Genomic DNA, 115,343 nt, shown 5'->3' on the forward strand with positions numbered 1-115,343 from the left:
GTTGAACGTGTGGGAACATTTCAGCACATAGTCATATGCCGGGAATACCAGATGCTGCGCCATGGCCTTGTTTGCTTCTTCTTCATGCATGTTGAAGAGTGTAAACAGCATTTTGACATCAGATACTTCAAACGTATATTTAGAGTGTTCGAATTCTGGCTGACGGAATACATCACCATAAGTGATACCTTCCACCCATTCCAGATCAAACACATTCTCTTTATCCTGAATGTAAGAAGCTAAACGCTCCATACCGTACGTAATTTCAACAGCTACCGGATTTGTCTCGATACCACCAACCTGTTGGAAATACGTAAATTGCGTAATTTCCATGCCGTCCAACCAGACTTCCCAACCAAGACCTGCACAACCAAGGGAAGGATTCTCCCAGTTATCTTCAACAAACCGAATATCATGTTTGAGCGGGTCAATGCCCAGACGCTTTAGACTTTCCAGGTAAATTTCCTGAATATTGTCCGGAGAAGGCTTGATGATTACCTGGAACTGATGATGCTGGTAGAGCCGGTTAGGGTTCTCACCATAACGTCCGTCCGAAGGACGACGGGAAGGCTCCACATAGGCCACTTTCCAAGGTTCGGGTCCAAGCGAGCGTAAAAAGGTCATCGGGTTCATCGTACCTGCCCCTTTTTCCGTATCGTATGGCTGGACAATAATACAGTTATGCTCGGCCCAGAATTGTTGCAGCGTTAGAATCATCTGCTGAAAATTCATAATCATGCTCCTTTTCAATGGTTTGTTAGCAAGCTTAGGACGGCGAAGACAACAATAAATAGCCCCCGTCCTACGCCTGTTGTACAGACGTAGGGACGAGAGCTATTCCCGCGGTTCCACCCTACTTGGCTTAGATCAAACAGGATGATCCTGTTCGTTCCAGCCCACTTTTCCGTGTCCATTCATGCTCCCGAGTGCCGTTTCAAAGACCGATTCAGCCAGGCTCCCACCATCCCCGGCTCGCTCATTCATGATTACCAAGTTTTGTTATACAACGACTTGTCTCCATAAATGCAATAAATCCAGTCTTTTACTTTCTCGTTCAATGCATGTCTCATAAAGAGAAATTATATTTCATAATATATAAAATCTAGTATGAAGTCAAGATATAGTTTCACTTCCACCAAAACGCCTCAAATCCCGTACTTCTCCATCTGATCGAGGAAAGAACGGGATTTAAGATTCAGACCAAGCTGATGATCCATAAAGGCACGCATCAACTTTTTGATCTCATCACGGGTAGACTCACTCACTGATATATTCCCCAAGCGCTGCAGATCCAACTGCGCGAACAAACGCAACAACTTCAGAGCCTTTGGACTTACGGACATCGCGGGAGGATCGAAATGTTTGCATGCTCGACACAAGACGCCACCAAGTCTGGGACTTATGAACAACTGCTCATCTGGTCGCTCCTGGTTGCAGGAGATGCACTCATCTAACTGTGGACCATATCCGGATGCCTGTAATATTTTCATTTCGTACAGACTTGTAATAACAACCGGGTCTTTCTCTTCCTTCAACGCCTGCAAACACGCCTTTAACTGTTTGAACCAAAATGTACCTGTCTCTTCATCCTGAAGCACCCGATCCAATAGTTCACACGCATAAGAAGCATATGAGGCCTTGACCAGATCTTCACGCAACTCATGATAAGATTCAACAATTTCTCCAGCGTTCAGTGTGCCTAGACCTGTATTGCGAAAATATACATATTGACCATACGTAAACGGCTGCACCAGTGCAGCATGTCGGCTCTTGGGCTTTTTGGCACCGCGGACGAGTACCCCTACTTTCCCGCCGCTTTCGGTGCAAAGCGTAATGATTTTGTTCCCTTCGCCGTAGTCCATGCTGCGGATGACAATCCCTTCCACCCTGTATAGCATGCCTCGTCACCTAACCATTCCCGAATCAGCCAGTTATCCTTCGGCTTCTTCATCTTCAATCACTTCCCTTGCATGATCCGACTCCTGTCCTAACGAGTTACACGCCTCGGTATATAACAAATAGGACTCTACATCCCCCGTCATCGCAAAAACCTTCCACGAAAAATCTCGCATCGGAATTTCATCCTCTCTTCGGAAATGACGTCTGCATCTACCAAATAGGATGGAGTCTTGCAAGGTAAACTATGTGTTGCAATTACTGGATACAATTCCGACGATCAGTCGCGGCCAAAGCCAAGGTCACGCAGAACTCTATCCTGATTTCTCCAGTCTTTTTTCACTTTAACCCACAGGTCCATGAAAATTTTGGAGCCGAGCAAGTTCTGAATATCGTGTCGAGCTCGTTTACCCACTTCTTTCAGAAGGGCACCCTGCTTCCCGATAATGATCCCTTTTTGGGAATCCCGTTCTACAAAAATGACAGCTGAGATATAAACGACACCGTTATCTTGCACTTTCATATCTTCGATCGTTACAGCAATAGAGTGAGGCACTTCTTCACGAGTCATTTGCAGAATTTTCTCACGAATCAACTCGGCACATACAAACTGCTCCGGATGGTCAGTAACCTGGTCATCAGGATAGTACTGTGGACCTTCTGGCAAATACTTGCCGAGCTGTTCCAGCAACGTGCTGACATTGCTGCCAAGCATGGCAGAGACAGGAACGATTTCAGCGAAATCGTGAAGCTTGCGATACGTCTCAATGAGTGGCAGCAGTGCTTCCGGCTCAATTTTGTCAATTTTATTCATGACAAGAATGACAGGTGTACGGATATTTTTCAATTGTTCCGCAATGTAACGGTCACCGCCACCCAATCCCTCCGAAGCGTCAATCAGGAACAGTGCTGCTTCTACTTCTCCGAGCGTATTCAAAGCAGTCTGGTTCATGTAATCGCCAAGTTTGGATTGACGTTTGTGAATACCGGGTGTATCCAGGAAAACGATTTGCTGATGTTCGGATGTATACACACCATGAATTTTATTACGTGTGGTTTGTGGCTTGTCCGACATAATCGCAATTTTCTGTCCGATCACCTGGTTCATCAATGTGGATTTACCTACGTTTGGACGTCCAATAATGGCTACAAAACCGGATTTAAATGCTTGTTTTTTCATATGTTCCTCCTCAGGCGCCTAGGCCTGGAATATTGGTTTATTTTTTGGCAGAATTCAGATCAGAAGGCCCAAAAGCCCAAGGTAACAGTTCAGCAACGGTGGTCTCTTGCAGATCACCTTTCAAGTTCCCCAAGATGACTTTCATATCAGGTTCACACAGTTCGTACATGACCTGACGACATACGCCACATGGAGCAATCGGACCATCCGTGTCGCCCACAATGGCAATCGCTGTGAAGCTGCGAGGCTTCTGCCCACCTGCAATGGCACTGAACATCGCCGTACGCTCAGCACAGTTACCTGGTGTATACGCAGCATTCTCAATATTACAACCATGATGCACATGACCTTCACTGTCAAGCAAAGCCGCGCCAACACCAAAATGGGAGTAAGGCGTATACGCCTTCGTACGTGCCTTAATTGCTTCTTGCATTAACAAACCGTTATCCATTATTATTCTCTCCCTTAGGGTGCAATATAAAGTTACTACCTACGGATTAAGTTCAACCAAAGCCAAATTTACACTAGCCACTCCGAGTCCAGAATAACCCTTCGATCGCTGTTATCCCCAGATTTTTTGATTCACTTTTTCATTGTGAAAATCCGGGGATAAAGGCGAACGCTTCGCTTCTACGGTTTATTCCTGCCCTCTTCGTTATCGTGTAATGTCAACAAGTTCAACTTAAAAAAGGTCTAACTTCACAAATTTGTGTAGTATTAAAATCAAACAAAACGAATCAAAACAAAGTTAATACAAATCAGTACAAACCTAACCAGTTCATCACCGGCTTAATGAAAACGATACAACCGATGATGACGGCGAATACCGCAGCCAGAAGAACTGCCCCGGCCGCGGTATCCTTTGCCGCTTTTGCCAGCGGATGGATATGGGGGTGTGCCAAGTCAACCGCTGCCTCTACAGCCGTGTTCATCAATTCAGTCACCAGGACCAAAAAGACAGCGGTCAGCACAAACATCCAATCCGTTCTTGAGATTTTGAAAAAAAAGCCGGCTGCACACATCAAAATAGCCACTCCCGTGTGAACTCTCACATTACGCTGAGTCCGCAACCCATATGCGATTCCTTCCGCAGCATTGCGGAATACCAGACCCCAGGAGCGTCTTTTCATTATCGTGTCAACCCGGCCTGGGCCAATACCGCTTCTTGTTTGCCCATCATTTCAGCCTCACTTGCTTCATCCTGATGGTCGTATCCGAGCAGGTGCAAGAAACCATGGACAAACAGAAAACCAAGTTCACGTTCAAATGAGTGTCCATACTCTTCACTTTGCAGGATGGTCCGTGGTACGGAAATGATGATGTCTCCAAGAACATCCGGCATTTCTTCCATTTCTTCATCTTCGTCCAGCTCATAGATAATATCTAGTTCTTCATCCACCGTTTCGTTCATCGCAAAAGACAGTACATCCGTAGGACGGTCAATGCCGCGATAATCACGGTTCAACTCATGGATCTGCTCATCATTCACAAAAGTCAGAGCCACTTCTCCGTCTGCAACACCTTCCGCTTCTCCAGCTAGATTTAGCAACTGTTCCAGCATTGCAATCATCGGTTCTGTAATTTCTTTATCCTGTTGTTCATTATTCCATGCCAGGTTAAGACTCATTCTTTCATAACTCCTGTCTACTAATATTAGAGGTTGTTCAAAAAGCCCTCTTTTGATTACGAAGGATGCCTAGGGGCATCCTCAGCATCGAATATGGAATTCAGCCGAAATGTCCGTTGATCACGTAGTTTTCCCTACGCTCCGCTACTCCATTTCTAGCTTCATCCCATCTTCTCGGTACTGAAAACCGACCTTTTTGAACACGAACTATTATTGAATTAGCCTGCTTCGGGTGAAGTGGGCTTTGGTTTCTTAATCTCCTCCGGATATTCTATCCTGGAGTGGAAGATACCCATCACCGTTTCCTTCAATGTTCTGGCGACGATATCCAGTTCACGCATTGTAAGGTCACAATCATTGAATTGATGATCGTCCAATCGTCCTTTAATAATCTTCTCAATCATGGACTCCACTTGCTCCACGGTCGGTTTGCGCAAAGATCTCACAGCAGCCTCTACACTATCAGCAATGCCAACAATAGCCGATTCCTTGGACTGAGCCTTCGGCCCAGGGTAACGGAAATCTTCTTCCGTGAAATCAGGCTCAACGCCTGCTTCTTCCGCCTGGCGCAGTGCTTTGTGATAGAAATAGTGGAGAAATGTCGTGCCGTGATGCTGTTCCGCAATATCCCGAATAGGTCTGGGCAGCTTGTAATCCTTCTGCATTTCCACCCCATCGCGCGCATGGGCAACGATAATGGATTTGCTCAGTTTGGGATCAATTGAATCATGCGGATTCTCCATATTGTTTTGATTTTCAATAAAATAGATGGGCCGCTTTGTCTTGCCAATATCATGATAATACGAACCCACTCGGCAGAGCAATCCGTTAGCTCCTATGGCTTCTGCTGCTGCTTCGGACAGATTACCTACCATAACGCTGTGATGATAGGTACCCGGTGTCTCCGTCAGCAACTTGCGAAGAAGCGGATGGTTCGGATTAGATAGTTCTACCAGTTTGAGCGCTGACAAAATGCCAAATGAAGTTTCGAAAAATGGCATCAGCCCAATGACCAGTATGGCAGTCAGCACTCCACCAGCAAATGCAAACCCAACGCCATACAGTGTCGTAGTTCGATTCCAATCGCCCGAGTCAATCAAAGCCAGGGTGAAAACGGCTATGGACCCGAACAGACAGACCATAATGGCCCCTTTCAGGATCGTTGATCGCTGGCTAGCCTTATGAGTTGCGAAGATCGCAACAAATGAAACTAATACAGCGAAGAAACCCAGTTCGAAGTCAAAAAGTTGACCCTGATGCGTATTCAAAATAATGCTGGACAACATACCGATCAAAATCGAACATACAAAGGCAAGCGACGTATCCAGCAAGAGCGCAATTAACATCGCTCCTACCGCAACAGGTGCAAGGAAGCCAACATAAGACCTCTCATTGGTCTGGATAATCGCCGTCACATGCATAACCACAATCGTAATAATAAAAATGAGAACAAGCATCAACAGCTGGGCATTATTATACTTAAAATGTGTTCCGCTGCCTTGCTGAATATACATCAGAATGGCTGCTGACAACAGGCAGGAAAACATAAGAAGCCCAAGCTGCGGCCAGTAGTTCACTTCATTTTTCAGCAAATCATTTTCATCCAGCAAAGTATACATCTCCGGAGTGATCATCTCACCCTTGGCAACTAATGTGTCCCCTTGCTTGATAAAGACGGTTTGCGTGTTCTCACGCGCCTGTACTTTAGCTTCCTTGGTTCCCTCTTCATCGTAGAAACGGTTCGCTGTCACCACTAGGCGAGCAAGCTCTTGCACGACCTCACGTTGCGTTCGCTTACCAAGAGAGCTGACACTCACCATCTCAGCTACTTTGGCACGGGCAGTGGTTGCATCGCTGATCTGATCCGTCATTAACCGGGCAACAATATCCCTCGCAACCGGTTTCATCTCCTGGATATCATCCGATGTCAGACGCGAGATTTTGATGTAAGTTTCTTCGGGAATACGGTAGCTTTGCTCCTGTACCACATTTCTGATCTCTTCCAAAAGAGTCTCGGAGTATGTACCGGCTTTCCGATTATTATTGATATAGTTGGTCACAAAGTCCTTCTGGCGCTGCGGAATTTCATCCTTATAAATATCAATCTTGTCCTGACTTGAAATCTGATCATCCTGATTTAATCGATCTACACGGTCAAGCAGGGTAGTCATCAAATTTTCGTTTCGCAACTGGACAATCTGAAATATCGGCTGTACCCGTTCTGCAGCTTCTTCCTGTGCTTTGAGTGTGGCCTTGTTATTCGGAATCTGCATGGGCGCAGCAATATCCACTTCACTCCGTGTACCTTCCTGAATATCATACCGCTCAGGGAGCAGCTTGGAAGCCAGACTCACGTAGAAAAGAATCACCAGAAACAAAAACAGAAGATAGCGTGCCCACACGCTATACTTCCATCCTGTAGCCTTATTCTGAAAAGATTTGCCTTTTGACGGTTCCTTCGAGGTCACTTTAGACAATCCCTTTCTATGCTTGATTTTCTGCGGCGTGGTTGTAAGCCACGATAATTTTCTGGACAAGGGAATGCCGGACAACATCTTGCTCGGCAAAATAGACAAATCCAATCTCGTTAACTTCGTTCAAGATCGTATTCGCTTCCACAAGTCCGGATTTCTTACCACGCGGTAAATCAATCTGTGTCACGTCTCCGGTGATGACCATTTTGGAGCCAAAACCAAGACGGGTTAGAAACATCTTCATCTGTTCCGGCGTTGTATTCTGTGCTTCATCCAGAATGATGAAGGAGTCATCCAGCGTACGCCCCCGCATATAGGCGAGTGGTGCGATTTCGATCAACCCTCGCTCCAGTGCCTTAGCGGTCTGTTCCTGTCCCATAACGTCATACAGGGCATCGTACAGTGGTCTCAGATACGGGTCTACCTTCTCCTGAAGATCACCTGGCAAAAATCCAAGACTCTCTCCTGCTTCAACAGCAGGCCGTGTGAGTACAATGCGTTTGACGCTGCCTTCTTTAATTGCAGCAACAGCCAGTACAACAGCAAGGTAGGTTTTACCCGTACCGGCAGGACCAATGCCAAATACAATATCACGTTTTTTAATTGTAGTTACATAGTGCTTCTGTCCAATGGTTTTAACACGGATTGGTTTACCTCGGTATGTCGTCGTAATCTCGCCCTTGAACAGATCCAATAGCTGGTCTGCCCGCATATCCTTGGCAAGTTCAATCGCATACTTCACATCTCTTTCAGTTAACACATATCCGTTGCGTATCAATTGCAGTAACACATCAAATAATTGTTCAAGCGATTCCACTTGCTGTGCGTTGCCAAAAATCACAATCTCCGCTTCACGGGATGCAATCTGGGCAGGAATCTCGGATTCAATCAGTTTAAGAAAAGTATCTTGGGGTCCAAAAAGAGACTGACCCTCTCCCGCACTCTGGAGCGAGATTTGTATGCTGCGTGTTTGCTCTGACAAATATCCTCATTCTCCTTGACTATGGACTAGCGGAAGTTCCTCCGCAATGCTTTCTTCTACTTCAAATAAGACTTTCATATAAACTTTACCATTCTCTTTCTTCTCATGCAAAATTTTTTCACTTATAATTTTTGTGCCTTTACCGTTTTTGGCGATAATGTCGTTCCTTGCTCCTTCCAATCCTTTCGTTCTGGCCCATTCTATCGTCTGCTGTTCCTCATGCTCTCGGGTCTCCAGATCTTTCTCTGTCAGCCAACCCATCGGGAGTGTGAAGGATCGCCACGTCAATGGTCTGTGATTACTCTCGGTATCAAATGAACTGAACGGTGTACTACCGTACCCCCACAGTTGGATCGCCCAATTCCCCAGCACCATGTAAAAACGTTCTTTGCTCTCACCTGTCATTGTATTATGTTTTTGCACCAGTGGAACCTCTACCTGATACTCACGCCACACCAGACCACGAACTTCACCTTTGGCAACGATGGTTTTGGTGTTCTCCTCATCCCCGAGAATCCCCGAGATCAATACCTGACCCTTTTTGACACGCATGTCCTTCTGAACTACAGGGCGTCCCTGCTCCGCATAGATTTGAGTGACAACAGCATCTGACTTGCTAATCAGATGTCTAGGGTTCAGTAATGGTTCGCGCTTTGGTTGGGCAGATTCTACGACCTGAATGGTAATGGTTGTCCCCTCTTTGCTGACGCCAATCCAGGTTACATCCGGCAGAGCGAGTGCAAGCTGCCTGGAGAGCTTGTCTTGGCTTTCCAGACGGAACCCCCATTGGAAAGGATATATGCCCTCTTTCTTCGCTGCTGCGAGCACCTCGTCGGTGGGAATGGTGACGTTACCCTTGACCTCCACATCCCATACCATGGACGACAACGCAAACAAAGCTACCACAAAAAACAGCATCCCCCCAAGAAAGAACTTCCTCCGCAATAAACGGGCCGCAAAAAAGGGGAAACCGCTGCGATGGGTTACTTTCACCCTGCAGCCTGTCCGTTTCAACACAGGACGCAACCTGAAAAAATGCGGCAGCAGAATGTTCATCTCTGCCACGCGTCCATCGTGAGCACGCAGGTTCCAAACTTCCAGTCCCTGCTCTGCCACCGTGTTAATTAATGTTTCAATGTCTCCCCCAGTGACCGTGATTCGGACTGCTCCCCGCAGTTTATACAGACTGGGCTGCTTCATCCGTTCCCCTCCACTCCATTCATATGAATATCCAGAATCGTTCCTTCAACAGCTACTTCATCCGGCAAAATATTACGTATCACCAAGGCAGTTCCTTTGATCTCTAACTGGCCTTGGGAAAGAGCCAACACGATACGATCCGGCGTGAAATGGATGACACCGCGATGATTCTCTATATACAGTTGCTTACTGCCGATCAGGGTTAACCGTGGCATATCATAAAGCACATCCTGCGGCAGATCCAACACTTCACTGGTCCATCTGCGCAGCTTGCGGCTGATCCGGGTCATTCGAAGGTCTTCCCCCTTCCTCTACAGTTCAACTTATGCGCAGATTCATGAATTTATGAAAATTCCGGAGCGTGTTAGGTAGGAATGTTGAGAAAAAAGTGAAGAACACAGAAAAAGCCGTCTCTGGCGGCTTTTGGCTCACCAGAGACGGCTCTATTCCCGTCCAACAGCATAACTTATTACAGTTTCCCTCTTGTACCAAACGGCTGCTTGGAACGGGGGGGACCCAGTACTTCTGCCCATAATACACCTGTACGAATATCGGCAGGGCGAAGCGGAGATGCACCCGATTCATCGGTGTTGGGTATATCCCAACTGGAATCAGACACAACAGGTTTATTCGCAGAAGAGAAGCGATTTAATCTCTCTTGAATCAAGCGCTGCTGTTCTTCCATACCTCTCATCTGTGCCTCAAGTGAATTCTCCATGGCACTCATCGTGCCCTCACTTCTGTAGTCAGTTTCGGGGCGAGAAGATGCAGCAGGCTCTGAATACGGCTCATCATACTGATTCTTATATTGCACGTCATCATACCGATCGTCATACTGTTCATCATAGCGGGGGTCTGCAGGTCCGGAAGACTGCTGCGGAGATGAATTGTCTCTTGAACGTTCATCCCGGCCTGAATCACCACTGCCTCCAAATGTAGGCATCCCGTTGGCAGGACGCTTTTTGTTCGGATCAGCCGATTTGGCAGCTTTCCCCAAGAAGGAGAAGAGTGCAAAACCGATGACGGCCACAATATACAGATTATTAAAAATCCATTCAAATAGGCCCATATGCACTCACCGCCTATCTTCCGTTTTTGGAATCACCCTGATCGTTGGAATTCGAACCTTCACCAGGTTTTCCTAATGTGTTGCGCATCTGAGTATCCGCTTCAATATTTTTGAGATTCATGTAATCCATAACACCAATTTTCCCACTACGTAAAGCCTCTGCCATTGCAAGTGGTACTGCGGATTCAGACTCAACAACACGCGCTCTCATTTCCACAACGCGCGCTTTCATCTCTTGTTCTTGGGCTACAGCCATTGCACGACGCTCTTCTGCTTTCGCCTGAGCAATTCGCTTGTCAGCTTCTGCCTGCTCGGTTTGCAGGAATGCACCAATATTTTTACCAATATCCACGTCCGCAATATCAATGGACAGGATCTCAAAGGCAGTTCCAGAATCCAGTCCTTTGGACAGGACTGTACGAGAGATCAGATCCGGATTTTCCAACACCACTTTATGCGTTTCTGCTGAACCGTTGGTACTTACGATCCCTTCACCAACACGGGCAATGATCGTCTCTTCACCGGCACCACCGACGAGTCGGTCAATATTCGCACGAACTGTAATTCTTGCTCGAACTTTAACTTCAATACCATCTTTTGCCACCGCAGATACAACAGGCGTTTCGATAACACGCGGGTTAACACTCATTTGGACCGCCTGTAATACGTCACGACCAGCAAGGTCAATCGCAGCAGCACGTTCGAATTCAAGTGGAATGTTTGCACGCTGAGCAGCAATCAGAGCGTTTACAACACGGTCAACATTACCACCCGCCAGAAAGTGACTTTCCAGTTGGTTCATGGTTAATTCAAGGCCCGCTTTTCTTGCTTTAATCAGTGGATTTACAATCCTGCTAGGTGTTACACGTCTAAGTCTCATGGCTACCAGTGTAATGATACTAACACGGACACCGGATGCAATAGCTGAGATCCAGAGCATGACCGGGAAAAAGCTGAAAAATACGCTCAGTACGATAATCGCAACTACCGCAATGAGCAAAACCGTAATCATAGTTGGTTCCATAGTAAAATTTCCTCCATTTGCAATTCAAATTTGATAAATACTTCAGAACAGTCATTCATCAATCCGCTGCTAAATTAAAGAATGCACCACCTCGCTGGCAGCTTCAGCGAAGTGGTTATGTACATTGCCGAAACGTTAATCCGCTTCGACAACAGAGCGGGTTACACCGGTAATGCCTGCTGAACCACAATCCGGGTGCCTTCCGCTTTAATCACAATAATCGGGGTATCAATGGGAATAAAGTCTCCATCCGATACAACATCAATTCGCTCACCCTCAAACATCGCTGTTCCAGAAGGTCGAAGCGGTGTAAGACTGATGCCTTGTAGTCCAATCAACTCTTTACGCTCGGTAGCGGATGAGTATCCACGCTCAGCTGACAGACTGTCACTCAAAATGAATCGATTCCATATCCCTCGATCTTTAAACAGTACTGCAATAATCGCAATCACTACCAATGCTGCTCCGAAAGCGATACCCAGGGAAACGAATGCGTCACTCGTATCATAAGCAGCCCTCACAACACCTGCAACAAGCGCAATTGATCCCAGAATGCCCAAAATACCCATGCTTGGTATAAACATCTCCAGAATCATCAAGATGAGTCCAACAGTGAACAATACCCACGTCTCTGCTCCTGCAAAACCGGCAACGTAATTTCCTGAGAAGTACAGGACAAAACATACAATACCAACAATACCAGGTACTCCGAACCCAGGAACGATCAATTCAATGGCCACACCTGCGATTCCGAGGAACAACAATATGGTCATGACAACCGGATTCGTAAGAAAGGATGAGATATTCTCTGCTGTCGTCCGTTCTACCTTAAATACATCATCCTGGCTGTAACCGAGCCACGTTGCCGCTTCTTCCGGTGTGTTGCTGATGTGGTCGGCATAACCAACTTTCAGCGCTTCTTCAGCCGAGAGAGCAATAATTTCACCTTTTTGCTTGGTTTTATTAATCTCTGGCATTTCAACAACCATGTTAACATCCGTCATTCCAGCTGCAATCTTGCCATCACGACCACTGATCTCAGCTGCTCCCTGCATTTTGCTTTTCCAGAACGCAACAAGCTTTGGATCCTCAACATGTTTACCCGTACTGTCCACCATTGCTGCCGCACCAATCATACTGCCTGGTGACATTACGATCTTATCTGCATTCAGAGCCAGAAAACTCCCGGCTGAAGCAGCATCTCCACGAACAAATGCAACAGTCTCAATCGGACTGTCCTTGATCAGGGTACCCAATGCTTCTGCAGTGTCGACACGGCCTCCCGGCGTATTGATATCAAGAACGATCAGGCCAGCATTCATCTCTTCTGCTTGCTTGAACCCGCGTTCCATGAACTTGCCAAGTCCCTGCTCGATTGGTTTATCAACCGGAATAATATATACGGCACCACTCTTCTCAGCTGCATGCGCTGACGGTGATCCAATCCAGACAGGAAGCAACAGCGTCAGCAGCATTAAGAGCATCAATGGCCCCGTAAGCTTCTTCCGGCGCTTTCCCTTCACAATAGTCCCCCCTTTTCCATTAATGTTATACTGTCCAGCTTATGGTATTTATTACGTGCAATGCAACATTTCGTTTCAAAATCTTAAAATTATATTTGAAAACTCGATCAATTGCAAGAATAAAAATCCATAATAATATATATTAACCATTAAAAAGAAATTTCGTCATAACAAGGACATCATGCCAATGGAAAAAACACCTCCTGACAAGTCAGAAGGTGTTTATTGATTTGCTTTATTGCAGAAATTGTTGAACTGCTTGATTTACCAGTTTGCCGTCCGCTTTGCCTTTAACTTTCGGCATAAGGGCCGCCATGACTTTCCCCATCTCGGCTTTCGAAGAAGCACCGGTTTCCTGGATGGTCTGCTGTACAATAACTTTAATTTCTTCTTCGGTAAGCTGTGTGGGAAGGTACTGGATGAGTACTTCAATTTCCGCTTTTGCATTTGCCGCGAGATCTTCACGGCCCGCTTTGTCAAATTCTTGGAGGGCATCTTTGCGCTGTTTGATTTCACGACTCAGGATATCAAGCACTTCGTTGTCATCCAAATCTCTTTTCAAATCTATTTCAAGATTCTTGATCGTCGAACGAATCAACCGAATGTTGGAGAGTCTGAACTTGTCCTTACTCTTCATCGCTTGCTTCATATCTTCGTTCAATCGTTCGCTAAGATTCATGTAATTAAAATCCTCCTAAAACTTTCTCTTACGAGCAGCCTCGGACTTTTTCTTGCGCTTTACGCTTGGCTTCTCATAATGCTTACGTTTCTTCACCTCAGCCAATACGCCATCTTTAGCGATGGAGCGTTTAAAACGACGAAGTGCAGCATCAATAGTCTCGTTTTTGCGAACTTTAGTTTCAGACACCAGTTTTCCCTCCCTCCGACCAGACCGTCCAAGAGCAATAACACGGTTCATCATCTTACATTATAGGCGAAAGATAATAAAGGTGTCAACCTCAATGTAATGATCACTTATTTGAATCCATTTTAAAACTCAAAGGTATTATGAAATGAATTCATTATATAAGCATTTGGTCACACATTCGTGGATTTAATGCATATGACTAAATCCTCAATATTAGTACCCATTAGCTCGTTTATTTGTGAGAATCGGACAGACTTGTCAACACTCCAAGTCTGGTACCACCCAACAAATGGTAATGCAGATGATGAACGGTTTGTTCTCCATCCTTACCACAATTGTTGATCAAGCGATATCCTGTTTCCTCCACGCCAAGACGCTTCGCCGCTTCTTGAGCAGCCAGATGAATCTCGCCGATCAATGGCAGATCTTCTGCAGTAACTTCATTCATGGAAGCAATATGTTTCTTCGGAATGACAAGAACATGTGTCGGTGCAGCGGGCTGGATGTCATGAAAAACGATAACATGGTCATTCTCCAGTACTTTATTGGAGGGAATGGTGCCCTCTACAATTTTGCAAAATAAGCAATCCATAGTTCATACCCTCCTTTGTATTCCAGTGTATGTATTCCCTTCTATCATACTAGAAGTAAAAACCCACGTCCAATCTCTAGACACACAACCAGGCATTCCAGGTCAACTCTCCATTCCCCTGCCTTTCAGTGATCTATTTCAATAGATTGCAGGTGATGAGACAACAATTAGGAATTCATCATAATCAGTCATATATAGAGGTATGTATTACAGACCATTTTATCGAAATATGATTTTAACACGCACCTTTCCCAAGTAAACCAATATGTATAGTTAATAAACTCCAAAAAGGAGATTGGTTAATTTGACCGTTTATCAACATGTACAGGAACTTATAGGTAATACACCTCTGCTTGAATTAACTCGTTTTCCATTACCGGAAGGAATCCGCCTATTCGCCAAGCTGGAATTCATGAATCCCGGAGGAAGTGTGAAAGACCGGATCGGCAAGTTTTTATTGGAGAAGGCCTTGGCACGAGGAGATGTTAAGCCAGGTGGAACGGTGATCGAAGCTACCGCAGGCAACACAGGAATTGGTCTTGCAATAGCGGCTGTAGGCCTGAATTTAAAGGTCATTTTCACCGTACCTCAGAAGTTCAGCGTTGAGAAGCAGCAGTTGATGAAAGCCCTTGGAGCTACGGTCGTGAACACACCCACATCCGAAGGAATCACCGGTGCCATACGCAAGGCGGAATCGCTGGCCAAAGAAATACCGGATTCGTATATTCCAGGTCAGTTCTCCAATGCGGATAATCCACTCGCACATTATGAACATCTGGGCCCTGAGATTTGGCGTGATCTGAACGGGCAGGTGGATGTATATATCGCCGGAGCTGGGTCTGGCGGAACTTTCATGGGAGTATCTCGCTATTTGAAGGAGCAAAATTCGTTAATCAAAACATGTATCGTAGAACCCGAAGGTTCAATTCTCGCAGGAGGTCCCTCGGGACCTCATCGTACAGAAGGAATAGGAGTCGAAACGTTATCTCCTTTTATGGATGTGAATTATTTTGATGCCATTCATACGATCTCAGATGAAGATGCCTTTGAACGAGTCAAGGATCTAGCCTTGTTGGAAGGCTTACTGGTAGGAAGTTCCTCAGGTGCAGCTATGCAAGCCGCATTAAACGAAGCTGTTCACGCAGCTCCCGGAAGTAACATCGTCGTTATTTTCCCGGATAGCAGCGAACGGTATTTAAGCCAAAATATCTATAATGGAGGACAATGAAATGAGACCAAAAACCAAGCTGATTCATGCAGGTATTGTTGGTGATCCACACACTGGAGCAGTGAGTGTACCGATCTATCAAGTAAGCACGTATGAGCAGGAATCGGTTGGCGTACACAAAGGATACGAGTATTCACGAACAGGTAACCCTACCCGTCATGCGTTGGAAGAAGTCATTAAAGAGCTGGAGGATGGCGTTCGAGGTTTTGCTTTTAGTTCAGGCATGGCTGCAATTCACGCTGTACTGTCTCTGCTGAAAACTGGAGATCACGTCATTCTGACGGATGACGTATACGGCGGGACTTATCGCATTTTCATCAAGGTGCTGAATCGTCTGGGGATCGAGTCTACCTTTGTAGATACTACCTCACTACAAGCACTGGAGCAGGCTTTGCAACCCAATACAAAGGCCATTTATGTAGAAACACCTACTAATCCTTTACTCAAGGTCACTGATATTGCTGCTGTAGCGAAATGGTCAAAGCAACATGAATTGTTATTCATTGTGGACAACACGTTTAGTACGCCTTATTGGCAGACTCCGCTGGCTCTGGGGGCAGATATTGTACTGCATTCTGCAACGAAATATATCGGTGGTCATAGTGATGTCGTGGCAGGACTTGCGGTTGTCAACAGCGAGCAACTTGGGGAAGATCTGCATTTTATTCAAAATGCAATTGGCGCAATCCTGGGACCTATGGATTCCTGGCTGTTAATGCGAGGTCTTAAAACATTGGGATTGCGGATGGAAGCGCAAGAACGCAATACAGAGCAGCTTGTGACATTTTTAAATCAGCATCCAACAGTGAGCAAAGTCTATTATCCCGGGTTGCCCGACCATCCACAGCACAAGCTCGCTTCCACGCAAGCGAGGGGTTATGGCGGTATGGTTTCCTTTGATGTAGGCAGTGCTGAAAAAGTAGATGACGTGTTAAGCAAAGTTCGTTATTTCACATTGGCTGAAAGTCTGGGCGCGGTGGAAAGTTTAATTTCTGTACCTGCCCGAATGACACATGCTTCCATTCCCTATGAACGTCGGCAAGAATTGGGGATCACGGACGGTTTGATTCGCATCTCCGTTGGGATCGAGGATGTTGAAGACTTACTTGAGGATTTGAAATTTGCATTAAGTTGAGGGCATTTTGAAGTCCATGCTGGTTTGTCGTCGATCTTATACTAATTAGGTTCCAAAAGGTCATACCTTACAGAAGTTCGCTTCTGCACAGGCATGACCTTTTGGATGTTCGTATGTTGCCAGTTGTATTGCAATGACTGTTGCGATACATCAGGCTGAGACTCCGTATGTGATAAGACCTCTCTATCTCATGCTGTACGGTACCATGAATGAAACATCCATCCTCAGCTTGATATTTTCAAGATTTTCATAGGATGCCCATAGGGTACATAAGAATGTTTCACTTGCAGTTATGAATGTTTTTTCTAATTTCAATAGTACGGTAAAAGGGTTAACGCTGTAAGCGCAAATAACGGGAGCACCAGTCGGTTAAAACGTCTACGGCCATAACCATAATACGGATAAGGCGTAGGGTAGCCGTAACCTGGATAAAATCCGCGAGTATGACCTATTGGATAGTTCCCTCCAGGCATTGCATTTGGAGCCCAGTTCGCATGATTCACCATGGCTTCCGGTCCAACGGGAACAGCCAGGTAGATCATTTCGTCATCCACATTTTCCATAATGCCATCGTAGTGCATACCGTCATTCATCTGTACACATACATAACGGTGCATGTGTTCCTTGCATATTTTCTTCGCTTCCACTTTTTCCACTTGCCAACGCCTCCCTGATTCTGCTCTTGATCACCTTTTCATGGTATTCAGAACTGGGCGAATTGACACTACTGACGAGAAAACACAAAAAAAAGAAGCACCCCGTGAGCGGCTTCCTTGGAAGGCTGCTGCGCGGACATCTATTCAGGAAACGTCCTGATCAGATGTCCACCGGGGTACTTAAAACAAGTTTGTCGGCTTAACTGTAGTATAACAGCGGGATGAACCTGTATCTGTGATGTAACTCACTCCGCTATATTATAAAAGCAAGAAAAGAAATATTTTTACAAAAATAATATTCCGTAATAGTACGTGTTTAAAAAGGGCGGTTTTCAGTACCAAAAAGACGCTTATTTCGGCTGAATTCCATATTCGATGTTGATGATGCCGCTAGGCACCATTCGTAATCAAAAGCGGACTTTTTGAACAACCTCTAATATTCATTTTGCATGGACTATTAGAGGCGCTTCTATGATCTATATTGCTTACACATTTGCCCTCTACAGAGTCTCCAAGACCACACGTGAGCCGTTTCCGGCCTCCCCTGCCGGAATTACCACAAGTTTGCGCGGCAAGCGTGCACGCAGTTCAGGCACGTGACTGATTACACCAACAGCCAATCGGTCGTCATGCAACTTTTCCAAAGATGTAATGACGGTATCCAACAGTTCAGGATCAAGGGTACCAAACCCTTCATCCAGGAAGAAGAATTGAAGTGGGTACTGACCTCGCAGCTGAATCTGGGCCGACAGTGCCAAGGCCAGTGACAACGAAGTCAAAAACGTCTCGCCACCGGATAACGTCGATACCGGTCGTTTGACTCCTCCGTTGGCATCATCACAGATCACAAAACCACCACCGGAATCCACCTCCAGTGAATAACGTTGTTTGGTCAGGAAGCGCAGACGCTGAGATGCCGCATGACTGACCTGCATCAGTTGTTCCTCTGCAATATATTCAACAAATGCATTACCTCTGAATGCGGATTGAAGTTTGCTGAGCAGTTCGCCTTGACGGCTGACCTCCAACCTCTTGTTCTCCAGTTCGGTCCAGCGAACATGTCGCTGCTCCACATCCTCCAGATCACGTTCTGCACGTGCTTTCGCACGTAGGGCAGTCTCATCCTGAGCCCGGACCTGCTGCAAACGTTCAGTGCAGGCTAACCACTGCTCCTCCGATACAACTGCACCACCCAGCTTTTGTTCCAGTTCACGCAATTGGGATGCCAATTCACGCTCACGTTCACGGTGCTGCTGGATCTCGCCCGCCAGTCGTTCCGCTTCCTGGGAAGGTATCGCCGCGGACACAACGGCATCATCCGAGTCGAACGGGGATTGTTCCAGCAATTGATTCCACCGTTCCTGTGCCTGTTGCAGATGCTCTGTTGCCGAGGCGGCAGCCTGCTGAGCCATGACATCTTTCTTGGCTGATTCCTGCTTCAGATGATCCGCTTCTTTGAAGCGTTGTGCCGACTCCGCAGCTTCTTTCCGCAGTCCATCCAGACGAGCCTGAGCCGCAGCAATCAGGTCTTCTACCCGCTGCTGCCCAACCCACTGGCGCAAGCGTTCTTCTTTCTCGGCGAGCAGTTTGTTATTGCCCTGCCACTGCGTTTGCCACTGGATCAGTTGTTTGTCCAATTCCACCAGCTTCTGCTGAAGCGATTGAATGATCTGATCTTTTTCCTCAAGGAATGTCACGCTTTTATTCAGACGTTCCTTGATGTCTTCGGCGCGCGCATCGCGCTCCTGCATCGCCTGATAGAGGGCCTTGGCCTCCTCCTGAGCGATGCCCGGCAGTTCCGCGGTCCAGCGGCCCTGCAAGGCAGCCGCTGCGGCCTCGCTCTCGGCCAGCTTGCGCTCCGCCTGGGCGAGCCCGGCACGGCCGGCCTCTTGCGCAGCTGCCGTTTCCATGCGGCGCTGCTGCGCGCCCACAGCCGCCTGCTGCAACGCGGCGGCTTCGGCCTGGAGCGGCGCTGCTGCGGCAGCCAGCGCCTGCGCGGCTTCGCGCAGCGCAGCGGCACGCGATGCCCAGCCTGCCGGGGAGCGCCCGTGTTCGGGCGACCCGGCGGGCTCGGGCTCCGCTGCCGCAGGCGCGGCCTCGGCTGCGGCCGGAGCATCGCCGGCCGCAGCGCCAAGCTGCGTCAGCAGGCTGCGACGTTCGTGCAGCTGCTGGCGCAGCCCAAAGCGCAGCTCCTGCAGCTCCGCGTGCAGGCTGCGCAGCAGTTCCAGGTCCGCATCGCCTGCGTGCGGACCTTCTCCCGTCGGCGCAGCCGGGAGTGGGTGATGCGGCGAGCCGCACACCGGGCATGGCTCGCCATCGCGCAGCTCGGCGCGCAAGGCGGAGGACAGCCGGTGCAGCTCCTGCTCACGCATTGTGCCACGCAGCTGTTCCTCCGCAAGGGCCAGCAAGCTTTGTTCCCGGCTAATATCCTGCTCACAGGCAAGCAAGGCCTCAAGACCTGCTGACGCCTGTTCTACCAGATGCTGACGCTGATCACTCAGGCGTTTTTCTTCTTCAGCCGCCGCCTTCAGCTTGTCGGCTCCCTGTTCTGCCGACTGCTTATAGGCTTGCATGTCAGCCTTGTTTTGCTGTAATTGCTCCGTAGCAGTATCGACACGATGCTTCAGTTCAAGCGCAGCCTGAAGTTGTCTGCGTTCCTCTGACTTCACCTCATTCGGCTTGAGGCTCTCTTGTAGTTCCTCACGCCGTTTGCGCCCGCGCTGCTGCAGCTCCTTTTCTTTCTCAAGTTGCTGTCCCAGCGCAGTCTGTTCGCCCTGCCCCTGTTCCAGTAACTGAGCAAGGCGCGAGCAATCGGCTTGAAGCCCGTCCCGTTCCCGTTGCAGCTCTTTCGCTTGTTCGAGCTGCTCCAGACGCAGCAAAAGTTTCGGTTCTTCCTCAGTCATTTGCTTACGCGCCGCCTCGGCCTTCTCCGCTTCCTGAACAGCCAGACGCTCATGTTCCAGTGCTTGCTGATGAGCTGTCTCCGCGGTATCCTGCCGCTGCTTCTGTGTAGCCTTGGCATCTCGAACCGTCTGCAGCGCAGGCAGTATTGCATCTGCCGCAACGGATTGTTTCAGGCGTTGTTCGCCTGCCTCTATCTGTGGTTCCAGTGCTTTCAGCTTCTGCTGTTCATCCATCCGGGCCTGCCGTTCGTTACTTAACTCACGAATTCTGCCCAGCTGTTCAGCTTCCTTCGCAGCTTCATCCAGCGCTTTGCGGGACGATTCAGACTGCTGAACAGCGGTTTGAAGAAGACGTTTCGTTTCTTCCAGCGTCTCCTTGCTGGCATTGCCCAGTCCCTGTTGCTCCGCAGCAAGAGATTGGTGAACCATATCATTATCCTTGACCCGCCGGCTTAATTTGATGGCTAACTGGTCCCCATATTTCTCCAGATGGAATAATCGTTGCAGCATCTGGCGACGTTCACTGCCTTTGAGTGACAAAAACTCGGCAAACTTCCCTTGCGGAAGCACCACTGCCCGTGTAAAATCATCCATCTTCAAACCGATCACATCTTCAACACAGCGATTCACATCTGCCAATTTGTCGGCAAGTACCTGTTCTTCGCCATTAACCGTCTCTATGAATTTGCTGATCGTGTTACTCACCGACACTTCATTATTTCGTTTGAAACGTCGCTCTACACGAAATCTTCGAGTCCCCTCTGCCGACATCAGTTCAAATGTAAAAGCAACCGACAACGAATCCTCTGCATGGTTCATAATGCCTTGCGTCCCATTCACCGCACGTTCCACTTTTCCGTACATGGCGAGTGTGATGGCATCGAGCAAGGAAGATTTACCACTACCCGTTGGACCGAAAATACCGAATAGTCCCGTCTCCGTCAGCACGGTAAAATCAATCTCCTGCATCTCCCGATAACTTTGCAGTCCGGCAACCTTTAATAGAATTGGCTTCATCTTTCCTCGACCTCCTCACGCACACCTGGCTCGTCTTCATCCACAAGTTCCAGGAAAAGCTGTACCAGGCTGTCTTCCGGCTGTGCACCACCTGTCTGACGCTGATAGAATTTACGGAACAGTTCATGTACAGGCAGCTCGGATCGTTGTTCCAAAAGCCCTGCTGCAGCCATTTCGGGATACACCGGGCGAATATGAATGATACCTTCATGTGATTTTCGCAGCTGCTGAATCTCCTTCAGGGACATCGCCTCGTCCAGCCACACTTCCATGTCGATAAAAGCCTGTGGATCACGTCCCTCATCCAGCCAGCGATATACTTCTGCCAGACCACCACGGGCCTGCCAACGCACAAGCGGACGCCCGGACGTTAACAAAACTTCCTCTACCTGTGCAGCTCCGCCCGGCGCCAGATCAACCATCGTGACAGACTTGCTCTGCCCTGCTTCCGAGAAGCTGTAAGCCAGCGGAGAGCCGCTATATCGAATCACACCGTCTCCTTTGACAGCCTGTGCACGATGAAGATGCCCAAGCGCCGTGTATTGCGCACCAGTCGATAAAGACGAAGGGTCCACCGTGTAGGCCCCACCGATCTGAATCGGACGTTCCGAATCACTCTCAAGACCGCCGAGCACATAGATATGACTCATGGCCAAGTTCACGGTATCCGGGCGAAAAGAAGCGGCCAGACGCTGCATTAACATCCCCACCCGTTGACTGTATGCCTGACGAAGCACATTTTCGTCCCCATCCGTTGTCAGCAATTCATTCAATCTTGCTTCAGAAGGATAAGGTAATGCGGCAATCTGTGCAATTTCTCCGGTTCGTTTGGCATGGATAGTCACCGCTTCTGAAGTAGGCATCCCTACGAGTGTGATGCCCTGTCTGTTCACAAGCGGAGTCACAGAAGCCACACGCTCTGGCTGATCATGATTTCCTGCAATCACCACGAGGGGTCTTCCATGCTCCGTCAGACGCGCTGCCGCTTCATAAAAAAGTTGTTCCGCCGCTGCGGGAGGATTCACCGAATCATATACATCTCCGGCCATCAATATGGCATCCGCCTGCTGCTCATCAGCCAACCTGACGAGTTCATCAACGAAATCTTCCTGTTCACGCAGTCGGCTTCGTCCTTCCAGCGTTTTTCCCAAATGCCAGTCCCCTGTATGCAAAATACGCATCGTCCGTTCCACCCCTCTCCCATATGAAATCCAAGGTTTTAAATTCCCGATCCAGTTCTTTTACAATTCCACTGCATGTCCACCATCAAAAAAGTACAGCCATTTCCGGTCAACTTTCCTTCCCAATATATCTTCAATGGCCCGTCCATACAGATCCAGCTGGAAGCGATAATTTTTGGTGAGTTGATCCAAACCACCACGATGCTCCAATACCCGATCCGTCTTGTAATCAAGCAAGACAAGCTCGCCGTCCACCTCATACAGACAATCGATAATCCCCTGTACAAGCACGGTTTCATTTTCAATCGTTGCCTGCATTTTGCTATCTTCTTTTAGCATCTGTATATCTGAGTTCGCCTCCCGTTCATGTAGCCATTCCACTGGAGACTGATGTGCCGGAAGTCCATACACAAACGGAATCTCCCGTTTCACCCACGCTGCACGCAATAATTCTTTCCCTGGTTCTGTATTGAAAAATCCGCCCAGTTCTTCAGGTTCGATAGCCTCCACGTGGTGGGGCAGCAAAATCTGAAGCTCTACCAATCGCTGAGTGGTCTGCTCAATAAGCTGTGAATCAATGGCCGATCCATCTAGAGGAAGATGTTGCATCAACGTATGATACACGTTCCCCCGTTCTGCCCCTGTCAGCTGCGTTGCCTCCATGAATTTCGGACGACGCAGGTGCAGTTTGAAAGACGTACCCGCAGATCCCGCATCTGGAAGGTTCACCGTACCGTTTGAATCTGCCCCTGATCCAGTCTCGCGCTCGTTAGATTGATCGGATACGCCACGTAGCACATGGCCTGCTTCATCTTTGGTGTAATTGATTCCTGGGGTGTTGTGAGCCAATAATATCTCAGACTGTTCTCCCAGTTCCTCCATCACCTCTACGGACTGGATGTCCTGCATCGCAAGTAACGTTTTCAACTCCGTGACAGAAGTACTGGCTGCTACTTGAGTTGCTGCTTCATAGGGGTACGTCCATGAAAGCCGTTGATCAACCTCGTTGATCAGCCGTGTCTCCTCTTGTTGAAGAGCTACTGTATCTGCACCTTCATCTTCAATGTTTTGGTTAGCCGTATCTTGTGCAATATTCGTCAGCTCTTCTACAGTTGAGGATGTAACCAACTTCACAGGCTGAACGGCTTTTAGCGCAGCAATTCGTTCTTTCCGTACCTCAGTCATTCCGTCTTCTTCTCCAAGTGTCTGATCCACCACATGGTCACGTGATACCTGATCGGCGGAAATAATAGAGATCGCCCATCGTGATTGATCATCTGCAAGACAGGCTGAGAACGAATCATTGCTTCCAGCAAGTTCACGCAGCACAACCGCATCTGGATGTCTCATCAGGGATGGTCCAATCCAGTCCAGGTAACTCCGTCCAGCAGCAAGCAGATAGTCTGGCAATGCCAGTTCAGGACTATCTTTGACCTGAGACCACGCCAGCGCTTTTTTCGCGGCATCTTTTACAGTACCCAGCAAAATCATTTTCTCTTTGGGACGGGTCAACGCAACATACAGCACACGCATCTCTTCAGCAAGCAGTTCAAATTGCGCACGACGACGAATCGCCAGATTGGCTAATGTAGGATAGGCAACCCGGTTCTCACGATCCACGAACCTCGGACCAAATCCCAGTTCCTTATGCATTAGAAACGGTGCGTTCAGATCCTGCTGATTAAACATCTTGGATATGCCACCGACAAAGACAATTGGAAACTCCAAACCTTTACTCCGGTGAATCGTCATGATACGTACGGCGTTGTCCTGCTCACCAGAACTACTTGCTACAGTCCCGAGGTCTCCCCCGTTTTCCCGCAGTCTGGAAACATAGGTCAGGAAACGGAACAAGCCGCGATTTGCAGTTGATTCCTCATATTGTCGTGCGCGATCGTAAAATGCCTTAAGATTACTTTGACGTTGCAGCCCTCCTGGAAGACCACCAACCCAGTCCAAATACCCGGTTTCCCGATACATACGCCAGATCAGTTCACTTAGACTGCCTTGTCTTGCCTCAAGTCTCCACTGCTGCAATTGACGCATAAAGCGAATTAACTTTTGCTGCAACTCCGAGCCTGAAATCTCCTTTATGCCCAGATCCCCACTTGTATGTCCCGCAACACCAGCATCTTGCATTCCATCTGTATGCAATGTATGCACATCGAATTCATAGACATCATCCAGGATCTCTGCCTCGACTGAAGCTGCTGTCTCCCGCTGTCCCTGTTCCATCTCTGACCAGGCTTCCGACCACTGTAACTGAACGATATTGGTATCAGATTGATTATCCTGCCGGGATTGTTGTCCGGCAGCAGCCGATATAACTGCGTCGTAGAATGACTGTCTTTTGTCACCAAGTCGAATCTGTGCCAGTTCCTCTTCATCCAGTCCGACAATCGGGGAACGAAGCACGGAAGCAAGCGGAATATCCTGCCTTGGATTATCAACAAGCTGAAGCAGAGACATCATGATTTCCACTTCTGTAGCCTGAAAATAGCCCTTGCTCTGTTCTCCTCCAGCAGGAATTCCCTGCTGTCTGAATTCCTCAATCATGAGCGGAGCCCACATCAAGGTTGAACGCAGCAAGATGACCATGTCACCGTAACGTGCCGGCCGCATCGTTTGCAGGGCTTTGTCGTATATATGGAGGGCAGGTTTGTCCGTATCTCCAACCATCTCACGAATACGCCTTGCGATCGCCCGTGCTTCCAACTGGGCTGTTTCAAGTTCGGCACTCTCCAGTTCTGCGGAGACCGATGCATCCCCATTCTCATCCGTACTCTCTGTCAGATCAGGTCCACCGCCCTGACGATCAATCAGCATGAGTTCAGGTGTATACGCCTCATCACCAAGTGTTTCTGACGGAAAAGTAGCCCCATATGCCAGTTGAGCTCGTTCATCGTAAGCAATCTCTGCCACACCTTCGTTCATGAGTTGCCGGAATATCATATTGACCGAATGCACGACTTCCGCACGACTGCGGAAATTCCGTGCCAGATCAATACGTTGACCTGTACGATGCAAACGATCTTCCACTATTCCATCTTCACGTGTACTCGCTCCATATTGGCGATACTTGTTCATAAACAAACCTGGCTCAGCCAACCGAAAACGGTAGATACTCTGTTTGACATCACCGACCATGAATCGGTTACCCGGGTTTTCTCTGGAGATCAGTTTCACGATATCTTCCTGAACCGTATTGGTATCCTGATATTCATCAAGCAACACTTCATCGAATCGCGAACGGTACTCCATAGCCGCATCGGAAGGCATCGACAGTTCAGGCGTTGAATCCTCATGTCGCAAAATGTGAAGACAGTAATGCTCCAGATCACTGAAGTCAACTTGCCCACGTTCCTGTTTGGCCTGTCGATAACGTTCTCCAAATGTACTAACCAACCTCGATAACTCCTGCATGAGTGGTGCCGCTTGCTCCAGCTCCTGCCAGAACGAAAACGCACTTCTTCCGAACAATGAACCTTTCAGGTCGATAACTGCCTTTTTCGCAGCCTCACGGAGTTCCTTCACCTGATCTTGTAAAGCAGGGTCCGTTTGATCCTTTTTACAGGGTTTCAGTTTGCCAAATGCAGCGGGTTGAAACACTTCAGGCAACCTTTCCCATGGCATAACCTGGGCCGCAGACAACAGCTCTTCTACCATCACCAGGTCTTCTTTTAACGTATCCGCATAAGGTGCCGGACCTTCAGGCTGCATGGAAATATGGATGCCTTGACGGAGCAGTCCTGCTGCACCACTCAAAGCAAGAGCCGCATCACGCAAAATACTCTGAACCCATGCTGTATGTCCAAGTGCCTCCACACTTTCCACCTGAAAAGCAGATGCCATCTCTGAGAGCCAATGATCCGGCCAGGAATGACTGCGGGAGAAATCATACAATCGTTGCACCAGTCGATGCATCGCATCATCATTTCGTTCTCCACTGAACCAGTCCACCAATTCGCGGAATGTACTGCCTTCATCTTCTTCGCCATACTTTTCCTCAAAAAGTTCTTCGAGCAGTTCCTGTCGCATAATTTCCGCTTCATTTTCATTCAGGATACGAAAAGCCGGGTTCAACGGAATTTGCTGATAGTAACGGCGAATGACTTCCATACAGAATGAATGCAGCGTTGTAATAGATGCCCGTCCAAGCAGCGACAGCTGCTTGCGCAGATGCTCTTCTCCAGGCTGTTCTTCCAGCGCACGTTCCAGCGCTTCCCGAATCCGTTGTTTCATCTCGGCGGCGGCGGCTTTGGTAAACGTAGCTACAAGCAAGCGATCCACACTGAATCCTTGGGAGGGATCTGCGATCTTGCGAATAATTCGTTCAACCAGTACAGCTGTCTTGCCTGATCCCGCCGCAGCGGCAACCAGAATGTCTTCTCCGCTTTCGGAGATGGCACTCCACTGGTCATCACTCCAGAAGCTTCCTTCCGGTTTTGGCATATTCGTCATGATGTTTCCCCTCCCTTGGTGTGAGATAACATATCCCAGATTTGCTGTTTACCCGGTTTGGACAACAGGTTGTATTCATTTCCTTCTATATTCTCATCAAACTGACATACAGGCTTATACGGACAGAACGTACACGCCACTTCCTGTTGAATACGATAAGGCTCAATGGCCACATCCCCATCCGTAATTCGGGTACCAATCTCACGGATATTACTGCGAACCGAAGCAAGCAGCGTATCCCATTGCTCTGGCGTAGCTACAGCAGCACTACTATAAAAGCTGCCATCTGCCTTAAGGGCAACCGGAATAATGGCTGAATACCCCTTATCCAGGGTGTTGTCCATTTGTGCGATTGCATCCCGGTCTGCCAGCAGCAAACCTTTCATTTTGAACCGTTTCAGCAGTTCTTGCCCGGCCTGCTCCGATGTCATGCCGTTTGCGGATTGCAACAGCGGGTTATGCACGTGGAAATACAACGTTCCTCCCGGCATCGCCGTTTCCCCAAGCCATTCTTCAGCAGCACTAAGCAGCACCTCCAGATAGGTGAGCATCTGCAATGACAGACCATAGTACACTTCATGTAACTTGAGGTCCGTCTGGCTTGATTTATAGTCAATGACACGCAAGAGCAGACCATTCTCTCCTTCTGCCACATCCACACGGTCAATCCGACCCACGATCTCCATCACACATCCGTTCTCCAGTTCAAAACGGAGTGGGGGCAGCGTTTTATCCGGTCCAAAATCAAGCTCCAGCCCAATCGGTTCAAAACTTCCACGTCTGGACTGTTCCCCAAGAATAACGGATGCCCGGCTAACAATGTCCTTCAATTTGCGGAAAATATAACCGTATCGCTTGGTGCTTAGCAAAATCTCCCCTTGCAGCTGTGGTGCAATCTGCTCCACCGTTTGCTCGGCTTCCTGACGGCATTGGTCTGGAGTCAAACTGCCCCAACTACGATTTTCTTCACGTAACCGCATAGCCAGCTGGCTTAGTGCAGCATGAAACAGCTGTCCGATATCAGGAGCCTGAAGGCGGTACAATTGCCGTTCTTTGAGACGCAACCCGTGCGAAGCAAAATGGGAGAACGGACAAGCGACGAAACGCTCCATTCGCGAAACACTCGTCCTCACCTCTGTGCCATACAATCTGCGACTGGTAGCTGTACGTAGTGGCAATGCCCGATTACGATAAAAGATTGATCCCATCAACCTTTCCAGCTGAGGTCTGCTTGTCTCCCGAGATACATGCCAATTGTAGACCGCCCACCACATTTCAGGGATGTCTTCTCCGCGGCGCCATTTGCGCAATTGTCCAATGAGCGTAGACAGACTCTGACCCGGATGGGTGACATAGGACCAATGTGCTTCTTCCGAGTTCGCAACCGGTGGTTGAGCGAGCAATGGCTGTTCTTGTAAACCAAACATCTTCCGTACATGGCGGACAATCTCGGAAGGAAGCAGTGCTTTCCCCTCATCATCAGCAACAGGGTAACTCAGCCACAACTGGCTGCTTGCCGCTGTAAGTGCCGTATAGATCAAAAAACGTTCATCCAGCATCTGCCTTGTTGCACCTGGTCCAAGCGCCACGCCTCTTTCCGTCAGTAACGATCTCTCCAGTTCCGTTAATACGCCATCATCCTGAGGTATTGCGGGTAATTCACCATCAACTGCACCAAGGATAAATACGTATTTGATGTCCTGAAGACGTGTACGGTCCATGGAACCGACCAATACCTGATCAAGTGCCGGTGGTACCAGACCCAGCTTCAGTTCCGTCAATCCGGTCTCGATCATCCCGGCAAACAGCGTGATATCCAGCCGTTCATTCCCCATCATATCGACCATCTGATCCAATAAATCCAGCACAGCTCCCCACATCTGCCGATGTTCTCTCGACCGTTCGGGGTCACCTTGAGCCTTAGCTTCAGCAGACATGTTCTCCAGCTTCCATGGGATCTCAGCATCTTCCAGCAGTCTGTATAGTGCCTCGCACTGGGCTTTGGCTGTCTTTGCCTTTTTCATTCGTTTCTCAAAAACACCCAAGGAATCTGTAATGACCGCTCGACAACGCTCCATTAAAGAAAGCATTTGGTCCCGTCCTCGACTACGTCCATCCTGACCGTTGTCTTCCAGCGAAAGGCTTGGGACATACTTCCACGGTTTGCCGTCAGTCCAGCGATATCCATGAATACCACAAGCCAGTACATAATTCTCAAGCTGGTCCATATCTTCACGGGTGATGGAACCATCACGCGGAAGCAGCAGATCCGTTTTGACACAGCGAAATACATCCTCGTAACGCCAATGGCGCCGAACAATATCCAGTGCCGAACGGATAAACTCGGATAATGGATGATGAAGTTCATTTCTTCTGCGGTCCAGAAAGACGGGTACGTCATAATCCCTGAATAGAGGTTCAGCTATATCAGCGTAGGTATCCAACTGACGAACAAGTACTGCCATATCCCGATAACGCGCACCTTCGTTTTGCGCCAGACGCCGCATCTCACGCAGTGCTCCCTCCATCTCAGCTCGTCGGTTCTCCGCTGCAACCAGTCGGATTCCGGAATCAAGGCCATCACTTTTCCAACGAATTCGGCGGTCGAAACCAGCCTCCAGATGAGCAAGTCCCGGACGATCCTTGTATCTCGGTGGAATCTCCGAATCTAGCACGGTTATATCGCTCGGTACACCCAGTTCTTCAGCCATCCCTTTCAGACGCGCATAGGCACTTGCCGTGGGATAGAACAGTTCCAATTCTCCAGGCAGTGCGCCGTGATCATAAGGACGATCCAATGTCAGTGCAATGGTCACGGAAGAGGACTGCAACATCAGCCGACCAATCACACTCATCTCCTGTGGCGTGAATCCCTGAAAACCATCAATCCAGATCTGGGCATCCTGCAGCAATGCACTTTCCGACAAACGATCTGTCAGCTCGGTCAACGTGTCTTCATCATCAATATATAAATTGGTCAGTTCCTGTTCATAGTCACGATATATCAGATTCAAGTCATGCAACTTATCCTCCAGAATTGGCGAAGTCGATGAGGTATTCCCTCCAGACAGCCCCTCTTCCAGCAATGATGGATCAACTTCATAACGTTTAAATTCACTATATAAGTCATTTAATTCGCCTATAAAACCCAGCTGGCTGCCGGATGCACCAAACAGCTTTAATTCTTCCTTACGGCGCTGGATGACCTTGTAGAGCAGCATCTTTTTGCCTTCGGCTCCGATCGGAATACGAGCAGAACCACCTGCTTCCTGCATTACACGATAGGCTAAACGGCGAAAGCCGAGCACTTCTGCACGCATCGTACCTTTAATTGTTCCAGAAGACACCAATGCCTGCTCTGTTCGAAAAGAACTCTGTTCTGGAACGAGCAAAATCAAAGGTGTGCCTTGCGGTTCTTGTTGAAGCAGGGATGTAATTTCCCGGGTAATCAGCGAGCTTTTGCCGCTGCCTGCCCGGCCAATAACAAAACGAACGGACATGTCTAATCCTCCAAACCACACGTACAAGATTTTAATTCCCAGTATAACATATCTGACTTGGTTCGGAACATACGTTTGCCACTATCCGGTAAAACCGGAGATCATCTCCGTTAACACAGCAAAACAGCAAAAAGCCCGCAGCTATCACACTGTGGACTTTTGACTTGATCTATAGATTAAATTAAAGATAATTTACACTTGCCACTGCGATGACAGAACAACCCTCCGATCGCTGCTATTCCCAGATTTTCTTGATTCAATTTTTAAAAAGTGAAAAAAAACAAGAATAAAGGCGAAGATTATGCTTCCGAAGCAGCTCTTCAGAAAGCTTTTAGCTTCACTCCTTCAGGTTATTTCTGTCCTCTACGTTCTCGTGTAAATCTTTAGTCCAATCTATACAGTGAAATTTGAACGGAAATCATACGATTAATTCTTTTTACTGCGCACTTCGAAAATAGCAAATTTCAGGTAATGTCCTTCATCCACGCCCAAAATTTGCGGGTGATCCTTACCAGCTGCCTTCCAGTCGATTAGACGCAGTACTTTTCCTGCATCTTCTGCTGCATCGGCAATCGTGTCCAAGAAAAGGTCAGGACGCATGTGATACGAACAGCTGGCTGTTACCAAATATCCGCCCTCATTAACCAGTTTCATACCTTGCAGGTTGATATCCTTATATCCGCGGCATGCACCTTTAACTGCTGATTTCGTCTTGGCAAACGCCGGGGGATCGAGGATGACTACATCAAATGTTTTACCGCCAGCTGCAAGCGCTTTGGAAGTATCTACTTTTTGTTCGCCAGCGCGCGCACGTGCAGTACGTTCATCCAGCCCCTTCACTTGTTCACGCAAGTACTGGAATGCATCAGCAACTACGAATTCGACCCGGTCGGTGAAACCGTTCAGCTCCACATTTGTTCGTGCACTCTCAATGGCATGCTCCGAAATATCAAGACAAGTCACTTTTTTAGCTCCATACTTGCAAGCATTCAACGTAAAGCTGCCCGTGTGTGAGAAACACTCCAGTACAGTGGCACCATCCCAATATGGGAATGTAACTACCTTTCCGCTTTTATTCACAGGCAAGAGCTGCTCTGTGCCATCCTGCTCAGTCGTTTGAAGTGTGATTCCACTCTTGTAGCCCCAACCCTTCATGAGCGGTTCGATCGCTGCACGATTCTCACGTTGATCGAAGAAGTAACCTGTCTTCTGTCCTTCCACGATATCGACTTTAATGAGTAGTCCATTCTCTGTAACCGTGACATGCCGTGGGCACTCTCCGTACAGCGGACCTTTGGTCTGCTCCAAACCTTCCAGTTCACGAATCGAGACATCACTGCGCTCGTAAATGCCTTCAGGCTGCATTACTTCAATGAGTGCCTGTACAATGGCTTCACGGCAACGATCCATGCCAAGTGTAAGCAACTGTACAACGAGAATGCTGCCGAATCGGTCAACGATTAATCCTGGCAGAAAATCAGCTTCGCCGTAAACGAGACGGTAAGCCTCTCCATCCTGGATAAAACGTTCCCGATGACGCAAGCAATCGCGGAAACGCGCTGCAAAAAACGCCGTATCCATTTGTTCGGACTCCAAAGGTTGATAAGCTACAACCCTTACAGTGATTTGAGATGCGGGATTGTAATATCCTGTCGCCAGATAGCGACCTTGATGATTCAATACATTGACCAGATCTCCCGGTTCCGGGTTTCCGTCAACAGAGGCAATTTCGTTGTTAAATATCCATGGATGTGCATGTTCAAGCCGCTTTTTGCGACTGCGTTCGAGTTTAACTGATGGCAAGGTAGATCCACTTCCTTTAATTTAATAGTTCAAAAGATAGGTTTTGTGCGGCGCGTAGGTGGCGTTCCGGGTTCGAATCGATCTTCCGATCGCTGTTATCCCCAGATTTTTTTGATTCCCTTTCTTAAAGGGAAGATCCGGAGACAAAGGCGCACCCTTCGCTTCTTCAGATTCGATTTCGTCCCCTCCACTACACTTGCACGAAGCACCTTATCTTTCGAATTGGGATGGCGCAATTAGGTGGCGCTACGGCGACGAATTGTTCCTCTGATCGCTGTTATCCCCAGATTTTTTTGATTCCCTTTCTTAAAGGGAAAATCCGGGGATAAAGGCGAGCGCTTCGCTTCTTCGGTAACAATTTCGTCTTCTTCGCTACGTTTGCACGAATCACCGTATCTTTCGAATTGGGGTGCGGCAATTGAAATACTTGAATTGTGGGAGGCTGGCTTCCTCTGATTTCCTATAGGCTTGTCATGGTTGTCATTTCTTACTCATAGGATGAGTTAAGGAACCCGGACGGAAGGAATGATGTTTCTATGTTTAGAGATGTTATATTGCCCCTACTTTATGGGCTTATTATCTTTTTTGGTGGCATGAAGCTGATGGAAACGGCCTTGCAGCGCATGGCTGGGCCCATGTTGGAAAGTTGGCTCAATCGGGCCACCTCTGCTCCATGGAAAGGCATGGCCTTCAGTGCAGGTGCAACGGCTCTGTTACAGAGCAGTACTGCAGTCACCGTACTCACCATTGGACTGGCTAATGCCAGATTAATTACCTATGGGCGGACACTCGGCATCATCCTCGGCACCAACATCGGGACATGCCTGACAACGGAGCTGGTGGGACTGCAGATCGGGCGAGCTTCCCTGCCATTGCTTGTCCTGTCGCTGACGGGCTGGGCCATGTTTGTTGTACTTGGTGAACGCAATCTGACCGCTCCTGAACGTACGCGCCAGACTCTGTTTAACATCCAGTACAGCTTCCTCTCAGCTGCGGGATTTGCACTTGTTATGACAGGCATTCAGGTGATGCAATCCATTGCCTTACCCTTGCGGAGCATGGGCGTATTTCAATGGTTTCTCGACCGCTCGGCCGACAGCTTGTGGTGGGGCTTCCTGGCAGGTGCCTGTTTGACAGCGCTCATTCACAGCAGCGCTGCTGTCATTAGCATGGCGATTACGCTCGCAGCCACAGGGGTATTACCTGTGGAAATCGGCATCGCCATTGTGATCGGGTCCAATGTGGGGACCTGCATCACCGCTGTGATCGCTGCCGCGGGTGGAGCATCCGCAGGCAAGTTTGTCGCAGCCTCCCATGTTGTATTAAACATTGCGGGAGCACTGCTCTTTATGCCGCTGATCGGCCAGCTGCATGCAGCTTCGGCCTGGCTGTCAGCGGACAACGGGGCACAGATTGCGCATGCCCAGACCCTTTTTAACATCACCAGTTCACTGCTTGCTTTACCGTTCTGTTACTTGCCCATCTGGCACAAAAAACCACCGGTCCACGCCCCCGCGGCGAAGTCACCCGTGGCTTGATGATCTGCCTATCAGACCCACAAAGCGCGAGGGCTAACTGACTCGAACCAGAACTATAATGCGTTATACGTTAATGCCTAACTTGTTCAGGGCTACACGCAAGATATCATCGTTATTATCATATCCGCTCTGCTGCTGTAAGGACCATGCTTCTTCCGGAGCATACCAATCCACACCCTTGATTTCTTCAATCTGAGGCTGTAGATCACCACTCTTGGCTTCAACGAGATAATAATGGACTTCCTTGTCCACCGGGCCAAAATCTGCATGTTGGTACGTGTAAGCAATGATGTCAACCGGTTCTACAATGCGACCCACCATACCTGTCTCTTCCAAAATCTCGCGCAGTGCCGTCTGTTCGATTGTTTCTCCCTCTTCCATTTTACCCTTGGCGAGAGTTGTTTTACCGTAACGATCTACGATAAGCTGAATTTGAAGACGTCCGTCTTCCCCTGTTCTATAAACAACTCCGCCTGCTGAAATTTCTTTTTTGTTCATCGTGCTCTCCCCCATCAACTTCGATATCTTTATCTTATTTTTTGCAAAAGAAGGACCTCATCTCCCCGGGTAAGCTCCCCAAGGAAATGAAATCCTTGTTTCTGACGCCTCGATCACATCGCGGCGGACTTAAGATTCTCTTCCAATACACGTACCAGCGTAGCCTGACTCTCGTTGACGCCGGCTTCAACCACTTTGACTCGGCACACTTTACCGACCATATCCATCGTTCCGTCAAAGACCAGTTGAATGTAGTTGTCGCTATAACCGTGCAGTTTGCCACTTCCCTCGCGGCCTTTGGCTTCACCTTCGGGAATAACATCCAGTACCTGTCCGACAAACTGCTCAGCATACTCCAGCTGCATCTGCTCAGACAAGTCAATCAGTTCATGCACACGTGCATTTTTGACCTCTTCGTCCACCTGATCTTCCATTCGTGCTGCTGGCGTACCCGTACGCTTGGAATAAGGGAATACGTGCATTTCGGAAAAACCGATCTTCCGCATCAACTCATAGCCATTACGGTACATCTCATCCGTCTCACCCGGAAATCCAACAATGATGTCTGTTGTAATCGCTACATCCGGCATTGCTTCCCGAATGCGAAGCATCTTGTTGTAAAACTCTTCTGTCGTATATTTACGGCGCATGCGTTTCAACACCGTATCATCACCCGCTTGCAGCGGAATATGGAAGTGACGAACCAGTTTGTCTGAACGTTTGATCACGTCAAGCATGCGGTCATCAATCTGGCTGGCTTCAATCGAGCTGATTCGAATACGCTCCAAACCCTCCACCTTATCCAAATCCCACAACAGATCGGTCAGATCATAGTTCTCCATGTCATCCCCATATCCACCTGTATGAATACCAGTGAGAACAATCTCCTTGTATCCGGCGTGTACGAGTTGATGCGCCTGTTGAATAATGCTATTCGCCTCACGACTGCGTGAGAGACCACGAGACCACGGAATGATGCAGAACGTGCAAAAGTTATTGCATCCATCCTGAATTTTCAGGAAAGCTCGGGTACGATCAGCAAAATCAGGTACATCCATTTCTTCAAACACACGAGTTTTCATAATATTACGTACCGCGTTAACGGGTTGACGCGACTCCTGAATTTCATTAACATATGGCAAAATCTTGTCACGGTCCTGTGTACCGATAACCAGATCCACCCCTGGGATGTCCAGAATCTCTGCCGGAGAAGTCTGCGCGTAGCAGCCTGTAACGGCCACAATCGCCTCCGGGTTGCGCCGGATGGCACGACGAATAATTTGACGGCTCTTTTTGTCGCCGGTATTGGTTACTGTACAAGTATTAATCAAGTATACATCCGCTGTCTGTTCATCAAAGTCCACTTGATCGTAACCTTCGTTTTTGAACAATTGCCAAATCGCCTCTGTATCATAGAAATTAACTTTGCAGCCTAAGGTGTAAAACGCCACGGATGGCATAATTACATTCCTCCCATTTCTCCGGATTCATATAACACGCAAGTTAGTGCTGCCATTCCAGCTGTCTCAGCACGCAAAATGCGTTTGCCCAGTCCAACAGATACAGCACCTGCCTGATCAGCCTCTGCCGTCTCCTTCTCAGAAAATCCACCTTCCGGTCCAACAACGATCAGTACTTCTACACTTGCCTCAGGTGCAAGCTGCTCAACAAACGGTTTCAATGCATCTCTCAGCTGTTTACCGTTTTCTTTCTCATAACAATAACATACCAGACTGTAGCCCTCAAAAGAAGATAACAGCCCTTTCCAGGAAAGCGGCTGCTCGACGGAAGGAATGCGATTCCGGTGACTCTGTTCGGCAGCTTCCTTGGCAATTTTCCGCCAGCGCTCCAACCGTTTGCCTTCTTTCTTGGCGTCATATTGCACAATCGTACGTTCTGATAGGAAGGGTACAAATGATACCGCCCCAATCTCTGTACATCTCTGGATCACTGTTTCCATCTTGTCGCCCTTGGGCAAACTCTGTGCCACAGTTACACGAATCCGTGCTTCATGGTCCATCTCGAGAGGTTCCACAATATTCGCTGTCACTTGGCCAACTTCAATGGTCTCAATTTCCACGAGTGCTTCTCTGGAGTTTCCGTCACTGACAATCAGTTTATCTCCAGGTTTACCACGCATGACCTTGCCGATATGGCGTGCATCATCACCTGTGATGATCACAGCGTGTTCATTAAACTGTTCTGCAGATACAAAATATCGCTGCATTAGTCAATCCACCCATTCTGTCCTGTTATGACTGGAATTCACCCTGCCTAATGACAAGCGTGAATCCAATCGCCACAGATGATCATACAACTTTTACGTGTTTCTGACCAGTATTCCGGTCCAATACAAGATGCGCTTTTAGCGATATAGTTCAATAACCAGCTTTGCCAAGTCCACATACATTGTTTGCGCAAACCCATACAAAGGTTGAATCGTCACATTTTGCAACGGAGGTATAACAAGAATCAATAGGAAGATAAAAATGGACCATTGCTCCACCCCTTGTAGCTTGCGGCTGATTGCAGGTGGCACTAAATCTTCCAGAATCCGATAACCATCCAGAGGTGGCAACGGAATCAAGTTAAACAGGAACAGGAAAAAGTTGGTTAAGTTAAAGATAGCGAAGAACGTCGTGATTGCTGTCAGCAACCGTTCATTATCAATGCCGCCGAGTGCTCCCGAACCAACCAGTGAAGCATAGATGATTGTACCAATGATCGCCAGCAACAGATTACTCAGAGGCCCTGCTGCGGATACAATGATGCCCATCAACCTTGGCTTGTCGAAGTTAGCCCGATTAACTGGAACCGGACGCGCCCAACCAAAGCCAGCAATAATGAGCAACAGCACACCAAATAAGTCAAAGTGTACAACCGGATTCAGTGTGACCCGACCCAACAGCTTGGCTGTTGGATCACCAAATTTGTTGGCAAAATACGCATGCGAGAATTCATGCACCGTAAATGCGATCAGAATGGTCAGCAGGAAAAACGGAAGCTGATCGATCGGATAACGAAAGAACGAATTCCAAAAGTCCATACGTTACCCCTTTCTGGCTACAAACGCGAGCCAATCCTCATCACGGTGGATGGCACTTACTTCAAACCCGGAGGCTACCAGAGCATCGTGTACAACCTGCTCTTTGTTCTTCCAAATGCCAGATACAATATAGGTACCACCCGACTCAAGTGCATTGTACACATCGTCCACGAACAACAAAATGATCTCAGCTAGAATGTTCGCCACCACAACCTTAACCGGTAATTGCACACCAAGCGCAGGGTCTTGACTCCCAAGGACGGACAACAGATCACTTTCTTTAACCGTAATTTGTTGCTCCAGCCCGTTCAGTTCCACATTCTCTCTGGCACTGATTACCGCAACCGGATCAAGATCGAGCGCCAGCACATGTTTTGCCCCGAGTTTAATCGCGCCTATAGCCAAGATGCCAGAACCTGTACCTACGTCAATGACTTCCTCACCGCCCTGAATAACCGTTTCCAGTGTGCGCAAGCAGAGGGAGGTCGTTGGGTGTGTTCCTGTACCAAAAGCCATGCCGGGATCAAGCTCAATGATTTTCTCATCCGAACTTTCTGGCGTATACTCTTCCCACGTTGGTTTAATCGTGAGACGTTCCGATACACGTACCGGCTTAAAATATTGCTTCCAGGCTGTTGCCCAGTCATTTTCATCCACTGTACGCGTCTCATAACGAACCTCACCTGTATCAATTCCGAATTCAGAGAGTTCCTCAACTCTAGGATTAACTTCTGACTGTAGTGCAACCATATCCGTACCTTCGGAGAAGTAGCCTTTGATGACCGCAAAGCCTTCCGGAATATCATTCAAAGGAACGTCGTATAACTCACCATATGTCGTGTCCCGTTTTTTATTTAAAGTACCGGACTCTTCAATCGAAACCCCTCCAGCACCCGCTTCATGTAAAAAATTCGAAATCATCTCCACAGCTTCTTCTGTGGTATGTATTGTTAGTTCATGCCATAACATACTTGGTTTTTCCTCCTCATTTTTCAAACATCCCAACTATTGTACTACACAAGCTAGCCGGAGCACAAAGCCGCACCAGTAAAAGAAAAACAAAACAGGATATCCGCAGCCTGACTGCTCGAATATCCTGTCATCTATTCATACATATCTGTTTCATTTACTTCAGCATTTTGCAACATTCGAATCTCACTTAGCAAAAACGTCCACCATTCTGCGTGATCATCTCTGCGGCTTGCGGGAGCGAATCGTTGGATACGGACACGGTAAGCAAAATTTCCTGTTTTAGCCTGTTTGCCGAATCCTCTTCGGGTGTATCATACACCTGACCATTGGACAACATTTCCGTGTCATCACTAATCAGGGCAAGTACATTCAATTCGCCACTAAATCCTCCGACGACGGCTGTAGGAGAATTATCGAAGCCCTTAACATCGTTTGAATCCAATGCAGACGATTCATTGCCAAGACTCTCTATACTCAATTGGTTTGGGTGCAACAATTCCAGGGCTCTGCGTGCAGACTCGGCCTCAGTCCAGCTTGTAAAAACAGCTTCGAGGGTCACTGCCGAGCGATCTTCAGTCATGAAGCTCCCGTCCCTGACGTCGATCAGCCGCTTCACTGCGGCGTAATGCTTCGATATCTTCATGATCCGCAGCTTCAGCGCTGAATTCCACGTCCTCATTTTTTGCGGATTGCATACGTTTCATCTTTTCCGTTTTCGTTAAAATCTTGCCTGGACGTTCATGTTCTGCCATTGTAATGCTCCTCCTTCAAATTGTATAAGTTCAACTAAATCATATTTACACTGACACTCCGATGACAGAACAACCTTCCGATCGCTGTTATCCCCAGATTTTTTTAATTCCCTTCTTCCAAAGGAAAAATCCGGGGATAGCGTATGCTTCCGAAGTAGCTTTCTTGCGAAAGCTTTTAGGCGAACGCTTCGCTTCTCCAGTTTTTTCTATCCTCTCCGTTATTGTGTAAATGTTTAGATTGAATCTTATATTGTGATCTAAATATGGATTTCTTGAAACTAGATCATTCCACCGGCTTGTTCGATTATAGACATGGCGCGGTGATGTACCGATTCATCTACGATGACCGTTAGTAATACATCCCTTCCCGTAGGTCCACCCTGTCCACCATCACTCATGCCGCTTGCAGAAGGGTCCGCCGCAGCCATGATTCCAGCACTGGCATTTGTTTGCATCGAATCGGGCACCCATGATGAAAAACTGCCGGAAACGCCCGGCTTGTAGGAAGCCCCGCTTGGTCCTACACCCGCATAACGGCTGAATCGATTAATGGACAGGTCCTCCACTCGCAACGCCTCCAGTTTTTTGGCTGCCCCTTGGGCCTGCTCCGGGCTGTGAAAGTACGCCAAAATATTTTTCTCGGTCATCCGCTTCACCTGCTTCCCTAATTTCTCGTATATCAGCTATGCATATCACTCTCGCCATGCTATCTTTCCGCAAGTCCGCGCAGAATATACCGAAATGCTCCCACAAATTGCTTTCGTTCTTCGTAGCATATATCCATGGACTTTGCCAAAACCAATGAACCACTAAAAAAAGACGTACAAAAAAGGACACCCTGCGGTAAAAAACGCTGTGGTGTCCTTTTGGACTTGCTATATGTTATTCTCAGTCGCCGCGGAAGGCGCGTTTCACTCGATCAAAGAAAGATTGTTCATGCTCATGTGTTTGCTCTCCATCCAGCGCAGCAATTTGGCGAAGCAGATCTTTCTGCTCGTCATTCAGCTTACTAGGTGTAACCACAACCACTTTCACATGTTGATCCCCTTGACCCATACCGCGCAGGCGTGGTACGCCTTTGCCTTTGAGACGGAAATACGTTCCCGTTTGTGTACCGGCTGGTACTTTCAACTTCACTTTCTCGGTCAACGTCGGGATCTCAACCTCATCTCCCAGAGCTGCCTGAGCAAAGGTAAGTGGGATTTCGCAATAAATATCGTCGCCTTCACGCTCGAAGAAATCATGTGTCTTCACGCGAATGACAATATACAGATCTCCGGCTGGTCCGCCACGCAGGCCTCCCTCGCCCTCACCTGTCATACGCAGTTGCGCGCCGTCATCTACACCCGCTGGAATGCGAACATGGATTTTGCGTTGCTTGCGGACTTTACCGCTACCACTGCACGTCGTACATTTTTCTTTGATAATCTGGCCCGAACCACTACAGTTCGAACATGCACGACGATTAACCATACGACCAAACGGTGTATTTTGCACGACTTCCTGCTGACCGCTACCTTGGCAGACCGAGCAGGTTTCCGGTTTCGTTCCAGGTTTGGCACCTGAGCCATGACAGGTATCACAGCCTTCGGTACGCGGAATCGTAATATCGGTTTCTTTACCAAATACGGCTTCCTTGAACTCGATGGTCATTGTGTACTGCAGATCATTTCCCCGTTGCGGAGCATTAGGATCACGTCGTCCACCGCCACCGCCGCCAAAGAACATGTCGAAGATGTCGCCAAATCCGCCACCGCCAAAATCACCGCCACCACCGAATCCACCTTGATTCGGATCGACATGACCATATTGATCATATTGTGCACGCTTCTGACCGTCACTCACTACGTCGTAAGCTTCTTTAACTTCTTTAAATTTAGCTTCCGCATCAGCAGCCTTGTTTACGTCAGGGTGATACTGACGGGCAAGCTTACGGTAAGCCTTTTTAATCTCATCGTCGTTAGCCGTTTTACTAACGCCAAGCACCTCATAATAATCACGCTTTTCAGCCACTCTTCCACCCCCATATCATTCACCTTATCGCACATCGTGACAAAAGGAAAGCCAAAGCGCGGGAGCCCCGGCTATGACTTTCCCTCTAATTCGAACGTCACCGATGTTTAATTCGCGTAGAACTACGAATTAGTTTTGTTTTTTATCTTCATCCACAACTTCGTAATCAGCGTCTACGACGTTGTCACGTTTTGCGGAACCTTGTTGCTCTTCAGCACCTTGCGCTTCTTGCTCTTGCGCCTGAGCCTGCTCATACAGTTTCACGGACAGTTGTTGAACGATCTCTGTCAGTTCTTCTGTAGCAGCTTTGATATCTTCCAGGTTGTCGGATGCCAGAACGCCTTGCAGTTTTTCTTTGGCAGCATTCGCTTTTTCAACTTCGCCAGCATCAGCTTTTTCGCCAAGATCTTTAATCGTTTTGTCAACAGAGTAGATCAATTGATCTGCACTGTTTTTCGCTTCAACGAGTTCTCTGCGTTTTTTATCTTCTTCAGCGTGCAACTCAGCATCTTTCATCATTTGCTCAACTTCAGCATCGCTCAAACCGCTGGAAGAAGTAATTGTGATTTTTTGAGTTTTGTTCGTACCTTTATCCGTTGCAGATACGTTAACGATACCGTTGGCATCAATATCGAAGCTAACTTCGATCTGTGGAACGCCACGTGGAGCTGGTGGAATATCACCCAACATGAAACGTCCAAGCGATTTGTTACCCGCTGCCATCTCACGCTCACCTTGCAGAACATGAATCTCAACACTTGGTTGATTGTCTGCATAAGTGGAGAACACTTGAGATTTGCTTGTAGGAATCGTAGTGTTACGCTCGATCATTTTAGTGAATACGCCACCCGCTGTTTCGATACCCAGGGACAATGGCGTTACGTCGAGCAATACAACGTCTTTCACGTCACCTGTCAGTACGCCCGCTTGTACAGCAGCACCCAAAGCTACAACTTCATCCGGGTTAACGCCTTTGTGTGGCTCTTTACCCGTCAGTTTTTTGATAGCTTCTTGTACTGCTGGAATACGTGTCGAACCACCAACCAATACGATCTTGTCGATATCGTTAGGCGTCATACCCGCATCACTCAATGCACGACGAGTTGGTTCAAGCGTACGCTCAACCAGACCTGCAGAGATTTCTTCAAATTTCGCACGGCTCAGGTTCAACTCCAAATGTTGTGGAACGCCATCAGCAACTGTGATGAACGGCAAGGAGATCGTTGTAGTCAATACGCCGGAAAGTTCTTTTTTCGCTTTTTCCGCTGCATCTTTCAAACGTTGAACCGCTGCCTTATCTTTACTCAAGTCAATGCCTTGATCTTTTTTGAATTCACTTACGAGGTAATCAATGATTACTTGGTCAAAGTCATCCCCGCCTAGTTTGTTGTCCCCGCTAGTTGCTTTAACTTCGAAGAAGCCATCACCCAGTTCAAGAATGGATACGTCGAACGTACCGCCACCCAGGTCATATACGAGGATCGTTTGGTCTTCGGATTTCTCCATACCGTATGCCAAAGCTGCTGCTGTCGGCTCGTTGACGATACGCAGAACTTCCAAACCTGCAATTTTACCAGCATCTTTAGTCGCTTGACGCTGACTGTCATTGAAGTAAGCTGGTACAGTGATAACTGCTTGAGTTACCGTTTGACCCAGATAAGCTTCAGCATCAGTTTTCAATTTTTGCAGAATGATTGCAGAGATCTCTTGTGCGGAGTAGTCTTTGCTATCGATTGTTTCCTTGTGGGAAGTACCCATGTGACGTTTGATCGACATGATGGTACGATCCGGATTGGTGATCGCTTGACGTTTTGCTGTTTCACCTACAACGCGCTCTCCATCTTTTTTGAAACCGACTACGGATGGAGTTGTACGTGCGCCCTCCGGATTTGGAATTACGACAGCCTCGCCGCCTTCCATTACTGCTACGCATGAGTTTGTTGTTCCTAAGTCAATACCAATTACTTTGCTCATCCGAAAATTTCCTCCCTCAACAATTTAAAATGAATGGGTCTGATCTGACCCTTATTTAGATGTTCATGTTGCTAATCGTGCTCTATGTGTACAAACCTTTATATTAAACTTCGCCCACATTGTTCAACTATGGAGCCGACTCATTCCTTCCTATAAGGAATTTATGAGCTGACTTTAACCATAGCTGGACGAAGCACTTTATCTTTCAGCATGTAGCCTTTTTGGACTTCCTCAACGACGATACCTTCTTCGTACTCGTCGCTCTCCACTTGCATAATGGCTTGGTGGAATTCAGGATTGAACGGTTGTCCAACCGATTCCATAGCCGTCAGACCTTCATTATTCATCACGGTTTCCAATTGACGGAAAATCATTTGGATGCCCTTGGAGAAAGATTCGACCTCTGCTCCTTCCGGTACAGTAGCCATGGCGCGCTCGAAGTTATCAATAACCGGTACCAGTTCGGTGACCAGCTTCATCGAAGCGTATTTAGCCAATTCTTCTTTTTCCTTCTGAGTACGACGACGGAAGTTATCAAAATCAGCCTGTGCACGGACATAACGCTGTTGTTGCTCCTCAGCTTCTGCCTTCAGACGCGCAAGCTCATCCTGCTCCTGATCAGCCATCTCTTCAGCTTGTGCTTCTGCAGCGCCAGCTTCATTAATAGGTTCCTGCTCAGCTGCTGTTACCTCTTGTTCTTCTGTAAATGATTGCTCCTCTTTCAAGATGTTCACCTCCTTATACGAATGAAATGGTTCATTCCCGAATCTTATTTGAAACGATGTGTCAGCATCGCCGTCAAGTCACGGGATAGTGTATTTAGAATATGAATGACACGTGCATAATCCATCCGCGTGGGTCCTAGAATACCGATCGAACCCAAAGCCTCACCGTCCAATGAATAGGAAGCTGTAATCAGGCTGCAGTTGGCAAAGGCTTCATGATCATTCTCAGTGCCGATTCGCACTTGAATACCAGATCCACCCGGCACGGGCATCATCAATTTCATGAGTGTTGGTGTCTCTTCCAGCAGGTCAAGAATATCTTTTACCTTTTCGATATCTTTAAACTCCGGTTGAGTCAACATATTGGTGGCACCACTGAGGAACAGACGATTATCATGTTCGTTATCAAAGGCACTGTTCAGCACCTGCATAACTTCCTCATAACGTGTAATATGCCGTTCCATCTCTTGCCCAAGTTCGGTATAAAGACGGGATTTCAATTTGTAGATGGGTACGCCCACAAGCTTGGTATTTAACAAGCGAACCACATTTTCCATCTCGGCTACCGAGATTTCTGGTGGAATCTGAACCGTCTTGTTCTCCACTTGACCTGTATTGGTCACGATGATTGCCACAGCTTCACTCTCGTTCAGCGGAAGCAATTGAAAGTGACGTAAGGACGTATGGAATACTTCCGGTCCAAGCAGGATCGAAGTATAATTCGTCATATGTGACAAAATATTGGATGCATGCTGAATAACTTGCTCCATGACGTTCAACTTTTCAGCGAAGAACGACTTCAGATCATCCAACTCCTGAGGCTCCACTTGATTCCAAGGAACCAAATGATCGACATAATATCGATAGCCTTTATGGGATGGAATGCGTCCAGCCGATGTATGCGGCTGTTCCAGAAAGCCCATATCTTCAAGGTCCGCCATTTCATTACGGATCGTCGCCGGACTGTATCCAACATCTCCCCTTTTGGAAATGCTCCGGGACCCTACGGGCTCAGCTGAACGGATATAGTCATCCACTATAGCGTTCAGAATCATTCGTTGACGCTCTGTTAACATGGTGAGTATTCCCTCCTTCTGACTGTACTGTCCCATGTCGTTAGCACTCCGGTTAGATGAGTGCTAAGCGGTAATACAAAAATACCAAACTGACGTGAACATTGTCAAGTGAGTTTGATGAGTGGGCTCATCTATTTATAGTATAGACCAATGTCGACGAGTCCTAACAACTTTATTGAACATACTTTGAAGTAAAAAAGGACTGCATGTAGGGCAGAGGCTGACTCGGCTCGATCCATGCAGTCCATTCAGTTATTAGGCTGAAACGTTAAGCTCTTTTAATACCGCGATCTCGTCACAACAATCCTGCTTGCTGCAATGAACACAGTCAGTCCATACTTTCTCGGGGAAAATCTCTTTTTCCACCACGGCAAAGCCGTTTTTGAGGAAGAAGGATACTTCATATGTCAACGCCATCACCTTAGGAATCTGTTGTTTCTCTGCTTCTTCTACCAGTCGGTCCAGCAATCGGGAGCCAATACCGAGCCCTTTGTGTCCTTCCGAGATACCGAGTGACCTGACTTCCACCAAATCATTCCCCAGACGACAAAGTGATCCGCAACCCACCACTTCACCATCAACTTCGGCTACAACAAAGTGCTCCAGCTGTCGGTGCAGTATTTCCCGTGATCGCGGAAGCATGATCCCACGCTCTGCATAGCCCTTAATCATTTCATACAGTGGTTCAACATCTTCCGGCACAGCTTTTCTGCATATTACCGACATCCTGCTCTCCTCCTATTACCAAGCTTTCCAGAGGAAAGCTGACTTCGTAGTTGTTAAATTAACACGCTCTGTAAAATCAATATGAATAAATATACAACAGAGCGTATAGAATTTCAAGCTATGAATTCAGCGATATGGACCCGATAAACTCCGCAAAAACGTCATTTCCGAACAGGATACCCTGCTCGCTCAGTCGGAAGCCGTCTGCCGTCCGCTCAAGCAACCCTGCGTTCAACATTTTGCCCAAAGGCTTCGCAAACACTTCTTCCATGGACTCTCCGAACTGTTCGCTAAAGCGTGAGGCCGAAGCTCCCTCCAACATTCGCAGTCCAACCATCAGATAATCTTCCATAGCTTCCGGGCGAGCAATCTCAAAATGATCCAGACGAGGCAGCCCTGCACGTGAAGCTTCAACATAAGGATTTATACCTTTAATATTCATATGCCGTTCGCGGCCCACATATCCATGTGCACCTGCACCCAGACCGTAGTAGTCCTCATTACGCCAGTAGGTAATATTGTGACGACTCTCAAAGCCCGGCTTGGCAAAGTTACTGATCTCGTATTGTCCATAACCTGCTTCTTTCATACTTCTCATTAATAGAAGATACATCTCCAGTTCATCATCTTCATGAGGAAGTGGTAACTGGTTCTTCTGATACAGTGTATGGAAAAGGGTATTCTCTTCCACTTTCAGGCTGTAAATGGAGTAATGCGGCAGATCCAGTTCCAGCGCTTTGTCGATACTTTCATTCAACATCTCTACAGTCTGGTTCGGCAACCCGAACATCAGGTCAATGGACAGATTAGTCAGTCCCGCTTTTCGAGCGTTCTCCAGACTCCGATATACATCATCCGTATTATGAATACGGCCAATGCCTGTCAGCAGATCATTCTGAAAAGCCTGCACGCCAAAGCTGACACGGTTGACGCCGCCTTCTTTCATTGCAGCGAGTTTCTCCGCATCTGTTGTTCCCGGGTTGGCTTCCATCGAAAATTCAATATCGTCCGCCCAATTGGGGAAATACGTCTTCACGGAACGAAGAAATACGGCCATCTCATCCGGTTTCAAAGCCGTTGGCGTACCCCCACCTACAAATATGGTCTTGATCTCACCCGGTGGATTGGCCTTGACTGTATGTTCCATCTCCCGTTCCAGCGCTTCGAGATATTGCATCACGGGCTGATCTTTCAGAACGTAGGAGTTAAAGTCGCAATAAAAACATTTATTCGTGCAAAAGGGAATGTGAAGATACACCGCTTGGGGCGCACCTGTCTTCCGGCTGTGTGCTGCCAATGTCATGGCAAGTCCCCCTCTATTTGAAAAAAGGAAAGCCATCCGGCTTCCCTTTCAGCTTAGTTATTTAATATTCTGTGTTGTAACCGAAATTGAATTCTCCTTAATCTAATTTGAATACACACATTCTGTGTTGTACCTCAAAATAGATTGTTTAGTCATCAATTTTCAGTACCGCCATGAATGCCTCTTGTGGCACCTCAACGTTACCAACCTGCTTCATCCGCTTCTTACCTTCCTTCTGCTTCTCAAGCAGTTTCCGTTTCCGCGAGATGTCACCACCATAACACTTGGCAAGTACGTTTTTACGCATTGCTTTTACCGTCTCACGAGCAACAACCTTGGTACCTACAGATGCCTGAATTGGCACCTCGAACATTTGCCGTGGAATCAGCTCGCGCAGTTTCTCACAGACAATGCGTCCGCGATTATAGGCACGGTCACGGTGAACGATGAAGGACAGAGCATCCACCTGTTCGCCATTCAGTACAATATCCATTTTCGCCAGATTGGACTGACGGTAACCGGACAGTTCATAATCCAGGGATGCATATCCTTTGGTACCGGATTTCAACTGGTCGAAGAAGTCATATACAATCTCTGACAACGGAATCTCATAGGTAATGGTAACCCGGGTTGTGTCCAGATATTCCATATTTACATATTCACCGCGTTTAGTCTGACACAGCTCCATAATGGTACCTACATAATCATTCGGCACGATAATATCTGCCTTGACGTATGGTTCCTCGACGTAATCAATCCGTCCCACCTCAGGATAGTTGGATGGGTTGTCGATTTTCATCACTTCACCATTTGTTAAGGTGACGTGATAGATTACACTTGGTGCCGTTGTGATCAACGGAATGTTAAACTCCCGCTCGATCCGCTCCTGGATAACGTCCATGTGAAGCAGTCCAAGGAATCCGCAACGGAATCCAAAACCGAGAGCACTGGATGTTTCCGGTTCAAAGCTTAGAGACGCATCGTTCAACTGCAATTTCTCCAACGCTTCACGCAGATCAACATAGTCCGATGTTTCGATCGGATAGAGACCACAATACACCATTGGGTTAATTTTACGATAACCCGGCAAAGGTTCCGGTGTTGGATTTTTGGCATCCGTTACCGTATCCCCGACTTGTGTATCGCCAACATGCCGGATACCTGCAACGATAAATCCAACATCACCCACGTTCAGCTCGTCCACGATGGTCATGCGAGGTTTGAACGCTCCAACTTCAATGACTTCAAATGATTTACCTGTTGCCATCATTTTGATTTTGGAACCGGATTTGATTTTGCCGTCAACAACACGCACATATACGATTACACCTTTGTACGGGTCGTAGTGCGAGTCAAAAATCAGCGCTTTCAAAGGCTGGTCAGGATCACCAGTCGGTGCCGGAACACTTTTCACCACTTGTTCCAAAATTTCTTTGATTCCGATTCCTGATTTGGCCGAAGCCAAAACCGCATTACTTGTGTCCAAACCAATAACATCTTCCACTTCCTGCTTCACCCGTTCAGGATCAGCGCTCGGAAGGTCAATTTTGTTGATAACCGGTAAAATTTCAAGATTGTTATCCAATGCCAGATACACGTTGGCAAGTGTTTGGGCTTCAATTCCCTGAGCCGCATCCACAACCAGCAGAGCACCTTCACATGCAGCAAGACTGCGTGATACTTCATACGTGAAGTCTACGTGTCCCGGTGTATCAATCAGATTCAATAAATACTCTTCACCATCATCCGCTTTGTAAGTCAAGGCTACTGCTTGTAGCTTGATCGTTATTCCACGTTCACGTTCAAGGTCCATTTTATCCAGAACTTGTTCCTGCATTTCACGTGAAGTGAGCGCACCTGTGTGCTCCAAGATCCGGTCCGCAAGTGTTGATTTGCCGTGATCTATATGTGCAATAATAGAAAAGTTACGAATTTTACGTTGTCTTGCCCGAATGTCAGTCATTCCTTACCCCCAGAAACAGCCTAGTGTCAATCACTTCATTATAACAGTTGAAGCACAGTGCATCAATCCCGTGATGTCTCAACTTTATAATAAAGTGTCATCATGCACTCCCAGAGGTTATATTGTACCTTGAAATTATGGTATTTTATTCAGCAACACCGCTAAAAAGAGAGACCACCCACTTGATTCCACTGTGTGAGAGATTTTGCAATAGTCCAGCCGTTTTGTCTGCCAACACATCAACCGGAGCCTTATTTTGATCTGCCCCAAGCACTTGGCTTGGTGACTGAACAGGTACAAATGGTGGTTCTTTAATTTCCTTTTGGACAGGTGCAGTCGGAACAGATTCGGTCACCGATGAAGTTGGCTCAGTTGTCACAACGGTTGACGTGCCTCCTGATGGATTGCCCATATGAAAGTTGCTGCCAGCCAGCTGCATTCCAAACAGAATACCCAGCAACATTAATACAGCGATGGATAACAGTCTTTTACCGAATCTGGACATGTACATTGCCTCCTGTCACGCTCTACTATTTTTCTTTCTTACATATATGGTTCCTATCCACCCTGCGACGAAGTTTTGGCACTGGCTTTGTCCACCTTCTGATCTTCCCAATACACTTGGGCAATCATGTCTGCTAGAATCTTCGATGTCCGTTGGAGCTCAGCTCCTGTGTTGTCGATGCCACCAATCTCAATCAAAATGCTATTTGGTGAAAGGGTTTGGTTATACTCTCCATTGTTGGCTCCTCCGCCATCTTTGCCCCACACACCACGGGATACCCCAGGATACTTCGATTCCAGTTTCTTATGAATTTTCGCTGCAAAGGCTTCATTCTGCCGCCAATTTGGATTTTCATGTCCAATAATGAAATATACTTTGGCGTAGCCCAAGTCATTAATAGTGGTTGTTGTTTTGCCATGACGCTGTGAATCGCGATGAATGTCTATGAGATACGTCAGATCATCATTTTGAGCGAGTGCCGCTTTTACCGTTTGACGGGAGTATTTATAGGAATAGTTCCAGTTGTAGTCCTTAACTTTAGTGGGGTAATCATCCTTGGCGTGTTCTACGCCGATTCCCAGCTTCTTCAGACTGTCTGAGAGGTAGGTTCCCACTTGAAACACATTGCCTGTTGATTTGCCTGATGATGGATTATCACTTTTTGTACCTAGTAGTGGATTGTAGCCTTCACGTGGATGGGAATGATAGATAAGAATTGACTTTTTACCTGTTGTCGGTGAGCCTGAATTGTCTTTCTCACCATTCTTCGCTGGGGGATCCTCTTTACCTTGTCCATCTCCAGGCTCACTCGACTCAGGTGGATCCGTATTGTCCTGACCTGGTGGAACATGCAGCTCACTACCGGGTTTTCCTCCACCTGCAGAAGCCGTATCCGTAAGACCGGGACCTGGCTGATAATCTTCGGGAGCCTCGGCTTTTTCGTTACCAGATCCAGGACGGAGCAGAACAGGTTGGTTGGAACCCATGCCCGGCATTTCTCTCGCAATCAGGCTCTTCGGATCTTGAGGATTTACATTTGTTAGTAATTGGAAAACAAAAGAGGTGAGATTCTCACCGGATATGGCAGAGGTCTGTTCCTTCTGGGTGAGATGGGGCATCTCCATACCGAGCATATCGACAAAAAAGCGGCTTGATACGGCACTCGCAAATCCTTTCATGGAAGAAACGGGGGAATTATTCAAGCGTTTCTCTGCCATCCCCCCCAGACCCAGTACGACAAAAAACAAGGCAGATATGATCATAAGCAACAACAACGTACGGCCCATGGCCAGCACGTGCAGACATCTTTTTTTCCACTTCCCAATATTCCAGGCCAATATCTTGTTCATTCTGCTGTCTCCTTCCCTGCTGGACAACTCTTATACTTCAACTCTATGAGCCCGCCCAAATTGATAGAACAGGAAAATGAAAGATTCCAGAAACAAAAAAAAGAAAGTCCGATAGATTCGGACCTTCTTCTCAGCAGTTTTAGTTTTAATGTGTATAGGCGGCTACGTTATCCGGATTCACGGCATCATGGAGTGCGGCGTTAAGTCCTGTAGCGATAACATTGGCAATTCCCTCAATAAACTCATCGATTTCCTTTGGGGTAACAATGAGGTCATGACCCAGTGGCTCCAGTACCTCTTTGACCAGACTCAAGCGATCTTGCTCACCGATGTCGTCCAGCATACCCATGATCTGTTTGGTCTGATCCGTTTCCTGGCGGAAGTGTGAGCGCATCATCTCAATCACATTGTTCACAATGGTGGACGCATAACATACGGTTGGTACTCCGATGGCGATGCAAGGCACACCTAATATCTCACGGGTCAGGCCACGCCGTTTGTTTCCAATACCGGAACCAGGATGAATACCAATGTCCGCTACCTGAATCGTTGTATTTACACGTTCCAAGGAACGGGAGGCCAAGGCATCAATCGCAATAATGGCATCCGGCTTGGTCCGGTCTACAATTCCCTGTACGATGTCACTGGATTCAATGCCTGTTGTTCCTAACACGCCGGGAGCAATCGCGCTGACTTCCCGATACCCTGGCGCTACCTGATCTGGCACCAATTCGAAATACTGACGGGTTACCATCAGATTTTCCACAACAAGTGGACCGAGTGAATCCGGGGTGACATTTAAGTTGCCCAGGCCAACAATCAAGACCTTGGATGTTTTGTTGATTCCGGCCTTAACCATAAAATCTTCCATTTCACGTGTGAACTCGGCAGCAACTCGCTCCTGTAACTCGGTATCACCATTCCGGAGGGAAGGTACTTCCAAGGTGACATAGTGACCTTTCACCCGACCAATGGCCGTGGCTGCTTCTTCAGTCAGGACATCAATACGTGTAATCGTAATGCCCTCTTTTTTCTCCACATCTTCCCGCAGTCCGGGAATCGTCTGTTTCTGTCCACCTTGCGCCATTTCCTTGGAGTCGATCGCCAAATCGGTACGAACTGTATAGTTTTGCAAATCCAGTGTCATTCTGTCCCTGCCTCCCTTACCGCATTTGAGCATATTGTGTGGGAAAAAGGGTTTCTTTATACAGCATGTCGAACATCGTAGGAATATCTGTTGCATTTTACATGCTAGCGTGATAGAATATTTTAAGTTGTGAAACGTTTGTATTCATGCAAATGCCTTACAGGAGGTGAATGTAATGCCAAACATCAAATCCGCTGTTAAACGCGTAAAAACGAGCGACAAGCGCCGCGCACTCAACGCTTCCCAGAAGTCTGCACTCCGTACAGCTGTTAAAGCTGCTGATGCTGCTCTGGTAAGTAACGAAGTTGATACTGCAAAAGCTGCGATTCAAGCTGCTTCCAAAAAGCTGGACAAGGCTGTAACTAAAGGTCTGGTTCATAAAAATGCTGCAGCACGCAAAAAGTCTCGCTTGGCGAAAAAACTGAACGCTCTTTCCGCACAAGCGTAAGAAGCGTTACTTATACGATCCAATGGAAAAATCCTGAACAGCATAGGCTTTCAGGATTTTTTAGTATCTGATTCGATAAGTATAAGACACAGACAAAGCGACCTTTATTCCGATGATCTAACCATCATGGAGCAAAGGTCGCTTTGTTTGTTATTCACACTAGTAATCTATTACAGTTTACGCATCCATTTACGCACCAAGTCTCAATAAAAACAGCTCCAGACCAAGAACTTTATCCACCGCTCCTGTTTTCATCTGGTAATCCAATTCACTGAGGTGACTCAGAATCATTCTCAGACGTTCCGGCTGAAATTTACGCGCTTGTTCTCCAGCGATCTTAACCGCATAAGGATGCAGACCAAGCTGACTGGCAATCTGCTGTTGGGAGTAGCTTTGTTGACCTAACTCTTTCACCTGGATCATGATTCGAAACTGTCGTGCAATTAAAGCCGCGATTTTGATCGGTTCTTCCCGTTGTTTCAGCAACTCATAGAAAAGAGCCAATGCTTTCTCCAGTCGCAAATTAGCGAGTTCTTCCACCAGTGAGAATACATTCTGCTCTGTGCTGCGGGCAACCAGTGATTCAATATCAGCACGCCGGATTGTTCCCCCATTACCCGCAAACAAACATAACTTGTCTACTTCAGCAGACAGGGTCTGAAGACCTGTTCCTGCAAAGCTAATCAACGTTTCCGCCGCTCCCGTCTCCAAGGAAACATCCCGTTGCTTCGCCAGTTTCGCTATCCAACTCAACAGCTCATCTCCACTAAGTGGAGCAAAAGCAAGAACTACTGCCTGTTTCTTGACAGCTTTCACCAGTTTCTTACGCTCATCCAGCTTATCCCCTTGGGCCAGGAAAACAATCGTACTGTAGTCTGCCGGATTTTCCATATATGTAAGCAGACGATCAACCTGATGTTCAATCTTGGATTCTTTACCTGCAGTGAACAGGCTCGCATCCCTTACAATAATTAATTTGCGTGGAACCAGAAAAGGTACAGTCTCCGCTTCTTCAATAACGACCTCCACAGCCGTTTCAGACAAATCATATGGAATAATCGCAAAATCACGATGTTCTTCTTCAATAACCTGCTCTTTTAACATATCCGTAAATTGCTGTATCTGGTACTTCTCCGTTCCGTACAGCACATAGATCGGTGCCGTTTCTCCATTACGTATTGCCTTTGTTGCACTTTTTACATCCATTCACGGCGCCTCCTTATCCCTCTTATCCTACCAGAAAACATGCAAGACAACAAAGGGACCTTACATCCAGTTATGGATGAAGGTCCCCTGTCCTACATCTATATAAACGCAGACACCAGCAGTTCTAGAAAAAGCCGGAGCGCGGTCATACGACGTCAGTTGTTTGAACTGAGATAGGACGTTTTGTTACTCCACTATATGCTTGTCATACTGAAAATGTTCTTTCGTTGAGAGGAGCGCACTCCCCAATTTTAATTATTTCGAAGAAGCTCCACCTGAAACAGCAGGCACATTAAACGAGTTCTTCGCCGTTGTTCCGTCCTTGTCCGTTTCGTAATTAAATAGGGTACCATCCTTCGACCAACTCGCTGACTTCAGTGTCCCATCTATACTGCGTTGTTCAACCAAATTTAGAACATCCGGTTCGCTCGCAGGTTTGGAGTATATGCTGATTTGATCACCAATAAGCATAACTACATAAGAGCCGTCAGGGGATTTCCATTCTTTTGGTGCTGCCGTTGTTGTCATTTCCTGATCCTGTCCTGCTGCAAAACCTTTGTTTCCTCCAGAAGCGTCTGCACCTGCACTTGAATCAGGTACAGTGTTACCTTCAACCGGAACATCTTCAGTCATATTAGGTGTTGTATCCTGAGAAGTGAAGGATCGCGCATCTCCATTTTCCGTTTCTGTTATTCCATTCTCTTCGCCATCTGCAGAAGATTTAGGAGAATCTCCTGATCCCTGAATTCTCTGCTCAGAATCTTGGTTATGAACCTGATTATTCTGATTATCGGTCGAAGGAGTTCTGGACGAATTATCCTGCGGCCCTTTATTCGGAGCAGGCGTTGATTCTGTAGCCGGTTGTTTAGGTGTCGGATCTGACTGAACTTCAGGCTCCTGTACCCCATCTCCACCGTTTTCTTCAGGAATTGTTTCTACGTCTTGGTTATCTGGTTTAGTTGGTGAAACATTCGATTGATCCACAAACACATCGTTGCTGCTTGGTTGGGACGAAGGGGCAGGATCATAATTTTCAATATTCTTGCTTAATGAATTCTCATCCAAATTGCCGCCCTCTTGAGAAGCTCCAGAGCTCATTAGCATGGAATCGGCATTCTCAATCTGTTCAGGCGGATTCCCCCAGATGGCGAATCCCAATATAACTGCCGCAGCCGCTGCACCCATGGACATACGTCCTGCCATCGAGTTAAGCCATTTTTGCTTCGTTTTCCGCTCACTTGAACGTTGTAAATTCTCAAATGTAGCGGGGACAGGATTCATTTCCTGTATGGTGCTACTTTGTTCCTTCCGCGCTTCGTCAATGGCATCAAGTTGTGGCATAATCGCATCAACCAGACTAAATTTCGGGCTTACTTGCGGTAATTCTTCCAGTTCTCTGGAAAGAGCTCTGAGTAAACTAAAATTCTCGGCGCACTCCGGACACTTTGCCACATGCTGTAGCATCTGCGCGGTTTCCGCCTCGCCCAGATCATGATCCAGATAGCGGTGCATCCATTCCACCACCTCTTCGCATTTCATCCTGTCACACCACCTTTCTGATATTCCTGTAGTAGATTCTGTAACTGCTGTCTGGCTCTAAATAAATAAGATTTCACCGTATTCAACGGAAGATCGAGACAATCCGCAATTTCATTGTAGGATAAGTCCTGCAAATATCTTAGAACAATAACGGTACGATGGTGCTCGGGAAGCTTGTTGATCGCATCCTGAATGTCCTGGGCCACATATGTAGACATGACCTCGTACTCCACATCCTGATTATCCTGAAAAACCATGTCATGTTCGTCAATGGAGACGGACGGCTTGGTTCTTCTGAATTTATCAATACAGATGTTCGTGACGATGCGTTGTACCCATGTTTTGAATTGGGCCTTTTCTTCGTATGAATTGATTTTGGTGTAAATTCGGATCAACGCTTCCTGAGCAGCATCCAAAGCGTCCTGTTCATTATTTAGAATGTAATATGCGGTCCGATAGACATGTTGTTCAATCTCCCGCAATAGGGTAATTAGAGCGTCGCGATCGCCCGATTGAGCGGCTCTGATGAGTTCCGGCTCTACCACAAAGGATCCCCCTCTCCCTGCAACCTTACAGACGTGATCATCAATAAAATTGTTGCAAAGTTAAGTATTTTTTAATTTGCCATAACAAAATAACGGCGTATGTATTAGGGCCGCTGAAATCTTCTCTTAGAATAACAGAAATTGCATAACGAGTCACCAAACGTATCCAAAAGCGATTCCATTACTTACACGACTCAATTCAAATGCAATGGCATACATTATAGATAAGCACTTTTTTGGTTCCTAAAATAAAAAAAGTCGAAATTTGTCCAAATTTAAGCTGATTTTAATGCAATTTTCATGAAAATAGTGTATTGTAAATTTACATTCATAAACACGAGGTGATGAGCATGCCAGCTCTTGCGAAAATTCAAGCTTTAAAAGAACAAATGCCCAAAGAATACCAAAGTATTTCCCACTTTGTGGAACATGCATTGGAGTCCATTGATACTCTGGTCGAGGAACATCGGAAGTACGTAGCTGCACAGGCATTATACGGCGATAAAATCGTTGGATCGGAAGAACGCTTGTACAGAGAAACCGTACTTGATGTCAGAGCACAGTTGTTGATGACTCTTGAGAAAACGGTAGAAGATCTGTTGCACAAGGGAGACAAACACTGGAACAAACACTTTAAGGATGGCGTTGAATAGTTCTTATATCTCTTCTACAATTTGAAAAAATGGCCCGTTTTCCGATATTCTCCCTCGTGGAGTGTAACGGAAAGCGGGCTTTTTTTGTGCTGTGCTGTAACCTGCAATCAAATGAAGTGATGAATTGGTATATTCATCAGTAAATCGCCATCAGTTTGCCATTGAGAAACCCTAAAGCTCTTATGCCTGCTGAGCTGCCATACACCCAAACTTCGATTTTGCCTTTTGAACTCGTTTCATACGTAATGTTCGATGGATCTCCCCATGCAAGGCGCACCTGAGTTATGTTCATTCCTAGAGCTACCTCTCCACCAATGATTTTATTCCAAGTGGACTTGGACCAATTGTATTTCTTATACGGATCAGAAGAGAAGAATTGGTTGGAATCGGCAAGCATCTCCGTCACACTGGAAGGTGTACCTCCTGCGTAAGCGGAAACGGTTTTTCCTTTTGCATTACGGAAGATAATAGAGTAACTTCGATCACCGTATTTAATCTTCTCATTTTTGATATCTGATATGGTCACTTTACTGAATCGTTGCCCTAAACTCGTATCACTGTTGATCCAGTAGGACTTGCCAATGAAGCGAGCAAGATTCCCCAACTCTTTTTTCTTAATCAGTGCAAGTGTATCCTTCGATTCCACCACAATAGAAGAATTTCCAACCAGCACCTTGGCCTGTTTTAGCTCAGCATCCCATTGAACCTGAATACCCGCAGCCCGTCTTAACAAGTCTGCTGGAAATACAGTTTGTCCTCCAATGGTTTGTACTTTCCCTTTCAATTTCAGCTCTTTGTTGTTTAATCGCGCAACAGCACTTCCCTTTTGCAAAGTAATACTGTCATCTCCAAATTGAATCTCAAAAGATGAGCCCTTCACATCAATTGTGGCTCCCAATGTTTTGAACACCGACTGTACTGGCAAGTATACATTTCCATCCAGCAATGTGGCGCCTGATAACTTTTGCTCTGAATCAACGTTCAGTTGAAGACTTGAAGCCAAATCTCCTATCTTCAAAGTCACTTTGGTTGTTCCCATGCCCGTAACCTTTAGTATGGCTCCTGCCTGAATCTGTGCAACTTGGGGCTGCTCCACTATAATTTCTTCAGGCAATGGCGCACGTTTGTTTTTGAATCCATTACTATAATTCTCCTGAACGGTAAGGGTAATCGTATCCCCAATATTAGCGTCCTTGGAAGATGCCGCAAGTGTCACTTGATTTAACGCAGGAGCTGATAGAGGAGCTAACTTTCCATTATCATATGTAGCCCATGATCCATCCTGTAACTGTGCATATAGTTCATCCAGATTAGGCGCATACACCATCCGCGATACGTTACTTAAACCCGGCAGTTGCTCACCCTTATATTTGGCAGTTCGATCGTAGCTCCAGACGGTTCCATCCTGTTTCACCGTGAGCAGTTTATGCGTACTCCCCCACCAAATCAAAGATTGCACATTATTTGCAACCGTGATGTAGTCATCCTCATATAGCATACTTACGATCACTACCGAGCCATCATTTTTCAGCACAGCTGCGTAAACACCATTTGTTGCAATTGCTTTACCATCAGGTACATTTCCAGCTTTACGTATTTTGTTGTATTTGTCATAATATATATCTCCTGATGAAGATAATGCAGTATAAGAAGAATCTCTCCCAGAACTATCCCGATAAGAATCCGCATCGATAATCGATTCCAAAACCTTAGCCTGATCATCAAAATTATAAAGGTTTCCATCCTGAAGCTGAACCCATCCATGGCCATATACCTTAATCACACCATTGAATTGTTTCGTTACTGGTTTATGCGCATTGTCCTTATCCCACCGAATCACTTGGCCATCGGCAGTCCACCCAAAGATGAAATGGTTGTCAGATTTTGAAATACCAATCAGTTTTCTATTTTGTGTCCATACTCCACTTATGATCCCTTTAGACCAAAGTGTACCATCGTCCAGCAAATAGTCATTCCGGTCAAGAACTGAAGTGATGGAGTTACCCGATCCAGATGATGCCAAAGCGGAGGACTGTCCTGCGATCAAACCGATAACTAAAAATCCAATCCATAGGGCTATCGCTTTTCTAATCCATTTCACTCTAAACTTCTGAGTTGCATTACAGTTCCTTTTACTTTGTGTCATTTCTACAAGTTCCATTTTCTTGATCCCCTCATTATTATGTATAGTGCTAGTGCTACGATCACTAAGTATCTCTATCCCTCCTCGAAGGTGGGCCTAACTATTATTCGGTAAAAATAACCATAATCCTGTAACAAAAATTACTTAACAATAATAAAACCGCAACTAAAACTATATTTTTACATAAATCCAACAAACCAAATACAAATGATTGCATTTAATATGATAATCTGGCATAAAAGTTGGGATCAAATTGATCATATACTAAACTTATTCAGCGCAACTATAATTAGCTTGCCGATTAGTATCTCAAAAGCAAGAGAGTGAGAGTAGTTCCTCCCTAGTCAACTATACTAACTGACAGCCAAACTATCCTCATAACGCATAACGATTGAAATGTGTTATTATCATGAAATTCAGAAAGAAGTCGTTCGCAACGGAACGACTTTTTTCTGTTATTGATTAACCAAGTACTACTTTCTCAATATCCCTCACTCATTCTTTCTCAGCCTGTGTATGCTAAAATATAGTAACTCCCTAAGTCTATCAGTTGTTGAATATAGTTATTCAAGATGGAGGTCAATATACGAATGACAAAAACCCATAGAATCAATAGGCCGCGCGGAAAAATACTTGCAGCTGTACTAACTGCAGTGTTCATTTCACTTGCAATGGGGATATATCACTATGTCCCTATAGATGAAAGATTAGAGAATACTTACTATTATTCATTCGGGTATCAATTTGCGGTTGGATTATTGATTAACCTCGCTATTTTACTTTTCTTACTTACGCCACTTTCTATATTGGTGGATGGATTACGTTTATACAGAAAAAAAGATAATACGTATATGAGATTGCTTGTTGCAATCGTTGCATATGGTCTATTAGGCTTCATAGGTGGGATCATCTACTCGATATTTACACTTAACTTCAATACTTTTTCTGCTCAAACTATCCACATTGTTCTATGTTCTCTTGTCTTTTTAACCTTCCAGTTGGTATTAAATCGGAGTTTTCTTCACTCATCTTCACACCGATAAATAGATCGCGTGCCGTCATAACCGTTTTATAAACACTTCAACCTGGTTATTATGCAGCCTTGTAAAATCGTCACTCAACCCCGACCAACTTGTACCGGATAGCAATCTCCCCATCTTTCACCCTCATCTGAACCTCGCCCATCTGATCTGTCCGATAAATATCTGACCCCGCAGCTTCCAGACGTTCCATCACTCCCGGATTGGGATGCCCATATGTATTGTTAACTCCTGCAGATATCACGGCGGTTCTGGCATTCCAGTATTGGAGCCAGGCTTCGGTTGACGACGTTTTACTCCCATGATGAGCGACCTTTAGAACGTCAATGGATACAGATGCTGAAGCATCATTTAAATTACCTTGCAACGGGCGTGTAAGTACCCTTTGTACAACTCCCTCTGTAACTCCAATATCTGCACCTTTCTGTTCAAACTGAGCAGCCAATGAGCCATCTTGAATCATATAGAGCAGGTCCTGCTCGGCCGCAGCATCCATATCCCCGGTGAACAACATGGAAGCTCCGGCCATTTCCAGCAGAAAGACAACCGAATCATGATTCTGGTGTTCAGACACAGGCAAACTGCCCGATACATTTACATCCATATGTGCCAGATCTGGAGCTATAAAATGTAAACTTGTCTCCTTATCAACCTTATAGGACATGCCCTGCCGAATGGCGTACAGAGGAATCTTCCGTTCCATGGCTGTATTCAGCAGCTTATCAAAGTTATCCTTACCGCTGGTCGTGCCATTAAACATGAAACGTTTAACTGGAATCTGTTCCAGCACAGCCTGTAGTCCTCCGGCATGATCTTGGTCAGCATGCGTGACAATGACAGCATCCAGTTGATGGATGCCTCTTTTTTTCAATAGAGGAACAACCACCTTAGCTCCCACCTCATACGGATCACGTCTTGTTTTCCAAGATTGTTCGGTGTTCCCAAAACTAACCGTTCCCCCGCCATCCACCAGAATGTGTTTGCCTTCCGGGGTTGTAATCAATGTGCTGTCCCCTTGTCCAATATCCAAAAACTGCACGATGCCGGTTCCAGCAGGCTTGGGAGTCTGATATGCCCACCACAATCCAGCAACAAAGCTGATTGCGAGCAAGCCGCACAACCTGCGCTGAACTTTACTCATTCGTTGATGCGCATAATAACCTGCACCTCGTGCGGTAAATGCACTTGTATATTCCGGCCAGGCAATACTGGCTCCTAATGTCGTTAATGAAGATTCTTTTCCATCTACACGGTTCTTACCTTGATCCTGTGCCACCACCGTAGACACTGAAGAGCGAATGCCCATATTCGTCATTGAAACTGAAGGTTGTCCCCTCACAAGAGGAGCCGTCTCTTCCTCAACAAACGCTGTTTCTTGCTGCTCACCATTGCCACGATGCAACAGGTAGAGTAAGGTATACAACACAGCATAATATGCGGCAATCCATAACAAGGGCGGTGTTGCCCAGATCAACACAAAACCTGGCAGACTGTTCATCCACTCCACGCTTACAAATGTCAGTTGATTCAATTGCATCGCAATCCATGCGAGAGGTTTCGCCAAGGGAACCCATATGAATGACAATAACATGGCGACCGTCCCCAGAGGTAATACAATAGCACTGATCAAAGAAACCAACAGAAAGTTGGCTACAAATGAAAGTAGTGAGAACTGGTTGAAATACAAAATGGTTACTGGGAACGAAATCAGCTGAGCGGTCACGGTAACGGATGCCGTTGCAGCCAGAGACTTCGGCCAGCTGCTGAACAGCCGGTTAATCAATGGCATGTATATCATCAGACCTGCGGTAACGAGAAAGGATAACTGGAAGCTCACGCTTAGCAAAAAGTACGGGTCCCACCACATCATCAGCAATGCTGCTGCACTGATCATCTGAAGACCGTCTCTGGCGAGGCCACGGCGTGCCATGTACAACCCAATCATGGACATAATTCCTGCCCGAATCACCGAAGGTGAACCTCCGGATAACAGCACATAAGCTGGCACCAGGATCAGAACAATTGTGAGTGCCGTCTCTCTGGTAAGCCTTAGCCAAGATAGAATGAGAAGCAACGAAGCAACATATACAGCGACATGGGTTCCGGAGATTGCCAGGATATGCGTTAGACCGAGTTGTGAAAACTGACCATAGGTACCTGGATCGATATCAGTAGCCATCCCGATAATAAGACCCTTCATATATCCTGCATGAGGCTCTGGAAATAACTGCTCAACCGCCAAGCCCAACTTATGCCTAGTCCAATCCGTCCACCGTAGTACGTTATATTGTCCAAGTCCCTCAGGAGCAACTACTGTGACCGAACTGGCTCCCTTCACTTTGAACAACCAGTGGATATGCAGGGTGCGCAAGTAACTGCGATAATCAAACCCGCCAAAGTTCCTGGCTTCACCAGGAAGGACAAAAGAACCATTAAGCGTAATCAAATCGCCCCTATTCCATCCCGCTGCTGCCTGTTGTTCTTCTTCCTCCAACAGTCTGACTTGTACCATCAATTGTTCATCTATGTTGAATGCAGATGATGCTGCCAGATCTGTATCTGCTGATGAATCCGATAAGGGCAATATTGCAGACATCTGAATCTTAAAGTCAGCCCGATCTCCATCAATGCGTACATCTGACACCAGCTCACCCTGAATTTCAGCTGACCATCCGTCCAACTCATAAGCTGCGATATGCAGGGTCTCCGGCAGACTGCTATGATTGCGTGAGTCATTCCACTCCCAATGTGCAGCGCCTCCAATAAAGGCAGCGAGTAAAAATAAAACAGACCATCCACGCACATCTATAAAACGAAGTAAAAGTGGCAGACATGCCAGAGCTCCAATTAACCCCCAGATTAATGTCCAGCCTGTTAACGCGCATGCTATTCCGCTCCCGCACAACCAACAAATCGTAAAACTTAATAATGGTCTGCCTTTCATTTCTACCCCTCCTTCATTTCACCCGTTGAACGCAGAAAAACCCCCGGGAAGCCAGTTCAGGCTTACCGGAGGTTCTCCCTCACGTATTAGATCATATTTACATTAATTGCTCACGGTCATCATCGTTTCCCGCGGAGGCTGGTAATTCTCCAGCCTGCGGAACGTTATTCCCTTCTGTTCCATCATATTTGTAACCTTGCCGGTATCTTTAGGATAAGAACGATGAAACACGATTTCTGTAATCCCGCTATTCGCCAGCATATTGGCACATGTCCAGCACGGTTCGTCGGTCACATACACAGACGAGCCTTCGCGGTCGATTCGATCTGTGAATAAAAGCAAGTTTTGCTCCGCATGAATTGTGCGAATGCATCGTTGTTTTTTCACCATTCCTTCTTGCCCATCGGTCACGACCAATTCATACTCTTCCGATATCATGCAACCTGCTTCAGAACAATCCGGGACGCCGGTGGGTGCACCATTATAGGCTGTTCCCAGCAGTTTCTTTCCCTGAACAAGAACGGCACCCACATGACGACGCGAACAGCGGGAACGGGTGGAAACCATATACGCGATGTCCATAAAATACGTATCCCAGTCCTTGCGTACCTCTGTACTCATGCTGCTTTCCTCCCGCTTAATACAATTTATATTTTATATTTTACCGGATCTGCACATACGGCGCCATCTTCTCCAGCATCTTCATCCCGATTCCTTTGACCTTTGTCAGATCACTGACTTTTGCAAAAGGACCATGTGTATTCCGATAGTCCACAATAGCTTGAGCTTTCTTCTCCCCAATTCCGGGAAGCTCAATAAGCTTGGAGACAGGAGCGGTATTCACATCAATCTTGCCATTGTCGCCAGCTTCCTCACGAACTACAGGTGGATTACTGCTTGATGCCGTCTCCGAAGTAACCGAAGGATCAGAATTCGTACCCTGCGTAACTGGTTCAATCGAATTCGAGGTGTCCGGTGGATTATCATTCGTCTGACTTGTAGTTTGAGCAACTGAATCACCTTCAACCCCAACGCTCGCAAGCTCTTTAGACTCATCTGCCTTTGCATCATTTCCAGTCTGCAGCCCACTTGCCTCGGTTCCCGAAGAAGATGCTCCTGTATTGCCCTGAACCGAATTAGCCGACAGTACAGCAGGGAGTTCCTGCTCTATCGTCGGCTTCTCGGTGCCGAGCTGCAAGGGTTCCCAGCCACTAGGTGGTTGTTCACTTTTGCCCGACCATAATATTAGTATACTTCCAACCACCGCAGCAGCAATGGTCATCCCTTTGTTCCATCTCATTCTTCCACACCTCTCCCTGAATTCAAAATCATTCATTTCGAACACGGGCGGTGCTTCCGAACCGTTGTACTTTCCTGATGAAACAAGTTGTGCATTTTTCATGTCATGTGAAACAGGTCCTTACGCATAGAATAGAGGGAATGAACTGCGCCAGTACCGTAAAGCATGAAAGGAGGCCTGAAACAATGAAGGTTGGATTTATCGGAACCGGCAGCATGGGCAGCCTGTTAATCTATGCCCTGATCCAATCGGGTGCACTTGAGCCCCGGCAGATCGCCGCCAGCAATCGAACCCCGTCCAAAGTACGTCAGTTATCCCTCCGTTACCCCGGTCTGCATGAATCCCAGAGCAATCGGGAAACGGTGATCCGAAGCAACATCATCTTCCTGTGCGTGAAGCCGCTTGAATTCAAACATGTTATTGACGACATCCTGCCTGTCGTGAATCCCAATCATATAATTGTCTCGATCACCAGTCCCGTGCAGCTGCGACATCTGGAATCTTCACTTCCTTGCAAAGTCTCCAAGGTAATTCCCAGTGTCACACACCAAGTCGGCAGTGGAGCATCACTCTGCATACACGGCGAACGAATGACCAGTGAAGACCGCGCTGTGTTAGAAAGTCTGCTTAGTCATATAGGCAGGCCGTACCAGGTGGATGAAGCCTGTACACGAATTACATCCGACTTCTCCAGCTGCGGACCTGCATTCATATCGTTCTTTTTGGAACAGTGGATCGAAAGTGCCGTGAAGCTGACAGGCATCAAAAGGGCAGATGCCTGCGCTCTGGCTGGCGAAATGCTCCTGGGAACAGGCAAGCTGCTCACCGAAGGAGGATACACCCCGCAAGAGCTTCAGGCTCGTGTCGCTGTACCTGGCGGTATTACCGCTCAGGCACTTGCACTGCTGAAGGTAAGTCTCGACGGTGTTTTCGACAGCCTGATCCACACGACACATGACAAATATGATGAAGATTTGTTAAAGCTGGATGAACTATTCCGAGCCGGTGAGATTAACCGGCAACAATATTAACGAGTTTGCCTGGAACGGCAATGACCTTGCGAATGGTCTTGCCTTCCAGTGCCTGCTTAACAGGTGCCAGCTCCATCGTGAAGTCCTGCATACCCTGTGCATCCAGATCCTTCGCGATTGTAGCACGAGTTACGATTTTACCGTTTACCTGAACAACGATTTCTACTTCCGCATCCACTGTCATGGACTCATCATATTCAGGCCAAGCCACGTAAGAGATTCCACCTTCATGACCCAAACGGCTCCACAGTTCCTCTGCCATATGCGGTGCCAGTGGTGACAACAGCTGCACAAATTTCTCCATCGCTTCACGAGGCAGTGTGTCCGCTTTGTATGCATCGTTGATGAAAATCATCAGCTGGCTGATGGATGTGTTGAAGCGCAGATGTTCCAGATCTTCCGTAACTTTTTTAATCGTTTTGTGAGCAGTCCGTTTGAACTCATCCGTTCCACCGTCCACCGTAATCTTGTCATTGATGGCTCCTGTGTCTTCGTTAATGAAGAGACGCCATACACGTGACAGGAAGCGGTGCATGCCTTCAACCCCGTTTGCATTCCACGGTTTTGTCGCTTCCAATGGTCCCATGAACATCTCGTACAGACGCAATGTATCTGCACCGAATTCATTCACGATTTCATCCGGGTTAATGACATTACCACGGGATTTACTCATTTTCTCATTATTGGTACCCAGGATCATACCTTGGTTCACCAACTTGTGGAAAGGTTCTTTGGTCTCGACAACACCCAGATCATACAGCACTTTGTGCCAGAAACGAGCGTACAGCAAGTGAAGCACCGCGTGCTCTGCTCCGCCAATGTACAGATCAACTGGCAGCCACTGCTGCTGTTTCTCCTTGGAGATCAGTTCCTTGTCATTGTGCGGATCGATAAAGCGCAGGTAATACCAGCAGCTACCCGCCCATTGTGGCATGGTGTTGGTCTCGCGACGTGCCTTCATTCCCGTTTCCGGATCTACCGTATTCACCCACTCCGTAACATTCGCCAGTGGTGATTCTCCTGTACCCGAAGGTTTGATCTGGTCGATATCAGGCAGCAGCAGTGGAAGTTGATCCTCCGGTACGGTCTTCATCGTTCCGTCTTCCAGATGCAGAATCGGGATTGGCTCACCCCAGTAACGCTGACGGCTGAACAGCCAATCACGCAGACGATAGGTTACTTTCCCTTGTCCTTTACCGTTCTCTTCCAACCAAGCAATCATCTTGGCAACCGCTTCTTCATTATTCAGTCCGTTCAAGAAATCGGAATTCACATGCGCGCCATCACCGGAATAAGCCTCTTGTGTAACATCTCCACCTTGAATAACTTCGATGATATCCAGACCAAACTGCTTCGCAAATTCCCAGTCACGTGCATCATGACCCGGAACAGCCATAACCGCACCTGTACCGTAACCTGCAAGAACGTAATCAGCAATCCAGATCGGCAGTTTTGCACCGTTAACGGGATTGATTGCATAAGCGCCAGTGAAAACACCTGTTTTGTCTTTGGCCAAATCTGTACGTTCCAGATCACTTTTACGAGAAGCCTGCTCCTGATAAGACTGAATCGCTTCACGTTGGTCATCGGTTGTAATTACTTCTACCAGTTCATGTTCAGGAGCAAGTACTGCAAAGCTCGCACCGAACAATGTGTCCGCACGGGTAGTGAACACCTTGATGACTTCCTCGCGACCCTCAATGGCAAATACAACTTCCGCACCTGTCGATTTACCGATCCAGTTGCGCTGCATATCCTTGATGCTTTCAGACCAATCCAGCTCTTCCAGGTCTTCCAGCAGACGCTCTGCATACTCGGTAATTCTCAGAACCCATTGACGCATCGGTTTGCGTACAACCGGATGTCCACCACGTTCACTCTTGCCATCAATAACTTCTTCATTAGCAAGTACCGTTCCAAGGGCTTCACACCAGTTAACTGCAACTTCATCCACATAAGCCAGGCCTTTATTGTACAGCTGGATAAAGATCCATTGTGTCCATTTATAATATTCAGGGTCCGTTGTGCTGATCTCACGATCCCAGTCATAGGAGAAACCAAGCGATTTGATCTGGCGACGGAAATTGTCAATATTACGGAATGTAATATCTCGTGGATGTTCACCTGTATCCAGTGCATGCTGCTCAGCAGGCAGACCGAAAGCGTCCCAACCCATTGGGTGCAATACATTGTAACCGCGCATACGTTTGTAACGGGAAACGATATCCGTTGCCGTATATCCTTCCGGGTGGCCTACGTGCAGACCTGAACCGGATGGATAAGGGAACATATCCAGTGCATAAAATTTCGGTTTAGCAGGGTCCTCACCCGTTTTAAACGTTTTATTTGCATCCCAGTATTGCTGCCAACTTTTTTCCATAACTTGTGGCTGATAGCCGTGTTTCGGCTGGTTATTCTCACTCATCTATTGTTCCTCCTTCAGGTTATTCGCTTTAGCTTTAATTGCAACAAAAAAACCTCAGCATCCCGTAGCGTTTGCAGCGCTAGGGACGAGAGGTTGAATTCCCGTGGTACCACCCTAGTTAGCGGACGAACGTGCTTCGTCATCCACTCCCTTTGGACCTGTAACGGCGGTTAACCGATGCGGATTTCCATTCCTGAACCCAAGCTTTATACAAGCAGGTTAAACAGAATGGTGTAATCACCGCATTTCTCCAAGGCGAGTTCGCAAATCACTGTCAACCGGCTTGCACCAACCGCCGGCTCTCTGTTATGTACAGGAATTACTACTGATCCTTATCATCGAAATATGTATACAATATCGGGACCATTATATAAAAAAGCAAGCCCAAAGTCAATATTACACGTTATAATCGCCATCTTGAAGTCTACGGTTCGTACCGTTCATAACGCTGGTTGCTGTTCAGGATGACCGAAAACGCTCAATGCCTTCCTCCAGATTATGAATGGTCCAATTCACATGTTCCTGATTATCATATTGACGATAAGCGCACTCAATGCGTAGCACCAGATCAAAGTACAAGTCATAGAGGCTTCTTCTTTTCAGCTCACTTTCAGTCGTAATCGCATGCCCATACCCTTTCACAAAACCAGGCGTATAGTTAAAATGACTGAAATAATGCTCCATCAGAGGATCTGCCCATAGTGAACGTTCAAAATCAATAATCGCTGTGATACGACCTGCGTCTACTAGAACATTGCCATCCCACAGATCCCAACTCACAAGCACAGGTTCTTTGACATCATCCAGCACATTTGATTTTTCTTCAATCAAGCGTCTCAATTCAGGGTAATCGATCGAAAATGTAATTCCGGCTTCTTCACCATCGGTAAGAATGTCATCCATCAAATTCATAAATGCTTCTTTCCATGTGGAATAACGCTGTTTTTGCTCCGAGAAATATCCAAACTTCTCACCCTTGATTTCATTAATTCGACGATTGTACCAACCGAGTTGTTGTTCAATGGTCTCCTGCTCTTCCGCAGAATACTGATCCTTGACCTGATTATAGGGTGTTCCAGACATGTACTCCATGATAAAATAACGCGCTGAAGCCTTGGTTAACGAATCATCATAAGCCAGCACTTGGGGTACGGGAACATCCTGTAGCTCCGTAATGAGGCGTAGTGCCTCAACCTCGGCAATCATGAGATCCTGCTCACAGCGCATCAGATTTGTCGAAGCCGATGGAGCAATCTTGAGTACCACTCGCTGTGCGTCACTCAGTGTAATGAGATATGCATGATTGGCCCAGCCATCCACCATTTCCTTGTAGTCCTGTATACCTGCAGAGAAATGCTGCTCTATTATGGCATTCAACTGTTCTGACGTAAGTCTTGTTTTATATGTACTTTCCATTTTCACACCTCACATTGACAATTGATTTATTTTCTCAGAAAACGCTTTCTATCCGACTATTATCGCCTCCTTTACTTTAACTGGCAATACTTTTTGTCACGTCGTTATGTCTTTTCTTGTACTCCTTTACCCTATTTAAGAATATTGCTATTCACTCTCCATGGAAAATCAAACAAAAAAACTGCCCTTATGCACCATACATAAGGACAGTTGTCATCTTTCGTTCTTACTTCACAGCAACGTAGAACAAGCGCTGAGCGCTGTCTTTGGCCTCTTTCCATTCAAAATCCGCATATACCTTCACGTCTCTAAAACCTGCCTTGGATAACTCCAGCTTCATCCAGTCCGGATTATATGCACGCTGGACATGAACTTCTTCAAACCGTTGATACATATCCTTGCTACCATCATCCACACGCGAAAAAATACTGAGATGATGTTCGATCTCACAGCGATCCTGATCCAGATCACAAGTCCAAATATACGACACGGAGCGCTCATCCAGTACAAAAGGCTGCTCCTCATCATAACGAATAAGGGTATTGGGATGATGGACATCAAACAGGAACGTTCCATCAGGCTTCAGCATCTCATATGTGCGCTGGAATGTACGAATGACATCTTCTTGTTCAAGCAAATAATTGACACAATCACAGAAAGATATCACCGAATCCACAGGTTCCGGAACTCGCCATTCCCGCATATCCTGCTGCACCCACCGGACACTGCCTTCCCGATACAAACGATGACCTTGAGGCGTAGCCTCCATCTTGCTGCGTGCAACCGACAGCATATCTGCTGAGAGATCAATGCCTGTAACTTCGAAACCGGAGTTCACGAGCGGGATCGTAATGGAGCCCGTTCCACAGCCAAGTTCAGCGACACTTTTGGGCATTCCATGCTTTTCCCATGCTGTTCTTGCAAACCTTATCCAGTCCGGATAAGGCATATCTTCCATTAATTCATCATACACATAGGCAAATTTCCGGTAAGACATGTCAGGCACCGCACTTTCAATTTCATTTTCCAATCCTGTTAACAAAAGAAAAGACAGGGCATCCGGTGTTTACCCAGCCTATCCCTGCCTTATCCGAGTTCCATATTACAACTATTTAATCAGGAAGATTATTTGTTTTCACTTTGATCCGCAGGAGCAGATTCGGACAGATACGTCCAGCTTTCCTTTTGGACCACCAGTCCGTCCTTCATCAATTTGCCCAAGGCACGCTTGAAAGCAGATTTACTGATGCCAAAGCGCTGCTTGATGATATCCGGCGGAGTTGCATCCGAGTATGGCATGCCACCCATAGGGCGTTCTTTCATGAAAGCGAGCAGCTTGTCTGCATCTTCGTTACGTCCAACTTGTTTGAGTTGAGTCATGGCCAGATTCACACGTCCGTCTTCACGTACCAGTGTCACTCGACATTTCACTTTTTCACCAAGGCGCAGCATATGACTGCGTTCGGATGAATGAATCATACCAATCGCGCCAAAGCCCAGTACACCGCCCTCTACAAGTACAAAAGTACCCATCTGCAGTGGTTTGTATACCGTCGCTTCAACCCACTCGTTTAACCATGAAGTTGGCGCATGGAAAGCCAATGGTGAAAGTTCACGTTCCCCGGCCAATTTGGCACGCAGACGTCCTTGCTTATCATGTTCCATGATTACAAAGACTTCATCCCCCACTTTAGGACGCAGTTCCTCCAGTTCAGGCAATTCACGAATAGGAAGCAGCAATTGCCGTCCAAGTCCCATTTCCAGGAAACAACCCAGTCTTGGGTGAACATCAGCCACAACCAGTCGTGCCATTTCGCCGAGCATGAGATAAGGCTTTTTCATCGTTACGGCCAGACGATCTTCCGTATCAAAGAATACAAATACTTCAAGCGTCTCGCCAATCTTAATATCCCGCGTTAACTCGGTGTAGTGAAGCAGTACATCTTCCGATCCTGTCGTCAAAAAGAAGCCAAACGGAGACACTTCACGTGAAACCGGCAAAGAGACGACTGTTCCAGCAATCAAACTCATACAGTTTCCACCACTTTGGCATCAGACCATAGACGCTCAATATTGTAGTATTCACGCTCGTCGCGGTGGAAGATATGAACAACAACGTCGCCCATGTCCATCAGTACCCAACGTGCGGAATCCATACCTTCGATACCTTTGATCGTCGCTCCGGCTGCATGAGCCTGTTTGCGAATCTCAGTGGCAATGGCTTGTACCTGTGTATCGGAATTCCCGTGACAAATAACAAAATAATCCGCCACCAGAGAAACATTAATCAGATCCAACGCTACAATGTTGGATGCCTTTTTGTCGTCAGCGGCAGCAACCGCCATATTCATAAGTTCTTTCGATGATACTGTCATGAACCAACCTCCATAATCTATAATTGTGTGTTTAAAAAGATCCTTCGTAATCAAAAGTGGACTTTTTGAACAACTCTATAATTGTGCAATTAAGTCATTCCGCGACAGCATGGTCAAAGGATAAATGACACGTCTTTGCGAGATCAGCAAGCTGATCGTCGAATCGAATCCGGCAATTAAACCTTCCTCCAGACTACGTTCAGCCTGTTCGCGAATGTGATCCACTCCCGGGAAATCTCGTCCCGGTTCAATGTAATCGGCAAGACATACCACTTTGTCCAGCAGGCTCATGCCTACCCGACCCGAGGTATGCCACCGGATGGCATTAATAACTTCGGAATCCTCTACACCGTAATCACGCTCGGCTACAAAAGCACCGACTTCGGAATGCCAGAGCTGTTTGTCATGCTGCAGAAGTTCCTGGTTTAATCCGTTATCACGGATGACCGCTTCCATCTCCGCTACGGGCCAGTACTTCGCCACATCATGCAATATCGCTGCCAGATCTGCTTTCACAGGATCAGCACCGTATTTTTCAGCCAACATCACTGACGATTCCATTACACCCAGTGTATGCTTCCAGCGTTTTTCCGGCATTTGTCCGGATACGGCTTGAATCAGTTCATCACGGCTTAGTGCCATATAAACCGCTCCTTACAATGTATTGGTGCACTTCATCTGGAATCATGAAGCGTACCGAATGTCCTTTGGCCAGACGTCTGCGTACGGCTGTCGATGAAATATCGACCAAGGGCATCTCGGCCAGCAGGACCCGATCCTGTAACTCGTCTGGTAAATCATCCAGATGTAACTGGAAGCCCGGCCGACCAACTCCGATAAAGGTTAAGCGTTCTGCAAGCTCTTCAATCTGCTCCCATTTGGGAAGATAGTTCACCATATCCGCCCCGATAATGAAATAAAATTCATGTTCAGGATGGCGACGCCACAGTTCCTTCATCGTATCGATGGTATAAGACACTCCGCCCAATTCCATCTCGATACCCAGCACCTCATATTGCTGCACACCCTTCACAGCCGCTTCCGTCATATCGAGACGTTGCTGTCCCGAAGCTCCGGCTCCGCGTTTGTGAGGTGGAACATGGGAAGGCATGAACCAGATCTCATCCAGTGCATGTGAGTCCCTTGCCGATTCAGCTGCCAGGAGGTGTCCCATGTGGATCGGATCAAACGTACCACCCATGATACCGATCTTCACCCGCGTCACGCTCCCTTATCTAGGTAGTTCGATTTGTTTATTATCGCGAGATTCTTTGTACAGGATGATTGTGTTACCGATGAGTTGTACAAGCTCACTTCCCGTTTCACGGGCAACTTCTTCTGCCATCTCTTTTCTGTCCTCGTCATTGTTGTTCAACACTTGCACTTTCATCAATTCGCGCTTCTCAATCGCATCTTCAATGTGACGGAACAGGTGCTCGTTTGTTCCACCTTTACCAATCTGAAATACAGGGGTCAGGTGATGTGCCTGTGACCGCAAAAAGCGCTTTTGTTTACCGTTTAACATGAATACTCCATACTCCTTATGTTGAGCAGGCCCTGATCGACAGCGCAAAACTGTCCGGACCTGACCATTCAATTATTATTTTTCATTGGTGAAAATGATCACTGAGTCCACAAGGTGACTCCGATTGCAGTACCATCTTCCGATCGCTGTTATCCCCAGATTTTTCTGATCCCTTTTCAGAAAGGGAAAATCCGGTGATAAATGCGACCACTCCGTTTCCTCAGATTGGTTCTGCACTCGTTGTCTTGCACGTACTCTTAATATCATTTTCACACTTCAAAGCTGTTTAGTACCGCTCGTCTCATCGTCTCCACAGGAGCCGGGATGCCAAGCCAATGTTCAAAGGCCACTGCGCCCTGGTATACAAACATACCCAGACCCCCGTGCACTGTGCATCCACGTAACCGAGACTCTCGAAGCAGACGGGTCTCCAGCGGATTGTAGATCAGATCACTCACCGCTGCTCCTTCACGGATCAGTTCAGGATCAACCGGAACGTCATCAACATGAGGATGCATACCGGCAGCCGTTGTGTTAATCACGATATCAGCCGTAGCCAGTACCGTTGCAGCGTCTTCCATGCCACTGCCCGAGATTTCTCCCAAGCCATGGCCACGTAAATCCGAAGCAAGTGCAACAGCCCTGTCCGCTGTACGATTCAGAATGTGGATCTGCTCAGGCTTCTCCAATGCAAGTGCGTATATAACGCCTCTTGCCGCTCCACCTGCTCCCAATACAGCGATACGTTTGCCCGCAAGCTCAGGCACAGCTTCTTCCTTCAGCGATCGGACATAACCAATACCATCGGTATTGTACCCTGTCAGTGTTCCACCTTCATTAACGATGGTATTCACCGCACCAATCAGGCGAGCACTTTCATCGATCACATCCAGATACTGCATCACCTGCTCTTTGTGCGGGATGGTGACATTAACACCACGATAGCCCAGTGCCACAATTCCCCGAACGGCCGCTTCCAGTTGATCCGGATGAACATGCAGTGGCATATACATTCCATTCACTTCTGCAGCCTGCAGAGCCGCATTGTGCATTGCCGGAGACTTAGAGTGAGCAATAGGATCACCCATAACACCAAGCAACACGGGAAGTGAAGAGTTGAACTTTTTCTGCTCAGACATAGTGTTCCGCCTCCGATCCATCTGATGTACAGCTTCTGAGATTACTAGATCAAGGATGGGCGGATCTGTACACGAATGCCTTTTGGAGCATGAACAGCAACAAGCGCTCCAATATCGCCATTAACCTTAATCCAACCCAGACCCGAGATGAATACATCCGATTGACTGCCGCGTTTGATGCGGAATTCATGTCTGGTCCATTCAGCCATCTCTGCTGCATCCTCACGGGTTGGCGGAGACAACAATTCTCCCAGATGGTCGCGGTACAGGTCATCTGCACGCTCCAGCTTCGTCCGGTGAATATCAAGCGCAGTGCTGATAAAACAAGTGAACGACTGGCGATCACCTTCCACAAAGTCAAATCGAGCCATGCCGCCGAAGAACAGCGTCTGACCGGAATTTAACTGATACACAGCCGGTTTAAGCGGCTTTTCAGGCATGATGGCGGCGAGATCCTTACGTGAAACAATCTCGCTGAAACGCCATGGATACACGATTCCAGGCGTATCAATAATATATTTTCCATCATCCAGCGGAATGTTCACCATATCCAGCGTTGTTCCCGGATAACGGGACGTGGTCAGCTCCTGCTCCAGATCGCTGTAATCACGGATCAGACGGTTAATCAGTGTGGATTTACCCACATTGGTACCGCCAACCACGTAGACGTCACGATCTTCGCGATAGGTTCCAACAAGCTCAAGCAGACGGTCAAAGCCCTGATTTTGCTTCGCACTGCACAAGACGACATCCACGGTACGCAAACCCTGTTCTTTGGCTTGCTTCTGTACCCAGTTGCGAACCTTGTTCCAGTTGGTTACTTTTGGAAGCAAGTCCGTTTTGTTCACAGCAAGCAATACCGGATTGTTGCCTACAAAACGTTGCAGACCGGAGATAATACTGCCATCAAAGTCAAACAAATCAACGATATGGATGACAAGTGCATCCTTATCCCCGATTTTGCTAAGCAGCGCCAGGAATTCGTCCTGATCCACCGTAACGGATGATGACTCATTGTAGTTTTTGATGCGGAAACAGCGCTGGCATATAACCGGTTCACGATCCAATGCCTTCTCAGGGATAAACCCTGGTAATTCCGAATTTTCTGTTTGCAGATGCACGCCGCATCCGCTGCACCTTACGGCAAGATTGCCGTTATGCGGTTCTGTCATTTCTTCTTTTCCTCCTCAAGCCATAAGCCTTTCCTGCGTAAACTCGTTAGAGCAATCCGTTCCACGCGTCGATTGAAGCGGGTCATAAAACCTTCGTCCCCAATGGAGATTGGCAGTACCAGAACGGTATATAACCCCATTCGGTTCCCTCCATAAACGTCCGTAAGCATCTGATCGCCTACTACAATCGTGTTTTCAGGAGATAACTCCATCATTTTCATTGCTCTACGAAACGGTACATTCGATGGTTTGCGTGCACTATGCACAAACTGGATATCCAGCGGGGTCGCAAACAGGGATACACGATTCAAATTGTTATTGGACACAATCATCAGCTTGAAACCGGCCTCTTTCACACGTGCAAACCATTCAATCAGTTCGGGCGTAGCGTCAGGGGCTTTGGCTCCAACGAGTGTGTTATCCAGATCAGTTATAATTCCACGGTAGCCTTGAGCGTACAGCTCTTCCAGATTAATGTCAAAAACCGTGTCTACACGCAGCTTGGGCATTAACATTTTAAACAAAGAAGTCACCTCAGTTTCATACGACACACTATATCACAAATCCGTCTTTCCTGAAAATGCATACAGCGCCTGATGGCATAGGAAAAAAGGAAAAACGGGACGGGCAACAACTATGCCCGTTCCGCTTTCAGTTCCTTCCGCAGCTTCAAGGCGGTCTGATAGACGCCCTTCCAGTCGTCGGCAGTTACGGACGCCGGACTGTAACGAGTCTGTTCAAACTTCGTGAGAAGCTCATACAATGTTGCTTCTGCAGCAGGTTTTGCCTGGCTCCAGCGGGCTACCGATTCACGAAGTGTCTCGTCTCCGCTCCGGGTTAACCCTTTGCGTTTCACATACTGAATCCAACGCTCGGTTTCTGCCACTACCTTCTGTTCAGGGGTGAGCGGTCCACCTGTCCGTAGACGAAGCAGGAAGAATCGCATGGAGAAACGATTACGCCAGAACATGTATGCTACCCACATTACAATAATGGCTCCTGCAGCCCAGATAACAAAAGTCGGGATGGCAGACGATGTCTGCTCAGGTGCAGGTGTCTGCTCCTCCTCTTGTACCGGCTCCTCTTCTGGCTCTTCTTCTGGCTCATCTACAGGCTGTACATCAGGTTGTTCCGTCAGCAACGGCATATCAAAGCCCGGCGTTGCCTCAACAGGAATCCATCCATATTCACCAAAGTAAACCTCTGCCCAGGAGTGTGCATCTGCATTGGTAACGGTGTAGGTCGTCTCAATCTCCGCGCCAGGTTGACGTGGAGCCTGCATGTCCGAATTCAGGGACAATTGTCCAGGCGCATAACCTTTAACCCATCTTGCAGGAATGCCCTCCGAGCGCGCCATCATCACCAGCGCAGTGGAGAAGTAATCACAGTAGCCTTCCATAATATCGAACAGGAAACCTTCCACAAAGTCGCTGCTTACTTTTCGAGATAAATCCGGATTGTTCGTGTATTCAAAATTAGTTTGTAAATAGTTTTGCAGTAATGCCACTTTTTCATACGGAGTATTCGCAGATGCCGTTATCTCGGCTGCCAGATCCGAAACCCGGTCAGGGAAACGGGATGGTAACTGCAAGTACATATCATCTGCCGGATTACTGTTATACAGATCTTCAAATGACTTCGTACGAAGCTCATCTTCCACAATCACAGGGGCTTCCGATACGATAGTATACGTCTTGGGATACTGCGGTTGCTGACGGTCTGTCACCACATGCAGTTCAGCCTGTTCAGCATTCCACAACATCCGTTCCGTTCTGTCCTCACCATTAATGGAGCTCACTTCCGAGATCGAATAAGCACCAAAGAGAATCGGATAGACATTATCATTCAGCATCGTTACGTTCTGAGTTACTTGCTTGGTATTCACATTACCGGATTCTTGGTTCTCCAGAGGCTGTCCGGCTTCAACATTCTCTGTCGCACCCCGTCCACGGTCATCCCAGCCTGTACCTGTATACTCTGCACGTGTCTCACCGCGCCAGTAACTACGCTCATTGGTGGTGACAGACATGACAGGGGTATAGTCGAAGTTGAACCCTCCACCAAGCTGATTGTCTTCCCTGCTGTATCCCGATTCGGTAGCCGCGGGAATATCAAGGTTTCCGTTACCAGCCTGACTTGTGGAAGTTCCTGTATAGTTACGCCACGCCGTATATGGGTCCGTCAAGGTGGGTGGAATCTCCGGCATATTAACGCTGGCTACAATAATTAAAGAAAAGATAATGGCAATATTGGCCAGGACTTTATAAGGATACCGGATGATTCGTTTCCAACCTTGTGGATACTGTAGCTGATAGTTACGGAAATGCTGACATACGAGCCATCCCATCCCCGCAAACATCACCCACGCGATTTCAATCCAGAGTGGAATCTGGGTGAAAGAATCGAGAATCCCCATCGAAATGATGTTAACACCCAGAAAAACAAGAATGCGACGTGTTGTGGTCACGAGTCGAAGCGCAGCTTCAAGCATCACCCATGCACACAGGGAGAACCAGATGTACGGCGTCATGTGTAATATGAATTGCTCCGCTCGGTCCGTTAAAGAGCCATAAGGGATGTACACCGTATAATCAATCAGCGTTTTATGCAAAATGTAACCAACAACGACCGCCTTGATGATCGCCCGATACATCGTTTTGAAGGGCAGAATGACCTCCAGCACACTGACCGCTGCAAGTGTCCATAACACCAGAGAAGTTGTCTCCGTGTACCACGATTCCTGCGTAAATGAAATCCACTGCATGCCAATCAGGAAAATCCAGAGCAATGACGCTGCATGATACCAGGATCGTTTGCCTGCAATACTTTCATTTCCTTTTGTACTCATACAGAACCTCCCCCCATCACCGTTGGAAGCTCCTGCAGGTGAGAAACAGTGAATGACCTTGTGCCTCTTCCACGCAGCATTGCATTCCACTCGGCACTCCGGCGGGATTCACTGGTATCGATCAGAATATGACATGGAGTCATGCCCCTCGTATCGGCCCAGCGCAACAGTTCCATTATTTTTTCATCCTTCTGGGGAGAAATCACGACAAAGTAAGCTCCCTGAGGCAGTTGACGTGCGATTCTTTCCACGCCGGGCAACAGATGGGTATCCTGACCGTTATATTGAATATCCACCAGATGATGCATCATCTTCTGTCGTTCCATCAGACTTTCACTGGGGGCCATGAAGGATGTCTGGTCTGACAACGTCAACAATCCCATCCCCATTCGTTCCCTGACACCATATTCCAGCAGAGAGGCAGCCGTGGAAACGGCAATTTCAAATGCATCCCCATGTTCATAACTTGATGCCAGCGCATCCAGAACCAGAACGGTTTTGGGCACAGACTCATGTTCAAACTCCTTGGACTTCCAGTTCCCTGTCTTTGCCGTTGCATTCCAGTGAATGCGGGAAAGTCGATCTCCGTATACGTAGTCACGTACACCATTGATCTGAGTAGTCTCTCTCCGTGAGCGGGTTAACGCCGTCTGAGGACCGGATAACCGTGATTTGCGGTCGTAGAGCTGCCAATATGGAATAAATACCGTTCTTGGCAGTACGCGAAACTCACCTTTGGCCTTAAACTTTCCTCGATGTTCAATCAGTCCAAATATGTCCTCGCTGGCACATTCCGTTTCTGAAAAAACATACTTCCCCCGCTCAAGTGGCGGTGTCTGAAAAGACAACTCGCCATTACCACGCATATTGGGAATCAAACTTTCCTTGAACGACCACGATTCTCCGTTATGCCGATGCAGCATTTCACGTACAACAACATAGGGAAGCGGAAGGAATCCCGGAATCGTCAGACTCAGCTGTACTTGAACCTGGTCACCCGCATGCAGCAATTCTTCGTGGTCTGGACCAGAAGATAACCTACGAACTCCTTGAGCACGTCTTACCCCGCTAAATCCAGCAATGGCAAGGTACACACAGAGCAGGGTCACCATCGACAGCAACATAAGGGATGTCTTCCCGCCCTGAAACAAAACATAAGCCAGACAGCACATCCACACCATTGCGATGCTCCATACGCGTGGGTGGCGTAACCCTCTATTGACTGTTCTCAAAAGCGGCTTCATGAACTATTGCCCCATGGAGACGGGCACGCGTACTTGCTGGAGTACGGCATTCAAAACGGCCTCGGAACTCATACTGTCCAGTCTCGATTCAGGACGAAGCACAATACGATGAGAGATCACATAAGGGGCCATCGTTTTCACATCATCCGGAAGCACATAATCACGTTCCTGCAAGAAAGCAAAGGCTTTTACGGCCATCATGAACGATATGGCTGCACGTGGGCTGGCACCCAGCAATACAGATGGGTGGGAGCGGGTTTGACGAACAACATCCAGCAGATAGTCCATGACCGGATCACCAATAAAGACTTCTTTGATCTCCTGTTGAATTGCCGAGATCTGATCCATATGGGTCACGGATTCAAGCCGATCTACAGGCTGGCCCAACTGATGTGTCTTGAGCAGTGTTTTCTCAATTTCTTTATCGGGATAACCTAGACTTATTTTCAACATAAACCGGTCGAGTTGTGCTTCCGGCAAAGTATACGTACCTTCAAAATCAATCGGATTCTGAGTTGCACAGAGCATGAATGGATGTGGCAGATCATACGTATCGCCATCAACGGTTACGCTGCGCTCCTCCATAACTTCGAGCAGAGCCGATTGGGTTTTTGTTGTGGCCCGGTTAATCTCATCAGCTAGCAAGATGTTGGTCATCACAGGACCTGGCCGGAAATAAAAACGCTCATCCTTCGGATGGAACACAGATACGCCCGTAATATCACTAGGTAAAATATCAGGATTACATTGAATACGCCGGTACTCACCACGCATGGATTTCGATAATGCCTTGATTAATTGCGTTTTGCCAGTTCCCGGTACGTCTTCAATCAGAACGTGCCCACCTGCAAGCAAAGCTGTAAGTAAAAGTTGAATTTCAAAGGATTTCCCCATAATACAGGATTCCAGATTTGAACGAACTGCGGATATGATTTGGATCGACTCTTTGCGCACAGGCATGTGGTCTAACCTCCTAAAAAAGCATACAGATTTCCTTTTATTGTACATGATCCAGAGTCACGAGTACACTCGAAGGAACTCACAATTTGTTTCCAGCCCGTCAGATTCACCGCAGTTCTCGCATGAATACGACAAAAAAGCCCCGGATAGAAGTCATCCGGAGCCTCTGCTGAATCGCAATATGTTCAAGGAGATTTCTCATTCTATGTTAGCCTTTTGGTCTAACGACCAATGCCGCGAGAAAAGAAAAGATGATCGCTGACGAAATCCCCGCCGCAGTCAGATCGAAAATCCCTGTAATCACACCCAGCCATCCCTCTTTTTCCAGCTCCGTCAATGCCCCGTGCACCAAGGAATTACCGAAACTTGTGATGGGGATGGTAGCACCCGCACCTGCAAATTTAACCAAGGGGTCATACACGCCAAATGCATCCGCAAGCGCACCTGTCACAACAAGTGTACTCATGGTATGAGCTGGCGTCAGTTTAACCCCATCCATTAGAAGCTGTCCAACAACACAGATTAAACCGCCAACGATAAATGCCCACAAGAACTGCATTACCTTTATCCCTCCTTTTCAATAGCTACGGCATGTGCAATACAAGGAATACTTTCACCCTGCTGGTACGAAATCGGAGATAACAACGCACCCGTAGCAACGACGAGCACCCGTTTAAGATCACCCTTCTGCATCCGGTTCAAAATGTGACCATAGGTGACGGTGGCAGAACATCCGCAGCCACTTCCCCCGGCAACAACATAAGGCTGCTTCTCCCGATCATAGATCATCAGGCCGCAGTCATTAAAAACCGTCTGTTCCATGGGAATGCCTTCTTTTTGCAAAAGCTCTTTCGTAATTGGCAGACCGACGGAGGCCAGATCCCCAGTCACAATGAGATCATAATAGCCGGGTTCCAATCCGGTATCCCTGAAATGAGAGATTATAGTGTCGGCTGCTGCTGGCGCCATGGCTGAACCCATATTAAAAGGATCTTTGATGCCCAAATCCATAATGCGTCCAATAGTGGCTTTGGTAACTACAGGACCATCACCGGTACGTGAGACCACGCCACACCCTGCACCTGTTACGGTATATTGCGCATAAGGCGGCTTCTGGGAGCCATATTCGGTCGGATATCGAAATTGTTTCTCAACCGTGCAGTTATGGCTAACCGTTCCTGCAAGGACATAATCGCCAGCTCCGGAGTCAACAATCATGGACGCTAACGCTAAGGTTTCCATTGATGTGGAACAGGCACCAAAGACGCCCAGGTAAGGCACACCCAGTTTTCGCGCTGAAAAGGAACTGCTGATAATCTGATTCATCAAGTCTCCACCCACAAAAAATTGAAGCTCTTCCTTGGTGATATTTGAATTAACCAAAGCCAGTTGGGAGGCCTGTTCGAGCAGTTTTCGTTCTCCCTTTTCCCACGTCTTTTCGCCGATCTCGAGGTTGTCATAAACATAATCGAAATCAGATGACAATGGACCCTCGCCTTCTTCTGGTCCTACAACTGTAGCTTTACCGATAATTCGCGGACGATTTTCAAACTGCCACGTTTGACGACCCAATCGCTTCATAGGTGCCCACCTCCAAATCCCAAAAAGGCGTAAACGATCCCTACGACAAATGCTGCCACGACACCAAACACAATAACGGAACCAGCAAGTTTAAACATGTTGGCTCCTACACCGAGCACCAGTCCTTCAGCACGATGTTCCAGTGCAGCAGAACACATGGAATTGGCAAATCCGGTAACCGGTACAGCCGTTCCCGCTCCTGCCCATTGAGCCATTTTATCGTAAACACCGAGACACGTTAGAATAACCGATATGAGAATCATGACCGCCACCGTAGGACTGGAAGCTTCCTTCGATGTCATGTCGAAACCGGCCATAAAAGCTTCTTGAATAGCCTGTCCAATCAAACAGACGGTACCCCCAACCAGAAATGCTTTGAGGCAATTTTTCAGGATTGGACGAGGCGGTTCATGTTTTTTTGCGACCTTTTTGTACTCCTTTTCATCCATGGACAGGGACGACGATTTTTTTTCGCTTCCGGATGCAGATTGAGCTGGCAAGATACAAGACCTCCTCTATGTGAAAATGGTTCAAAGCTACGGCTGAATGCCAATGTGTGTAATCCTATATTCATTGTTTGTTAATCATCGGAAGGTTATGTATCCGGCGACAGACAGCATATGTTTCCAACAAGATCATGTTGTGAAAGCAAGATGGGAATACGCCGGATCTGAGCACTTTTAGATACGCTCTATAAATAAAGAAGAACAATCACGAGCAAGATAAAAAGAACGATAAACAGTACTTTTTCCGTGCCCTCTTCTGGAGGCTTCATTGTATATTTAGCTCCTTCCTGTAAACAGACAAACAAATATTGAATAAAAAGAACATCGAAAATGATGACATCTCCTCCATATATTCATATTCATTGAAGTGGCATCAGGACTACGACTATAGCGGATAGAGTCATGAAACTTGGACACGGTAAGCGCCCAAAATATGCCTTAAATACGTGACATAAACATGGACAATCACTTGCGCAAGGTTCATACTGTAATGTGACCAGTGGTTAAATAACAAGTCCTCAGCATATTAGTATGCATGTTCAAAAAGATAAAAGACTTTTTGAACTACATCTTAAAAGGACAACAGGCGGGTAGCCGTTCTACTGTGACCTGAAATACATACCAACAGAGGAGTTGTTGACACATGAATGAAAAAACGATGGATATGTTTCGTACGTTGACGGAATTTCCTTCCGCATCCGGTTTTGAACGTGAGCTTCGCGGCTGGATGAAAGATAAGCTTTCCGCTTATACCGATGAGTTCGTCCAGGATCGCCTGGGGAGTCTATTTGGTGTATTACGCGGGGAGGAATCCGGTCCTAAAGTTATGGTAGCCGGACACTTTGACGAAGTTGGTTTCATGACTACAGGCATTACGGAAACGGGTATGGTCAAATTCCGTCCACTGGGTGGATGGTGGAGTCAGGCTGTACTGTCTCAGCGACTGGAAATCATCACACCTGATCGTCGGATTACCGGAGTTGTAGGTTCTACTCCTACACACTTGCTGGACGAGTCCCAGCGGAGCAAGCCTGTTGACCTGAACACCATGTATCTCGATATTGGAGCAGACGACCGTGCGGAAGCAGAATCTTGGGGCATCCACCCAGGTATGCAGATCGTACCGATCTGTGAATTCACGCCGATGGCGAACCCGAAGAAAATTATGGCTAAAGCGTGGGATAATCGTTACGGCGTTGGACTTGCACTTGAACTGGTTGAAGCGCTGCACAAGGAAAAACTGCCTAACACGCTTTACGCTGGTGCAACGGTTCAGGAAGAACTGGGGCTTCGCGGTGCACGTACGGCGGCCAATCTGATCCAGCCTGATATCTTCTTTGCACTTGACTGTAGCGCGGCGAATGATATGACAGGTGATAAACAGTCATTTGGACATATCGGAGAAGGCGCATTGCTTCGTATTTTTGACCCGGGTATGTTCACCCATCGCGGAATGGTGGAATATGTTCAAGATACGGCTTCATCCAATCAGATCAATATGCAGTATTTCATCTCACCAGGTGGTACCGATGCAGGTCAAGTACACCTGAGTGGAATTGGTGTACCATCAACAGTTATTGGTATCTGCGCACGTTATATCCACACCTCTTCTTCCATCATTCATACGGATGACTACGATGCGGCCAAAGAACTGATCGTGAAGCTGGTCAAAGGTCTGGATCGGACAACGATGAATACCATAATTAATAACGCGTAGTTTGGTTAAACGGAACGTCCTTAAATATGATGTACCTGAAAGAGATGTCCCGTCAGACCGGGATGTCTCTTTTTTGGGTTTAATCAACTAGATTAATAGGTCGAACATTATGGAGAATGCCACATAAGATATACGATAATGGAAGATCAATAACCAAACACCAACCAGTGGGGGACCTGTTATGGCAGTGAGAAGGAATGGAAAATCGAATAAAGGTTCCAAAAAAACAAATGCCGCAAACACCCTTCTCAATGGCAACCTTAAAGGAAGAAATCTGGAACTAATTGTAGCGGCGTTATTGGTGAGCGGAAAGTTGAGAGTGGATGCAGTCACGTTGTTTCGTGAGGCTACATTGGTTGTAGAATTGGTTGGTCAATATAAAACACTTCAAAAGGTCACACCCTCCAATTCAGACAAACTGGTACAATTCCTGGATGAAACTGGCGGGGATATGACGCTTAATGATGTTATACAGGCATTTCAGCAGAGAATCAATTCTTAATAAAGAAATGAGGTGGGCAACATGTCCGAGTTTGACGGAACCGGGTTCGCCGAACTGTTAATTGTGCTTATTCTTGTTGTTTTATTTGTATTTGGCTCCTCCGATATTGAAAGTCTATCCAGCACTCCAACAGCAACTTGATCCCATTACCCTCTCATGGCTTACAGGTAAATAACAAAAAAGAAATACCAGCCCTTATGCAGGACTGGTATTTGGTCATTACAGAAATAGCGGTGAGAATGCAATCCAGGCCAAAATAAGAGTAAGCACAATGCAGACATTCTCTACAACGGCCCCACGTTTGGTCCCTGTACTCATCAGATTCACCCGTATGCGCCACTTGAGCGGTGGTAACGGACGAATCCCCCGATTGGTTAGTGAATCGGCCAACAAGTGCATGGCATATGCTGTACCTCCTGCTACCCAGATCTCCGGTCCCTGCTGCTGGGTCGTGCTGTAAAGCAAGCCGGCCCAAATGGCTGTTCCATATAGGGTATGCGTTAGTCCCCTGTGAGTTAGCGTTGTACACAGCATAAGTAGGCTGCCTGCAATCAAGTTCCACGGTGCAAACGCATGACCATAGAAGACAAGCCCTAGTCCAATCGCAAACATCAACACTTTGCGAAGCGAACGCGAAGGCAGGAATGACACAAGCGCAATGAGGATCGCAAGCAACAGGTTCCATGGTTTGGCATGAACATAGAAGTACACAAATACAGCTGTGGGCAACAGAATCGTCTGTAACAACCTGATCAGACTGTTAGGCAGGGCTCTGGATACCAGCAGCGAATTTGGCTCATCAATGTCAGGCAATAACGAACCAATCAGAGCAACCGTAACTGCCGGCGCAGTCACCGGCATGCCGGCCAACTGCAGAACAGAAAGCGACACACCTGTCCCGATAATAAGGTGGGATCTTCCCATCATGATGCAAAAACGTCCTTTCGAAGAAATCGGGAACAATACGGCCCAATTCCGATTTTACAACGAAAACAAAATAAGAACAATAGTTCGCATTTCTTATTTGTATGAAAATTAATATAACTTTCTGTGATGGGGCTCACATTATTATATTTATGACTCTTTTATCTTTATTAGTGAATTAAATCACATAAATTGTCGTCAACTACTTGTATAATTTCAAATATAAACCACTAAAATTTTGAGTAATGTACAGCGTCTATTCAAGGAGGCATACACACATGAACGGAAAAAAAGAGAACCTCATTATCATTGGTAACGGTATGGCAGGAATCAGTACCGTTGAGCAAATTTTGAAATTAACTACGCGATTTGATATTACTGTTTTTGGCACAGAGCCCTATCCTAACTACAACCGCATTATGTTGTCTTATGTACTGGAAGGAAGCAAAACACTGGACGATATCGTGCTGAACGACCTTCACTGGTATGAAGATTACGGCATTACGCTGCACACAGGCACAACGGTTACACGAATCGATGCCGAGACACACGAAGTTGTGACTGAAGATGGAACTCGCGTTCCTTATGACAAAATTATCATTGCAACAGGCTCCAACTCCTTCATTCTCCCCGTACCGGGACATGACAAAGAAGGTGTTGTCGGTTTCCGCGATATCGCCGATTGCAATGTCATGCTGGAAGCTGCTAAGCAGTATAAACGAGCGGCCGTTATCGGGGGCGGACTGCTAGGCCTTGAAGCTGCCAAAGGGTTGGTACAACTTGGCATGGAAGTTACCGTAGTGCATCTGATGGAAGATCTGATGGAGCGTCAGCTTGATCCACAAGCTTCAGCCATGTTGAAGGCAGAACTCGAACGTCAGGGTATCCGGTTCAAGATGGGTGCGCAGACTTCCGAACTGCTGGGCGGCGAACGCGTTGAAGGGATACGTTTTGCAGATGATACGGTTCTGAATGTTGATTTTGTGGTCATGGCTGTAGGCATTAAACCCAATACGACTGTAGCCCGCGAAAGCGGTATGGAAGTGAACCGGGGTATTGTCGTGAATGACTATATGCAGACTTCACTTGAGAATGTGTATTCGGTCGGGGAATGTACAGAGCACCGCGGGGTATGTTACGGCCTCGTTGCCCCCTTGTTCGAACAAGGCATGATTCTCGCGAAACATATCTGCGGTGTAGAGACCGCTCCATATGAAGGTTCTGTAGTATCTACGAAATTGAAAATTTCGGGTGTAGACGTGTTTTCAACGGGTGAATTCATCGACAGCCCAGAGCACACGGTCATTTCGCACAAAGATGACTGGAAACGAACCTACAAAAAAATTCTGCTTCGTGATAATAAAATGGTCGGCGCTGTTCTCTTCGGTGACATTACGGATTCTGCCGAATTGCAGAAACTGATTAAAAATCAAACCGAAATGACCGAGGAATTGTACGGTTCACTCATGGGTACAGGCTGCGGTGGTCATAAGAAAGCAACCTCTGTTGAAACGATGCCCGAGGACGAGATCGTCTGTGGATGTAACGGGGTAACTAAAGGCACGATTGTCGATGTAATTACAAACCAGGGCCTTACCACTGTAGATGAAATCAAAGCCTGTACCGGTGCAACACGCTCATGCGGTGGATGTAAACCGGTTGTGGAACAGATTCTGCAATATGTGCTGGGAGACGGCTTCAGCAGTGGAGCCAAACAGGGAATATGCGGATGTACTTCCATGGGACGGGATGAGATTGTAGCTGAGATTCGTGCAAAAGGATTACAAACGACCAAAGAGGTCATGAATGTACTGGGTTGGAGTCAGCCTGAGGGTTGTTCGAAATGTCGCCCTGCAATCAACTATTACCTTGGCATGATTGCACCAGACACACACGAAGATGAGAAGGAATCCCGTTTTGTTAACGAACGCATGAATGCAAATATTCAAAAAGATGGAACGTATACGGTCGTACCTCGGATGTATGGCGGAGTGACTACACCAGCGGATCTCAAACGCATCGCTGATGTTTCAGTCAAATATGATGTGAAAGCAGTCAAAGTTACCGGCGGTCAGCGCCTCGACTTGATTGGTGTCAAAAAAGAAGATCTGACTAAAGTCTGGGCTGAACTGGATATGCCTTCAGGTTATGCATACGCCAAATCGCTGCGCACGGTCAAAACATGTGTCGGCTCCCAATTCTGCCGATTCGGTACACAGGATTCCATGGCTATGGGTGCTCGGATTGAACGGAAATTCGAACGTCTGGATCTGCCTGCCAAGTTCAAATACGCTGTCAATGGCTGTCCACGGAACTGTGCAGAGGCATGTACAAAAGATATCGGTATCGTTGGTAACGACGGCGGCTGGGAAATCTTTATCGGTGGTAACGGCGGTATTAAAGCAAGACTTGCTGATTCCCTATGCAAAGTGAAAACAGATGAAGAGTTGATTGAATTGTGCGGAGCCATCATGCAATATTACCGCGAGACAGGTAACTATCTGGAGCGGACTTCCGAGTGGGTGGAACGTATGGGTCTGGAGCATATTCGTTCGGTTGTCGTGGATAATCTTGAGGAACGCAAAGCGTTGATGCAACGGATTGAATTCGCACTTGAGCATGTGGAAGAACCTTGGCAAAAAGCGATTCGTAATGAGGAAGGCCAAAGCAAAATGTTCCACGGCATCGAAGTATCGGCTCGTCCATAAGTAAGCTCGCAAGATTAATACTACCGGAATGTTAAATATAGATAAGGAGTGGTTTTAGATGACGACAAAACAATCAGGCACCTACTTCCCTGCCGGAGTAGTTGAAGAATTCCTGCCACGAATCGGAAGAGTAGTTGAGATTAAGGACCATCAGCTTGCTGTCTTTCGTGCATCGGATGGCACCATCTTCGCTGCGGATAATCACAACCCCCACCCCAAGGGTGGGCCGCTGGCAGAAGGCATCGTGTCCGGACATTATCTGTACGATCCACTGTATGATTGGAAAATCGATCTGACGACCGGTCTTGTGCAAGCACCGGATAATGGTCAAGTCCAGATGTATCCAGTCAAGGTAGAGAACGGCCAGGTCTGGATTGCTGTATAGCTCCATTGAAACGTTCAAAGATTGATGCAAAATAATGGGGGAAACCGTGATGTATACACCAAGTGTTGAGGGAATTATTGAAGCTGCAGTTAAAAAACGGGATCAGATGAACTCCAATCTTTCACGCTACATGGTTGCCGCCTTAATGGCGGGTGCCTATGTAGGACTTGGCATCGTGCTGATCTTCAGTATCGGTGCTCCGCTCCTTGCGGCACAGTCACCACTGCAAACCATGTTGATGGGCATGTCCTTCGGACTCGCGCTCACGCTGGTCATCTTTGCCGGATCGGAACTGTTCACAGGTAACAATATGTTCTTTACCATGAGTACACTGGCAGGCCGGACCACAGTTAAAGATACACTGAAAAACTGGGGGCTCGTCTTCCTCGGCAACTTGTTAGGTGCGATCCTGCTCAGCCTGCTTATTGTAGGCAGTGGCCTGTTCAAAACGGCTGCGCCTGAACATCTGTTATTCGTCGCTTCAGCCAAAAAGATGGCTGCTCCCGTATCGGAGTTGTTCTTCCGCGGCATTCTCTGTAACTGGCTCGTCTGTCTGGCGATCTGGATGGCTGCTCGCACAAAAGAGGATATCGCCAAAATTGCTCTTATCTGGTGGTGTCTGTACGCCTTTATTGCAAGTGGGTATGAGCACAGTGTTGCCAATATGACTTTGCTGTCCTTGTCCTGGCTGTTGCCTAACCACCCGGATACCATTACTCTGGCAGGCTGGTTTCATAACATGATCCCGGTGACACTTGGTAATATCATCGGCGGTGCCCTATTTGTCGGAATGGCTTACTGGTATACTTCACCGGTACGTAAAAGATCATAATTCTTTATTCAACAGCAATTATGTAGCGCCAGGTAACACAACATCTACACACTGAAGCCACGATGGATGCCGAACTTACGTTCAGTCACACATCGTGGCTTTTTATGGTTTGTCGATAAGCATCGTACTCTCTCGCATGGTTCCCCTTTCATCCTCTCGTCCTTCTATAAAGAATTAAAATTCATTTTACCTTCGTCGCTATCCGCCTTAATCCACAGTTGACATAACTGGTGTATAGTCGATGGATACTCACATTTATACTCAATCAGCAAAGGATGATCGCTTATATGGGAATCCATACATACTTCAGGTCACTGAATGATCTTGAACGTATTATTCGTACACCTGGCAAATTCAAATTCGAAGAACACAGCGTCTCCGCTCATTCCTGGAAAGTGGTACAGTACGCCAAAACACTCGCAGATATTGAGGAACAGCATGGAGTCATCGTGGATTGGAAGAAGTTATACGAAATTACGAGCAGTCATGATTATGGTGAAATCTTCATTGGTGATATCAAAACACCAGTCAAACATTATTCACTGGAGCTGCGTTCGATGCTGCAGAAGGTGGAAGAAGGCATGGTTGAACATTTTATTAATGAAAATATTCCTGAAGAGTTCCAGCCTATATTCCGCAGACAGCTGCGTGAGGGCAAAGACCAATCGGTTGAAGGACTGATTCTCGAAGTCGCAGACAAGATGGATCAGGTATATGAAGCCTTTGCTGAGCTCCAACGTGGCAATACGGAGAAAGAGTTTATCGTTATGTACCGTTATGCCTTGGTCAAAATCAAAAATATCGACCTCCACTGTGTGCAGTATTTCCTGGAACAGATTCTACCCGACATGATTGAAGAAGGTATTCGCTCCCCGTTTGATATTCGCAAAATAACCGAAGAAGCTCTGGCCCAGTAATCAGCTCAGGTCAACATGGTTCTCCTCATCCATGGACAGGGCTTTTTTTCGTTCCTGCAATTGCAGTCGGTATTCGCTAGGGTACAAGCCCGTTTTGTTTTTGAAGATCCGGCTGAAATAGTGGGAATCACTATACCCTACCGCTCCACCAATCGTCTTGATATCCATATTCTCATGGGTGACAAGCATACGTTTTGCTTCATTGATCCGCAGACCTGTCATATATTTCAGCGGAGTCTCCCCCGTTACTTTCTTAAAACACTTTCCTAGATAGTCCACAGTAAAATGCATCTGTCCCGCCATGTCCTGGAGTGTAATCTCATGCATGTAATTCTGCTTCAAATACAACTTAATGGCCTCTGCGATATCCTCCGGCTTCACCTGCTCGTCCAGCACGGCACTGACGTGGGCAAGTGAATCCACAGCGCTCCCAAGCTTCAATTCCATCGCATCCAGCAGTGTCCGAAGCTGTTCTTCCGATAATGGTTTGAGCAGATAATCCTCCACCTTGTAACTGATTGCCTGCCGTGCATATTCGAATTCATGGTAACCACTCAGAATGACAATCTTTACATGCGGATAGGCAAAATACAGATGTTTGGCGAGCTCCAATCCATTCATTACCGGCATCTGTATATCAGTTACAACCAGATCAGGTACGGCATGTTCGATGAGCTGTAACGCTTCCTGACCGTTCCGCGCTTCACCGATCACCTCGAACCGGGTGTCCAGCTCTCTGAATTTGCGCGAGACATTCCGGCGAATCAGGGCTTCATCTTCCACAATAATCGTTCTGTATTTGATTGTCATGGGTTCAGTCATGCTCCTTTCGAATGGAACCGCCTATGGTAATCTGGACACCGCCGGAAGGCTTGTTCGTGATCTGCATGTGGGCTGCCGTGCCATACCATAATTTCAATCGGACCCATATATTTTTGAGTCCCATGCCGTTAATTTCGAGATCAGGCATACGCTCCCACTCCTGTGATTGTTCGATGTAATGCATGATCTTGGCAAGTGCCTCCGGTTCCATGCCAGGCCCGTTGTCTTCCACGTGGATCTGCCAGGTCTGCTGTACCGCATCCATATCTCCAGTAATATTCAGTCTCCATGGAGGGGAATCACCCAGTCCATATTTCATGGCATTTTCGAGTAGTGGTTGTACCATCAGCATCGGAACCTGGATATACTTCATCTCTTCTGGAATATGAAACTCATAGTGTAGATCATCCTCGAACCTAATCTTCATACACTCCAGATATCGCTCACAATAATCCAGTTCTTGGGACAGGGGAACCCCATTCTTTCCCGGAGTAGAAATATAACGCAGCATAGACGCAATATTGGTGCAGAACGCGACAATCTGCTCATTCATGCCTTCTTCCGCCATGATGCTAATATTTGTGATGTTGTTATAGAGAAAATGCGGGTTCATCTGGGATTGCAGCGCCAGTAATCTCGCTTCTGTCTCCTGAGATTTCATCGCCAGCCTGTCCTGAAACGATTGCAAAAGCTGTTGATTCAGCCGGATAAACGTATCATTCAGCTCATCCATCTCCCGGATGGAACCGGGATGCTCCAGCTTGAACAATTGACCAGAATCCTGACCGGATAGCAGATCATTCTCACCCGTTTTTTGAATAATGCGCTGCAAACGATGCAGCGGCAAAGTAACCCGTTTGGAGATGAGATACGAGAGAACCAGAATCAGCATGAGAGTAGCTAACGTGGCACCGATAAACATCACAGCCATCCGGTTGAGACTCGCGAAAAGGGAGTGTTTGGACTGCATGACAATAACGGTCCATCTCGTCTCCTGTGACGTCATGTACGTCATCATTTGCTTGGACTGACTTAAAGGATCGGTGATCTCCTGCATCGTATCAGGAGGAAATGAAAGATTTTGAATCAAGTCCACATCATCGAAATATCCTGCTTGAGAAGCATCGGCATCCGAAGAAAGTGGGTACAACCGTGTATTTTGTTCATCCACTACATAGATCCGGAGATCGTTGTTATTCGCCTGCAATTCATTCAAATGCTGAAACAGGGTTCCCGCATCCTGCAAAATCTCAACGACGCCTTGGCTGACATAATTTCCATCTTTGTATACACGGGTAAGCGAAATGTAAGGTTGATCTGATTTTCCCTCGCCGGTCGGAATGGGCAAGGCTCCGCCCTCTAACAATTGGATCACTCGCCAGCCACTCCGCTCCCAGGTTTCCTTGTACCACGGTCGCTGAGTCAGGTCTACCGACAATTGACCGTTGAATGCACCCGCTCCCAACATCTTGCCGTTCACGTCATAGATATTGGCCTGCTTGGCTGTATTGGAGCTGCTGATGATCGCGAGAATGACGTCAATTAGTGTGGTTGTATCCTTATACAATGCTGGATCACTCGTCATTGTCTGCTCACTGCCTTCTGCTGGTGCCAAGTAGTGACTGAAGTGTTCTTTGACCAGATTGGAGTACACAATATTCATGGAGAAGTTGTTCATTTTCACCACTTCCTGATCCAGATTACTGACGATTGATACCCCCAGTTGTCTCTGTTGTTCTTCACTTCGCTGACGAATGTCACTTGCGAGAAAAACATACAGAAGCCCCGCCACAATCAGCGAAAAGATAATAAATACCGCAGAGTAATAGGCAAACAGACTTTGCTGAAGCGTTCCAAATCGATATCGCAATCCCCTCACACCTCGTCCTATGATGATCTCTGTCACACCATTCGAAAATGTCCACCCAACAGAACGCTTTTGTCTATTGAGCACATCCCTTGTTCACAGTAAAGTTATCCACATAAGAATACGCTTACATTAAGCGTTTCGGCAAGTGACAATTTTCTTTATATTTCGGGAGGTTCAATGATGAGAAAACGATTTCTATTTTCACTTGCAAGTGTGCTCCTGCTCTCCACCCTTCTGCTTGCCGGGTGCAACTCAGGTAAAAGTACGGAAGGTTCGGGTAAGGTGACACTCACGTTTGGAACAAGCCAATCCGGTATTCCGCGTACAGGCATCATGCAGACGATGGCCAAGGAATATGAGCAGGAGACCGGTATCAAAATTGACTTCCAAGTTGTCCCTGACGCACAGTGGCGTGACCTGATCAAGGTGAAGCTGGCCTCTGGTGAAGCACCTGACATTTTCAATGTCGATGTGGACCCACTGAGCATGCCGGCTAACGTAAGACCGGAGGAAAATGCCATTGACCTGACCAATGAGGAATTCACAGGTCGGATGTCTGAAGAGATTTTGCCAACCGTCAGTCACAATGACAAGGTGTACGGGGTTTCTTTTGCGCCAACGAAAATCTGGTATGTGTACTATAACAAACGTATCTTCCAGGAGCTCGGCATAGAGCCTCCTACATCCTATGCCGAATTCAAGGCAATCAGCCAGAAAATTAAGGATAAAGACATTATTCCGTTCTATCAAGCACCTGCCAGCGGGTGGTATCAGGTTCTGCCTTTGTTCGAAACGGGACCTAACTATGAGCAAACAACAGCGGGAACGTACGAGAAACTGAATAATAATGAGATGAAAGTCGCAGATATGACGCAACTCAAGACGGTCATTGAACAGTTGAAAGAATTTGCGGATCTAGGTTATTTTGGAAAAGACTTCTTGTCCAATACGGTAGAAGCGGGAATTGAAGCGTTTGGTCAGGAGAAAGCAGCGATGTTGCTGCGGGTTCCAGGGACCGAAAAGGAAGTCTCCGAAGCGTATCCGGCAATGAAAGATAATATGGGGTTCTTCGTCATGCCGTGGGGAGATAATCAGACGATTGGTGTGAATCCGGGCGGTTCAGCTGCGATGTTTGGTAACAAAAACAGTAAACATCCCGAAGAAGTGCTGAAATTCTTCCGCTGGATTACCGAGCATGATCATCTGCAACGTGTGTTTGATGAAGGTGAAGGTAACCTGACCATTTGCTGGCCGGAAATCGAACCAAAGCTGACACAGGATTATATTGATTATGAGAAAAATCATGAAAAAGGAACGGTCATGCAGGCCGCTGTGAAATATATTGATCCACAATGGATGGATATTGGCAAAGACTTGTCGGGCATGTTCGCCGGAGCCATGACACCGGATCAGATTCTGCAAAACATTGATAAACGCCGTGCTGAACAAGCCAAAGTGCTGAAAGATGAGAAGTGGCAGTAATAGCGCATATTGCAGATAAACATAAACGCTGAACAACGTTACATGCAGCGGGCGTTTGCCCGCTCATGTATTTTGGCAGGAAGGAAAGGTGTTACCGGTTATGAATGCAAACAAAATCTATCCCTGGTATTTCTCATCTGGAGCGATTGTATTATATCTGCTATTTATCGTCGCTCCCGCCCTGCTGGGCATCTATTATTCCTTCACCGACTGGAACAGCTATAGTTCGGAGAAGAACTTCATCGGTCTGGAGCATTTCCGCACCATTCTGGCGGGTGATCCGACTTATCTGCTTTTTATCAAAAACACAGTCCTGTTTACCCTCGTTACGTCCATCGCCAAGACTGTTCTGGGATTGTTCCTGGCTCTGCTCCTGGTCAGCGGTGTAAAGGCCGCAAATGTGCATCGGATGATCATTTTCTCCCCGCAGGTGCTGTCGTTTCTCATTGTTGGGCTTGTGTTCAAAAGTCTGCTTGATCCCAACAACGGGTTCGTGAATGTGACCCTGCGTTCCATGGGACTGGACGTTCTGACCCAGAACTGGCTGGGCTCCTTGACCTGGGCCATGCCATCCATCATGGCAGTGGATACGTGGAAAGGCATGGGGTACATCATGGTGCTCTTCATCGCCGGACTGCTCGCCATTCCACGGGATTACTACGAAGCAGCATCCATTGATGGCGCCGGCTTCGGGCAGAAGTTGTTCCGGATCACCATTCCGATGCTTATGCCTACCATTACAATCGCAACGGTACTTAATATTACGTATGGGTTACGGGTATTCGATGCCGTATACGTGCTAACCAACGGTGGCCCCGGTAACGCAACAGATGTCATTAATACGGCGGTCTATTCCTCTTTTGCCAAAGGGTATTGGGGGCTCGGAAGTGCGCTATCTACCATTCTGTTTGTCATCATGGCGATCATCTCCTTTTTCATCATTCGTTTGATGAACCGAAAGGTGGAATACTAACATGCGATTGAGAAAAAGATTGGCTTCCATCGGGTTAAATGCACTCGCCTGGCTGCTCAGCCTGGTGGTCCTGATTCCTTTTGTCGTCATTGTACTGAATTCATTCAAGTCGGACGCCGAGGCCAAAGTGCTGAAGCTGACGCTGCCCGAGAAGTTTATCTTCGAAAATTACAAAATTGTCTATGAACAGGGACATTTGGGCGGTTCCTTTTTCAACAGTCTGCTGCATTCCGGAGCCTCTTCCCTGCTGCTGGTGTTTGTTGTAGCCTTCTCGGCCTTCACGTTATCCCGCAATTATTCGAGGCTCAGCAAGTTCCTGTATTTCTTCCTGATTCTTGGTATCACACTTCCGCTCAACTACATTCCGCTGATGGAAGTCATGAAGTCGATGAGCATGATCAATTCACATCTCGGCATGATTCTGCTCTACACCGCCATGGGGATTCCAATCTCGCTGTTCATTACGTATGCGTTTGTGTCTAACATCCCGAAGGAGCTGGATGAAGCTGCGATCATGGACGGATGTAACGGTATCAAGCTGTTCCTGAGAATTATTGTACCTCTGCTCACGTCCGTTTTGGTGACGGTATTTGTTCTTAATTTTCTGAGTGTCTGGAACGAGTTCACCGCCCCACTCTATATGCTGAATACGGTCGAGATGTGGCCGATGACGCTTGCTGTATATAACTTCTTCGGACAATTCAGTGCCCAGTGGAATCTGGTCAGTGCCGATATCGTGCTCACGTCATTGCCTGTGTTGATTGTGTTCCTCATTGGGCAAAAGTATATTGTAGGAGGACTAACTTCAGGGGCAGTTAAAGGGTAAACTCCACCGACAATCCAAATACACAAACACTCTTGTCTGAGTACATCTTCTGACTCCCCGGCACAAAAAAGCCCTTGTCTGCTCATCGTGTGATACTTCTTCGTACAGAAGATGTATCACACGATGCTGCGGACAAGGACTTACGCTGTTGGATTCGAATTAATCGTGCGCCAACCCGCCAACATCGGATGGAGCTGTTATATCTGGGCTCTGCTCCAGAGATTTGATCATTTTCAAACGGGATGTGATTATTGCGATCAGAATAACAAACAGACCCGCGATGATAAACAGAAAGGCAATACCTCTGCCTGGCCCAGTTCCAATAATTTGACCAACAGACGAAGCCAGTGCTCCCCCTTCCATCAACAGCGGATTAAACACATGGTCGGCCAGAAATCCAGCCAAACTGTATGCAATAATAAACCCGAGTTGTGACAGAATACCAATGATTCCCCATACCCTGCCCTGCTTTTCGTTGGCGATATTGTTTCGCACCAGCACATCTGCGCTCATATTGACAAACGGCAGCGATGACAAGAACAGAAAACCTGCGAAGATAATAAAATAAATATTGGTAGATATCCCCAGAAGCGAAAAGGACAAACCGCACAAAATCAGACCCATCACAAGCACACTAGCGTATCTCTTTGTTATTGTAAATATGCCGATGCACAAGCTGCTAATGAGCATGCCGATGGCACTTACAGACTGAAACGTTCCAAGTGTCTTTGCATCCGTGAATGACAGAAGCATCGGACCAATGAGTGTCTCCAGGAATCCCAGATAAAAGGTGACAAGTGAAATAATCACCACCAGCAACAGTACTCCCTTGTTGGTTACAACTTCTCTCCAGCCCTCTTGAATATCGGTGATCCAGTTTTTTCCTTCTCGATCCTCTCGCTCCACTTTCATGCTCTTCCGAATAACCAGCACAGCCAGAATGGCAACCAGGAATGTCAGAATATTAATGACCAGAATGACTTCAATGGTTGTTATACTAAGCAGAATGCCCGCAATGATGGGTGAAAACAGAAACTTCGAGGATTCAGCCAGTTGTACAAGACCGCTTCCTTTTGAGAATTGATCCTTATCCAGCAGGTCCGTAGCAGAGGCCTTGTATGCCGGGCTCTGCAACGCGGAAAACACCGAACTAAAGGCCACTCCCACATAGATATGCCATAATTGGATATCACCTGTGAGCATAATGGACAGAATGAAAATCAAACCGGCTGCCGACCCCAGGTCGCCGATAATCATCATCGTTCGACGGTCGAATCGGTCTGCCAATACCCCTCCAATAGGTCGAAGCAGGATATTCGGCAGAAACGTGAATAAGGTAATCAATGCAACACTTGTTGCCGTATTCGTTTTTTCGAAAGCATACACCCCCAGGGAGAAGGCTGTAAGTCCAATCCCAATCATGGAGATGAGCTGACCGAACCATACTACCAGAAACTTTTTAAATGATTTTTGAACGGTATGTTCCATGGATGATACTCCTTTCTCGGCTAACCTTGATTCGGAAAATAGAGACGAGTGACGTAGGCGAAGCTTCCTTTTTCTGCTCCCAGCACACGTTCCATAATCTGTGTGAATGCTTCAACCTTTTTTTCGAGTTCTTCCTCCTCCCATTGAAAGATGCCTCGATCCAGCAAAAATTGTGACGATACGAGCAGGAATTCGATGGATTCCTTTGGGTTAGGTGTATGAAATACCCCCTCCTGAATGCCCTGCTCTACCACCTCGGCCAAGATGGGACTTAATCGAATTACCGTCTCTACAAGACTCTTTTGGTGCATCTCCACATTATGAACACTGTGCAATTGCTCGATGAGATCATGTTTTCTGCCGTCAGGCTGATTCTGCGCCATCATGATGCGAAAAATTTTGTCATGGGCATTCAGTTTGGGGTCGGACACCACGTGCCTGGCCGATGCCTCCCCGCTCAGAATAAAACGCATGACGATGGCGTTCATGACCTCTTCCTTGGACTGAAAATAATAATAAAATGTACCCTTGGCAATGTTGCACGCCTGAAGGATATCCATGACCGTAGCTTTGGTGTACCCCTTTGTTATGAACAGAATCTCGGCGGCATCCAAAATCTCGTTCCTTCGTTCTTCCGGATTTTTTATCAATCTCATATCCTGGCCTCCGATACGTTCGACCGACTGTCGGTCTATTGTAGTCATGGAGTTCTTTTTTTAGAACCCCATTTCAGTCAACCATTGCGCCAAATGGCTTTCCCTTGTTTTTAGATCCTGACGCTCTCTTGCATATTTTCCAATATTTCTGTCTGCAACAAGCTTACCGTCCATCATAAACAGTACACGTTCCGATCTGGCAGCGACTTTCACATCATGGGTCACCAGCAGAATGGTTGTACCTGTTGCATTAATATCGCCCAGAATATCCATGATTTCATACGTTGATTTGGAATTCAGCGCCCCCGTTGGTTCATCGCCGAATAAAATATCTGGATTATTGATCAGCGCACGGCAGATGGCAATCCGTTGAAGCTGTCCACCTGAGGCTTGGGTGATGTTATGCCCAGCAAGCTCATCAATCCCCATTTTTTTCATTAATGACATTGCCCGTGTATTAATCGTTTCTCTGCTGCTATTCTTGGCCAGATACGCGGAAAGTACGATATTGTCTAATAGATTCAGATTCTTGAGCAGATGAATATTTTGAAAGATGAATCCCATCTTGGTCAAACGTAGACTTGCCAGATCCCTCTCCTCAAATGCCGATATTTTTTTGCCATTAAAATAGACACTTCCAGCACTAATCTGATCCATACCACTTATGTTGTACAGTAAGGTAGACTTGCCTGAGCCAGATGGCCCCATGATGGAAACAAATTCTCCCTTTTTTAATTGAAGGTTGATATCTTTCAAGATGTTATGTTCTTCATTCTCGCCGATCGCTACGGATTTATTCACGTCTTTAGCCTCAAGTATAGTTGTCATCGTTGATCCTCCCTATTCGACAATCATTTTGGAGATGCTCGTTTCTTTGATCGATTGGATGCTTATCCATGCTGTTAGTACAATCGTGCCTGCAAGTAACAATGGACACAAAACATATGCCTGTAACGGGTTAACAACAAAAACAATATTGGAAGCACCAAACGTCGACATAATGGCACTAACCAACAACGGACCCAACGTATTGGACAATATCGTTCCAGTAACAACCCCTAAGATTAATATGACAAGTGACATCACGACATACTTGAACTTGATTTTAGACAAGGCAAACCCAAGACTTCTTAGTACAGCAATGTCGTTGTTGTCCTTGGCTACTAACATCTGAAGGAACAGTGCTGTAATTAAAATAGATATGAAGACACCGATGACCAAGGCCAGCATCGTCACCAATTTCAATTGTTGGATGGTTCCGCCTAACGTCTGATCCAGATAACCTTGAAGATCGGTTACTTTGGCCGGCGAGAAAGCCGCCTCATATTCAGCAATTTTGGTAGCCATGTCCCCGCGATTATTCAGATCCAAACTGACCACATACCACAACACACTATCCTTGTTGTAGGGCAATAAGGCCTTCGCCGTTTTCCCACCATTCGTAACGTCCTGGTATATCCCGCTGACTGTCATCATCTGGTCCTTGCCATTAACCAGCAAGGTAAGTTGCTCACCAGTCTTCAGGCGCAGCTCGCTACTGTTGGCATCAGATAACGCAATTTCATTCTCAGTTGTTGGCGCATTACCGCTAACATAAGACAATGGGAAAATACTGAAATCCCCAGTTTCTACACTCAGATTGTCGTAACTTCCTTCCGCATTTTTAATCTTGAACTGGCTTGTTACCAATGGGGAATATGTTTTGATGTCTTTATCATTTTGGATCTGGGCAACCAGATTGTCATAACGCTGCTCCACATCATCTGTGTGCCTCAAGTCAATGCGAATATCACTTTGTCCAACACCCATATAAGAAATAAAACTTGGCGCCTGCAAAGTGTTCAGGAAGTTGACCGGCACAATCATGATAAATGAACTGACTACAAAGACGAATAACAATAATCGGAACATCTTGATTCGCTGTATGACTTCCTTCAGACCAAGAAAGACAGGTACAGAAGACCAGCGATTGCGGGACAAACTAAGCCGGTTTCGAATGATCTGTGTATCTCCCAGGCTCCCGGTACGGAGAGCATCCACTGCGGAGATGGAACGAAAACGTCGCAGTACCGTTCGACAGAACAGAACAACCATGGCAAATATGATTCCAGCGGCTAATAACGGAATCGCGAAATGCAACAGGGTTGCAGGTGCTTTTCCCATATACAACATGATGTTGGAAACAAATAATCTGTTAACGCCAAGTGATGCAATGTAACCAAGTACGGATGCAAATCCGGCCATAAATACATACTTCATCAGATACAGTCTCTTAATATCCTTCTCTGCGATCCCAATCGCTTTCATGACACTAATCTCACGATAATCCTCTTCGATGGTCGCAAGCATCGTGAATCGGATGCAAAGCATCGCGATCAGAATCAGCACAAGACTGACCAAAATAATAACGGCTGCAATAACTCCGTCGGTCATGGCATTCAATACCTGGAACAGCCCATAGGTTACGACTGGACCCGCATTGGGAAGCCCTGCATTTTGGTAAGCCTGGGTAAATTCACTCGTCAGTCCGGGATCCGTCAACCGGAATTCAATGAGATACTCCATCTCTCCGATGCTCTGCTTCAGTTCCTGCAAATTCCCTGCACTCACGATAAAACGTTTGGAGTGCACAACCGATGGATTCATCTGAGCATCACGGACAAAATCAACGATGGTATAAGAACGCTCAAATTGACCATTATCGATCCGAACCTGGTCGCCCACGCTCAATTTTTTTTGCTGCATGTAATATACCGGAACCGCGATCTCGCCATCGTTAACCTGAATAATCTCACTGTCCAGATTCAACAAATAGTCGAAACCCTGATTCTGTGTAACAAAGTCAATGTCCATAACGCTGTTCTTTTCGGACTCTGCTCCGAGAAACAGATTAGAGCCGTCAATGTTGACCATTTCCACAATCTGATGCTGCTGGACCATGGCATTTTCTTCAGCCCATGTGTTCACTTTGGCCTGATCGAGTTCTCCGGCATGCATTTGCACAAAGTGTGGTGTTTTGGATTCAGAAAATAGATATTGGATGGAACTCGTCAGTTCCATAATCATTCGTGACCCCGAAGATACCAGCAAGGCGGCCAGCAGTACAAAAATAAATAACGCAGCCGTAATCCCTTTTTTTCTCGTTATATCGTTTCTCAGCATTCGTAGCAGCATAAACGAACATGGCTCCTCTCATCTACAAGTTGTTCCTATTTATCTGGAGTCATAAAGCTTGTCAGACAATGCGCCACCATTGAAGGTTGATGCATCATGAACATGTGAGCACCCTCTTTGATGGTTTGAAGCTTCATGGATGTGCGAAAATATCGGCCCCATCTCAACGCTGATTGAAGGGTAACCGTACGATCCAGTTCTCCCCACAGATACAATACCGGCAATGAGAGCGGCTCATATTCAAGCGTTGCTGCAGATTCCAGCATCCTGAAATCCGCACGGATGACGGGCAGAAAATAATTCAATAATTCTTTTTCATGTATCAGTTCTTGCGGAAGAGCTTCATAGGAAAACAGATGATCAATCAGATTTTCGTCTGACATCCGATCATAATTCTGCATCCCGCATTCGTCAGGCGTGTTGCAGGCAGATAACACAAGCCGTAGCGTTTTAGCTACATCTGGACGTTCCTGACATAAGCGCTGCGCAACGAAGTAGGCTGTAATCCCTCCCAGACTATGTCCAAATAACAGACTGCCAGGTTGTATAACATCCAGCAACTTGCTGGTATACAGTTCTACGAGTTGCTGCATATGCTCCAGGGGTGTTTCGGTGTTCAGACCATGACCCGGGGGCGTAAACGCCCAAATTTCCGTGTCAGGAAGGTACGGCACTAGGGGCTGAAAACTGTTGGAGTTGCCACCGAGATAAGGAAAACAGACCATTTGTCTGTCTCCCTTCCCCTTTTGTAGCTGCTCCAAATAGATCGGTTCCATCACTTATCCACCACCATAACCAGGCTTACTTTCTTTCCAGAACATATGCAGGGAATGTCTGAAGTGAAGTATCCACATTTTTACGCTTGAAGATGACATGAATGACAATAGCCGATATTGCAAAAAAGAAAAATTGCATAATTTGAACTTGCGGATTAAAGTAGTACAAATCAATTTGACTTCCTGTGGCTACAAGCCAGAATGCAAGCAGATAAAACAGAAGTGTACCTTTGGTTGCATTGAAGATATAACTTTGGAACACGATAAATGCCATAAGCTGAACAACGTAGTATATGTAAGTGGTTGAGGTGCCAAAAGAGGAAATCAAGTATCCCGGAAGCACCCATAATCCGAACAACAGGCCGGTAATCAGACCACTTGTTATATTATTTTTTAACTTCCCTTGCAAGAATGGAAGCAAAAATCCGATCCAGCCAAACAGCCCACCAATCAGCCCCGTCTCCTTGATCAGATTCACAATCCCCAACCAGATCATTTCAGGTACACTATATGTCAACTCAGGAACCGGTATGCCGAATAACAAGGAACCAAAGTGCATTGTTGATGCAAAGATGATGGAAATTCCGATAATTAGCGGTATCCAGAACAGGTCCTGTCTGCGCGGAACCAGCTTCATAAACATTCCTTTTAATGCTTCCGTTCCGCCCATCACATAACATGTAATTAATCCGGCAATGGAAGGTGAATACAGAGCAACGATCGCAAGTGGATGCATCAAGGTTAACTCACCTGTTATGGGTACAATAAAATCCGCAAAGAACATGAACAAACTTGCGATTCCATAACATGTGCCAAAGGAAATTCCCAAAAACAAATACATATATTTGTTGGACGGGCTGGTTGCCGGACTTGTGACTGGACGAATGGATGCCTGATTAGCTGTAATCATAGTGCCGCCTCCTTCTCAGTCAACTTTCTCTCAATAAGATCATGCAAACGGTTAATCGTGCAGAAATTAGCCAAATCCAGATCTTCATTTGCGATCTCAATCTGGAATTTACGCTCTACAAAGTCCACCAAACGCATCGCAAAGAGCGAATTGACGAACCGCTGCTCAAAATAATTGTCATTATCATTAATTTGAGTGTCCTCATGATCCATGGTGAGGTTGTTCCCGATAAACTCCCGAATTTCCTGACGATAATCCACTGCCCTTCCCCCTTGTTATTGATGTTGCCCCTCGGGCACTAAAACCTCAATGTAATCTGGAAACTCTACAGCCTGCTGCAAATCATGATAAAACAGTACTCTTCCTTCCTGATCTGCAGATTGCTGCTTGAAACCGGCAAAGCGATAGCTGATATTCATCATTCGGTTCCTTCCGGTATCCCTAAAGTCCGCAAGCATCTGTTTGCCCTGCTTCTGAGCTTCACGCATGATATACGTTAGCAGCACACTCCCTGCTCCCCTGGACATTACTCTGCAAGACATCAGAAGCATGTTTAGCCGCCATACTTTCTGCTGCATGTGAATTAGTGCAAGTCCAATTTTGCCATACGTTCCGTATTTGTCTTCGAGTTCACACACCAATAACATATGGTCCTGCGAGGTCATCAGTTGATGCAGCTCCTCGTAACTGTAGGTAATTCCCGTTGCATTTAGCTGATTGGTACGGACAGTAAGTTCCTCTGCACGTTGAAGATCATCCTCAGTAGCCTCGTAGATGGAAAATTTCATGCCGAGCGTAGCCAGAAATTGTTCTGAAGGTCCTTCATACTGTTCCTCAGCCTGTTTACGGAGCGTATCCGCCTGATACATCTGCCTTCTGCACGCAGAGTCGGCTGTAATGAATCGGGGCATCAGCCTTGGGTCATCAAGCATGGCTTCATATTGATCCGCATGAAGTACCTGGATATCAGCATGTACACTTTGCACTTCTTCCAGTTCAAAAGGTTGATCATCCACAAACAGAATGGCATCCATGCCGATATTAATGTTCTGCTGAATCCGCTGAACAGAGACGGACTTCGCATCCCAATGGATTTCGGGATACAGAAAATATTCGGCGATGCCCAGTTCGTTTAGTTTCGCCCAAGCCAGCTCTGCATCATTTTTACTGGCAACAGAATGCAAAATACCTCGCTGGTCCAGTTTTTCAATCACCTCCTTTAAGCCCGGCTTCAGTTGCACATCTGCAGATTCAAGCAAAACTCCATCCCATATGGTGTGGTCCAGATCCCAAACGATGCATTTGATATCCTTGAGCTTTTCCATGGTCATGCCACCCTTCATCTTAGTAGGCATAGAATCCTTGACCCGTCTTACGCCCCCACTGTCCTGCATCAACCATTTTCTGCAACATCGGACAGCATCGGAATTTAGGGTCCTGATAGCTGTCGTACAATACTTTCAATGAATGCACGACCGTATCCAGACCAATCAGATCCGCCGTCTCCAGCGGCCCCATCTGATAATTGAAGCCCTTCTTCATAATGGCGTCTACCTGCTCGGGTGTAGCGATCCCATCCTGCACAATGTACGCCGCTTCATTCATTAACAAGTGCGAGAGGCGATTAGAGACAAACCCAGGCAAATCCTCTATGACAACTGGACTTTTATCAAGAGTTTCCAAAAACGCTACCATCTCATGTTCCGTACCCTGCGTTGTATGATGTCCTTTGATCACCTCCACCATGGATTTAACAGGAACCGGATTCATCAGATGCACCCCAATGACTCGACCTGGGTCAGGCAAAAATGAAGCGAGCTTTGTCACGGAAATACAACTTGTATTTAGCGCAAATAAAGCATCCGGACGAGCCGTGTGGTATAGTCGTGCGTAAACTTCCTTTTTCAACTCCAGATTCTCAGTTACATTTTCAATAATGATACTTGCCTCTTCCACACCTTCATCTTGTGTCTGGAACGAAATTCGTTCCATGATCTGATCCAAGGGCACCTGACCGTACCCTTGCTTCAGGAAGCAAGCTGAACGATATTCACGACGTATAACATCAGGAGCGTGTTCGATGACCGATGCCGAAATATCCTGCAAAATCACACGATAACCAGCCCTCGCGACATCCAGTGCTGTGGCGCATCCCATCACCCCTGCGCCAATGATTGCAATGAGTCGATTATGCATACCTAATCACCTCCTTATTGAGCTACCATCAGATCAGCTCGTCGTAGAGCTCTTTCATTTCTGCAAGTGCTGCTGGGACACGCTCACTAAACCAGGCAACATCCTGCATATCAAGCAGGATATTCGGATACATTCGCGAGAGCGTAGATACCAGAACACCGTGCTCAGCAAGCTTGCTATTTAACAAAATATCAAAAGACATCAATTCAAACGTATAATCAGCCGTATCCGTAAGCGGCTCCGTGCAACAGTGATAAGAAGCACAGCCAGACGGACCCTGAACAATTAAAGGCAGACCTACCTTCACTGCTTCCTGGCAGAGTATGTCATGCATCATCTCAGCGTGGCGGTTCATGCTGTTCATCGCCTGTCCTCCATTGCGGCCCAACATTTCCAGCGTAGTTTTTACAGCAGCTGTACCTAATGGATAGCCATTAAACGTACCCGCATGAATTACTTTTTTGTCTACAAGCAACTTCATGATATCCGCTCGGCCAACCAGGGCTGACACCGGAACTCCGCCACCGGCGATTGCCTTCCCAAGTGTAGTCAGATCGGGTGTTACACCGAATAACTGTTGGGCACCACCGAGTCCCATACGGAATCCTGTTATAATCTCATCAAAAATGAGCACGACCTGGTACTGGTCACATAACTGTCTGACTTTTTGCAGATAACCCGGAGCAGGCATGACTCCGCCTCCATTTACACAAACCGGCTCCATGATTACTGCTGCAATGTCGTCTCCATGCTCGCGAAATAGTTCCTCCAGACGGACTGCGTCATTCCATGGCAGGAGGTAGGATTGAGATTCCATGGCATCCCTTGCCCTCCCCTTTGTTCCTTTCATGTCACCAGGATAGTCTGAAGGTACAGGCAAACCTGTACGTGCAGTCTTGCCACCCATAATATTGTCCGCATTGCCATGATAATGGCCTTCAAAACGTACAAAGCGATTTTTACCTGTCCACGCCCGGGCAAGACGAAGTGCATTCTGGACAATCTCCGTGCCTGATAACCCAAAACGAATCATCTCTGCTGAAGGTACATATTGATGGATCAGTTCCAGAGCCTCTGCATCCAGATCGCAATGACTTACGGAAAGAACACGGTCAATGGTATCCTTCAGACACTCGTTATACTCCTCGTTGCCGTGGCCAACAATGAGGGCACCAAAGCGGGCATATAGATCCAAATACTCGTTGCCGTTCATGTCCGTCACTCTGCTTCGGGAAGCATGCTTGAAATGGAGCGGCGTCTCTTCCCAAGGAAGGTGAAAATTATAGTGGACACCGCCAGGCAGCCATTGTTTCACCCGCTGATTGTACTGCATCATCTCCGTGATCATCCCTTATCGCCTCCCCCACTTGTCTGGTTTACTGCTTCATATCGCTCCAATAACCTGAACCGATCTTGCGGATCATCCAGCGAATAGGCTGCAGGCAAAGTCTTATTCTCAGCCATCATATTTCTTACGCTCTGGCCTGGACCGATATCGATCCATACCGTCGCTCCCAGATTTTGAACGCGTGCCAATGCCTGATTCCAGCGAATAGGTTGCAAAAGCTGGCTGCTCAGCAGCTGAGGAATGTCCTCGGCTCCACTAATGAACTCACCATGTACTGTAGAGCATATGGGAAACACCGGTGCAGAGAAGGAAACCCCTGCAAGCATCTCTTCAAGCTCAGGCTGAATGAACTGCATCAACTCGCTATGATAAGGTGCATCTGCCTTCATTGGCATCATACGAAAAGGAATGAATTCCCCACCGAAGCCATCCACCTGATCATCCAGCAGTTGAAGACCCTTCACAGTACCTGCGACGACAAACTGTCCCGGTGAATTATAACCGGAGATCGTCACATACTCGTTCTGACGAATATTCTCGACTAATTCTTCAAGCGCTTCTTGGGTTACATCAACAACAATACCCGCTCTTCCTTTTTGCTCCTGAATGGAGCGATGCATCAACGCACCACGCTGAGCTGTAAAACGGATTCCATCAGCAAATCGCAATGCACCCGCCGCTACTAAAGCCGAAATCTCCCCCAAACTGTGACCTACTGCATAATCTGGAGTCATTCCAGTCCGGCGAACAAATGAGTCAAATAGAACGTAGCTTGCCGTCAGTACAGCAGGCTGAGCATATTCAGAGACCGTCAATTGATCCAGGGTCCCTTCCATAACCAGTGCCTTCAAATCAAATCCAATCACCTCGCTTGCTTCCGCAAAGATCTGATTCGCCTCCGGCTCACTGTCCAACAACTCGCTGCACATTCCGATATACTGGCTTCCCTGGCCAGGAAATAGCGCACAAAACGTCATACGCCACCGCCACGCTTGTAATAGGCTTTTAATCCGTAATGCGAGATCATCTCCTGCTGCATCTGAGAAGAACCTTCAATAATCTCCAGAATTTTGGCTTCCTTATACAGCCTGGCAACAGGATATTGGTTACTAATTCCGTTCGCACCATGCACCTGTAACGCATCGCTTGCAACTTCAACAGCAACTTTGGACGTAAAATATTTGGCGATTGTTGTCTCCATGGCAGCCTGCGGGTCCCTGGCTTCTCTCAGCTCGGCTGCCCGTAAACATAATGCTCGTGCTGCATGGACTTTTGTCACCGCATCTCCAATCATGCCGCGAATCAGCTGAAAATGACTCAGCTTCTGATCAAATTGCTTCCGCTTCCTTGAGTAAGTCACCATGGCATCCAGCGCTTCCTGCGCAATCGCCAGCCCTGCCCAGGCTATGCTATATCTGCCCTGATCCAGCGCCCCGGTTACGATGTACTCAAAACCTTCATTTAGACGTCCAATAATGTAATTCTTTGGTACACGCACCTCATGGAGATCAATCTCAGCTATACCTGTCTCTCCCGCAACCATGACACCTTCAATAGGTTTGGTCTGTACACCCTCAAACTGGCGTTCTACCCAAAAAGCAGTGCTTCGTCCCTGATTCGAGGCAATAATGATAAATACATCTGCCAAATGTCCAAACGTGATCCACTTCTTTTTTCCATTCAAAACATAACAGTCCGATTCTTCTCTCCACTCGGTCTTTACACTTTTGGCATCCGAACCAACTTCCGGTTCAGTCAGGCCAAAGGCAGCAATCCATTCTCCCTTCACCAACTTGGGCAGCCAGGACGATTTTTGCTCAGGCGTTCCGAAACGTACCAAAGTTTCACTTACAAGTGAAGTATGTACCGTTAACAAGCTGCGAACGGCTGGAAGAGCCTTGCCAAATACTTCAGTCAACAGCCCGTACGCCCTGGGGCCGAGACCCATGCCGCCATATTCAGCGGGGATCGAGGCAGCCAAGTAACCTTTTTCAGCCATGGCACGGATCAATGTTCTGGGAATGGCTTGCTGCTCTTGAATCTGTTGAGCATACGGACGAATTTCACGGGCAGCAAACAATTCAGCTTCATGAATGATCTCTTGCTCTATATCCGCTTCAATCATTCGACAACCCCCTCTTGAAGAAGAGATTCATTGAGATAAGCGGCGAACTCGGCAATTGTTTTGTATTCAAACAACGCAACCGGACTGATGTCAACTTGAAGATGCTTGCGCGCACGGTTAATGATCTTGAGCGCCTGCACAGATGAGACACCAATTTTCAAAAAATTCATCTCTTCATCAATGTCCTCTGGCTCCTGATTCAACGCTGCTGCAATCTCGCTTTTGATAAAAAGCTCAATTTCTTCTTTTGTCATATCATGACCTCCGTTCCCTGATTCACATCTATCCAATGTACATACGGCTCGAATGGATGTGCTGGCAGATGTACAATCTGGCCAGAGCCATTCGGATGTAACTGTTCCCAATCCAGCGCAGCACCACGTACATAAAGCTGTCCCAGTAATAAAGCAAGCTGATCCTCCATGGTAAGCGTCGACTTGGCAGACAGGCGAATGAAGCTCTCCTTGCCACTGTATTCAAGCTGCTGCACTGTCTGATCTGCAGCAATCATAATTACAATGTCGGCGCTTGCCATCTTGCCAGGTGTGTCCTGCAGACTGTCTAACGTCACTCTGTTGTTCACTGGAATGGATTGGCTTGCATGAGCGCTGTGATGTTCCTCGCCATCCAGATGTAAACTGGATACAAGCTCCTCTCCTGCAGCTATTCCTCGAATCTCCTGAATGGAAGGGACCAGACGTACAAGTGTCTCAAGCAAGGTCACCCAGTAGTTCAAGGTGGATACCGTATCTTCATTAGAATCGTCTGGCCTGATTACCTTACGAGCTTGAGCCTCATCTTCTCCGCAAATCTCATGCCCCCCAACCACAATATTGACACGAGCAGCTCGGTTTCTAGGCTTGAAGCCAAATTCCATCTCTTCGATGCTCCACTCTCCGGTTGAGCTGACAGTTACTGCTGCACGATGCCGATAATGTTTTCTATATCTGTTTCGGGTAAAACAAAGATCCTCTGGTGCCAGGTCCACATGTTTCTTCACATACTGCTCCGTGTTATCAATCAGCTTTTTTAAAGCATGCTCTGATTTGGCAGAGAACGTTAACAACTGGCCTCGTGCCGGGGCAACTGCACGGACAGGGGCTTTCCATTCCTCCAGCACAATGTGGGCATTCGTACCTCCCAGTCCAAATGAACTGATGCCTGCCTTCCGTGTTTTTCCTTCAGGTACATCCCACGTTTTATGCTCGCTAACAATATGGAACGGCGATTGGTCCAGTCGTAGGGCCGGATTCGGATTATCCATATGCAGACTTGGTGCCAGTTCACCATGCTGCATACTGAGCAGAACCTTGGCAAGACTGGCTCCACTGGAGGCTGCAAATAAATGACCAATATTGGTTTTGACTGAACCTAATCCAATCGAATTGTCGCTTGTGCATCCCTTTTCCCGGAACAGTCGGAGCAAGGCATTCACCTCAATTGGATCTCCAATCCTTGTCCCCGATCCATGTGCTTCAATATAAGAAATCTCGCTCGGATTTAGGTTGGCATCGCGATAAGCGGCACGGAGCACCTCATATTGTCCCTGAGGGTTGGGTGCCATAATGCCCAGGGAATATCCGTCGTTATTCACCGCTGTCCCGCGAATCACACCATAAACATGCTTATTGTTGCGAACTGCCTCTGTTAGCGGCTCCAGATATACAACAACAGCACCTTCTCCCAAGACTGAACCATCTGCTTCCCGGTCAAATACCTTCGTATGTTGAGTGGAAGAACAGATTCCAGCATTGCGTGATAGTTGATGAACATGCGGTGTAGCCAAAATGTTCGCTCCACCTACAACTGCTCCAGAGATACGCTTGTCCTGAATGGCCGCCACAGCTTGTGTCAGTGCTACCAGAAAAGAAGAACATGCTGTATCTATCGACAGTGCCGGCCCTGTAAAATTGTACATGTGTGAAATGGAGGCCGCTGCAATATTGGACATATTGCCTACCATAGCGTGAGAATGAACAGCCTTTCCAAGACTCCGGTTCATATAATCAACAACCAGATCGAAGTATGTGCTTGGGTTAATCCCTACATACACACCCACATCACGCTTCTCCTCATGATCCACGAGCATACCTGCATCCTCCAGCGCCTCATGAGCAACTTCCAGCAACTTCCGATGTTGCGGATCCATAAATGCAGCTTGTTCAGACGGGATTTCAAAGAAGTCGTGATCAAACGTATCCGGTTGCTTCAGTTCCCCAATCCAGTCATCCCAACCGGGTTGCTTGGAACGTGTTGCACGCTCTAAGCTAACCCGGTCAACACTATCTAACCCGTTAACCAGATTGCTCCAGAACTGCTCTTGGGTGTCGGCATCAGGCAGACGCAGAGACAGCCCGGTAATAGCAATAGCACGATGTACATTCAGGTGATTATCTGTTGTTTCAGCTTGTTCAAAGTCCTTCTTTTCTGCTGGAAGTTCCTGCAGATATTCCACCATCTCACGTACTGTACTGCAAAAAACAAGTAGTTCTTGTCCTAATTCACGCCCCATATGTGCAGACAGCTTGTCAAGTAATTGATAGGAGAGAATGGAATTGCCTCCAAGTGCGAGAAAAGAAGTATCCATCTCAATCTTTCCTGCGGGTAATTGAAGAATTTCGGCCCAGGCTTTACGTACGGTATATTCCAAAGACGATGTGGAAACCGTCTCGTGTTGTTGCTGTTGTGTGTTTTGGCGAATCAGCTCTTCAATGGCCTCGATGTCCTTGGTAAATACTCCACGCTCATATTCGTTTCTCAGCATGAAGCGCTGGACCTTGCCACTCGTCGTTTTGGGAATAACCTTGATTGGGAGAACATGGGTGATCTCAATACCCAATCCAGCCCTCATACGTTGGATCAGATCCTGGCGTACATCCAGAAACTGTGGAGTGCCCGATTTGTATTTAACAAATACAAGCAGCTCTTCTACTTGTTTGAGGCTGTTAAAGTGCCCGACTACCGTCAGATTCCCTCTAGGAATGCTGCTATTCTGGTACAAAATTTCTTCAAGATCATGCGCATAATGGTTCTGTCCCCGAATAAACACAATGTCCTTGATTCGTCCGCTTACAACCAGGGAGCCATCAGCCATATAACCCAAGTCTCCAGTGCGAAGCCACCCATCCATATACATTTCACGATTGATCTCCGGGAGACTGTAATATCCGGAGGTTACCGATTCCCCACGGATCTGGATTTCGCCAACAACCCGCTCATCCAGCACTTCACCCTGTTCATCCGCAATCCGGATTTGAATCCCTGTCATGGGATATCCTTCATGAACAAATTCGATCACATCCGAAGTATGGCTATCACTGCTAGGCAGCTGGACTGGCACAGCCAGTCCATCCTGCACCAGCCGCGAACGTGAAATACGTTCAATTCGCGGCTCTTCCCCCAGTCTGGAGGTACATACACCTACTGTCGCTTCGGCCATGCCATACGCAGGAAACATCATATTGGGACGATAGCCACAAGAGCTGAATTTTTTGACAAATCGCTCAATAACAGACGTTGATATAGGCTCTGCACCATTCAAGGTCATACGCAGTGAAGACAGATCAAGCGTTGAGAGCTTGGAATCCGGGATCTTCTGAACCATCCATTCAAAACCGAAATTGGTACAGCAAAACCATTTTCCCTGATGCTCCGTAATCTTGCGCAAGAACAGATAAGGCGACCGTACGAAGGTATAAGGTGACATCACCATGATGTTGGCTCCACTCAGGACGGGTGTCAGATGCTGTCCAAATATCCCCATATCATGCGTATGCGGCAACCAGGTAAACACATTATCTCCTTCTTCAGCTCCAAGAAAAGTCTTGCATGCAATACTGTTGGCGATAATATTGTGATTTGTTAACTGCACACCTTTGGGAATTCCCGTGCTTCCTGATGAGAATTGCAGGAACACAATGTCATCAGGAGAGGTTGGGCATAGATCGGCCATCTGCTGGCCTGCTTGAAGCTGATTCACGCTAATCAACATAAGATCTTTGAATACCGGACTTTCCGCAAGCTGCTTATACTTGGGCATGTAGGCTTCCTCGACGATCACAACCGGACGCCCGAGTACCTCCCACACTTTCGTGAATTTCTCCAGACCAGCTGAGCCTGGTTCCCAGGCGGCTGGAGGACTAACAGGGGCGACAATAATGCCCCCCAGCATACAAGCCCAAAATGTACGGTAAAATTCCTGTGACTGGTCAATTTCCAAAATAACGACCTGTCCTTGTTGAATGCCTTGCTCCTGAAGAGACTGCAGGTACTTGCGCGCCTGCATCAGTAATTCAGGATATGATTCAAACTGTTCGTCACCTGAAGAGCTGATATAGGTCATTCCCTTTTCTGGATGAGTATCTGCAATGTAGATTAACATCTCAGCCACTGTTGAATAATGCTCTGGCACAATCAGCTCGGGTCCTCGCTGTATGGATTTACTGGACATGTTGCACCTCCATTGCCTCATTGTGAACTACCACTTTCACATCGCTACCAAGCTTGTCATCAATCAGCTGTTTCATACGTTTGATGTCCAGACCAGCCTGACAGGCCAGATGTACGTACAGACACTCTTCGTCGTAGCGAATTACCCATTCGAATTGGGAGAGTCCCGAATTCGAATCTTGGTCATCCGACGACTGAGACGACATTGGGATCGCTTCGCTGCTGGAGATGAAGCCTTGATAATTAAACAGAATCATCTGACGCGGCTCCTGTTCTGCTTGCCTGTAGGCAGTTCCCAATTGTTCCCGTATGCCATCATATTGTGCCGAGAGGGAAGAATCATGTGTAAGTGCCATAAAGTTAATGCTGTGTCGCTTCGTAAATTCCAGACGTTCCAACAGATCTTCCTGTGTGAATTCACTGTCTACCAGCACTGGAATCAGATCAAGGAATTCTCCCACATAATCGTAGTAGGATTCTTCGCCATACTCCCTTCCGTAATGCACCAGGGCTATTGGCAATTGGCTTATGTTCAGATAAGCCGCAATGATGTTGGCAAAAGTTTCAAAGCATGTCCACCAAACATCTGCAGGCTCCTTCCCTGCAAGGGACAACTCGACAGTCATCGCTGAAGGCGACAATGTTTCTGTTTCCTTCAACTTGTTCATGACGATGGTGTTACATCTATGCCATGCCTGAAGTGAAAATTGTTTCTTCATTTCATCTTCAGTTACCCCTATGGGGCCTTGAGACAGAAAATTTACATAATCCTCATAATTTCGATCACTCTCGAGCTCTACACCTTGCGGTCTATATAATGCCTTCGACTCAAGTTGTTGTTTGATAATTTGGGCACTCATACCATCAAACGCAAGGTGATCAAAACTCCAAATCAGCTTATGCTCTGTGGCTCCTGTACGCAAAATACATAGACGCCATGGTAGTTCCTTCAACGTATACGTTTTGTGTAACAGAGACTGAACCAGTCTGTACTCCAGCTGCTCCATTGTAGCCGAAGCATAATGACGAATATCAAGATACGGGATAAGCTGTTGCAGCATGTCCGCCGCTAATGACATATCACATGGATGCCAATACAATTGTTCTTCCTCATATATTATGCTGTGCAGTAACTGATGCCGGGACATAACCCCAAGTATCAGGTGTTTTACAGCTTGTTCATTCAATTCGCCTTCCAGCGTTGTTGTAAATCCGCTTGCTCGTGAAGTCGTAGAAGCATGTGCTTGTTGAATTGGAGATAGTGGGAATTGACCCATAGGGGTCATGCCAGCCATAAAAGATGAAACCTGATTGCAGCTGTTTAAGACATGCAGGACCAGGCTGTCCAGTTGTTTCTCATGAAGTGTTATGTCCTGTGGTATGACTATCGGGGACTGAATATGCAGGCTATCTTCGGACCAAACTGACGCCGGAGGATTAATATCTACCAATTTGGCAAGTCCTCTAACTGTCGGATATTGGAATAATTCGTTCACATTGATGGCAATTCCTTCTTTTGCCAAAATTTGAGTGAATGCAATCGCTTTGAGCGAATGCCCCCCATTTTGAAAGAAGTGATCTTCCACACCAATGCCTGGATTACCCAGGATCTGTTGCATGGCGGCAAGAATGACACGCTCTGTTTTTGTCTGAGGTGAACTCACTTCCATAGACCTCTGCTGCTCTTCAACCAAATGCTCGGACAATGCTCTTCGGTCCACTTTGCCATTGGCATTAATCGGAAGATGATCCATTCGAATAATTCGTGCAGGCACCATGTACTCTGGCAGTTGCTGGTGAAGTTCTCTTCGAATATACTCAACATCTGCCCCAGTGTCGCTTGTATAAAAAGCGGCAATGTAAAGACTTCCTGATGGTTCTGTAACTGTCATGACAAAGGCATCACGAACTCCCGAAAGACGCTCCATGCAATTGCCTATCTCCGATAACTCAATGCGAAAACCTCTAATTTTGACCTGGAAATCCGAACGTTCAATAAAAATCAGACTGCCGTCAGCCAGACGTTTGACGATGTCACCTGTCCGATACATTCGTTCTCCCTTGCGGAAGGGATCATCAAGAAAGTGTTTTCGGGTAAGATCCTCACGGTTAAGATATCCAATACCCACCGCATCCCCACTGATATACAGTTCACCTGGAACGTTGGGTGGCACAGGCTTCAGCTCATCATCCAGAACATACAAAGCTGTGTTAGACAGGGGGTAACCAATGGGCAGTGAGCCAGTATAAGGCTCTGTTTGCTGTAATAAGTGGTAGGAGGCAAAAAAGGTTGCTTCCGTTGGCCCATATCCATTTA

The 115,343-nt window shown here is 47.1% G+C and carries 98 protein-coding genes and 1 other annotated feature (2 of these 99 running past the window's edge); of the genes, 15 read left to right on the forward strand and 83 right to left on the reverse strand.

Annotated features, from left to right (window positions below):
- The 17 genes from glyQ to F0220_RS21420 all read right to left on the reverse strand — a co-directional run.
- Positions 1 to 732: the 5' portion of a glycine--tRNA ligase subunit alpha gene (gene glyQ / locus F0220_RS21340; RefSeq protein WP_017687252.1), read on the reverse strand. It extends 156 nt beyond the left edge of the window; the window shows 732 of its 888 coding nt (coding positions 1-732); it begins with the start codon at positions 730 to 732; its stop codon lies beyond the left edge, outside the window.
- A gap of 413 nt (positions 733 to 1,145) precedes the next feature.
- A complete protein-coding gene (recO, locus tag F0220_RS21345) occupies positions 1,146 to 1,898 on the reverse strand; it encodes a DNA repair protein RecO (protein WP_105599727.1) in 753 nt (250 codons plus the stop codon).
- A gap of 33 nt (positions 1,899 to 1,931) precedes the next feature.
- A complete protein-coding gene (locus F0220_RS21350) occupies positions 1,932 to 2,072 on the reverse strand; it encodes a YqzL family protein (protein WP_091013993.1) in 141 nt (46 codons plus the stop codon).
- 104 nt (positions 2,073 to 2,176) lie between these two features.
- Positions 2,177 to 3,076 (reverse strand): GTPase Era, encoded by a 900-nt coding sequence (gene era / locus F0220_RS21355; protein ID WP_047843779.1) that lies wholly within the window; start codon positions 3,074 to 3,076, stop codon positions 2,177 to 2,179.
- Positions 3,077 to 3,113: 37 nt separating this feature from the next.
- Complete coding sequence (locus F0220_RS21360; RefSeq protein ID WP_036615035.1) at positions 3,114 to 3,527, reverse strand: cytidine deaminase; 414 nt, start codon at positions 3,525 to 3,527, stop codon at positions 3,114 to 3,116.
- 307 nt (positions 3,528 to 3,834) lie between these two features.
- Positions 3,835 to 4,206, reverse strand: a complete 372-nt coding sequence (locus F0220_RS21365; RefSeq protein ID WP_105599729.1) for a diacylglycerol kinase family protein — start codon at positions 4,204 to 4,206, stop codon at positions 3,835 to 3,837.
- Positions 4,206 to 4,703, reverse strand: a complete 498-nt coding sequence (ybeY, locus tag F0220_RS21370; RefSeq protein ID WP_036674804.1) for an rRNA maturation RNase YbeY — start codon at positions 4,701 to 4,703, stop codon at positions 4,206 to 4,208. The genes F0220_RS21365 and ybeY overlap by 1 nt, the downstream gene beginning before the upstream one ends.
- A 218-nt stretch (positions 4,704 to 4,921) precedes the next feature.
- On the reverse strand, positions 4,922 to 7,171 hold the full coding sequence (locus tag F0220_RS21375) for an HD family phosphohydrolase (protein ID WP_091013988.1): 2,250 nt from the start codon (positions 7,169 to 7,171) through the stop codon (positions 4,922 to 4,924).
- A gap of 16 nt (positions 7,172 to 7,187) precedes the next feature.
- A complete protein-coding gene (locus tag F0220_RS21380; RefSeq protein WP_017687243.1) occupies positions 7,188 to 8,159 on the reverse strand; it encodes a PhoH family protein in 972 nt (323 codons plus the stop codon).
- A gap of 6 nt (positions 8,160 to 8,165) precedes the next feature.
- A complete protein-coding gene (gene yqfD, locus F0220_RS21385) occupies positions 8,166 to 9,359 on the reverse strand; it encodes a sporulation protein YqfD (protein WP_091013986.1) in 1,194 nt (397 codons plus the stop codon).
- Complete coding sequence (yqfC, locus tag F0220_RS21390) at positions 9,356 to 9,649, reverse strand: sporulation protein YqfC (protein ID WP_017687241.1); 294 nt, start codon at positions 9,647 to 9,649, stop codon at positions 9,356 to 9,358. The genes yqfD and yqfC overlap by 4 nt, the downstream gene beginning before the upstream one ends.
- Before the next feature lie 179 nt (positions 9,650 to 9,828).
- Positions 9,829 to 10,428, reverse strand: coding sequence for a YqfB family membrane protein (locus tag F0220_RS21395; RefSeq protein ID WP_105599731.1), 600 nt, complete (start codon positions 10,426 to 10,428; stop codon positions 9,829 to 9,831).
- Positions 10,429 to 10,441: 13 nt separating this feature from the next.
- A complete protein-coding gene (floA, locus tag F0220_RS21400; RefSeq protein ID WP_091013981.1) occupies positions 10,442 to 11,452 on the reverse strand; it encodes a flotillin-like protein FloA in 1,011 nt (336 codons plus the stop codon).
- Between the two features lie 161 nt (positions 11,453 to 11,613).
- Entirely contained in the window at positions 11,614 to 12,936 is a 1,323-nt protein-coding gene (locus F0220_RS21405; RefSeq protein ID WP_091014395.1) for an NfeD family protein, read from the reverse strand.
- A gap of 274 nt (positions 12,937 to 13,210) precedes the next feature.
- The gene (locus F0220_RS21410; RefSeq protein WP_017687237.1) at positions 13,211 to 13,654 is read right to left on the reverse strand and encodes a GatB/YqeY domain-containing protein; all 444 of its coding nucleotides are present in this window, start codon (positions 13,652 to 13,654) and stop codon (positions 13,211 to 13,213) included.
- A gap of 15 nt (positions 13,655 to 13,669) precedes the next feature.
- The gene (rpsU, locus tag F0220_RS21415; RefSeq protein WP_005547957.1) at positions 13,670 to 13,843 is read right to left on the reverse strand and encodes a 30S ribosomal protein S21; all 174 of its coding nucleotides are present in this window, start codon (positions 13,841 to 13,843) and stop codon (positions 13,670 to 13,672) included.
- A 232-nt stretch (positions 13,844 to 14,075) separates the two neighbouring features.
- Positions 14,076 to 14,435, reverse strand: coding sequence for a histidine triad nucleotide-binding protein (locus F0220_RS21420; RefSeq protein WP_017687236.1), 360 nt, complete (start codon positions 14,433 to 14,435; stop codon positions 14,076 to 14,078).
- A gap of 304 nt (positions 14,436 to 14,739) precedes the next feature.
- Between F0220_RS21420 and F0220_RS21425 the strand changes: the two genes are divergently transcribed.
- Together F0220_RS21425 and F0220_RS21430 are read left to right on the forward strand one after the other, a co-directional pair.
- Entirely contained in the window at positions 14,740 to 15,663 is a 924-nt protein-coding gene (locus F0220_RS21425) for a PLP-dependent cysteine synthase family protein (protein ID WP_105599732.1), read from the forward strand.
- Between the two features lies 1 nt (position 15,664).
- Positions 15,665 to 16,798 carry a bifunctional cystathionine gamma-lyase/homocysteine desulfhydrase gene (locus F0220_RS21430; protein ID WP_149846758.1) on the forward strand — a complete coding sequence of 378 codons (1,134 nt, stop codon included), beginning with the start codon at positions 15,665 to 15,667 and terminating at the stop codon, positions 16,796 to 16,798.
- A 311-nt stretch (positions 16,799 to 17,109) separates the two neighbouring features.
- Here the strand turns inward: F0220_RS21430 and F0220_RS21435 are convergent, their stop codons facing one another.
- From F0220_RS21435 to F0220_RS21460, 6 genes are all read right to left on the reverse strand, one after another.
- Positions 17,110 to 17,454, reverse strand: coding sequence for a hypothetical protein (locus tag F0220_RS21435; RefSeq protein WP_105599735.1), 345 nt, complete (start codon positions 17,452 to 17,454; stop codon positions 17,110 to 17,112).
- A gap of 500 nt (positions 17,455 to 17,954) precedes the next feature.
- Entirely contained in the window at positions 17,955 to 21,374 is a 3,420-nt protein-coding gene (locus tag F0220_RS21440) for an SbcC/MukB-like Walker B domain-containing protein (RefSeq protein ID WP_149846759.1), read from the reverse strand.
- On the reverse strand, positions 21,371 to 22,555 hold the full coding sequence (locus F0220_RS21445; RefSeq protein ID WP_091013971.1) for an exonuclease SbcCD subunit D: 1,185 nt from the start codon (positions 22,553 to 22,555) through the stop codon (positions 21,371 to 21,373). The genes F0220_RS21440 and F0220_RS21445 overlap by 4 nt, the downstream gene beginning before the upstream one ends.
- A gap of 60 nt (positions 22,556 to 22,615) precedes the next feature.
- Entirely contained in the window at positions 22,616 to 27,016 is a 4,401-nt protein-coding gene (addA, locus tag F0220_RS21450) for a helicase-exonuclease AddAB subunit AddA (protein ID WP_105599739.1), read from the reverse strand.
- Entirely contained in the window at positions 27,013 to 30,516 is a 3,504-nt protein-coding gene (gene addB, locus F0220_RS21455) for a helicase-exonuclease AddAB subunit AddB (RefSeq protein WP_105599740.1), read from the reverse strand. Before addB ends, addA begins: the two co-directional genes overlap by 4 nt.
- A 426-nt stretch (positions 30,517 to 30,942) precedes the next feature.
- The gene (locus tag F0220_RS21460; RefSeq protein ID WP_105599742.1) at positions 30,943 to 32,319 is read right to left on the reverse strand and encodes a class I SAM-dependent rRNA methyltransferase; all 1,377 of its coding nucleotides are present in this window, start codon (positions 32,317 to 32,319) and stop codon (positions 30,943 to 30,945) included.
- A gap of 536 nt (positions 32,320 to 32,855) precedes the next feature.
- Here F0220_RS21460 and F0220_RS21465 point away from each other — a divergent pair.
- Entirely contained in the window at positions 32,856 to 33,857 is a 1,002-nt protein-coding gene (locus F0220_RS21465) for a Na/Pi cotransporter family protein (protein WP_105599743.1), read from the forward strand.
- 63 nt (positions 33,858 to 33,920) lie between these two features.
- Here the strand turns inward: F0220_RS21465 and F0220_RS21470 are convergent, their stop codons facing one another.
- From F0220_RS21470 to gpr, 18 genes are all read right to left on the reverse strand, one after another.
- Positions 33,921 to 34,355 (reverse strand): NUDIX hydrolase, encoded by a 435-nt coding sequence (locus F0220_RS21470; protein WP_105599745.1) that lies wholly within the window; start codon positions 34,353 to 34,355, stop codon positions 33,921 to 33,923.
- A 113-nt stretch (positions 34,356 to 34,468) separates the two neighbouring features.
- Positions 34,469 to 35,815, reverse strand: coding sequence for a tRNA (N(6)-L-threonylcarbamoyladenosine(37)-C(2))-methylthiotransferase MtaB (gene mtaB / locus F0220_RS21475; RefSeq protein ID WP_047843791.1), 1,347 nt, complete (start codon positions 35,813 to 35,815; stop codon positions 34,469 to 34,471).
- 2 nt (positions 35,816 to 35,817) lie between these two features.
- The gene (locus tag F0220_RS21480) at positions 35,818 to 36,582 is read right to left on the reverse strand and encodes an RsmE family RNA methyltransferase (protein WP_105599747.1); all 765 of its coding nucleotides are present in this window, start codon (positions 36,580 to 36,582) and stop codon (positions 35,818 to 35,820) included.
- Positions 36,583 to 36,720: 138 nt separating this feature from the next.
- Positions 36,721 to 37,401 (reverse strand): site-2 protease family protein, encoded by a 681-nt coding sequence (locus F0220_RS21485; protein WP_105599748.1) that lies wholly within the window; start codon positions 37,399 to 37,401, stop codon positions 36,721 to 36,723.
- A gap of 3 nt (positions 37,402 to 37,404) precedes the next feature.
- Positions 37,405 to 38,370, reverse strand: a complete 966-nt coding sequence (gene prmA, locus F0220_RS21490) for a 50S ribosomal protein L11 methyltransferase (protein WP_105599750.1) — start codon at positions 38,368 to 38,370, stop codon at positions 37,405 to 37,407.
- A 190-nt stretch (positions 38,371 to 38,560) separates the two neighbouring features.
- Positions 38,561 to 38,953, reverse strand: a complete 393-nt coding sequence (locus F0220_RS21495) for a hypothetical protein (protein ID WP_105599752.1) — start codon at positions 38,951 to 38,953, stop codon at positions 38,561 to 38,563.
- Positions 38,946 to 39,125 carry a YfhD family protein gene (locus F0220_RS21500; protein ID WP_017687220.1) on the reverse strand — a complete coding sequence of 60 codons (180 nt, stop codon included), beginning with the start codon at positions 39,123 to 39,125 and terminating at the stop codon, positions 38,946 to 38,948. The genes F0220_RS21495 and F0220_RS21500 overlap by 8 nt, the downstream gene beginning before the upstream one ends.
- A 278-nt stretch (positions 39,126 to 39,403) precedes the next feature.
- The gene (locus tag F0220_RS21505) at positions 39,404 to 39,772 is read right to left on the reverse strand and encodes a hypothetical protein (RefSeq protein ID WP_017687219.1); all 369 of its coding nucleotides are present in this window, start codon (positions 39,770 to 39,772) and stop codon (positions 39,404 to 39,406) included.
- A gap of 241 nt (positions 39,773 to 40,013) precedes the next feature.
- Positions 40,014 to 41,138 carry a molecular chaperone DnaJ gene (gene dnaJ, locus F0220_RS21510; RefSeq protein WP_091013948.1) on the reverse strand — a complete coding sequence of 375 codons (1,125 nt, stop codon included), beginning with the start codon at positions 41,136 to 41,138 and terminating at the stop codon, positions 40,014 to 40,016.
- 129 nt (positions 41,139 to 41,267) lie between these two features.
- The gene (gene dnaK, locus F0220_RS21515) at positions 41,268 to 43,112 is read right to left on the reverse strand and encodes a molecular chaperone DnaK (protein ID WP_105599753.1); all 1,845 of its coding nucleotides are present in this window, start codon (positions 43,110 to 43,112) and stop codon (positions 41,268 to 41,270) included.
- Positions 43,113 to 43,273: 161 nt separating this feature from the next.
- On the reverse strand, positions 43,274 to 43,837 hold the full coding sequence (grpE, locus tag F0220_RS21520; RefSeq protein WP_076211668.1) for a nucleotide exchange factor GrpE: 564 nt from the start codon (positions 43,835 to 43,837) through the stop codon (positions 43,274 to 43,276).
- A gap of 44 nt (positions 43,838 to 43,881) precedes the next feature.
- Positions 43,882 to 44,913, reverse strand: coding sequence for a heat-inducible transcriptional repressor HrcA (gene hrcA, locus F0220_RS21525; RefSeq protein WP_036615092.1), 1,032 nt, complete (start codon positions 44,911 to 44,913; stop codon positions 43,882 to 43,884).
- Between the two features lie 255 nt (positions 44,914 to 45,168).
- Positions 45,169 to 45,639, reverse strand: coding sequence for an N-acetyltransferase (locus F0220_RS21530; RefSeq protein ID WP_017687214.1), 471 nt, complete (start codon positions 45,637 to 45,639; stop codon positions 45,169 to 45,171).
- A 118-nt stretch (positions 45,640 to 45,757) separates the two neighbouring features.
- Entirely contained in the window at positions 45,758 to 46,942 is a 1,185-nt protein-coding gene (hemW, locus tag F0220_RS21535) for a radical SAM family heme chaperone HemW (RefSeq protein ID WP_105599755.1), read from the reverse strand.
- Positions 46,943 to 47,090: 148 nt separating this feature from the next.
- Positions 47,091 to 48,905: a translation elongation factor 4 gene (gene lepA, locus F0220_RS21540; RefSeq protein WP_036615097.1), complete on the reverse strand. Its 1,815-nt coding sequence runs from the start codon at positions 48,903 to 48,905 to the stop codon at positions 47,091 to 47,093.
- A gap of 145 nt (positions 48,906 to 49,050) precedes the next feature.
- Entirely contained in the window at positions 49,051 to 49,410 is a 360-nt protein-coding gene (locus tag F0220_RS21545; protein WP_091013942.1) for a hypothetical protein, read from the reverse strand.
- Between the two features lie 53 nt (positions 49,411 to 49,463).
- On the reverse strand, positions 49,464 to 50,759 hold the full coding sequence (locus F0220_RS21550; RefSeq protein ID WP_091013939.1) for a stage II sporulation protein P: 1,296 nt from the start codon (positions 50,757 to 50,759) through the stop codon (positions 49,464 to 49,466).
- 145 nt (positions 50,760 to 50,904) lie between these two features.
- Positions 50,905 to 51,906, reverse strand: a complete 1,002-nt coding sequence (gpr, locus tag F0220_RS21555; protein ID WP_091013937.1) for a GPR endopeptidase — start codon at positions 51,904 to 51,906, stop codon at positions 50,905 to 50,907.
- Between the two features lie 175 nt (positions 51,907 to 52,081).
- Between gpr and rpsT the strand changes: the two genes are divergently transcribed.
- The gene (gene rpsT / locus F0220_RS21560) at positions 52,082 to 52,354 is read left to right on the forward strand and encodes a 30S ribosomal protein S20 (RefSeq protein ID WP_024628504.1); all 273 of its coding nucleotides are present in this window, start codon (positions 52,082 to 52,084) and stop codon (positions 52,352 to 52,354) included.
- Positions 52,355 to 52,543: 189 nt separating this feature from the next.
- On the opposite strand, the gene holA is transcribed toward rpsT, so the two are convergent.
- The 3 genes from holA to F0220_RS21575 all read right to left on the reverse strand — a co-directional run bounded on the left by holA (position 52,544) and on the right by F0220_RS21575 (position 55,644).
- The gene (gene holA, locus F0220_RS21565; RefSeq protein ID WP_105599757.1) at positions 52,544 to 53,560 is read right to left on the reverse strand and encodes a DNA polymerase III subunit delta; all 1,017 of its coding nucleotides are present in this window, start codon (positions 53,558 to 53,560) and stop codon (positions 52,544 to 52,546) included.
- 255 nt (positions 53,561 to 53,815) lie between these two features.
- Entirely contained in the window at positions 53,816 to 55,099 is a 1,284-nt protein-coding gene (locus F0220_RS21570; RefSeq protein ID WP_105599758.1) for an anti-sigma factor family protein, read from the reverse strand.
- The gene (locus tag F0220_RS21575) at positions 55,096 to 55,644 is read right to left on the reverse strand and encodes an RNA polymerase sigma factor (RefSeq protein WP_017687205.1); all 549 of its coding nucleotides are present in this window, start codon (positions 55,642 to 55,644) and stop codon (positions 55,096 to 55,098) included. Before F0220_RS21575 ends, F0220_RS21570 begins: the two co-directional genes overlap by 4 nt.
- A gap of 350 nt (positions 55,645 to 55,994) precedes the next feature.
- Here F0220_RS21575 and F0220_RS21580 point away from each other — a divergent pair, with 350 nt between their 5' ends.
- Positions 55,995 to 56,297 (forward strand): hypothetical protein, encoded by a 303-nt coding sequence (locus F0220_RS21580; protein WP_062835531.1) that lies wholly within the window; start codon positions 55,995 to 55,997, stop codon positions 56,295 to 56,297.
- A 136-nt stretch (positions 56,298 to 56,433) separates the two neighbouring features.
- Here F0220_RS21580 and F0220_RS21585 read toward each other — a convergent pair whose 3' ends face one another.
- From F0220_RS21585 to F0220_RS21600, 4 genes are all read right to left on the reverse strand, one after another.
- The gene (locus F0220_RS21585) at positions 56,434 to 58,398 is read right to left on the reverse strand and encodes a copper amine oxidase N-terminal domain-containing protein (RefSeq protein WP_219845143.1); all 1,965 of its coding nucleotides are present in this window, start codon (positions 58,396 to 58,398) and stop codon (positions 56,434 to 56,436) included.
- A gap of 1,155 nt (positions 58,399 to 59,553) precedes the next feature.
- Positions 59,554 to 62,424: a ComEC/Rec2 family competence protein gene (locus F0220_RS21590; RefSeq protein WP_105599763.1), complete on the reverse strand. Its 2,871-nt coding sequence runs from the start codon at positions 62,422 to 62,424 to the stop codon at positions 59,554 to 59,556.
- 102 nt (positions 62,425 to 62,526) lie between these two features.
- The gene (locus F0220_RS21595; protein ID WP_105599765.1) at positions 62,527 to 63,045 is read right to left on the reverse strand and encodes a deoxycytidylate deaminase; all 519 of its coding nucleotides are present in this window, start codon (positions 63,043 to 63,045) and stop codon (positions 62,527 to 62,529) included.
- Positions 63,046 to 63,085: 40 nt separating this feature from the next.
- Positions 63,086 to 63,826: a ComEA family DNA-binding protein gene (locus tag F0220_RS21600; protein WP_105599766.1), complete on the reverse strand. Its 741-nt coding sequence runs from the start codon at positions 63,824 to 63,826 to the stop codon at positions 63,086 to 63,088.
- 83 nt (positions 63,827 to 63,909) lie between these two features.
- Between F0220_RS21600 and comER the strand changes: the two genes are divergently transcribed.
- Positions 63,910 to 64,755 carry a late competence protein ComER gene (gene comER / locus F0220_RS21605; protein ID WP_036615122.1) on the forward strand — a complete coding sequence of 282 codons (846 nt, stop codon included), beginning with the start codon at positions 63,910 to 63,912 and terminating at the stop codon, positions 64,753 to 64,755.
- Here comER and leuS read toward each other — a convergent pair.
- The 17 genes from leuS to spoVAC form a co-directional block, all read right to left on the reverse strand.
- The gene (gene leuS / locus F0220_RS21610; RefSeq protein ID WP_091013926.1) at positions 64,736 to 67,180 is read right to left on the reverse strand and encodes a leucine--tRNA ligase; all 2,445 of its coding nucleotides are present in this window, start codon (positions 67,178 to 67,180) and stop codon (positions 64,736 to 64,738) included. The two genes, comER and leuS, sit on opposite strands and share 20 nt — an antisense overlap.
- Before the next feature lie 78 nt (positions 67,181 to 67,258).
- Positions 67,259 to 67,528 (reverse strand) — a binding site (T-box leader).
- Positions 67,529 to 67,639: 111 nt separating this feature from the next.
- A complete protein-coding gene (locus tag F0220_RS21615) occupies positions 67,640 to 68,596 on the reverse strand; it encodes a phosphotransferase family protein (protein ID WP_105599768.1) in 957 nt (318 codons plus the stop codon).
- 226 nt (positions 68,597 to 68,822) lie between these two features.
- Positions 68,823 to 69,593 (reverse strand): class I SAM-dependent DNA methyltransferase, encoded by a 771-nt coding sequence (locus tag F0220_RS21620; protein ID WP_091014390.1) that lies wholly within the window; start codon positions 69,591 to 69,593, stop codon positions 68,823 to 68,825.
- Between the two features lie 128 nt (positions 69,594 to 69,721).
- Positions 69,722 to 70,627 (reverse strand): CvfB family protein, encoded by a 906-nt coding sequence (locus F0220_RS21625; protein ID WP_105599769.1) that lies wholly within the window; start codon positions 70,625 to 70,627, stop codon positions 69,722 to 69,724.
- Positions 70,624 to 70,971, reverse strand: a complete 348-nt coding sequence (rsfS, locus tag F0220_RS21630; protein ID WP_036615136.1) for a ribosome silencing factor — start codon at positions 70,969 to 70,971, stop codon at positions 70,624 to 70,626. The genes F0220_RS21625 and rsfS overlap by 4 nt, the downstream gene beginning before the upstream one ends.
- A gap of 75 nt (positions 70,972 to 71,046) precedes the next feature.
- Positions 71,047 to 71,613: a bis(5'-nucleosyl)-tetraphosphatase (symmetrical) YqeK gene (gene yqeK, locus F0220_RS21635; RefSeq protein ID WP_091013921.1), complete on the reverse strand. Its 567-nt coding sequence runs from the start codon at positions 71,611 to 71,613 to the stop codon at positions 71,047 to 71,049.
- Positions 71,597 to 72,187, reverse strand: a complete 591-nt coding sequence (locus F0220_RS21640) for a nicotinate-nucleotide adenylyltransferase (protein WP_105599771.1) — start codon at positions 72,185 to 72,187, stop codon at positions 71,597 to 71,599. Before F0220_RS21640 ends, yqeK begins: the two co-directional genes overlap by 17 nt.
- Positions 72,188 to 72,202: 15 nt before the next feature.
- Positions 72,203 to 72,496, reverse strand: a complete 294-nt coding sequence (gene yhbY, locus F0220_RS21645) for a ribosome assembly RNA-binding protein YhbY (protein WP_017687186.1) — start codon at positions 72,494 to 72,496, stop codon at positions 72,203 to 72,205.
- A gap of 269 nt (positions 72,497 to 72,765) precedes the next feature.
- Positions 72,766 to 73,635 (reverse strand): shikimate dehydrogenase, encoded by an 870-nt coding sequence (aroE, locus tag F0220_RS21650; protein ID WP_091013919.1) that lies wholly within the window; start codon positions 73,633 to 73,635, stop codon positions 72,766 to 72,768.
- A gap of 44 nt (positions 73,636 to 73,679) precedes the next feature.
- The gene (gene yqeH / locus F0220_RS21655) at positions 73,680 to 74,807 is read right to left on the reverse strand and encodes a ribosome biogenesis GTPase YqeH (protein WP_017687184.1); all 1,128 of its coding nucleotides are present in this window, start codon (positions 74,805 to 74,807) and stop codon (positions 73,680 to 73,682) included.
- Positions 74,804 to 75,331 carry a YqeG family HAD IIIA-type phosphatase gene (locus tag F0220_RS21660; protein WP_036615148.1) on the reverse strand — a complete coding sequence of 176 codons (528 nt, stop codon included), beginning with the start codon at positions 75,329 to 75,331 and terminating at the stop codon, positions 74,804 to 74,806. The genes yqeH and F0220_RS21660 overlap by 4 nt, the downstream gene beginning before the upstream one ends.
- Positions 75,332 to 75,441: 110 nt before the next feature.
- Positions 75,442 to 77,655 (reverse strand): DUF4129 domain-containing transglutaminase family protein, encoded by a 2,214-nt coding sequence (locus F0220_RS21665; protein WP_105599773.1) that lies wholly within the window; start codon positions 77,653 to 77,655, stop codon positions 75,442 to 75,444.
- On the reverse strand, positions 77,652 to 78,899 hold the full coding sequence (locus F0220_RS21670) for a DUF58 domain-containing protein (protein WP_179086484.1): 1,248 nt from the start codon (positions 78,897 to 78,899) through the stop codon (positions 77,652 to 77,654). The genes F0220_RS21665 and F0220_RS21670 overlap by 4 nt, the downstream gene beginning before the upstream one ends.
- A 3-nt stretch (positions 78,900 to 78,902) precedes the next feature.
- A complete protein-coding gene (locus F0220_RS21675) occupies positions 78,903 to 79,859 on the reverse strand; it encodes an AAA family ATPase (protein ID WP_062835567.1) in 957 nt (318 codons plus the stop codon).
- A 208-nt stretch (positions 79,860 to 80,067) separates the two neighbouring features.
- Positions 80,068 to 80,418 (reverse strand): stage V sporulation protein AE, encoded by a 351-nt coding sequence (spoVAE, locus tag F0220_RS21680; protein WP_047843814.1) that lies wholly within the window; start codon positions 80,416 to 80,418, stop codon positions 80,068 to 80,070.
- 5 nt (positions 80,419 to 80,423) lie between these two features.
- The gene (spoVAD, locus tag F0220_RS21685; protein ID WP_105599774.1) at positions 80,424 to 81,440 is read right to left on the reverse strand and encodes a stage V sporulation protein AD; all 1,017 of its coding nucleotides are present in this window, start codon (positions 81,438 to 81,440) and stop codon (positions 80,424 to 80,426) included.
- Entirely contained in the window at positions 81,437 to 81,940 is a 504-nt protein-coding gene (gene spoVAC / locus F0220_RS21690) for a stage V sporulation protein AC (RefSeq protein WP_036615164.1), read from the reverse strand. The genes spoVAD and spoVAC overlap by 4 nt, the downstream gene beginning before the upstream one ends.
- A gap of 649 nt (positions 81,941 to 82,589) precedes the next feature.
- Here spoVAC and F0220_RS21695 point away from each other — a divergent pair.
- Both F0220_RS21695 and F0220_RS21700 read left to right on the forward strand, forming a co-directional pair.
- Entirely contained in the window at positions 82,590 to 83,663 is a 1,074-nt protein-coding gene (locus F0220_RS21695; RefSeq protein ID WP_091013913.1) for a M42 family metallopeptidase, read from the forward strand.
- A 181-nt stretch (positions 83,664 to 83,844) separates the two neighbouring features.
- Positions 83,845 to 84,165 carry a hypothetical protein gene (locus tag F0220_RS21700; protein WP_091013910.1) on the forward strand — a complete coding sequence of 107 codons (321 nt, stop codon included), beginning with the start codon at positions 83,845 to 83,847 and terminating at the stop codon, positions 84,163 to 84,165.
- A gap of 219 nt (positions 84,166 to 84,384) precedes the next feature.
- Here the strand turns inward: F0220_RS21700 and F0220_RS21705 are convergent, their stop codons facing one another.
- The gene (locus F0220_RS21705) at positions 84,385 to 85,092 is read right to left on the reverse strand and encodes a metal-dependent hydrolase (protein ID WP_036615169.1); all 708 of its coding nucleotides are present in this window, start codon (positions 85,090 to 85,092) and stop codon (positions 84,385 to 84,387) included.
- Positions 85,093 to 85,367: 275 nt separating this feature from the next.
- On the opposite strand from F0220_RS21705, the gene nirB reads away from it, so the two are divergent.
- The 4 genes from nirB to F0220_RS21725 all read left to right on the forward strand — a co-directional run bounded on the left by nirB (position 85,368) and on the right by F0220_RS21725 (position 89,931).
- Entirely contained in the window at positions 85,368 to 87,797 is a 2,430-nt protein-coding gene (gene nirB / locus F0220_RS21710) for a nitrite reductase large subunit NirB (RefSeq protein WP_091013907.1), read from the forward strand.
- Between the two features lie 58 nt (positions 87,798 to 87,855).
- Complete coding sequence (gene nirD, locus F0220_RS21715; RefSeq protein WP_091013905.1) at positions 87,856 to 88,182, forward strand: nitrite reductase small subunit NirD; 327 nt, start codon at positions 87,856 to 87,858, stop codon at positions 88,180 to 88,182.
- 49 nt (positions 88,183 to 88,231) lie between these two features.
- On the forward strand, positions 88,232 to 89,014 hold the full coding sequence (locus tag F0220_RS21720; RefSeq protein WP_091013903.1) for a formate/nitrite transporter family protein: 783 nt from the start codon (positions 88,232 to 88,234) through the stop codon (positions 89,012 to 89,014).
- A gap of 287 nt (positions 89,015 to 89,301) precedes the next feature.
- Positions 89,302 to 89,931 carry a YfbR-like 5'-deoxynucleotidase gene (locus tag F0220_RS21725; protein ID WP_091013902.1) on the forward strand — a complete coding sequence of 210 codons (630 nt, stop codon included), beginning with the start codon at positions 89,302 to 89,304 and terminating at the stop codon, positions 89,929 to 89,931.
- On the opposite strand, the gene F0220_RS21730 is transcribed toward F0220_RS21725, so the two are convergent.
- Positions 89,932 to 90,753, reverse strand: coding sequence for a response regulator transcription factor (locus F0220_RS21730; RefSeq protein WP_223199739.1), 822 nt, complete (start codon positions 90,751 to 90,753; stop codon positions 89,932 to 89,934).
- On the reverse strand, positions 90,746 to 92,623 hold the full coding sequence (locus F0220_RS21735) for a cache domain-containing sensor histidine kinase (RefSeq protein WP_105599776.1): 1,878 nt from the start codon (positions 92,621 to 92,623) through the stop codon (positions 90,746 to 90,748). Before F0220_RS21735 ends, F0220_RS21730 begins: the two co-directional genes overlap by 8 nt.
- Before the next feature lie 177 nt (positions 92,624 to 92,800).
- Here F0220_RS21735 and F0220_RS21740 point away from each other — a divergent pair, with 177 nt between their 5' ends.
- The 3 genes from F0220_RS21740 to F0220_RS21750 all read left to right on the forward strand — a co-directional run bounded on the left by F0220_RS21740 (position 92,801) and on the right by F0220_RS21750 (position 95,904).
- Positions 92,801 to 94,105, forward strand: coding sequence for an ABC transporter substrate-binding protein (locus tag F0220_RS21740; RefSeq protein ID WP_223199740.1), 1,305 nt, complete (start codon positions 92,801 to 92,803; stop codon positions 94,103 to 94,105).
- 100 nt (positions 94,106 to 94,205) lie between these two features.
- On the forward strand, positions 94,206 to 95,078 hold the full coding sequence (locus F0220_RS21745) for a carbohydrate ABC transporter permease (RefSeq protein ID WP_105599777.1): 873 nt from the start codon (positions 94,206 to 94,208) through the stop codon (positions 95,076 to 95,078).
- 1 nt (position 95,079) lies between these two features.
- Positions 95,080 to 95,904, forward strand: coding sequence for a carbohydrate ABC transporter permease (locus F0220_RS21750; protein WP_091013890.1), 825 nt, complete (start codon positions 95,080 to 95,082; stop codon positions 95,902 to 95,904).
- A gap of 159 nt (positions 95,905 to 96,063) precedes the next feature.
- Here F0220_RS21750 and F0220_RS21755 read toward each other — a convergent pair whose 3' ends face one another.
- The 15 genes in view from F0220_RS21755 to F0220_RS21825 are tightly spaced (at most 60 nt apart) and all read right to left on the reverse strand, a layout consistent with a single transcriptional unit that may run on beyond the window.
- Positions 96,064 to 97,392, reverse strand: coding sequence for an MFS transporter (locus F0220_RS21755; RefSeq protein WP_076214246.1), 1,329 nt, complete (start codon positions 97,390 to 97,392; stop codon positions 96,064 to 96,066).
- A 20-nt stretch (positions 97,393 to 97,412) separates the two neighbouring features.
- Positions 97,413 to 98,048, reverse strand: coding sequence for a TetR/AcrR family transcriptional regulator (locus F0220_RS21760; protein ID WP_091013887.1), 636 nt, complete (start codon positions 98,046 to 98,048; stop codon positions 97,413 to 97,415).
- 60 nt (positions 98,049 to 98,108) lie between these two features.
- On the reverse strand, positions 98,109 to 98,876 hold the full coding sequence (locus F0220_RS21765; RefSeq protein WP_047843824.1) for an ABC transporter ATP-binding protein: 768 nt from the start codon (positions 98,874 to 98,876) through the stop codon (positions 98,109 to 98,111).
- 12 nt (positions 98,877 to 98,888) lie between these two features.
- Positions 98,889 to 101,210, reverse strand: coding sequence for an ABC transporter permease (locus F0220_RS21770; RefSeq protein ID WP_223199741.1), 2,322 nt, complete (start codon positions 101,208 to 101,210; stop codon positions 98,889 to 98,891).
- Positions 101,211 to 101,257: 47 nt separating this feature from the next.
- A complete protein-coding gene (locus tag F0220_RS21775) occupies positions 101,258 to 101,998 on the reverse strand; it encodes a thioesterase II family protein (RefSeq protein WP_105599779.1) in 741 nt (246 codons plus the stop codon).
- A 25-nt stretch (positions 101,999 to 102,023) separates the two neighbouring features.
- A complete protein-coding gene (locus F0220_RS32590; RefSeq protein WP_179086485.1) occupies positions 102,024 to 102,908 on the reverse strand; it encodes a hypothetical protein in 885 nt (294 codons plus the stop codon).
- Positions 102,905 to 103,168, reverse strand: a complete 264-nt coding sequence (locus F0220_RS21785) for an acyl carrier protein (protein WP_091013881.1) — start codon at positions 103,166 to 103,168, stop codon at positions 102,905 to 102,907. The genes F0220_RS32590 and F0220_RS21785 overlap by 4 nt, the downstream gene beginning before the upstream one ends.
- Positions 103,169 to 103,183: 15 nt before the next feature.
- Positions 103,184 to 104,263 (reverse strand): HAD-IIIC family phosphatase, encoded by a 1,080-nt coding sequence (locus F0220_RS21790; protein ID WP_374954407.1) that lies wholly within the window; start codon positions 104,261 to 104,263, stop codon positions 103,184 to 103,186.
- The gene (locus F0220_RS21795) at positions 104,253 to 105,104 is read right to left on the reverse strand and encodes a 3-hydroxyacyl-CoA dehydrogenase family protein (protein WP_091013879.1); all 852 of its coding nucleotides are present in this window, start codon (positions 105,102 to 105,104) and stop codon (positions 104,253 to 104,255) included. Before F0220_RS21795 ends, F0220_RS21790 begins: the two co-directional genes overlap by 11 nt.
- A 28-nt stretch (positions 105,105 to 105,132) precedes the next feature.
- Positions 105,133 to 106,452 carry an aspartate aminotransferase family protein gene (locus F0220_RS21800; protein WP_105599780.1) on the reverse strand — a complete coding sequence of 440 codons (1,320 nt, stop codon included), beginning with the start codon at positions 106,450 to 106,452 and terminating at the stop codon, positions 105,133 to 105,135.
- On the reverse strand, positions 106,449 to 107,429 hold the full coding sequence (locus tag F0220_RS21805; protein WP_105599782.1) for an ACP S-malonyltransferase: 981 nt from the start codon (positions 107,427 to 107,429) through the stop codon (positions 106,449 to 106,451). The genes F0220_RS21800 and F0220_RS21805 overlap by 4 nt, the downstream gene beginning before the upstream one ends.
- Positions 107,426 to 108,577, reverse strand: coding sequence for an acyl-CoA dehydrogenase family protein (locus F0220_RS21810; RefSeq protein ID WP_091013872.1), 1,152 nt, complete (start codon positions 108,575 to 108,577; stop codon positions 107,426 to 107,428). The genes F0220_RS21805 and F0220_RS21810 overlap by 4 nt, the downstream gene beginning before the upstream one ends.
- Complete coding sequence (locus F0220_RS21815) at positions 108,574 to 108,831, reverse strand: acyl carrier protein (protein ID WP_105599784.1); 258 nt, start codon at positions 108,829 to 108,831, stop codon at positions 108,574 to 108,576. The genes F0220_RS21810 and F0220_RS21815 overlap by 4 nt, the downstream gene beginning before the upstream one ends.
- Complete coding sequence (locus tag F0220_RS21820; RefSeq protein WP_181155482.1) at positions 108,828 to 113,027, reverse strand: beta-ketoacyl synthase N-terminal-like domain-containing protein; 4,200 nt, start codon at positions 113,025 to 113,027, stop codon at positions 108,828 to 108,830. The genes F0220_RS21815 and F0220_RS21820 overlap by 4 nt, the downstream gene beginning before the upstream one ends.
- Positions 113,017 to 115,343: the end of a hybrid non-ribosomal peptide synthetase/type I polyketide synthase gene (locus F0220_RS21825; RefSeq protein WP_105599786.1), read on the reverse strand. Its footprint extends 14,452 nt past the window's final position; the window shows 2,327 of its 16,779 coding nt (coding positions 14,453-16,779); its start codon lies off the right edge, out of view — the gene reads right to left on this strand; it ends in the stop codon at positions 113,017 to 113,019. Before F0220_RS21825 ends, F0220_RS21820 begins: the two co-directional genes overlap by 11 nt.

This window comes from Paenibacillus sp. 37 (assembly GCF_008386395.1).
In the GTDB taxonomy this organism is placed as follows: domain Bacteria; phylum Bacillota; class Bacilli; order Paenibacillales; family Paenibacillaceae; genus Paenibacillus; species Paenibacillus amylolyticus_B.

Coding starts and splice junctions, on each gene's coding strand:
- nirB (WP_091013907.1), top strand. CDS start 85,368: ATGAACGGAAAAAAAGAGAACCTCATTATCATTGGTAACGGTATGGCA.
- F0220_RS21800 (WP_105599780.1), bottom strand. CDS start 106,452: ATGATCACGGAGATGATGCAGTACAATCAGCGGGTGAAACAATGGCTG.
- F0220_RS21700 (WP_091013910.1), top strand. CDS start 83,845: ATGGCAGTGAGAAGGAATGGAAAATCGAATAAAGGTTCCAAAAAAACA.
- F0220_RS21530 (WP_017687214.1), bottom strand. CDS start 45,639: ATGTCGGTAATATGCAGAAAAGCTGTGCCGGAAGATGTTGAACCACTG.
- F0220_RS21705 (WP_036615169.1), bottom strand. CDS start 85,092: ATGATGGGAAGATCCCACCTTATTATCGGGACAGGTGTGTCGCTTTCT.
- F0220_RS21695 (WP_091013913.1), top strand. CDS start 82,590: ATGAATGAAAAAACGATGGATATGTTTCGTACGTTGACGGAATTTCCT.
- F0220_RS21495 (WP_105599752.1), bottom strand. CDS start 38,953: ATGACTGAAGATCGCTCGGCAGTGACCCTCGAAGCTGTTTTTACAAGC.
- F0220_RS21815 (WP_105599784.1), bottom strand. CDS start 108,831: ATGACAAAAGAAGAAATTGAGCTTTTTATCAAAAGCGAGATTGCAGCA.
- F0220_RS21775 (WP_105599779.1), bottom strand. CDS start 101,998: ATGGAACCGATCTATTTGGAGCAGCTACAAAAGGGGAAGGGAGACAGA.
- F0220_RS32590 (WP_179086485.1), bottom strand. CDS start 102,908: ATGATTACAGCTAATCAGGCATCCATTCGTCCAGTCACAAGTCCGGCA.
- F0220_RS21625 (WP_105599769.1), bottom strand. CDS start 70,627: ATGAGTTTGATTGCTGGAACAGTCGTCTCTTTGCCGGTTTCACGTGAA.
- F0220_RS21500 (WP_017687220.1), bottom strand. CDS start 39,125: ATGGCAGAACATGAACGTCCAGGCAAGATTTTAACGAAAACGGAAAAG.
- F0220_RS21360 (WP_036615035.1), bottom strand. CDS start 3,527: ATGGATAACGGTTTGTTAATGCAAGAAGCAATTAAGGCACGTACGAAG.
- floA (WP_091013981.1), bottom strand. CDS start 11,452: ATGGAACCAACTATGATTACGGTTTTGCTCATTGCGGTAGTTGCGATT.
- F0220_RS21545 (WP_091013942.1), bottom strand. CDS start 49,410: ATGTCCAGATTCGGTAAAAGACTGTTATCCATCGCTGTATTAATGTTG.
- lepA (WP_036615097.1), bottom strand. CDS start 48,905: ATGACTGACATTCGGGCAAGACAACGTAAAATTCGTAACTTTTCTATT.
- F0220_RS21595 (WP_105599765.1), bottom strand. CDS start 63,045: ATGAGTACAGAGGTACGCAAGGACTGGGATACGTATTTTATGGACATC.
- spoVAD (WP_105599774.1), bottom strand. CDS start 81,440: ATGAAGCGATTGGGTCGTCAAACGTGGCAGTTTGAAAATCGTCCGCGA.
- yhbY (WP_017687186.1), bottom strand. CDS start 72,496: ATGTTAAACGGTAAACAAAAGCGCTTTTTGCGGTCACAGGCACATCAC.
- F0220_RS21470 (WP_105599745.1), bottom strand. CDS start 34,355: ATGAACAAAAAAGAAATTTCAGCAGGCGGAGTTGTTTATAGAACAGGG.
- holA (WP_105599757.1), bottom strand. CDS start 53,560: ATGGATGTAAAAAGTGCAACAAAGGCAATACGTAATGGAGAAACGGCA.
- F0220_RS21665 (WP_105599773.1), bottom strand. CDS start 77,655: ATGAGTACAAAAGGAAATGAAAGTATTGCAGGCAAACGATCCTGGTAT.
- yqfC (WP_017687241.1), bottom strand. CDS start 9,649: ATGACCCGGATCAGCCGCAAGCTGCGCAGATGGACCAGTGAAGTGTTG.
- F0220_RS21365 (WP_105599729.1), bottom strand. CDS start 4,206: ATGAAAAGACGCTCCTGGGGTCTGGTATTCCGCAATGCTGCGGAAGGA.
- F0220_RS21795 (WP_091013879.1), bottom strand. CDS start 105,104: ATGCATAATCGACTCATTGCAATCATTGGCGCAGGGGTGATGGGATGC.
- F0220_RS21770 (WP_223199741.1), bottom strand. CDS start 101,210: ATGCTGAGAAACGATATAACGAGAAAAAAAGGGATTACGGCTGCGTTA.
- yqeK (WP_091013921.1), bottom strand. CDS start 71,613: ATGGCACTAAGCCGTGATGAACTGATTCAAGCCGTATCCGGACAAATG.
- F0220_RS21430 (WP_149846758.1), top strand. CDS start 15,665: ATGAGACCAAAAACCAAGCTGATTCATGCAGGTATTGTTGGTGATCCA.
- dnaK (WP_105599753.1), bottom strand. CDS start 43,112: ATGAGCAAAGTAATTGGTATTGACTTAGGAACAACAAACTCATGCGTA.
- F0220_RS21440 (WP_149846759.1), bottom strand. CDS start 21,374: ATGAAGCCAATTCTATTAAAGGTTGCCGGACTGCAAAGTTATCGGGAG.
- gpr (WP_091013937.1), bottom strand. CDS start 51,906: ATGACACTGGATTTGCAAAACTATACAGTTCGTACCGATTTGGCGATC.
- ybeY (WP_036674804.1), bottom strand. CDS start 4,703: ATGAGTCTTAACCTGGCATGGAATAATGAACAACAGGATAAAGAAATT.
- yqeH (WP_017687184.1), bottom strand. CDS start 74,807: ATGACAGAACCGCATAACGGCAATCTTGCCGTAAGGTGCAGCGGATGC.
- F0220_RS21410 (WP_017687237.1), bottom strand. CDS start 13,654: ATGAATCTTAGCGAACGATTGAACGAAGATATGAAGCAAGCGATGAAG.
- prmA (WP_105599750.1), bottom strand. CDS start 38,370: ATGTTATGGCATGAACTAACAATACATACCACAGAAGAAGCTGTGGAG.
- F0220_RS21580 (WP_062835531.1), top strand. CDS start 55,995: ATGCCAGCTCTTGCGAAAATTCAAGCTTTAAAAGAACAAATGCCCAAA.
- comER (WP_036615122.1), top strand. CDS start 63,910: ATGAAGGTTGGATTTATCGGAACCGGCAGCATGGGCAGCCTGTTAATC.
- recO (WP_105599727.1), bottom strand. CDS start 1,898: ATGCTATACAGGGTGGAAGGGATTGTCATCCGCAGCATGGACTACGGC.
- F0220_RS21620 (WP_091014390.1), bottom strand. CDS start 69,593: ATGTCTTACCGGAAATTTGCCTATGTGTATGATGAATTAATGGAAGAT.
- F0220_RS21480 (WP_105599747.1), bottom strand. CDS start 36,582: ATGCAGCGATATTTTGTATCTGCAGAACAGTTTAATGAACACGCTGTG.
- F0220_RS21790 (WP_374954407.1), bottom strand. CDS start 104,263: ATGCCTACTAAGATGAAGGGTGGCATGACCATGGAAAAGCTCAAGGAT.
- F0220_RS21405 (WP_091014395.1), bottom strand. CDS start 12,936: ATGCTCTTAATGCTGCTGACGCTGTTGCTTCCTGTCTGGATTGGATCA.
- F0220_RS21720 (WP_091013903.1), top strand. CDS start 88,232: ATGTATACACCAAGTGTTGAGGGAATTATTGAAGCTGCAGTTAAAAAA.
- F0220_RS21765 (WP_047843824.1), bottom strand. CDS start 98,876: ATGACAACTATACTTGAGGCTAAAGACGTGAATAAATCCGTAGCGATC.
- nirD (WP_091013905.1), top strand. CDS start 87,856: ATGACGACAAAACAATCAGGCACCTACTTCCCTGCCGGAGTAGTTGAA.
- F0220_RS21505 (WP_017687219.1), bottom strand. CDS start 39,772: ATGACCGAGAAAAATATTTTGGCGTACTTTCACAGCCCGGAGCAGGCC.
- F0220_RS21675 (WP_062835567.1), bottom strand. CDS start 79,859: ATGCCTGTGCGCAAAGAGTCGATCCAAATCATATCCGCAGTTCGTTCA.
- F0220_RS21590 (WP_105599763.1), bottom strand. CDS start 62,424: ATGAAAGGCAGACCATTATTAAGTTTTACGATTTGTTGGTTGTGCGGG.
- F0220_RS21465 (WP_105599743.1), top strand. CDS start 32,856: ATGTTTAGAGATGTTATATTGCCCCTACTTTATGGGCTTATTATCTTT.
- F0220_RS21725 (WP_091013902.1), top strand. CDS start 89,302: ATGGGAATCCATACATACTTCAGGTCACTGAATGATCTTGAACGTATT.
- aroE (WP_091013919.1), bottom strand. CDS start 73,635: ATGTCTGAGCAGAAAAAGTTCAACTCTTCACTTCCCGTGTTGCTTGGT.
- F0220_RS21820 (WP_181155482.1), bottom strand. CDS start 113,027: ATGTCCAGTAAATCCATACAGCGAGGACCCGAGCTGATTGTGCCAGAG.
- leuS (WP_091013926.1), bottom strand. CDS start 67,180: ATGAGTGAGAATAACCAGCCGAAACACGGCTATCAGCCACAAGTTATG.
- mtaB (WP_047843791.1), bottom strand. CDS start 35,815: ATGCCATCCGTGGCGTTTTACACCTTAGGCTGCAAAGTTAATTTCTAT.
- spoVAE (WP_047843814.1), bottom strand. CDS start 80,418: ATGCAGTTCTTGTGGGCATTTATCGTTGGCGGTTTAATCTGTGTTGTT.
- F0220_RS21670 (WP_179086484.1), bottom strand. CDS start 78,899: ATGAAGCCGCTTTTGAGAACAGTCAATAGAGGGTTACGCCACCCACGC.
- F0220_RS21570 (WP_105599758.1), bottom strand. CDS start 55,099: ATGAAATGCGAAGAGGTGGTGGAATGGATGCACCGCTATCTGGATCAT.
- F0220_RS21395 (WP_105599731.1), bottom strand. CDS start 10,428: ATGGGCCTATTTGAATGGATTTTTAATAATCTGTATATTGTGGCCGTC.
- F0220_RS21740 (WP_223199740.1), top strand. CDS start 92,801: ATGATGAGAAAACGATTTCTATTTTCACTTGCAAGTGTGCTCCTGCTC.
- F0220_RS21805 (WP_105599782.1), bottom strand. CDS start 107,429: ATGACGTTTTGTGCGCTATTTCCTGGCCAGGGAAGCCAGTATATCGGA.
- yqfD (WP_091013986.1), bottom strand. CDS start 9,359: ATGAAGCAGCCCAGTCTGTATAAACTGCGGGGAGCAGTCCGAATCACG.
- F0220_RS21615 (WP_105599768.1), bottom strand. CDS start 68,596: ATGGAAAGTACATATAAAACAAGACTTACGTCAGAACAGTTGAATGCC.
- F0220_RS21420 (WP_017687236.1), bottom strand. CDS start 14,435: ATGGATTGCTTATTTTGCAAAATTGTAGAGGGCACCATTCCCTCCAAT.
- rpsT (WP_024628504.1), top strand. CDS start 52,082: ATGCCAAACATCAAATCCGCTGTTAAACGCGTAAAAACGAGCGACAAG.
- addB (WP_105599740.1), bottom strand. CDS start 30,516: ATGTCCGTTCGTTTTGTTATTGGCCGGGCAGGCAGCGGCAAAAGCTCG.
- F0220_RS21485 (WP_105599748.1), bottom strand. CDS start 37,401: ATGGACTTTTGGAATTCGTTCTTTCGTTATCCGATCGATCAGCTTCCG.
- rsfS (WP_036615136.1), bottom strand. CDS start 70,971: ATGACAGTATCATCGAAAGAACTTATGAATATGGCGGTTGCTGCCGCT.
- F0220_RS21600 (WP_105599766.1), bottom strand. CDS start 63,826: ATGAAAAATGCACAACTTGTTTCATCAGGAAAGTACAACGGTTCGGAA.
- F0220_RS21350 (WP_091013993.1), bottom strand. CDS start 2,072: ATGCGAGATTTTTCGTGGAAGGTTTTTGCGATGACGGGGGATGTAGAG.
- era (WP_047843779.1), bottom strand. CDS start 3,076: ATGAAAAAACAAGCATTTAAATCCGGTTTTGTAGCCATTATTGGACGT.
- F0220_RS21745 (WP_105599777.1), top strand. CDS start 94,206: ATGAATGCAAACAAAATCTATCCCTGGTATTTCTCATCTGGAGCGATT.
- F0220_RS21730 (WP_223199739.1), bottom strand. CDS start 90,753: ATGACTGAACCCATGACAATCAAATACAGAACGATTATTGTGGAAGAT.
- F0220_RS21755 (WP_076214246.1), bottom strand. CDS start 97,392: ATGGAACATACCGTTCAAAAATCATTTAAAAAGTTTCTGGTAGTATGG.
- F0220_RS21445 (WP_091013971.1), bottom strand. CDS start 22,555: ATGCGTATTTTGCATACAGGGGACTGGCATTTGGGAAAAACGCTGGAA.
- addA (WP_105599739.1), bottom strand. CDS start 27,016: ATGACGAATATGCCAAAACCGGAAGGAAGCTTCTGGAGTGATGACCAG.
- F0220_RS21810 (WP_091013872.1), bottom strand. CDS start 108,577: ATGATTGAAGCGGATATAGAGCAAGAGATCATTCATGAAGCTGAATTG.
- F0220_RS21550 (WP_091013939.1), bottom strand. CDS start 50,759: ATGAACAAGATATTGGCCTGGAATATTGGGAAGTGGAAAAAAAGATGT.
- F0220_RS21760 (WP_091013887.1), bottom strand. CDS start 98,048: ATGAGATTGATAAAAAATCCGGAAGAACGAAGGAACGAGATTTTGGAT.
- F0220_RS21750 (WP_091013890.1), top strand. CDS start 95,080: ATGCGATTGAGAAAAAGATTGGCTTCCATCGGGTTAAATGCACTCGCC.
- hemW (WP_105599755.1), bottom strand. CDS start 46,942: ATGACATTGGCAGCACACAGCCGGAAGACAGGTGCGCCCCAAGCGGTG.
- hrcA (WP_036615092.1), bottom strand. CDS start 44,913: ATGTTAACAGAGCGTCAACGAATGATTCTGAACGCTATAGTGGATGAC.